At 65.5% G+C, this 113843-nt stretch carries 97 protein-coding genes and 4 pseudogenes (2 of these 101 running past the window's edge); 52 read left to right on the top strand and 49 right to left on the bottom strand.

Going from position 1 to position 113843, the window contains the following annotated elements:
- On the bottom strand, positions 1–204 hold the 5' end (the start) of the coding sequence (gene tmk / locus ASC81_RS19015; protein ID WP_056270526.1) for a dTMP kinase. The gene continues 414 nt to the left of window position 1, outside the view; the window shows 204 of its 618 coding nt (coding positions 1–204); its start codon is at positions 202–204; its stop codon lies off the left edge, out of view.
- Positions 201–1196, bottom strand: a complete 996-nt coding sequence (mltG, locus tag ASC81_RS19010; protein ID WP_056271767.1) for an endolytic transglycosylase MltG — start codon at positions 1194–1196, stop codon at positions 201–203. Before mltG ends, tmk begins: the two co-directional genes overlap by 4 nt.
- A 47-nt stretch (positions 1197–1243) precedes the next feature.
- Here mltG and ASC81_RS19005 point away from each other — a divergent pair, with 47 nt between their 5' ends.
- Positions 1244–2140, top strand: a complete 897-nt coding sequence (locus tag ASC81_RS19005; RefSeq protein WP_056270523.1) for a folate-binding protein YgfZ — start codon at positions 1244–1246, stop codon at positions 2138–2140.
- On the top strand, positions 2140–2388 hold the full coding sequence (locus tag ASC81_RS19000; RefSeq protein WP_056270519.1) for a DUF4936 family protein: 249 nt from the start codon (positions 2140–2142) through the stop codon (positions 2386–2388). Before ASC81_RS19005 ends, ASC81_RS19000 begins: the two co-directional genes overlap by 1 nt.
- Before the next feature lie 73 nt (positions 2389–2461).
- Here ASC81_RS19000 and ASC81_RS18995 read toward each other — a convergent pair whose 3' ends face one another.
- Genes ASC81_RS18995 through ASC81_RS18985 form a run of 3 tightly spaced genes read right to left on the bottom strand, consistent with a single transcriptional unit; the run spans position 2462 to position 5942 of the window.
- A complete protein-coding gene (locus ASC81_RS18995) occupies positions 2462–3316 on the bottom strand; it encodes a YbgC/FadM family acyl-CoA thioesterase (RefSeq protein ID WP_056270517.1) in 855 nt (284 codons plus the stop codon).
- Positions 3313–4209, bottom strand: a complete 897-nt coding sequence (locus tag ASC81_RS18990) for an alpha/beta hydrolase (RefSeq protein ID WP_056270514.1) — start codon at positions 4207–4209, stop codon at positions 3313–3315. Before ASC81_RS18990 ends, ASC81_RS18995 begins: the two co-directional genes overlap by 4 nt.
- 20 nt (positions 4210–4229) lie before the next feature.
- Positions 4230–5942 carry a S10 family peptidase gene (locus tag ASC81_RS18985; protein ID WP_156392297.1) on the bottom strand — a complete coding sequence of 571 codons (1713 nt, stop codon included), beginning with the start codon at positions 5940–5942 and terminating at the stop codon, positions 4230–4232.
- A 59-nt stretch (positions 5943–6001) separates the two neighbouring features.
- Between ASC81_RS18985 and ASC81_RS18980 the strand changes: the two genes are divergently transcribed.
- Together ASC81_RS18980 and ASC81_RS18975 are read left to right on the top strand one after the other, a co-directional pair.
- Positions 6002–7141 (top strand): iron-containing alcohol dehydrogenase, encoded by a 1140-nt coding sequence (locus ASC81_RS18980; protein WP_056270511.1) that lies wholly within the window; start codon positions 6002–6004, stop codon positions 7139–7141.
- A gap of 121 nt (positions 7142–7262) precedes the next feature.
- Positions 7263–8813 carry a methyl-accepting chemotaxis protein gene (locus ASC81_RS18975; RefSeq protein WP_056270509.1) on the top strand — a complete coding sequence of 517 codons (1551 nt, stop codon included), beginning with the start codon at positions 7263–7265 and terminating at the stop codon, positions 8811–8813.
- Between the two features lie 8 nt (positions 8814–8821).
- Here the strand turns inward: ASC81_RS18975 and ASC81_RS18970 are convergent, their stop codons facing one another.
- Positions 8822–9634 (bottom strand): hypothetical protein, encoded by an 813-nt coding sequence (locus ASC81_RS18970; protein WP_156392295.1) that lies wholly within the window; start codon positions 9632–9634, stop codon positions 8822–8824.
- Positions 9635–9736: 102 nt separating this feature from the next.
- The gene (gene aceA / locus ASC81_RS18965; RefSeq protein WP_056271764.1) at positions 9737–11035 is read right to left on the bottom strand and encodes an isocitrate lyase; all 1299 of its coding nucleotides are present in this window, start codon (positions 11033–11035) and stop codon (positions 9737–9739) included.
- A 274-nt stretch (positions 11036–11309) separates the two neighbouring features.
- Here aceA and ASC81_RS18960 point away from each other — a divergent pair, with 274 nt between their 5' ends.
- Both ASC81_RS18960 and ASC81_RS27575 read left to right on the top strand, forming a co-directional pair.
- Complete coding sequence (locus tag ASC81_RS18960; protein WP_056270504.1) at positions 11310–11861, top strand: GNAT family N-acetyltransferase; 552 nt, start codon at positions 11310–11312, stop codon at positions 11859–11861.
- 35 nt (positions 11862–11896) lie between these two features.
- Complete coding sequence (locus tag ASC81_RS27575) at positions 11897–12046, top strand: hypothetical protein (RefSeq protein ID WP_200946909.1); 150 nt, start codon at positions 11897–11899, stop codon at positions 12044–12046.
- A 21-nt stretch (positions 12047–12067) separates the two neighbouring features.
- Here ASC81_RS27575 and ASC81_RS18955 read toward each other — a convergent pair whose 3' ends face one another.
- From ASC81_RS18955 to queG, 6 genes are all read right to left on the bottom strand, one after another.
- Positions 12068–12670, bottom strand: a complete 603-nt coding sequence (locus tag ASC81_RS18955; RefSeq protein WP_056270501.1) for a MarC family protein — start codon at positions 12668–12670, stop codon at positions 12068–12070.
- A gap of 24 nt (positions 12671–12694) precedes the next feature.
- Positions 12695–15070 carry a TonB-dependent siderophore receptor gene (locus tag ASC81_RS18950; RefSeq protein WP_056270498.1) on the bottom strand — a complete coding sequence of 792 codons (2376 nt, stop codon included), beginning with the start codon at positions 15068–15070 and terminating at the stop codon, positions 12695–12697.
- Positions 15071–15225: 155 nt separating this feature from the next.
- Entirely contained in the window at positions 15226–16113 is an 888-nt protein-coding gene (xerD, locus tag ASC81_RS18945; protein ID WP_056270496.1) for a site-specific tyrosine recombinase XerD, read from the bottom strand.
- 158 nt (positions 16114–16271) lie between these two features.
- Positions 16272–17246 (bottom strand): tripartite tricarboxylate transporter substrate binding protein BugE, encoded by a 975-nt coding sequence (locus tag ASC81_RS18940; RefSeq protein ID WP_056270494.1) that lies wholly within the window; start codon positions 17244–17246, stop codon positions 16272–16274.
- A 33-nt stretch (positions 17247–17279) separates the two neighbouring features.
- On the bottom strand, positions 17280–17891 hold the full coding sequence (locus ASC81_RS18935; RefSeq protein ID WP_056270491.1) for a chalcone isomerase family protein: 612 nt from the start codon (positions 17889–17891) through the stop codon (positions 17280–17282).
- The gene (gene queG, locus ASC81_RS18930; protein WP_056270490.1) at positions 17888–19024 is read right to left on the bottom strand and encodes a tRNA epoxyqueuosine(34) reductase QueG; all 1137 of its coding nucleotides are present in this window, start codon (positions 19022–19024) and stop codon (positions 17888–17890) included. Before queG ends, ASC81_RS18935 begins: the two co-directional genes overlap by 4 nt.
- Between queG and tsaE the strand changes: the two genes are divergently transcribed.
- Together tsaE and ASC81_RS18920 are read left to right on the top strand one after the other, a co-directional pair.
- Positions 19025–19495, top strand: coding sequence for a tRNA (adenosine(37)-N6)-threonylcarbamoyltransferase complex ATPase subunit type 1 TsaE (tsaE, locus tag ASC81_RS18925; protein ID WP_369820866.1), 471 nt, complete (start codon positions 19025–19027; stop codon positions 19493–19495).
- Complete coding sequence (locus ASC81_RS18920; RefSeq protein ID WP_056270486.1) at positions 19492–20853, top strand: N-acetylmuramoyl-L-alanine amidase; 1362 nt, start codon at positions 19492–19494, stop codon at positions 20851–20853. The genes tsaE and ASC81_RS18920 overlap by 4 nt, the downstream gene beginning before the upstream one ends.
- A 7-nt stretch (positions 20854–20860) precedes the next feature.
- Here the strand turns inward: ASC81_RS18920 and ASC81_RS18915 are convergent, their stop codons facing one another.
- From ASC81_RS18915 to ASC81_RS18905, 4 genes are read right to left on the bottom strand one after another with little or no spacing between them, the layout of a single operon-like run.
- Complete coding sequence (locus ASC81_RS18915) at positions 20861–22060, bottom strand: FAD-binding domain-containing protein (protein WP_056270484.1); 1200 nt, start codon at positions 22058–22060, stop codon at positions 20861–20863.
- Positions 22053–23612, bottom strand: coding sequence for a cryptochrome/photolyase family protein (locus ASC81_RS18910; protein ID WP_056270480.1), 1560 nt, complete (start codon positions 23610–23612; stop codon positions 22053–22055). The genes ASC81_RS18915 and ASC81_RS18910 overlap by 8 nt, the downstream gene beginning before the upstream one ends.
- Complete coding sequence (locus ASC81_RS26675) at positions 23605–23787, bottom strand: DUF2256 domain-containing protein (protein ID WP_235533710.1); 183 nt, start codon at positions 23785–23787, stop codon at positions 23605–23607. The genes ASC81_RS18910 and ASC81_RS26675 overlap by 8 nt, the downstream gene beginning before the upstream one ends.
- Positions 23769–24827 (bottom strand): NAD(P)/FAD-dependent oxidoreductase, encoded by a 1059-nt coding sequence (locus ASC81_RS18905; RefSeq protein WP_056270475.1) that lies wholly within the window; start codon positions 24825–24827, stop codon positions 23769–23771. The genes ASC81_RS26675 and ASC81_RS18905 overlap by 19 nt, the downstream gene beginning before the upstream one ends.
- A gap of 114 nt (positions 24828–24941) precedes the next feature.
- Between ASC81_RS18905 and ASC81_RS18900 the strand changes: the two genes are divergently transcribed.
- From ASC81_RS18900 to ASC81_RS18880, 5 genes are all read left to right on the top strand, one after another.
- Positions 24942–25928, top strand: a complete 987-nt coding sequence (locus ASC81_RS18900) for a MerR family transcriptional regulator (RefSeq protein WP_082536645.1) — start codon at positions 24942–24944, stop codon at positions 25926–25928.
- A 70-nt stretch (positions 25929–25998) separates the two neighbouring features.
- Positions 25999–26814 carry an EAL domain-containing protein gene (locus ASC81_RS18895; RefSeq protein ID WP_056270471.1) on the top strand — a complete coding sequence of 272 codons (816 nt, stop codon included), beginning with the start codon at positions 25999–26001 and terminating at the stop codon, positions 26812–26814.
- Positions 26815–26922: 108 nt separating this feature from the next.
- On the top strand, positions 26923–28011 hold the full coding sequence (locus ASC81_RS18890; RefSeq protein ID WP_056270468.1) for a hypothetical protein: 1089 nt from the start codon (positions 26923–26925) through the stop codon (positions 28009–28011).
- An 8-nt stretch (positions 28012–28019) separates the two neighbouring features.
- Positions 28020–28478 (top strand): D-Ala-D-Ala carboxypeptidase family metallohydrolase, encoded by a 459-nt coding sequence (locus tag ASC81_RS18885; RefSeq protein WP_056270465.1) that lies wholly within the window; start codon positions 28020–28022, stop codon positions 28476–28478.
- A gap of 115 nt (positions 28479–28593) precedes the next feature.
- On the top strand, positions 28594–28977 hold the full coding sequence (locus tag ASC81_RS18880) for a hypothetical protein (protein WP_056270462.1): 384 nt from the start codon (positions 28594–28596) through the stop codon (positions 28975–28977).
- 43 nt (positions 28978–29020) lie between these two features.
- Here the strand turns inward: ASC81_RS18880 and ASC81_RS18875 are convergent, their stop codons facing one another.
- From ASC81_RS18875 to ASC81_RS18850, 7 genes and pseudogenes are all read right to left on the bottom strand, one after another.
- The gene (locus tag ASC81_RS18875; protein WP_162245929.1) at positions 29021–31486 is read right to left on the bottom strand and encodes a response regulator; all 2466 of its coding nucleotides are present in this window, start codon (positions 31484–31486) and stop codon (positions 29021–29023) included.
- A gap of 5 nt (positions 31487–31491) precedes the next feature.
- Positions 31492–35181 carry a response regulator gene (locus ASC81_RS27955; protein ID WP_235533729.1) on the bottom strand — a complete coding sequence of 1230 codons (3690 nt, stop codon included), beginning with the start codon at positions 35179–35181 and terminating at the stop codon, positions 31492–31494.
- A gap of 38 nt (positions 35182–35219) precedes the next feature.
- Positions 35220–35842, bottom strand: a pseudogene (locus ASC81_RS27950) (HAMP domain-containing protein); the annotation flags it as partial.
- Position 35843: 1 nt separating this feature from the next.
- A partial coding sequence (locus ASC81_RS27945; RefSeq protein ID WP_162245944.1) for a HAMP domain-containing protein occupies positions 35844–38852 on the bottom strand: 3009 nt, incomplete at its 3' end.
- Positions 38853–39024: 172 nt separating this feature from the next.
- Positions 39025–42360: a S41 family peptidase gene (locus ASC81_RS18860; RefSeq protein WP_056270456.1), complete on the bottom strand. Its 3336-nt coding sequence runs from the start codon at positions 42358–42360 to the stop codon at positions 39025–39027.
- Positions 42361–42424: 64 nt separating this feature from the next.
- Positions 42425–42625 carry a YbdD/YjiX family protein gene (locus tag ASC81_RS18855; protein ID WP_056270453.1) on the bottom strand — a complete coding sequence of 67 codons (201 nt, stop codon included), beginning with the start codon at positions 42623–42625 and terminating at the stop codon, positions 42425–42427.
- Positions 42618–44681: a carbon starvation CstA family protein gene (locus ASC81_RS18850; RefSeq protein ID WP_056270450.1), complete on the bottom strand. Its 2064-nt coding sequence runs from the start codon at positions 44679–44681 to the stop codon at positions 42618–42620. The genes ASC81_RS18855 and ASC81_RS18850 overlap by 8 nt, the downstream gene beginning before the upstream one ends.
- A gap of 241 nt (positions 44682–44922) precedes the next feature.
- Between ASC81_RS18850 and ASC81_RS18845 the strand changes: the two genes are divergently transcribed.
- Positions 44923–45276: a hypothetical protein gene (locus ASC81_RS18845; protein ID WP_056270447.1), complete on the top strand. Its 354-nt coding sequence runs from the start codon at positions 44923–44925 to the stop codon at positions 45274–45276.
- 26 nt (positions 45277–45302) lie between these two features.
- On the opposite strand, the gene ASC81_RS18840 is transcribed toward ASC81_RS18845, so the two are convergent.
- From ASC81_RS18840 to ASC81_RS18830, 3 genes are read right to left on the bottom strand one after another with little or no spacing between them, the layout of a single operon-like run.
- Entirely contained in the window at positions 45303–45929 is a 627-nt protein-coding gene (locus ASC81_RS18840) for a response regulator transcription factor (RefSeq protein WP_056270444.1), read from the bottom strand.
- Positions 45926–47272 (bottom strand): cache domain-containing protein, encoded by a 1347-nt coding sequence (locus ASC81_RS18835; protein ID WP_082536644.1) that lies wholly within the window; start codon positions 47270–47272, stop codon positions 45926–45928. The genes ASC81_RS18840 and ASC81_RS18835 overlap by 4 nt, the downstream gene beginning before the upstream one ends.
- Before the next feature lie 2 nt (positions 47273–47274).
- Positions 47275–47922, bottom strand: coding sequence for a DedA family protein (locus ASC81_RS18830; protein WP_056270440.1), 648 nt, complete (start codon positions 47920–47922; stop codon positions 47275–47277).
- A 57-nt stretch (positions 47923–47979) separates the two neighbouring features.
- Here ASC81_RS18830 and mutL point away from each other — a divergent pair, with 57 nt between their 5' ends.
- The 8 genes from mutL to ASC81_RS18790 all read left to right on the top strand — a co-directional run bounded on the left by mutL (position 47980) and on the right by ASC81_RS18790 (position 58286).
- Entirely contained in the window at positions 47980–49812 is a 1833-nt protein-coding gene (gene mutL / locus ASC81_RS18825) for a DNA mismatch repair endonuclease MutL (protein ID WP_056270438.1), read from the top strand.
- Between the two features lies 1 nt (position 49813).
- Positions 49814–51139, top strand: a complete 1326-nt coding sequence (locus ASC81_RS18820) for a pseudouridine synthase (RefSeq protein WP_056270435.1) — start codon at positions 49814–49816, stop codon at positions 51137–51139.
- Positions 51124–52053: a tRNA (adenosine(37)-N6)-dimethylallyltransferase MiaA gene (gene miaA, locus ASC81_RS18815; protein WP_056270432.1), complete on the top strand. Its 930-nt coding sequence runs from the start codon at positions 51124–51126 to the stop codon at positions 52051–52053. Before ASC81_RS18820 ends, miaA begins: the two co-directional genes overlap by 16 nt.
- A gap of 72 nt (positions 52054–52125) precedes the next feature.
- Positions 52126–53010, top strand: coding sequence for an SPFH domain-containing protein (locus tag ASC81_RS18810; RefSeq protein WP_056270429.1), 885 nt, complete (start codon positions 52126–52128; stop codon positions 53008–53010).
- 12 nt (positions 53011–53022) lie between these two features.
- Positions 53023–53232 (top strand): hypothetical protein, encoded by a 210-nt coding sequence (locus ASC81_RS18805; protein WP_056270427.1) that lies wholly within the window; start codon positions 53023–53025, stop codon positions 53230–53232.
- A complete protein-coding gene (locus ASC81_RS18800; protein WP_056270424.1) occupies positions 53229–53882 on the top strand; it encodes an ABC transporter ATP-binding protein in 654 nt (217 codons plus the stop codon). The genes ASC81_RS18805 and ASC81_RS18800 overlap by 4 nt, the downstream gene beginning before the upstream one ends.
- A gap of 817 nt (positions 53883–54699) precedes the next feature.
- Positions 54700–57243, top strand: coding sequence for an ABC transporter permease (locus ASC81_RS18795; protein WP_056270422.1), 2544 nt, complete (start codon positions 54700–54702; stop codon positions 57241–57243).
- On the top strand, positions 57240–58286 hold the full coding sequence (locus ASC81_RS18790; protein WP_056270420.1) for a lipocalin-like domain-containing protein: 1047 nt from the start codon (positions 57240–57242) through the stop codon (positions 58284–58286). The genes ASC81_RS18795 and ASC81_RS18790 overlap by 4 nt, the downstream gene beginning before the upstream one ends.
- A 14-nt stretch (positions 58287–58300) precedes the next feature.
- Here ASC81_RS18790 and ASC81_RS18785 read toward each other — a convergent pair whose 3' ends face one another.
- Complete coding sequence (locus ASC81_RS18785) at positions 58301–59428, bottom strand: lactonase family protein (protein WP_056270417.1); 1128 nt, start codon at positions 59426–59428, stop codon at positions 58301–58303.
- Positions 59429–59491: 63 nt separating this feature from the next.
- Here ASC81_RS18785 and ASC81_RS18780 point away from each other — a divergent pair, with 63 nt between their 5' ends.
- The 6 genes and pseudogenes from ASC81_RS18780 (at position 59492) to ASC81_RS27150 (ending at position 64178) form a co-directional block, all read left to right on the top strand.
- Positions 59492–60622: a DegT/DnrJ/EryC1/StrS family aminotransferase gene (locus tag ASC81_RS18780; protein WP_056270414.1), complete on the top strand. Its 1131-nt coding sequence runs from the start codon at positions 59492–59494 to the stop codon at positions 60620–60622.
- Positions 60619–62424, top strand: a complete 1806-nt coding sequence (locus ASC81_RS18775; protein ID WP_056270411.1) for an ABC transporter transmembrane domain-containing protein — start codon at positions 60619–60621, stop codon at positions 62422–62424. Before ASC81_RS18780 ends, ASC81_RS18775 begins: the two co-directional genes overlap by 4 nt.
- Before the next feature lie 105 nt (positions 62425–62529).
- On the top strand, positions 62530–62796 hold the full coding sequence (locus ASC81_RS18770) for a type II toxin-antitoxin system ParD family antitoxin (protein WP_056271752.1): 267 nt from the start codon (positions 62530–62532) through the stop codon (positions 62794–62796).
- 2 nt (positions 62797–62798) lie between these two features.
- On the top strand, positions 62799–63092 hold the full coding sequence (locus ASC81_RS18765; RefSeq protein WP_056270408.1) for a type II toxin-antitoxin system RelE/ParE family toxin: 294 nt from the start codon (positions 62799–62801) through the stop codon (positions 63090–63092).
- A gap of 43 nt (positions 63093–63135) precedes the next feature.
- Positions 63136–63474: pseudogene (locus ASC81_RS18760) on the top strand (ATP-binding cassette domain-containing protein); the annotation flags it as partial.
- Positions 63475–63791: 317 nt separating this feature from the next.
- Entirely contained in the window at positions 63792–64178 is a 387-nt protein-coding gene (locus ASC81_RS27150) for a hypothetical protein (protein ID WP_162245928.1), read from the top strand.
- Between the two features lie 133 nt (positions 64179–64311).
- On the opposite strand, the gene ASC81_RS18755 is transcribed toward ASC81_RS27150, so the two are convergent.
- Positions 64312–65751, bottom strand: coding sequence for an endonuclease (locus ASC81_RS18755; protein WP_056270403.1), 1440 nt, complete (start codon positions 65749–65751; stop codon positions 64312–64314).
- 174 nt (positions 65752–65925) lie between these two features.
- On the opposite strand from ASC81_RS18755, the pseudogene thyA (ASC81_RS26670) reads away from it, so the two are divergent.
- Both thyA (ASC81_RS26670) and ASC81_RS18745 read left to right on the top strand, forming a co-directional pair.
- Positions 65926–66393: pseudogene (thyA, locus tag ASC81_RS26670) on the top strand (thymidylate synthase); the annotation flags it as partial.
- Between the two features lie 295 nt (positions 66394–66688).
- Positions 66689–67483 (top strand): thymidylate synthase, encoded by a 795-nt coding sequence (locus ASC81_RS18745; RefSeq protein WP_056270400.1) that lies wholly within the window; start codon positions 66689–66691, stop codon positions 67481–67483.
- A 107-nt stretch (positions 67484–67590) separates the two neighbouring features.
- Here ASC81_RS18745 and ASC81_RS18740 read toward each other — a convergent pair whose 3' ends face one another.
- The 6 genes from ASC81_RS18740 to ASC81_RS18715 are packed head-to-tail and all read right to left on the bottom strand — an operon-like array spanning position 67591 to position 73139.
- Positions 67591–67977 carry a hypothetical protein gene (locus tag ASC81_RS18740; RefSeq protein ID WP_056270398.1) on the bottom strand — a complete coding sequence of 129 codons (387 nt, stop codon included), beginning with the start codon at positions 67975–67977 and terminating at the stop codon, positions 67591–67593.
- Between the two features lie 29 nt (positions 67978–68006).
- A complete protein-coding gene (locus tag ASC81_RS18735) occupies positions 68007–68366 on the bottom strand; it encodes a hypothetical protein (RefSeq protein ID WP_056270395.1) in 360 nt (119 codons plus the stop codon).
- Positions 68367–68412: 46 nt separating this feature from the next.
- Positions 68413–69159 carry a Qat anti-phage system TatD family nuclease QatD gene (qatD, locus tag ASC81_RS18730; protein ID WP_056270392.1) on the bottom strand — a complete coding sequence of 249 codons (747 nt, stop codon included), beginning with the start codon at positions 69157–69159 and terminating at the stop codon, positions 68413–68415.
- Positions 69156–70430 (bottom strand): Qat anti-phage system QueC-like protein QatC, encoded by a 1275-nt coding sequence (gene qatC / locus ASC81_RS18725; protein WP_056270389.1) that lies wholly within the window; start codon positions 70428–70430, stop codon positions 69156–69158. The genes qatD and qatC overlap by 4 nt, the downstream gene beginning before the upstream one ends.
- On the bottom strand, positions 70427–71251 hold the full coding sequence (gene qatB / locus ASC81_RS18720; RefSeq protein ID WP_056270387.1) for a Qat anti-phage system associated protein QatB: 825 nt from the start codon (positions 71249–71251) through the stop codon (positions 70427–70429). Before qatB ends, qatC begins: the two co-directional genes overlap by 4 nt.
- A gap of 7 nt (positions 71252–71258) precedes the next feature.
- The gene (locus ASC81_RS18715; RefSeq protein ID WP_056270384.1) at positions 71259–73139 is read right to left on the bottom strand and encodes a P-loop NTPase fold protein; all 1881 of its coding nucleotides are present in this window, start codon (positions 73137–73139) and stop codon (positions 71259–71261) included.
- Between the two features lie 455 nt (positions 73140–73594).
- Between ASC81_RS18715 and ASC81_RS18710 the strand changes: the two genes are divergently transcribed.
- The 8 genes from ASC81_RS18710 to xseB all read left to right on the top strand — a co-directional run bounded on the left by ASC81_RS18710 (position 73595) and on the right by xseB (position 81366).
- Entirely contained in the window at positions 73595–74494 is a 900-nt protein-coding gene (locus tag ASC81_RS18710) for an AAA family ATPase (protein ID WP_056270381.1), read from the top strand.
- Positions 74491–74970 (top strand): hypothetical protein, encoded by a 480-nt coding sequence (locus ASC81_RS18705; protein WP_056270378.1) that lies wholly within the window; start codon positions 74491–74493, stop codon positions 74968–74970. The genes ASC81_RS18710 and ASC81_RS18705 overlap by 4 nt, the downstream gene beginning before the upstream one ends.
- Positions 74967–75467: a hypothetical protein gene (locus tag ASC81_RS18700; RefSeq protein ID WP_056270375.1), complete on the top strand. Its 501-nt coding sequence runs from the start codon at positions 74967–74969 to the stop codon at positions 75465–75467. Before ASC81_RS18705 ends, ASC81_RS18700 begins: the two co-directional genes overlap by 4 nt.
- On the top strand, positions 75467–76366 hold the full coding sequence (locus ASC81_RS18695; RefSeq protein WP_056270372.1) for a CBASS oligonucleotide cyclase: 900 nt from the start codon (positions 75467–75469) through the stop codon (positions 76364–76366). Before ASC81_RS18700 ends, ASC81_RS18695 begins: the two co-directional genes overlap by 1 nt.
- An 8-nt stretch (positions 76367–76374) precedes the next feature.
- The gene (locus tag ASC81_RS18690) at positions 76375–77931 is read left to right on the top strand and encodes an SAVED domain-containing protein (protein ID WP_056270368.1); all 1557 of its coding nucleotides are present in this window, start codon (positions 76375–76377) and stop codon (positions 77929–77931) included.
- A 6-nt stretch (positions 77932–77937) separates the two neighbouring features.
- Positions 77938–78864, top strand: coding sequence for a nucleotidyltransferase (locus tag ASC81_RS18685; protein ID WP_056270366.1), 927 nt, complete (start codon positions 77938–77940; stop codon positions 78862–78864).
- 170 nt (positions 78865–79034) lie between these two features.
- Positions 79035–81044: an exodeoxyribonuclease VII large subunit gene (gene xseA, locus ASC81_RS18680; RefSeq protein ID WP_056270363.1), complete on the top strand. Its 2010-nt coding sequence runs from the start codon at positions 79035–79037 to the stop codon at positions 81042–81044.
- Positions 81045–81057: 13 nt separating this feature from the next.
- A complete protein-coding gene (xseB, locus tag ASC81_RS18675; protein WP_056270360.1) occupies positions 81058–81366 on the top strand; it encodes an exodeoxyribonuclease VII small subunit in 309 nt (102 codons plus the stop codon).
- 285 nt (positions 81367–81651) lie between these two features.
- Here xseB and ASC81_RS18670 read toward each other — a convergent pair whose 3' ends face one another.
- The 4 genes from ASC81_RS18670 to ASC81_RS27145 are packed head-to-tail and all read right to left on the bottom strand — an operon-like array spanning position 81652 to position 87552.
- Positions 81652–82224, bottom strand: a complete 573-nt coding sequence (locus ASC81_RS18670) for a hypothetical protein (RefSeq protein ID WP_056270359.1) — start codon at positions 82222–82224, stop codon at positions 81652–81654.
- Positions 82225–82259: 35 nt separating this feature from the next.
- Complete coding sequence (locus ASC81_RS18665; RefSeq protein WP_056270356.1) at positions 82260–82841, bottom strand: hypothetical protein; 582 nt, start codon at positions 82839–82841, stop codon at positions 82260–82262.
- Between the two features lie 2 nt (positions 82842–82843).
- Positions 82844–87358 carry an AAA domain-containing protein gene (locus ASC81_RS18660; protein WP_056270354.1) on the bottom strand — a complete coding sequence of 1505 codons (4515 nt, stop codon included), beginning with the start codon at positions 87356–87358 and terminating at the stop codon, positions 82844–82846.
- The gene (locus tag ASC81_RS27145) at positions 87355–87552 is read right to left on the bottom strand and encodes a hypothetical protein (protein WP_156392289.1); all 198 of its coding nucleotides are present in this window, start codon (positions 87550–87552) and stop codon (positions 87355–87357) included. The genes ASC81_RS18660 and ASC81_RS27145 overlap by 4 nt, the downstream gene beginning before the upstream one ends.
- A 285-nt stretch (positions 87553–87837) precedes the next feature.
- Between ASC81_RS27145 and ASC81_RS18655 the strand changes: the two genes are divergently transcribed.
- On the top strand, positions 87838–88773 hold the full coding sequence (locus ASC81_RS18655) for an SOS response-associated peptidase family protein (RefSeq protein ID WP_235533708.1): 936 nt from the start codon (positions 87838–87840) through the stop codon (positions 88771–88773).
- A 98-nt stretch (positions 88774–88871) separates the two neighbouring features.
- On the opposite strand, the gene ASC81_RS18650 is transcribed toward ASC81_RS18655, so the two are convergent.
- The 3 genes from ASC81_RS18650 to ASC81_RS18640 all read right to left on the bottom strand — a co-directional run bounded on the left by ASC81_RS18650 (position 88872) and on the right by ASC81_RS18640 (position 92551).
- The gene (locus tag ASC81_RS18650; protein WP_056270350.1) at positions 88872–89639 is read right to left on the bottom strand and encodes a TIGR02391 family protein; all 768 of its coding nucleotides are present in this window, start codon (positions 89637–89639) and stop codon (positions 88872–88874) included.
- Positions 89640–89872: 233 nt separating this feature from the next.
- Positions 89873–90457 carry an alpha-ketoglutarate-dependent dioxygenase AlkB gene (locus ASC81_RS18645; protein ID WP_056270347.1) on the bottom strand — a complete coding sequence of 195 codons (585 nt, stop codon included), beginning with the start codon at positions 90455–90457 and terminating at the stop codon, positions 89873–89875.
- Positions 90458–90460: 3 nt separating this feature from the next.
- The gene (locus ASC81_RS18640; RefSeq protein WP_056271749.1) at positions 90461–92551 is read right to left on the bottom strand and encodes an ATP-dependent helicase; all 2091 of its coding nucleotides are present in this window, start codon (positions 92549–92551) and stop codon (positions 90461–90463) included.
- Positions 92552–92659: 108 nt separating this feature from the next.
- Between ASC81_RS18640 and ASC81_RS18635 the strand changes: the two genes are divergently transcribed.
- Positions 92660–93589: a DUF72 domain-containing protein gene (locus ASC81_RS18635; RefSeq protein WP_056270343.1), complete on the top strand. Its 930-nt coding sequence runs from the start codon at positions 92660–92662 to the stop codon at positions 93587–93589.
- A gap of 92 nt (positions 93590–93681) precedes the next feature.
- Here the strand turns inward: ASC81_RS18635 and ASC81_RS27140 are convergent, their stop codons facing one another.
- Complete coding sequence (locus tag ASC81_RS27140) at positions 93682–93873, bottom strand: hypothetical protein (RefSeq protein ID WP_156392287.1); 192 nt, start codon at positions 93871–93873, stop codon at positions 93682–93684.
- Positions 93874–94023: 150 nt separating this feature from the next.
- On the opposite strand from ASC81_RS27140, the gene ASC81_RS18630 reads away from it, so the two are divergent.
- The 3 genes from ASC81_RS18630 to ASC81_RS18620 all read left to right on the top strand — a co-directional run bounded on the left by ASC81_RS18630 (position 94024) and on the right by ASC81_RS18620 (position 98415).
- Positions 94024–94206 carry a DUF3606 domain-containing protein gene (locus ASC81_RS18630; RefSeq protein ID WP_056270340.1) on the top strand — a complete coding sequence of 61 codons (183 nt, stop codon included), beginning with the start codon at positions 94024–94026 and terminating at the stop codon, positions 94204–94206.
- A gap of 311 nt (positions 94207–94517) precedes the next feature.
- Positions 94518–97868, top strand: coding sequence for a DNA ligase D (gene ligD, locus ASC81_RS18625; RefSeq protein ID WP_369820865.1), 3351 nt, complete (start codon positions 94518–94520; stop codon positions 97866–97868).
- Between the two features lie 154 nt (positions 97869–98022).
- The gene (locus tag ASC81_RS18620) at positions 98023–98415 is read left to right on the top strand and encodes a response regulator (RefSeq protein WP_056270337.1); all 393 of its coding nucleotides are present in this window, start codon (positions 98023–98025) and stop codon (positions 98413–98415) included.
- Positions 98416–98438: 23 nt separating this feature from the next.
- Here ASC81_RS18620 and ASC81_RS18615 read toward each other — a convergent pair whose 3' ends face one another.
- On the bottom strand, positions 98439–98720 hold the full coding sequence (locus ASC81_RS18615; RefSeq protein ID WP_056270334.1) for a hypothetical protein: 282 nt from the start codon (positions 98718–98720) through the stop codon (positions 98439–98441).
- Positions 98721–98744: 24 nt separating this feature from the next.
- A complete protein-coding gene (locus ASC81_RS18610) occupies positions 98745–99446 on the bottom strand; it encodes a zinc-finger-containing protein (RefSeq protein WP_156392285.1) in 702 nt (233 codons plus the stop codon).
- A gap of 65 nt (positions 99447–99511) precedes the next feature.
- On the opposite strand from ASC81_RS18610, the gene imuA reads away from it, so the two are divergent.
- Genes imuA through ASC81_RS18595 form a run of 3 tightly spaced genes read left to right on the top strand, consistent with a single transcriptional unit; the run spans position 99512 to position 104801 of the window.
- Positions 99512–100441, top strand: a complete 930-nt coding sequence (gene imuA, locus ASC81_RS18605) for a translesion DNA synthesis-associated protein ImuA (protein ID WP_156392282.1) — start codon at positions 99512–99514, stop codon at positions 100439–100441.
- Positions 100347–101693 carry a DNA polymerase Y family protein gene (locus ASC81_RS18600; RefSeq protein ID WP_235533707.1) on the top strand — a complete coding sequence of 449 codons (1347 nt, stop codon included), beginning with the start codon at positions 100347–100349 and terminating at the stop codon, positions 101691–101693. Before imuA ends, ASC81_RS18600 begins: the two co-directional genes overlap by 95 nt.
- Before the next feature lie 9 nt (positions 101694–101702).
- On the top strand, positions 101703–104801 hold the full coding sequence (locus ASC81_RS18595; RefSeq protein ID WP_056270325.1) for an error-prone DNA polymerase: 3099 nt from the start codon (positions 101703–101705) through the stop codon (positions 104799–104801).
- A gap of 40 nt (positions 104802–104841) precedes the next feature.
- On the opposite strand, the gene ASC81_RS28200 is transcribed toward ASC81_RS18595, so the two are convergent.
- Positions 104842–105072: a BPSL0761 family protein gene (locus ASC81_RS28200; RefSeq protein ID WP_082536640.1), complete on the bottom strand. Its 231-nt coding sequence runs from the start codon at positions 105070–105072 to the stop codon at positions 104842–104844.
- A 76-nt stretch (positions 105073–105148) separates the two neighbouring features.
- On the opposite strand from ASC81_RS28200, the gene ASC81_RS18590 reads away from it, so the two are divergent.
- Positions 105149–105406, top strand: a complete 258-nt coding sequence (locus ASC81_RS18590) for a helix-turn-helix domain-containing protein (RefSeq protein ID WP_056270321.1) — start codon at positions 105149–105151, stop codon at positions 105404–105406.
- 4 nt (positions 105407–105410) lie between these two features.
- On the opposite strand, the gene ASC81_RS28300 is transcribed toward ASC81_RS18590, so the two are convergent.
- Both ASC81_RS28300 and ASC81_RS18585 read right to left on the bottom strand, forming a co-directional pair.
- On the bottom strand, positions 105411–105968 hold the full coding sequence (locus ASC81_RS28300; RefSeq protein WP_162245927.1) for an HAD domain-containing protein: 558 nt from the start codon (positions 105966–105968) through the stop codon (positions 105411–105413).
- Positions 105965–106408 carry a hypothetical protein gene (locus ASC81_RS18585; RefSeq protein WP_156392280.1) on the bottom strand — a complete coding sequence of 148 codons (444 nt, stop codon included), beginning with the start codon at positions 106406–106408 and terminating at the stop codon, positions 105965–105967. Before ASC81_RS18585 ends, ASC81_RS28300 begins: the two co-directional genes overlap by 4 nt.
- A gap of 623 nt (positions 106409–107031) precedes the next feature.
- Here ASC81_RS18585 and ASC81_RS27135 point away from each other — a divergent pair.
- The 5 genes and pseudogenes from ASC81_RS27135 (at position 107032) to ASC81_RS18570 (ending at position 113636) form a co-directional block, all read left to right on the top strand.
- Positions 107032–109122: a hypothetical protein gene (locus ASC81_RS27135; protein ID WP_156392279.1), complete on the top strand. Its 2091-nt coding sequence runs from the start codon at positions 107032–107034 to the stop codon at positions 109120–109122.
- A 2-nt stretch (positions 109123–109124) separates the two neighbouring features.
- Positions 109125–111080: a hypothetical protein gene (locus ASC81_RS27130; RefSeq protein ID WP_156392277.1), complete on the top strand. Its 1956-nt coding sequence runs from the start codon at positions 109125–109127 to the stop codon at positions 111078–111080.
- 485 nt (positions 111081–111565) lie between these two features.
- Complete coding sequence (locus ASC81_RS26660) at positions 111566–112732, top strand: tyrosine-type recombinase/integrase (RefSeq protein ID WP_082536639.1); 1167 nt, start codon at positions 111566–111568, stop codon at positions 112730–112732.
- Positions 112733–112791: 59 nt separating this feature from the next.
- Positions 112792–113148 (top strand): annotated as a pseudogene (gene thyA / locus ASC81_RS18575) (thymidylate synthase); the annotation flags it as partial.
- Complete coding sequence (locus ASC81_RS18570) at positions 113145–113636, top strand: dihydrofolate reductase (protein ID WP_056270311.1); 492 nt, start codon at positions 113145–113147, stop codon at positions 113634–113636. The pseudogene thyA (ASC81_RS18575) and the gene ASC81_RS18570, both read left to right, overlap by 4 nt.
- 1 nt (position 113637) lies before the next feature.
- Here ASC81_RS18570 and ASC81_RS18565 read toward each other — a convergent pair whose 3' ends face one another.
- On the bottom strand, positions 113638–113843 hold the 3' portion of the coding sequence (locus tag ASC81_RS18565; RefSeq protein ID WP_056270308.1) for a hypothetical protein. 271 nt of this gene lie beyond the right edge of the window; 206 of the gene's 477 nt are visible here — the last part of the coding sequence; its start codon lies off the right edge, out of view — the gene reads right to left on this strand; the stop codon is at positions 113638–113640.

Raw genomic sequence — 113843 nt, 5'->3', positions numbered from 1 at the left:
GAACATCAGCAGCAACTCGGTCAGCGAATCCATCGGCTGCTTGAGCACGATGTCACGCAGCGTCTCCGCCAGCGGCGTGCCACCGGGCTCGCGGCTGAGCTGCACGTCGGCGCCGCGGGCGCGGAACCAGTCGGCCACGGCCTGGATGTGGGTGGACTTGCCGGCACCATCGATGCCCTCGAAAGAAATGAACCGTCCCGTCACTTGCCGCTGCGCTGGTATTTGTTGACCGCGCGATTGTGCGCGGCGAGGTCGTCGCTGAACTCGCTGCTGCCGTCGCCACGGGCGACGAAATAGAGCGACTTGACGGATGCCGGGTTCAGGGTCGCCTGCAGCGAGGCCGCACCCGGCATCGCGATGGGCGTGGGCGGCAGGCCGCCACGCGTGTAGGTGTTGAAGGGGGTGTCGGCCAGCAGGTCGCGCTTGCGCAGGTTGCCATCGAAGGCCTCGCCCAGGCCGTAGATGACGGTCGGGTCGGTCTGCAGCGGCATGCCGACGCGCAGGCGGTTGACGAAGACCGCGGCGACCCGGCTGCGGTCGGCCTGCGTGCCGGTCTCCTTCTCGACGATGGAAGCCAGGATCAGCGCCTCGTCGGGTGACTTCAATGGCAGGTCCGGCGCGCGCTTGCCCCAGGCGGCGACCAGTCGCTGCTGCATGGCCGAGTGAGCGCGCTTGAGCACCGTCAGGTCACTGACGCCGCGACTGTAGGCATAGGTGTCGGGAAAGAAGCGGCCCTCTGGCGCGACGCCGGGCGCACCGAGCGCGGCCATGATGTCGGCATCGCTCATCTGCGCCGTCCTGGCCTTGAGCGCCGGTGCGGCGGCGAGCGCTGCCCTCACCTGGCGCCAGTTCCAGCCTTCGATGAGGCGCAGTTGCTCCATCACCTGGTCGCCGCGCACCATCTTGTCCAGCAGCGTCCGCGGCGTGATGCCGGCATGCACCTCGTAGCTGCCGGCGCGGATCTGCTTGGCCTGACCCGACCAGCGGAACCACTCATAAAGCCAACGCGCATCGGTCTGCACACCCGCCGCCACCCAGGCGCGGGCGACCACGGCAGGGCTGGTGCCAGGCTCGATGGACAGCTCCACCGACGGGGCGGCCAGGTTCAAGGGGCTGCGCAGCCACTGCCAGACGGCGCCCGCAGCCAGGCCGGCGATCAACAACAACACGAGCAATGCCCGCAACAGCCACTTCATGCCCTTGCCCATGCTCCGTCAAAAGGGCGCTGATGATAATTGCCGCCATGTCTGAGACCCTTCAAGCCTCCCAACTCCGGCTCGGCGACTGGGGCGTGATCCGCGCCCAGGGCGCCGACGCCGCCAGCTTCCTGCACGGCCAGCTCACCCAGGACTTCGCGCTGCTCGACCGCGACCACGCCCGCCTTGCCGGCTTCTGCACGGCCAAGGGCCGGCTGCTGGCGACGATGGTCGGCTGGCGTGGTGGCGACGAAGAGATCCTGCTGGCCCTGCCAGCCGAGACGTTGGCGGCGACGCTCAAGCGGCTGTCGATGTTCGTGATGCGGGCCAAGTGCAAGCTCACTGACGCGAGCGCCGAGTTCGCCGTCTACGGCTTGCTGGGCGCGCCGACCGCCGAGGCCTGGACGCTGGTGCGCGACGGTGACGCCGTGCAGATCGCCCTGCCCGCTGAACCCGAATTTGGCCGCGCGCTACGCGTGCAGCCGGCTTCATCACCCGCACCGGCCGGTGCCGTGATGTCGCCCGACGACTGGGCGTTTGCCGAAGCGGCGGCCGGCATGGCCTGGGTGCGCGGCGCCACCGTCGAGGCCTTTGTGCCGCAGATGATCAATTTCGAGGTGCTCGGCGGCGTGAACTTCAAGAAGGGCTGCTACCCCGGCCAGGAGATCGTCGCGCGCAGCCAGTACCGCGGCACGCTCAAGCGGCGGCTGCAGGTCTTCGAGACGCAAGGCACCGTCGAGATCGGCCAGGAGATCTTCAACAGCGCCGATCCGGAGCAGCCCGCTGGCGTCGTCGCCGGCAGCGGTTCGCGCGACGGACGTTCGGTCATCGCCGCCGAGATCAAGCTCGCGGCGCTGGAAGGCGGCAGCCTCCATCTGGGCAGCGCTACCGGCGCGACGTTGCAGCACTGCGTCCTTCCCTACGACATTCCGCCGCAAGACTGATGCAACTCTACGTCTATTACCGCGTTGCGGCGGAACACGTCGACGACGCCCTCACCGCTTTTCGCAAGGCCCGCGTCGAGGCGCCCATCGAATTGCTGCAACGCCCAGAGCCGGACGCCGACGGGCTGTGGACGTGGATGGAGGTCTACCCGGAGGGCTGGGGTCATCGCGAACCGCAGACCGCCGCAGCCATGGCACCCTGGCTGGCCAGCGAGCGCAAGGTCGAGCGCTTCGAGATGCTGGGCTGAGGCCGGATCGAGGACAGCACCTGCGTGCTGTCCGACACCTGCCGAAGGACTGGCCGCCTGCATGCGGCCAGGCTTAAAGCGCCCTCACCATCTCCACGTGCCCAATGCCAGCCTCCTCGAACGGCTGGCCGCGCCGCTGGAATCCCGCGCGAAGATAAAAATTCTCGGCCGACAGCTGCGCATGCAGCAGCACTTCGCGATAGCCCAGTTTCTTCGCCTCGGCCATCAGCGCGTCCAGCACCTGACGGCCGATCTGCGTGCCGCGCATGGCGCGCAGCACGGCCATGCGGCCGATCTTGGCGACGCCGGGGACGTGCTCCAGCATCCGGCCGGTGGCCAGCGGCATGCCGAAGCGGTTGCGGGCCAGCGCATGCAGGCAGCTGGCATCGGCGGCGTCCCATTCCATGTCGGCCGGGATGCCCTGCTCGTCGATGAAGACCTGGTGGCGGATGGCGGCGGCGTCACCGTGTTCGCTCCAGGCACCCACGCCGACGTCGACGACGCTTTGCCCGGCCTCGAAGCCGTGGATGACATCGCGCAGCGCATCGGGCAGGCGCTGCGGCGTCTGCGCGACCGGGTCGGCGAAGACATAGACCATGTCGGCCTGCACCAGCAACTGGTCGCCCCGGAAGACGGCGCCGTCGACCTTCATCGAGCTGTTGCCGAACTCGCGGCAGCGGATGCCGATGTCCAGGCGGTCGTCGTAGCGGGCCGAGCCGAGATAGTCGAGCGCAGCGCGACGCACGAAAAGATCACCGCCGAGCATCTTCATCGTGTCCGCATACGGCAGCGCCAGCGCGCGCCAGTAGCCGCTCATGGCCGTGTCGAGATAGGTCAGGTAGTGGCCGTTGAAGACGATGCCCTGCGCATCGATCTCGGCCCAGCGCACGCGCAGCGGTTCGAGCAGGCGGAAGTCTTGGCGTTTCATGGTTTGAGGTGCTCGCGAATGGCCGAGGCGCAGAAGTCGATGGCGCTGATGGCCTCGGGCAGGCTGCGGCCCATCTTGATGAAGTCGTGGGTGACGCCGCGCGTGAGTTCGAGCTGCACCGGCACGCCGGCCGCGCGCAGCACGTCGGCATAGGCCAGGCCTTCGTCCACCAGCGGGTCGGCCTCGGCCAGCAGCACGGCGGCGGGCGCCAGGCCGCTGTGGTCGTCGGCGTGCAAGGGCGCAAAGCGCCAGTCGCCGCGCTGGTCGGCATCGATGTAGTGGCCGAAGAACCACTCGATGGACTGGGCGTCGAGCAAAAAACCTTGCGCGAAGCGGCGGTGCGATTCGTGGCCCATGTGGCTGTCGGTGCCGGGCGTGATCAGCAGTTGCAGGGCCAGCGGCAGGCCCTGGTCACGCGCGAAGAAGGCGCAGCCCGCGGCTAGCGTGCCGCCCGCGCTGTCGCCACCGACGGCAAGGCGGGAACCGTCCAGGCCGAGGGCGCCGGCCTGCTGGTGCAGCCAGCTGAGACCCGCCCAAGCGTCGTCGACGGCGGCGGGAAAGCGGTGCTCGGGCGCAAGCCGGTAGTCCAGCGCCAGCACCGCGGCGCCGCTGCGCAAGGCGAGCTGGCGACACAGGCTGTCGTGGGTCTCCAGGTCGCCGATGGTGAAACCACCGCCGTGCAGATAGAGCAGCACGGGCAGCTTGTCGCCGCTGGGCGCATAGATGCGCGCGGGGCGACCGGCGGCTTCGAGGTCTTCGACGCGGGCCAGCGGCGCGCGCGGCAGGTCGAGGATCTCGGCGCCCATGCGATAGGCGATGCGGGCCTCGCGCGGGGTCAGTGAATGAAAAGGCGGCCGGTTGGCGCGCTGGATGCGCGTCAGTAACTCGGCCATGCGGGGGGTCAAAGGCGGCGTCATTGCAGCCGCATTGTCTGCGGCGGCACCCAGGGGTCACGCAACGGCGCCTGGAAGGCCGGCTCGGCGCTCGGCGTAGCGCTGCCCGGTGCCTGCGGCGTGCCGGCGCGGTCACGCATGATGATGGGCCCGGCCTGCAGCGCACGGCGCTCGGGGCCGAGGTCGGCCGTGGCGCGCAGCGCCAGCGTGTCAGCGTAGAAGGCCTTCATGTCGGCCAGTTGGGCGGCGCGGGTCGCATCGTCGAGATAGCTCATGTGGCCACCTGGATAGTTGCGGATCTTCACGCGGCCGGCATCCACGCGCGCCAGGTCGGTCTCGGTCAGACGGAAAGGCGTGGCCAGGTCGTGATAGCCGCTGACGGCCAGCACGCGCAGGCGCGGGTTCTGCGCCAGCGCGGCGGCCAGGTCGGGCAGCGTGTCCGGCAGCGGCCGGCCGGCGTGGCTGAAGTCCCACAGGTTGATGGCGCCGCTCAGCACCACATAGGTGGAGGCATTGCGATAGCCGAGGTCATCGCGCAAATGCGTCACGATGCCCTGGGCGAAGCTGGCGCCGATCCAGGTGCTGGACGGATCACCGTCGGCGGCGAGTGCGCTGCCGGTGGGCGCTTTCATGCGGGCGTCGTAGCGGCCAAGCAGGTGGCCGGCGACGAGCTGCTGACGAAAGGCCGTGGCCGACACATTGAGGTTGGCCTGCCACCGCGCGGCCGCCAGGCCGGTCATGTCGGCCAGCGGCTGCCACAGCGCGGGTGCCGGCTGTTGATTGGCCAGCCAGGCCTGCACGGCCGGTGCGTAGACCTGGCCGGCATAGACGCGTGCCTGGCTGATCCAGGCCTCGGCATCCGTCGGCACGGGTTGGGTCAGGCCGTGGAAGGCGCCCACCGCGGCATAGCTGGGCAGATAGCCGCCGCAACCTTGACCGCCGGTGATGCCGCAATTGCTGTTGTAGTCCATGGCTGGCGACTGCAGCACCAGGCCTTCGAGCATGACGCCGGCGTCTTGCAGGCGACGCGCCAGCACGGCCGTGCGCGGACCGCCGTAGCTCTCGCCGAACAGGTATTTGGGCGAGGCTGCGCGGTTGTTGACGGCGAGGTAGCGCTGGATGAAGTCGCGGAACAGGGCCGCGTCGGTGTCCACGCCCCAGAAGTTGCGGTTGATGAAGGGCGCGATCGCCTGCGAGTAGCCGTTGCCGACGGCGTTGATGAAGACAAGGTCGGATTGACCCAGGAAGTGCTCCGCGTTGTCGACCATCGGGAAGGGGCGCGCTGCAGTCGTGTCGGGCGCATTGGTGACCAGGCGCCGAGGGCCGAAGCTGCCGAGCTGCAGCCACACCGAGGCCGAGCCCGGCCCGCCGTTGTAGAAGAAGGTGACGGGGCGCGTCGCCAGGTCCGCGCCGGGCAGGGTGTAGGCGACGTAGAACACCGAGGCCTGGGCCGCGCCAGCGGCGTCACGGGCGATCAGGTGGCCGGCGGTGGCGGTGTAGCTCAGCGTCTGCCCGTTCACCGTCAGCGTCTTGGTGCTGACGGCGGCGGCCTCCACGGCGCCGGGCAACGACGCATCGGCAGCGGAGGAATACACCGTCGTGTCGGTCAGGCCGGGCTGGTTGTCGACCGGCGGCGGTGCGGATGGGGGCGGGGCCGAGTCCCCTCCCCCGCCCCCGCCGCCGCAGGCGACCAACACGACCGAGAACGCCAGAGTGAGCAGAGTCGCACGCATGACGGCGAGTCTAGACACGCCGATCTAGGATGCACAAAGACATTCAATGCGGAGAGACCATGGCCCAGATCCTCTACCTGACCCGCATCGAGCTGGAGTTCGGCGCCAGCCGGCTGCTACCTGCGGAATGCGAGCGCATCGGCATTCGCCGGCCCCTCGTCGTGACCGACGCCGGCGTGCGCGCGGCTGGCGTGCTGGATGAAGCGCTGGCAGCTTTCGACATCCAGCCACCCGTCTTCGACCGCACCCCTGCCAACCCGACCGAGGCAGCCGTGCGCCTGGCCGTCGAGGTGGCTCGGGAGTTCGACTGCGACGGCCTCATCGCCATCGGCGGCGGCTCCAGCATGGACCTGGCCAAGGGCGTGGCCATCGCCGCCACGCACGAGGGGCCGCTGACCCACTACGCCACCATCGAGGGCGGCGCAGGGCGCATCAGCCCCAAGGTGCTGCCGCTGATTGCGGTGCCGACGACGGCCGGCACCGGCAGCGAGGTCGCACGCGGCGCCATCATCATCGTGGACGACGGCCGCAAGCTGGGCTTCCACAACTGGGAGCTGCTGCCCAAGGCCGCCATCTGCGACCCCGCACTGACCTTGAAGTTGCCGCCGGCGCTGACGGCAGCCACCGGCATGGATGCGATTGCGCATTGCATCGAGACCTTTCTCGCGCCGGCCTTCAACCCGCCGGCCGACGGCATCGCGCTGGAAGGGCTGCGGCGCGGCTGGCAATCCATCGAACGAGCCACGCGCGACGGCCAGGACCGCGACGCGCGCATGGACATGATGTGCGCCAGCGTGCACGGGGCGATGGCCTTCCAGAAGGGCCTGGGCGCCGTGCATTCGCTGAGCCATGCGCTCGGCGGCTTGAACCCGCGGCTGCACCATGGCACGTTGAACGCGGTCTTCCTGCCTGCCGTGATCCGCTTCAACGCCACGGCCGACAGCGTGCGGCGCGACCGGCGCATCGAGCGCCTGGCCCACGCGATGGGTCTTGCCGACGATAGCGCCGACGCGGTCGCCGATGCGATCAGCGCGTTGAACGCCCGGCTGGGCCTGCCCAGCGGCTTGGCAGCGATGGACGTGGGACCCGAGCTGGACGAGCGCATCATCGAACGCGCCCTGGTGGACCATTGCCACAAGACCAACCCGCGCATTGCCAGTCCCGAGCACTACGTGGCCTTGCTGGCTGCCTCGCGTTGAGCTGATCGCGCAAGCGTTGGGATCGCGATCCGTGACGTAAGCCGCACGCCGCCGCGCGACTGCGGGCGGGCTGCGCAACTCTGGCGCGAACATCGGCGGTTACACAAGAAAAGGAAACCGCATGACGAAGCTTTCCATCGGCAAGCGCCTGGCCGCCGGCTTTGCCCTGGTGCTCGTACTGGCTGCCTGCGTCATCGCGGTGGCAGCCTGGCGACTGGCCTCCACCGCCGCGGCAACCCGCCAGATGATGGACGAGCCGCTTGCCAAGGAGCGGCTCATTTCGGACTGGAGCCGCAACATCAATTCAGGCGTGCGCAGAACCATGGCCATCGCCAAGAGTTCAGACGCGTCGCTGGTCGAGCTTTTCAAGGAAGACGCGGCGCAGTCCACCAAGTCCTCCGGCGAGATGCAGGAAAAGCTCAAGGGCTTGATCCGCTCGCCCGACGAGCAAAAGCTGTTCGATGCCGTCGGCGAGGCGCGCAAGGTCTACCTTGACTCGCGCGACCGGCTGACTCAGCTGAAGAAGGACGGTGACGCCGAAGATGCCGAGAAATTGCTGATGGAGGTCTTCGTGCCGGGCTCCAAGGTGTATCTGGCGCGCATGCAGGAGTTCCTGGACCACCAGCGCAAGCGCATCGACCAGACCGCCGCCGACATCGACGCAGCCAATGGCACTGGCCGGCTGATGCTGCTGGGCATTGGTCTGGCCATGCTGGCCGTCGGCATTGCTGCAGCCTGGCGCATCACGCGCAGCATCACGCTGCCGCTGGCGGCGGCCAACGAACTGGCCGAGCGCGTGGCCGACGGCAACCTGATGCGCTCGGGCGCGGGCGCCGTCGCGGGCTCCGACGAGATCGGCCAATTGCAGACGACGCTGCGCCGCATGCGCGAGACGCTGTCGCAGGCCATCGGCAGCATCCGAGATTCAGCCGAGTCGATCGGCACCGCCTCGGCCGAGATCGCCAGTGGCAACCAGGACCTGAGCGCCCGCACCGAGAAAGCCGCGTCGAGCCTGGAGCAGACCGCCAGCGCGATGGAAGAGCTGACCGGCACCGTGCATCAGTCGGCGGCGGCGGCCGGCCAGGCAAATTCGCTCGCCGTGTCGGCGGCCAGTGTGGCTCAACGCGGCGGCGACGTGGTGGCGCAGGTGGTGCACACGATGGACGAGATCAACGCCAGCTCGCGCAAGATCGCGGACATCATCGGCGTCATCGACGGCATCGCTTTTCAGACCAACATCCTGGCGTTGAACGCTGCCGTGGAAGCGGCGCGCGCGGGCGAACAGGGCCGCGGCTTCGCCGTCGTCGCCAGCGAGGTGCGTTCGCTCGCCGGGCGCTCGGCGGACGCGGCCAAGGAGATCAAGGGCCTGATCGGCAGCAGCGTCGAGCGCGTGGACGCCGGCTCCCGCCTGGTAGCCGAGGCTGGCAAGACCATGGATGAACTGGTCGGCGCCGTGCAACGCGTCAAGGACATCATGGGCGAGATCACGACCGCGACCGCCGAGCAGTCCGACGGCATCGCCCAGGTCAATATCGCCATTGCCCAACTGGATCAGGTCACGCAGCAGAACGCCGCGCTGGTGGAAGAGTCCACTGCCGCCGCCGAGAGCCTGCGCGAGCAGGCGACGACCTTGAACGCCGCGGTCGGCACCTTCCAGGTCGCACGCCGCTGACGTGACGGTCAGCTGCCGCCGCCGCAGCCCGATCCGCAGCTGCAGCCGCCGCCGTCCGAGACGCTGCAACTGCCGGCGTCGACTGGGCCCCCGGTAGCGCCACCGCTGTCGCCGGCCTGCTGCCGGCGCAGCGAGATCAGCTCTGCCTCGCTGATGAGGCCCAGCGCCACCAGGCCGGCGGCCGCGACGCTCGCATGCGCGAAAGCGGCGCCGCCGGGTTGCCCGAAGCCGTCGATCTGCCGGTGCAGCAATGCGCCGCGCTTGTGTTGGTAGGCCCAGCCGGTCGGCAGGCACAGCAAGCCGTCGAGCGCGAACACCAGCGGCAGCTGCGGCCCGAGCAGGCCCTTGCCCTCGCTGCGGCAGGCGCCGACCCATGTGCGGGCCAGGCAGTCATCCAGCGGCGCGCCGAGGTCGTCCGCCCCGCGGTGCTCGACGACGCGGCTGAAGTAGCGCTCTTGCCAGACGGCGAGGCCACCCGGGTCGACTTTGAGCCAGACATGCCAGACGGAATCCGCCGCCTTGCTCGGCAACGCGCACGGCCCGCATTCGCGCTGCAGGCGGCAGCCTTCGAAGAACTGTGCCAAGCCGAGCGAGCAGCGCAGCCAGGCCGCATCGTCGGTGGCAAGCCCCGGCAACTCTTCGGGCGCTTGCAAGGCCCAGGCAGAGCGGATGGATGCAGGGATTTGATCGGCCGCCACCGTGGCCGGGGGGCAGCGCCGGCGCAGCGCGGTGGCCTCACCGTTGGCCCGCTGATCGGCCCACCACGCGCCCATGCGGGACGCGAGGCTGAACTTTGTTGTTGTTGTTGTCGTGTTGTTCATGGCGACAGTCTTTGACGCCAGCATGACGTGCGCGTGACAAAGAAAAAAGGCCCGCTAGAGCGGGCCCAAGGTCAGGAGTTGAAACTGACTGATTAACCGCGATCAACCATGCTTGGCGTCGAAGAACTGTTCGTCTTCCGTCGAGCCCTTCAGCGCCGCCGTCGAGGCGTTGGCCTCGATGGTCGTCGTAACGGCGTCGAAGTAACCGGTGCCGACTTCGCGCTGGTGCTTGACAGCGGTGAAGCCCTTCTCGGCGGCGGCGAACTCCTTCTCCTGCAACTCGACAAATGCGCTCATCTGGTTGCGGGCATAGCCATGGGCCAGCTCGAACATCGAGTAGTTCAGACTGTGGAAGCCAGCCAGCGTGATGAACTGGAACTTGTAGCCCATGGCGCCGAGCTCGCGCTGGAACTTGGCGATGGTGGCGTCGTCGAGGTTCTTCTTCCAGTTGAAGCTGGGCGAGCAGTTGTAGGCCAGCAGCTTGCCAGGGAACTTGGCGTGAATGGCGTCGGCGAAGGCCTTGGCGAACGCCAGGTCGGGCTTGCCGGTCTCACACCAGATCAGGTCGGCGTAGGGCGCGTAGGCCAGGCCGCGGCTGATGGCCTGGTCCAGGCCGTTGCGGGTGCGGTAGAAGCCTTCCACCGTGCGCTCGCCGGTGCAGAAAGGCTTGTCGTTGTCGTCGATGTCGGCCGTGACCAGGTCGCCGGCTTCGGCGTCGGTGCGGGCGACCAGCAGCGTAGGCGCGCCCATCACGTCGGCGGCCAGGCGGGCAGCGACGAGCTTGGCGACGGCTTCACGGGTGGGCACGAGCACCTTGCCGCCCATGTGGCCGCACTTCTTGGCGCTGGCCAGCTGGTCTTCGAAGTGGACGCCGGCGGCACCCGCTTCGATCATGGCCTTCATCAACTCGAAGGCGTTCAGCACGCCACCGAAGCCGGCTTCCGCGTCGGCCACGATGGGGGCGAAGAAGTCGATGTCGTCCTTGCCTTCGCTCCACTGGATCTGGTCGGCGCGCTGGAAGGTGGCGTTGATCTTCTTGACGACCTTGGGCACCGAGTCCACTGAGTAGAGCGACTGGTCGGGATACATCTCGCCATTGCTGTTGGCGTCACCGGCGACCTGCCAGCCCGACAGATAGATGGCCTTCAGGCCAGCTTTGACCTGCTGCATGGCCTGGTTGCCGGTCAGGGCGCCCAGCGCATTGACGAAGGGCTCGGTATTCACCAGACCCCAGAGCTTTTCGGCGCCGCGCTTGGCGAGCGTGTGCTCGATCTCGATGGAGCCGCGCAGGCGCACGACGTCGGCGGCGCTGTAGCCGCGGGTGATGCCCTTCCAACGGGGGTTCTCGGCCCAGTCTTTTTCGAGGGCGGCGGTCTGTTGGTCACGGGTGAGGCGGGTCATGGAAAGCTCCTTGCTGAACATCGAAAACGAATGCCGCAAGACTAGGCCTTCGCGCCTGCTCCGTGGACTGTCAAGTCTTGTACAAGACGAAAAACATTTCCGTTTAAAAACAATGACTTGAAGAACTTATTTCAAATAAAGAAATGCAATTCACCATAATGAGAAATCTTGCGGCGTCGCAACATTGGCGCTTTTCATTATCCGAAAAGTGACTTTCGAATCGTGAGAATCGGCCACGCAAAAATGTCGAGCTGGTCTCCATCGCCCCACCGCCATGACTGTCCTGATCACGCCCCGATTGCGCCTCGAACCGCTCGATGACAATCATTTCGACGGCCTGTTCCGACTGAACAGTGATCCCGTCGTCATGCGCTACATCACCGGGCGCTCGGACACGCCGGCAGACACCCGGTCCATGATCGACCGCGTGAAAGCCCGCTGGGCAGAGTTCGGCTATTCCTGGTGGGGCTTCGTGCGGCGCGACACAGGCGAACTGATCGGCACGGGTTGTATCCAGCACCTCAACCGCGACCCCGGCGAACCGCTGGAGACCGGCTGGCGGCTGCGCCAGGACGCCTGGGGCGAGGGTTATGCCAGCGAGGCGGCGCGCCACATGGTCGGCTGGGCGTTCAAGACGCTCAAGCCCGAGCTGATCTGTGCCGTCTGCCAGCCGGAAAACACGCCCTCCTCGGCCGTCATGGAACGCTTGGGCATGAGCTTCACCGGCACTGGCCGCTGGTACGACATGGATTGCAGCCGCTACGACATCACCGCAGCGCAGTGGGCGGCATGCCCGGCCAAAACTCGCTACGACGCTGAGGCATAGTTCGATTTCTCGTAATCACTGTGCACGGAGGACCTATGGCCAACACCGAACAACGCGGCAACAAGATGACCAAGAAACCCAAGAAGGACACAGGCCCCGGCAAGGCGGCGGGCTCGGACCGTCCGGTGCCGCCGATGACGGCCGTCTTGCCCAAGGGCAAGGAAGCCAAGCTGAAGAACAAGTAAGCGCGCGGTGCTGGCCGAAGATCAAAGACCGCCGATGAAGTAGCGCTTCAAGCCGGCCAGCACCATCTCGACGGCAATCGCGGTCAGCACCAGGCCCATCAGCTTCTCGATGGCCGACACGACCGAATCGCCCAGCAGCTTGCGGATGCGGTCGGCCATCACCAGCACGATGCCCGACACCAGCATGGCGGCGCTGAGAGCGCCAATCCATTCGTAGATGCGGTCCGGCTGGCGGGACGCCAGCAGCAGCACCGTGGCCATGGCCGAGGGCCCGGCCAGCAACGGCACGGCTAGCGGAAAGATCAGCGGCTCACGCCCGGGCTCCAGCCCGTAGGCCGATTCGCCGGCACCGCCAAAGATCATGCGGATCGCGATGATCATCAGGATGACGCCGCCGGCCACTTCCAGCGAGCGCTCCGACAGGTGCATGACCCGCAGGAAGCCTTCGCCGAGGAACATGAAGGCGAACAGCACGCAGAAGGCGATGCCCACCTCGCGCATGGCGACGAGCGTGCGGCGCTCTTTCGGCACCGCACGCATGACCGAGATGAAGATGGGCAGACTGCCGAGCGGGTCGAGGACCAGCAGCAGCAGGATCAGGGCCGAGAGGAAGCTGTGGTCCATCGGCCCGGATTGTCAGCGACGGCCTCAGAACCGATAGTGCGCCCGCGCGAAGTAGGACGCGCCGTTCAGACCGAACTGCACGCTGTCGTAGTAGAAGCCGTTGTCGGTTTCGAACGGGTCCTGGCGCGTCGGCTTCACGTTGAAGACGTTGTTGCCGCCCACGCTGAGCTTGAGGGCTGGCGTGGCCTGCCAGGTCACGCCAAGATCCATCGATGTCTTGGGCTTGTAGTGCAGGTTCGGCACTGGCGGGCCAGAGAAGGTGCCCTGGGTCTGGCTACCGAAATGGATGACCTTGGCCTCGGTCGTCCAGGCGCCCTGCGCGTACTCGAAGCCCAATGTCGCCTTGGCGCGCGGGCCGCCCTGCTCGATGAAGAGACGCTCGCGCTCGGACAGCAGCACGTCCTCGAAGCCCTGCAGCAGCGCCGGCGCGTTGACACGAGTCACCGTCGTGCGGCTGAGGTTCAGCGCCAGGAAAGTGTTGAGCTGCCCGGCGCCCAGCTTGCTGCGGTTGGAGGCCGTCAGGTCGAGGCCGCGCGTGCGCGTGTCGATCGAGTTGACAAAGAACTGCGCCTGGCCCACGCCCAGCCCTTGCAGGATGGCGCCAAGCGCCGGGTAGTTGTCGGCATCGAAGCGGCCCGACAGCACGATGCGGTCGCGGATGTTGATTTGATAAAGGTCGGCCGTGATGGCGGTGTCCGCGCTGGGCTTGAAGGTGAAGCCGGCGGTGACATTCTTGGACTTCTCCTGCTTCAGCGCCGGCACGCCGGCCGCGTTGGTGATGGCGCTGCCGTTGGGGGCTAGCACGACGTCCAGCGGTTGGCCGCTGATGAAGTCGGTGAAGGTGGACGAGAAATAGAGCTGCTGCAGGCTGGGTGCTCGGAACCCCGTGCTGGCCGCGCCGCGCACCAGGAAGGCGTTGCTGAGCTTGTAGCTGCCGGCCAGCTTGGCCGTCGTCGTCGAGCCGAAGTCGCTGTAATGCTCGGCGCGAATGGCGGCATCGACCGTCAGGCTGGGCGTCAGATTGGCCTCCCAGTCCAGGTAGAGCGCCTGGCTGTTGCGGCTGCGCTTGGTCGCGTCCGACGGCTGGAAGCCGGGGAAGCCCTGGCTGCCGGCGTTGCCGCCGACGCCCACGCCGTCGGCGTCGTTGTAGGAGCCCAGCTCCCCGGCGACGATGTCGTACTTCTCACGGCGGTACTCGGCACCGAAGGCGATGTTGCTGCCGCCGAGCAGGCTGGGGAAGAACTGGCTGACGTCGAAGTTGGTCGTCGCCTGGCTGAAGCCGAAGCCGCCGGCATCGAAGCTCGTCGGGCTGACGCCAGGGCCTCCTGCCAGCAGGTCCTTGTTGGCGATCGAGGCGTTCAGCGTGTTGTTGATGTTGTAGCGAAGCTTGTTGCTGCCGTAGGTCTGCGACAGGTCGGTATCCCAGCCCGCGATGGACGACTTCCAGCCGACGATCAGGTAGCGGTCCTCGATCTTGCCGTCGATGAAGGGCACGAAGCCGTCCGGGTACATCGCGGCCGAGTTGCGGCTCGGGATGTCATCCGAGCCGACGCCACCGCGCGCCCAGGCGCCGGACGACGCATCGCGGTTCTGAGCACCGGCAGTGACGTAGAGCTTGTTCTCGGCCGCCAACGGGAATTCGCCGTTCAGATAGACCGTCTTGTTCGTGACTGCGGTATCCCCAATGGTGCGGGGGCCGACGTTCTCGTCGTTGGGGTCGTTGCGGTTGGAACGGCCACGGTCCTGCCATTCGCCGGTGATGCCCAGCGATCCGTCGCCGAGCTTGATGCCACAGTAGGCCGAGGCAAGATAGTTCTTGCCGTCGCCGGCCGAGTACTGGCCGTAACCGGCCACCGCTTCACAACCGGCCCTTTTCTTCAGCTGGATGTTGATGACGCCGGCAATCGCGTCGGAGCCGTATTGGGCCGCCGCGCCGTCGCGCAGCACCTGCACGTTGTCGATGGCCAGCAGCGGCAGGGAATTCATGTCCGTGCCGGTCGAGCCGCGGTTGCGCGCACCGAACAGGTTGACCAGCGCCACCGTGTGCCGGCGCTTGCCGTTGACCAGCACCAGCGTCTGGTCCGAGCCGAGGCCGCGCAGTGCGGCGGAGTCGATGAGGTCGGCGCCATCCGCGCCGGTCTGGCGGGTGGAGTTGAACGAGGGCGACAGGTTCTGCAGCGTCTGCGCCAGGTCGAATTGACCACCGCCTTCAGCCGCCTTGCCCATGGAATAGATGTCGACCGGTACCAGCGTGTCGGTGGCGGAGGCGGCGGGCAGGCTCTTGCGCGAGCCGACAACAGTGACGCGTTCAAGGCTGCTGGCTTCCTGGGCCAAGGCCGCAGCGGTGGTGAAGAGGGTCAACGCGGCGAGCGCGGTCGGCAGCAGGCGGGTGGCGTGCATGAAAACTCCGGATAGGGGTATGTGATGGCGGCGGAGTTTGCCCCTGCCAACCAGCCCGGCGAGGGCCGGTGTTGTGGCCTGCCGACAGGTTGAAACGATCGAAACGAACGAAGCTTCGGTGCAACCCGTGGCCGGGAAAACGAGAGGCTGCCGCTTCAGCCGCGCGGATGGTGCTCGGCGTGCAGTGCCTTGAGGCGCTCGCGCGCCACATGGGTGTAGATCTGCGTCGTCGACAGGTCGGCATGCCCCAAAAGCAACTGCACGGCACGCAAATCCGCACCATGGTTGAGCAGGTGCGTCGCAAAGGCATGGCGCAGCGTGTGCGGCGACAGCGGCACCGTGATACCGGCTGAAAGCGCATGTCGCTTGATCAGGGTCCAGAACATCTGGCGCGTCATGCCGGCGCCGCGCGCGGTGACGAAGAGGTCGTCGCTGCTCTGGCCGGCCAGGATCTCGGCGCGCGCCTCGCGCAGATAGCGCGCCATCCAGTCGCGCGCATGCTCGCCGAAGGGCACGAGGCGGGCCTTGCTGCCCTTGCCGGTGACATGCAGCACGCCGTCCTTGAAGGCGACATGGGCGCCTTTGAGCGTGACGAGCTCCGACACGCGCAGGCCGCTGGCATACATCAGCTCCAGCATCGCGCGGTCGCGCAGGCCCAGCGGCGTGTTGACGTCGGGCGCATCAAGCAAGGCGCTGACCTGCGCCTCGCTGAGCAGCTTGGGCACGCGCAGCGGCTGACGTGCGGCGGTGAGCTTGAGCGTCGGGTCGGCGCTGATGCGGCCCTCCCGCAGCGCCCAGCGGAAATAGCGCTTGAAGACCGACAGCCGCCGGTTGGCGCTGGTGGCCTTGCCTGCCGGTTTGGCCGCTGCGTACTCGAAGAGCTTGAATTCGGTACAGGCATCCAGCGCCATCGGCGCCAGCCAGTGGGCCAGCGCCGCCAGGTCGCGCCGGTAGGCGGCCTGGGTGTTGGCGCTCAGGCCGTCTTCCAGCCAGAGTGCCTCGATGAAGGATTCGATTGCGGGGTCAGTGCCTCTAGGACCCATGCGACGAGCAGCTTTCGGGCCGAGCGCCGGGCCGCTCCCAAGCCGGCCCGCCAGGGCGATGTGCTCGCGGCTCCACGCCGCGAGCATCGCCGCCCCCTCGGGGGGCCGGCTGGGCACGCCCGCGTTCAGCGACGCGGGACCAGGCGAGGGGCGCCATCTCAATCAAGTTTCAGCTTCTGCTGCGCCACGACCTTCTTGTAGACCTCGAACTCGGCCGCAATCTGGGCGGCGAACTGCTCGGGCGTGTTGGCCACGATCAACGAGCCGGTGTCCTCGATGCGCTTCTTCACTTCGGGGATCTCGACGGCCTTGCGCACGGCGGCATTGATCTTGTCGACGATGTCGCGCGGCAGGCCCTTGGGCGCATGGATGCCGTAGTAGGCCATGCGGTTGACGGGCTCCAGGCCCACTTCCTTGAAGGTCGGCACATTGGGCATCGACGCCACACGCTGCGGCGCGGCGACGACGATGGGGATGAGGCGACCGTCCTTGATGAAGGGCAGCGCCGATGGCAGGTTGTCGAAGATCATCGGCACCTGGCCGGCCACCGTGTCGTTCAGCGCGGGCCCGGCGCCGCGGTAGGGAATGTGCAGCACGAAGACGCCGGCCAGCGTCTTGTACAGCTCCATCTGCAGGTGGCCGATGCCACCGGTGCCTGAGGTCGCATAGCTGTACTTGGCGGGGTTCTTCTTGATCTCGGCAAGGAAGCCCTTGTAATCGCGGGCAGGAAAGCTCGGGTGCACCGCGATGACGTTGGGCGTGGCTGCGATGTTGATGACGGGCACAAAATCCGTCAGCGGGTTGTAGGCGATCTTGGGATTGATGGCGGGGTTGGCCGCCGTCGTCGACACCGTCGCCACGCCGAGCGTGTAGCCGTCCGGTGCGGCGCGTGCAATCTCGTTCGCACCGACCGTGCCGCCGCCGCCGGCCTTGTTCTCGACCACCATGGTCTGGCCCAGGATGGTCGACATGCGCTCGGACACGATGCGGGCAATGATGTCTGTGGTGCCGCCGGGTGCGAACGGCACGATCAGGCGCACCGTCTTGGCGGGATAGGCCTGGGCCCAGGCTTGCGAAGCGAGCGGGCCGAGGCTGGACAAAGCGGCGACTTGCAGGACGGAACGGCGTTGCATAGGGTCGGTCTCCTTGGTGTTGGTGGGGCGATGCTAGCCCGCCTGGCCCAGCAGGCCGGCGCGCAGGTTGGCGTCACTGTTCTTGTCGCCGAGAAAGACCTTCAAAAAGGCCGTGTAGAAGTCCTGGCCCTCGATGGGCTTGCCCCAGACCTTGCCGTTGACCGACAGCACGGTCCCGCCCTGGGCGGGCAGGTAGTCGATCACCAGCAGGTCGCCCTTCTTCACGCGGTCCACCTCGGTGATGGCGGCGTTGAACCGCTTGACGCGTTCGGCCACCGCCGCCTTCTCGGCCTCGGTGGAATTGCGGTTGACGCCCTTGTTGATGGCCTTGACGAACTCTTGTGTCGACACGTCCTTGACCAGCGGAATGACGATGCGCAGCTCCAGGCGCTTGGGGCCGGTCTGCGCATAGATGGCATGGGGTGTCGTCGCCTTTTGCGGCAGGTAGAGCGCCGCCAGGTAGAGCGGGTAGACGGCGACCTGGCGCTTGCCGGTGCCGTTCAGCACCAAGGTGTTGCCGCCGAGCTGCAGGCTGTCGGCGAACTCCTGCCCCTCATAACGTGCGGCCTGAACAGACATCGACGAGGCGGCCGCCAGGGTCAGGACGGCAAGCGCAGCAAACGGGCGGCGGGCGGACAGACTCATTCAGTGGCTCCAGGGCAAGGCGGTTCGGAAGATAACGCGGCAGACGCCGGCGGCGCGGACAAGGCCCATGCAATGTGCTCGGCCACCAGCGCATCCGCCCCCTGCCCTGCGCGCCGCAGCGCAGCGCGCAAGCCGGCGTCGTCACGTATGCGCAACGCATTGCCGGCCGCCACGGCCAGGTTGCGCCGCCAGCGCGAAAAGCCGATGCGCCGGATGGCCGAGCCCTCGGTCCGGCGCAGGAACTCGTCCTCGTCCCAGCTGAGCAACAGGGCAATCGGCGCGCCTGCCATGCCGGGGCGCACATCGAAATCCGCCAGCACGGCCGGCTGCGCGAACTTGTTCCACGGGCAGGCCAGCTGGCAGTCGTCACAACCGTAGACGCGGTTGCCCATCAGCGGGCGAAGATCCTCCGGAATCGCGCCGTCATGTTCGATGGTCAGATAGGAAATACAGCGCCGCGCATCGACTCGGTAGGGTGCGGTGATGGCCGCCGTCGGGCAGACATCGATGCAGGCGCGGCACTCGCCGCAATGCGCGTTAACGGCCTCGGTCAGCGGCAGGTCAAGGTCGATGAAGATCTCGCCGAGGAAGAACATGGAGCCAGCGTCGCGGTGCAGCGTCAAGGTGTGCTTGCCACGCCAGCCCAAGCCCGAGCGGGCGGCCAGTTCCACCTCCAGCACCGGCGCCGAGTCGGTGAAGACGCGGTAACCGCGCGGCCCCACCGAGTCAAACAGGCGCTCGGCCAGCTTTTGCAGGCGCTGGCGCAACACCTTGTGATAGTCACGGCCGCGGGCATAGATCGAGATCTGCGCCTGCCCGGGCTCGGCCAGGCCGGTCCATTCCACGGCCTGCCAGCCGGGCAGGCTCTCCTGCGGCAGATAGTCCATGCGCGCCGTGATGACGCGCAGCGTGCCGGGCACCAACTCGGCCGGCCGGGCGCGCTTCATGCCATGGGCGGCCATGTACTGCATGCGCCCATGGTGACCGGCGTCCAGCCAGGCTTGCAGGCCCGGCTCAGCGTGACTGAGGTCGACGTCGGCCACGCCTATCTGTGAGAATCCAAGCTCACGCGCCCAGCCGCGCAAACTCTCCATGAGCGCGCTGGCATCGACAGTGGACGGGACCTCTTGCATTTGTCTGCGATTTTAGAAACCGATCTGCTGTGGCCCAACGAGGCTGCGGCCCAAGCCTCCGCTGACGCGCTCGCGGCGGCGCTGCTCCCCTCCCCCAACGCCCTCATCGAGCTGCACGGCCCGCTCGGCGCCGGCAAGACCACCTTCGTGCGCCTGCTGCTGCGCGCCCTGGGCGTGCAGGGCCGCATCAAGAGCCCGAGCTATGCCGTCATGGAGAGCTATGACCTTGGCGGCGGCTGGGCGGCCAGCCACTTCGACTTCTACCGCTTCGGCGATCCGCGCGAGTGGGAAGACGCCGGCTTCCGCGATGTCTTCGCCGCGCCCGGCCTCAAGCTCTGTGAATGGCCCGAGAAGGCCGACGGACAGTTGCCGCCCGCTGACCTGCAGCTCTTCATCGAACTGCTGCCCGACGATAGCCGCAGCGTGCGCGCAGTGGGCGACGAGCGACTCATCGCGGCGCTGGCCTCATGAAGCGGCGCTCCTCCCTCGGCTTTCTGGCGCTGCTGCTGCAGGCGCCCATCACGCTGGCAGCGGGCGGCAAAGTCAACATCGTCGCCGTGCGCGTCTGGCCGGCCGCGGACTACACCCGCGTGACCATCGAATCGGACGGGCCACTCGCTGCCAACCACTTCCTCGTCGACTCGCCGCACCGGCTCGTCATCGACGTCGACGGCCTGCAGCTCAGCCCGGGACTGCGCGGCCTGATCGGCAAGGTCAAGGCCGACGACCCCTACATCGCCGGTGTCCGCGTGGGCCAGAACACGCCCACTGTCGTGCGCATCGTGCTCGACCTGAAGCAGGCGCTGGCGCCGCAGATCTTCACGCTGGCGCCGGTTGCCGCCTACCAGCACAGGCTGGTGCTGGACCTGCACCCCAAGGTGGAGGCGGACCCGCTCGCATCGCTGGCCAAGGCCCATGACAAGCCGGCCGCCGCAGCACGCCGCGCCGAGGCCGCCGCCAGCGCCGTCAACGACGCGTTGGAAGACCTGATCCAGAAGATCGAGCGCCCCGCCTTGCCCCCGGTGGCCGCCGCGCCGCCGCCCGCCCCCGCTGCCTCCAAGCCGGTGCCGCCGCCCGACACCCGGTCCGCCGCGGCCGGGGCGATGGACCAGCTCATCGTCATCGCGCTGGACCCGGGCCACGGCGGCGAGGACCCAGGCGCCGTCGGTCCGACCGGGCTCAAGGAGAAAGACGTCGTGCTGGCAGTGGGCCTGAAGCTGCGTGACCGCCTGCAGACCAACCCCAACATCCGCGTCCTGATGACGCGCGACGCCGACTTCTTCGTGCCTCTGCAAGACCGCGTGCGCAAGGCGCGGCGCGTGCAGGCCGACCTGTTCGTGTCCATCCACGCCGATGCCTTCTTCACGCCGCAGGCGCGCGGCGCGTCGGTGTTCGTGCTCAGCGACGGCGCTGCCACCAGTGCCGCCGCGCGCTGGATGGCCAAGCGCGAGAACGCGGCCGACATCATCGGCGGCGCCAACGTCGGCGTGGCCACCAAGGACGCCAATGTGCTGCGCGCCCTGCTTGACATGAGCACGACGGCGCAGATCAAGGACAGCATCAAGCTCGGCCGCGAGGTGCTGGGCCAGATCGGCCGCATCGGCAAGCTGCACAAGCCGCGCGTCGAACAGGCCGGCTTCGCGGTACTGAAGGCGCCCGACATTCCCAGCATCCTGGTCGAGACGGCCTTCATCTCCAACCCCGGCGAAGAGCAGAAGCTGCGCGACCCGGACTACCAGGACAAGCTGGTGGACGCGCTGGCGTCGGGCATCGCCAGGTACTTCGGCAAGAACCCGCCGATGGCGAGGAAGCGCAGCCGCACGCTGTGAGCGGCCATCACCAGGCCGGCACCTCATTGACCGCCAGCAGGTCGGCCGCCGAGTCGAGACCGCGCGTCGCCCGCCGCCACCATTTCGAGAAGGAATCGCAGCGCTGATCGACCGGCGGGAACAACGCGGGCGCGGCTTCGCAGTCGGCCCAGCCGGGCAGCCAGGGCGCCAGATGCGGCTCGGTGATGCTGCGCACGCTGCGGGCGGCTTTCAAGGCCGTGGCGATGTCTGCGGCCTCGCCATGCCAAAGCTCGGCCGCCAGTTCGGCCATGCGGCTGCCGACGAAGCGCCAGCGGCGCTCGCTCCACGGCCAGGCGCGGTGGAAGTGGGCCACGAACAGACCCACGACCCGCACCTCGGGCGGCAGTCCGGCGGGCAGTTCACCCAGGCGCCAGGGGTGCACCAGCCAGACCTCACGCCCGGCGACGGCGGCGGCGTTGGGGGCCACGGCGCCCATCGCCGCGGGCGGCGCCCCGAGCAGGCCGGGCTCAACGCTCGACGCGCCAGGGACAGGCATCTGCCACTGCAGCCGCGGCTGGCGGGACATGGCGTCCAGCGCCTCGTAGGAGGTGTCGATGACGCTGCCCGGGCTATGCCAGGCCGCGGGCGCATAACGCGCCACGTTGGCGGCATTGAAGAGATAGGGCTTGCTGCTGCCGGTGCCGGCTACCCACTGCCAGCTGAGGTGGTTGCTGGCGAGGTCACCGTCCAGCAGATGACCATAAAGCCAGTCCGCGCCTGCCCGCCAGTGCACCTGGCGAACATGCACCACATAGCTGGCCAGCCACATGCGTGCATGGTTGTGCAGCATGCCGGTGGCGTACAGCATGCGCACGGCCTGGTCCACCACCGGCACGCCGGTGCGGGCGTCGCGGATATCGCGCGGCAGCTCGCTCGCATAGGCGCTTTCGGGCAGCGGGCCGGCGTGCAGCGAGCGCAGGATGGCGGCGCCGCGGTGCTGCCAGACATGGCGGAAGTAGGCGCGCCAGCCCAGCTCGTAGACGAACTTGTGCTGCACGCTCAAGGGGTGGTGCGCAACGACCCCAGCCAGCACATCAGCCAGCGTCACCAGGCCATGCGTCAGATAGGGCGACAGACCGCTGACGGCACCGTCGAGCGCATTGCGGGTGCGCGCATAGGCGGCAGGGCGCACGGCGGCGATGCGGGCCCGGGCGGCAGCGAGCGTCGGCTCGAACGTTTCAGCCATGCGTCGCCTCCACGCCGACCTCGCCGCGCCGGATGGCCGCCGCACGCTCGACGACCGCCTGCCGCTCGGCCGGGCTCAGCCGCGCGACGTTCTTGACCTGCAGCGCCATGCGCGGGTTGCCGGCCAGCATGGCCTGATGCCGCATCAGGAAGTCCCAGTACAGCGTGGTGAAGGGGCAGGCGCGCGCGCCGCTGCGCTCGGCCGGGTCGTAGCGGCAGCCCTTGCAATGCGGGCTCATGCGCTGGATGTACTTGCCGGTGGCGACATAGGGCTTGCTGCCCATCAGGCCGCCATCGGCGTACTGGCTCATGCCGAGCGTGTTGGGCAGCTCCACCCATTCGACCGCGTCGACATAGACAGCCAGATACCAGGCATGGACCTGCTGTGGCTGCACGCCCAGCATCAGCGCATACAGCCCGGTCACCATCAGTCGCTGGATGTGGTTGGCGTAGCCATGCGTCAGCGTCTGGGTCAGCGCGTCGCGCAGGCAGGCCATGTCCGTCGCGCCGGTCCAGTACCAGGCTGGCAGGTTCTCTTGGGCGTCGAGCGCATTGCCCTCGGCATAGCGGGGCATGCGCGTCCAGTAGATGCCGCGCACGTACTCACGCCAGCCGAGGATCTGGCGGATGAAACCCTCCACGCTGGCCAGCGGCGCATGGCCATCACGGTGCGCGGCTTCGGCCGCAGCTACCACCTCCCGCGGGTTCAGCAACTTCAGGTTGAGGGCGGCGGAAAGATGCGAGTGGTAGAGCCAGGGGTCGCCCGGCCACATCGCGTCCTGGTAGCGCCCGAAACTCGGCAGGCGCTCGCGGATGAAAAGCGCCAGCGCCTCCAGCGCCTGGGCGCGCGTCACCGGCCAGGCGAAGCTGTCCAGTTGACCGGGGTGTTCGGCGAAGTGCTCATTGACGCGTGCGATCACCTCGCGGGTGACGGTATCGGGTTCGAAGCCCGCGCGCGCTGGGAGGAAGCCCGGCCCGGCCGAGCCAAAGGCCTCGCGGTTGTCGGCGTCGAAATTCCACTGGCCGCCAAGCGGCTCGCCGTCCTGCATCAGCACGCGCTGGCGTTGGCGCTGCTCGCGGTAGAAAAACTCCATGCGCAGCGACTTGCGCCCCCTGGCGTGCGCCGCGAACTCGCGGACGCTCACGAAGAAGTGCCGGTCCTCGCGAATGTCGAGCGGCAGGCCGCTCGTCTCGGCCACTGCCTTGACAGCCTGCAGCACGCGCCAGTCCCCGGGAGCGGTCATCACCAGCCCGGCCGGCCGCAGCCGCGCCATGTCGGCCTGCAACTGCGCGGCCAGCGTGCCGAGCTTGCCGGCGTCATCCAGCCGCGTGTAGTGCAGCGGCCGCCCCGCCTGCTGCAACGCCAGCGCGAAGTGGCGCATGGCCGCCAGGAACAGCGCCGTTCGCGGCTTGCTGGACCAGACATGCGTGGACTCCTCGGCCACCTCGGCCATCCACACGGCGTCGTGATCGGCGTCAAAGCCGTCAAAGCCCGAGGCATCGAGATCGAGCTGGTCGCCCAGCACGACGACCAGGTTGCGCAGGTCAGCCACGCGGCTGGCCCTTGCGCCGGCAGGCGTCGGAGCAGTACTTCACCTCGGCCCAGTTCCTGGCCCAGCGCCGCCGCCAGCTCATCGCCAGACCGCAGCCTTCGCAAGGCTTGGTCGGCAGCGCCGCCTTGTTGCCCCGAGAGCCCGCGCCGCCCGGCGTCACGGCAACGCCTCGCAACAGGCGGGTGTCAGCGGCGCGCCGGCATGCCGCAGCAGCGCCGTGGCCAGCGAGCGGGCCGACAGCCAGGCCCCTTCCACGCCGCGGCCGCCGAGAAAATCGCCGCAGACCCCCAGGCCCTGCGCGGCGTCCCACCAACAGGACTCTGCCGGCGCGCAACGTCGCGCCGGGGGCAGCGCATAACGCCAGCGGTGCACGGTGCTGTGCAGCCATTCCACCGGGCCGCCGAGTTGCTCGGCCAGCGCGGCCCGCAGCTGCTGAGCCACCCAGTCGGGTGCTTGTTCCAAGTGCGCGCGGCTCCAGCCCGCGCGGGCATGGGCGACCCAGTGCGCCTGCCCGTGCATGCGCGCCCGGCCGGGGCGGGCATCGCTGCGCATCACCCAAGCGAGCGGTCCGGCAGCCGGCCGGGCCAGGTCCCAGCGGGGCGGCGCCGTGCCGGCGGTCGTGGCGACACCCATCAGCGTCCAACAGGGCTGCATGGGCGACAGCGCGGCTTGCCGGGCCCATTCGTCTTGCAGCGGCGCCAATAGGGGCGCCGCCTGGGCGGGTGGCAGGGCCAGCACCACCAGATCGAACGGCGCGCCCAAGCGCTGACCGGCTGATTCGACCTGCCAGCCCAGCGGATTGCGGTGCAGGTTGTCGACGGTGCAGGACCAGGTGGCGGTGATGCCCTGCAGCAGGCGGCGGCAGAGCTCCGGCATGTCGGGTACGGGCACATGAAACCGCGTGCCGCGCTCCAGCGGCCGGCCACCGGTGGCCAGTCGCGGCGACCACTCGGCCAGCCAGCCGGCGCGCACGCCGTCGTCGATGAAGGCCTGGAAGGCCGGAGAGCGGGCCTCCAGCCCCAGGGCGCCATGGTCCAGGCGTGTCGTGCAAGGCTGGCCGCTGGCGTCCACCCAGGCCATGCGCCGGGTGGCAAGGCGCCCGCCCGGTCCACGGGCCTTGTCGAACACATGAACCGCATGGCCCGCCTGTGCCAGCGCCTGGGCGCAGGTCGCGCCCGCGATGCCCGCGCCGATCACTGCGACGCGTTGAACCATCCCATTCATCATGGACCAATCCTACGCATTACCGACTCATCCGCCGTTCACTTGCGACTTTCCCCTGCTTTCCTGTCCAATAATCAGCGTCAAACCGGATTCACGTGGAACACCATGACCGAGCCGACCTTCCACCGCAGCGGCGCCGTGGCGCGCATGTTGCGCATGCCCGTGGCGACGCTGCGCATTTGGGAGCGCCGCTATGCGCTGACCCAGCCGGCGCTGTCGGCCAGCGGCCAGCGCCTGTACTCGGCGGACGACGTGCGCCGGCTGGCCCTGATCAAGCAGCTGACCGACCTCGGCCACGCCATTGGCCGCCTGGCGCCGCTGGACATGGCGCAGCTGCAGCAGGTGGCTTCCACCCATGCCAATGCGCTCGCTGCGACACAGAAGCCGGGGCGCGCAGCGGCTACAGCCCCGCCAAGTCACGGGCGCTTTCGGTTGGTCGTGATCGGCGCAGCGCTGGACGCGCGGCTGCGGCGGCCGGCCCTGCTGCGCCGGCTCGGCCCGGCGGTGGAATTGCTCGGGCCTTTCGAGGACGCCGCACAGGCCGCCGAGGCTTTGGGCGACGTGGCGGCGGATGCCGTGCTGGTGCACGTGCCGCAGCTGCATGCAGGCTGGCAGGCCGCGTTCGACGCCGACGCCCCGGCACTAGCGGCCCTGCCCAAGGCGGTGCTCTACCGCTTTGCGGCCGACGCGGTCTGCGACACGCTGGCCGACGCCGGCACGCAGTTGCTGCGGGAGCCACAGCCCGACGCCGCCATCGTGCAGTGGCTGCAAGGCCTGTCAACGGCGCACCCACTGAAGGTGACGCCGGCATTCCTGCCGGGCGCCGTGGCAGCACGGCGTTGGGATGACGCGGCCCTGGCCGACATCGCCGGGCTGTCGTCCACCATCGCCTGCGAATGCCCCCGCCATGTGGCCGAGCTGCTGATGCAGCTGTCCCATTTCGAGGCCTACAGCGCCGAGTGCGAACACCGCAGCCCGGCGGATGCTGAGCTGCACGCCCATCTCAGGCGCGTCACGGCGGCCTGCCGCGCCAGTTTCGAGTCGGCGCTGGAATATGTCGCACGACATGACGGCCTGTTGCTGCCGCCCTGACGCGGCACAGCCCCATCGGCTGCCGGCTGGGTAGGATGGCCGCAACGCCAGACCCCCCGCGAAATCCGACATGAACACCAGCCAGCCGCAGCCGTCCGATTTCATCCCGCTGACCAGCGAATCGCCCGAAGACTGTGGCGGTTGTGGCAGCGGCGATCGGCTGGGCTTTCAGTTCGACTACGCCTACCAGCCCATCGTCGACGTGGCCTCGCGCAGCGTCTTTGCGCATGAGGCGCTGGTGCGTGGGCCGCAGGGCGAGGGGGCGATGTCGGTGCTGGCCCAGGTCAACGAAGCCAACCGCTATCGCTTCGACCAAGCCTGCCGCGTCAAGGCCATCAAGACGGCCGCGCAGCTCGGACTGGCGGAGCGCATCTCGATCAATTTTCTGCCCAACGCGGTCTACAAGCCCGAGGTCTGCATCCGCACGACGCTGGAGGCGGCACGCACGCATGGCTTCCCGACCGAGCGCATCATCTTCGAGGTGACCGAGGGCGAGCGTGTCGAGGACGGGCCCTGGCTGGCTGCCATCCTGCGCGAGTACCAGCGCTGCGGCTTCCTGACCGCCATCGACGACTTCGGTGCGGGCTATGCCGGCCTGACGCTGCTGGCCGATTTCACGCCGGACATCATCAAGCTCGACATGGCCCTGGTGCGTGACGTCGATGCCAGCGCCTCGCGCCAGGCCATCACGCGGGGCATGGTGCGAATCTGCCAGGAACTCAGCATCCAGGTCATCGCCGAGGGGGTGGAGACGGCGAACGAGCGCGACTTCTTCCTGAGCGAGGGCGTGACGCTGATGCAGGGCTACCTGTTCGGGCGGCCAGCCTTCCGCGCACAGATCAAGGCCGACGCCATCGGCTGGCCGGGCGCGCCCGCCAAGGGCTGAGCACGGAGAGATCCGCCGTCAAGACCCGGCAGTCCGCAGCCTTGAGGATGCCAAGTCAGCGCCACTGACAAGAATCGCTCGCTTCAGGCACAAGGGCGGAGGCAGGCGATGACGAGCGTGATTTTGAGTGTCGCCATCGGCGTGATCTTCGTTTTCATGCTGTTCTCACTCTTTCTCTCGGCGTCGCTGGAGGCGATCTCGGCCACGCTGAAGCTGCGCGGCCGTGCGCTGCGGGTGGCCCTGGCGCGACTGATCGACGACCCCGACACGCCGGTGCAACGCGGCGGCTTCGGCCTGATCGACCGCGCGGTGGCGCTGTGGGCCGGCCGAGCGGCTGCCACGCCGGCCCCGGCCGCGCCGGCGGTGCTGGTCGCCGACGCCGTGGACCTCGAAGCGCCCGAGCGCCATGAAGCCACGCTGGCCGACGGTGACCATCGGCCACTCGAACCGGTGCGCTTCTTCGATGTGTTCTGCCACCCGCTCGTCGCCGGCGCCTCCGGCAAGAGCAGCCCGTCCTATGTGCCGGACGGCCACTTCACCAGCGCCTTGCTGCACACGCTGTTGCGCGACAAGCCCGAGGCCAGCATTGCCGCCGTGACAGAGCGCGTCGCGCTGCTGCCGCCGGGGCCCGTGCGCACCGCCCTCGAAGGCGCGCTGCTGGACGCCCGCGGCGACTGGAACGCGCTGCGCGCCGGCATCGACCGCTGGTACGCCAATGCCATGAACCGCCTCAGCGGCGAGTACAAGCGTTTCAGCCAGTTGCTGACCTTTCTGCTCGGGCTGGCGCTGGCGGCGAGTTTCAACATCGACGCCGTGGCGCTGGCACAGCAGCTTTATGCCGACCCGGTGCTGCGCGGCCAGCTGACCGCGCAGGCCGAGCAATATGTGGCCGCGCAGAAGGACGCCGCGCCGCCAACCGCCGTCCACCCGGCTTCAGCGCCGGATGCCGAGGCGCGCTACCGCCAGTCCATCGACGAGTGGGTCAAGGCGCGCGACCTGCTGACGCGCACCGTGCCGGGGGCGTCTGCCACCGCCGACATGCCGACGCTGGAGCGTCTGCGCCAGGGCTGGCTGGGCTGGCTGGTGACCGCCCTGGCCGGCATGCTCGGCGCGCCGTTCTGGTTCGACCTGTTGCAAAAGCTGACCAACCTGCGCGGCACCGGGCCGAAGCCCGGCTCTGCAACGGACGGCAAGTGAGGCCCGCCATGACCATCCAGCTCAGCCCCCATTTCTCGCTCGCGGAGTTCATCCACTCCGATACCGCCCAGAAGTACAAGTTGGACAACACGCCGCCACCTGACATCCAGGCGCGCTTGCAGAGAACCGCCGAGCTGATGGAGGCGGTGCGCGACTTGCTGGGCGGGCGGTCCATCCGCATCAACAGTGGCTATCGCGGGCCGGCGGTCAACAAGGCGGTCGGCGGCGTGGACAGCAGCGCCCATACCCAGGGCTGGGCGGTCGATTTCATTTGCCCCGACTTCGGCCCACCCTACGAGGTGTGCCGCAAGCTTGTGGACAGCGGCCTGCTGTTCGACCAGCTGATCCACGAATACGGCCGCTGGACCCACCTGTCCTTCGCGCCTTCGATGCGCCGTCAGGCGCTGAGCATCGCGAGCGCTTCCCAGGGTTACGTCAAGGGCATCGTTTTGATCAAGATGGCCTAGTGTCCCGCCCGATCACACCCGCTTACTTTTCGCGGGCAGGTCTGGTCAACGGCGCTCTGCTGCGCGCGTTCTCATGGCGTCCGAAGCCAGATTCCTGGCTGTGTAGGAGGCCCTCATGCTTCGTTCCTTCCTTGCTGCCCTGGCTGCCGGCGCCGCGCTGCTCGGCGCCACTGCCGCCCAAGCCGGTACCCAATGGTCCATCGGCATCAATGTGCCGGCCGCCGGTGTCGTCGTCTCCAACGGTTCGCGCTACTACGTCGAACCGGCGCCGGTCTATTACGCACCGCCGCCGGTCGTGTACCACGCACCCCGCCACCGCCATGTGCATCGCGAGGTCTATTACGTACCCGCGCCGCGGGTGGTCTACCACGCGCCCCATCGCGGCGACCGCCGCTGGGACCGCCACGACGGCCATCGGCATTGGGACCGCGGTCATGGGCGCCATGACCACCATCACCACCGCTGGGACGGGGACCACGGCCCGCACCGCGGTCGCTGAACGCCGAACGCCCTCCTCCCGGAGGGCGTTTTGCTTCTCGGCGCTATTTGCTCAGCTGTGAGCGGATCTCATCGAGCAGCAGTTCGAGATCGGGAATCTCGAACGGCTTCAGCAGCGCCCGCACGTTCGGGCCGAAGGCAGACAGGTCGTCGCCCATCGCATAGCCCGAAGAGAACAGCAGCCAGGTGTCGGGCTGCTGGCGCAGGATGGCGCGAGCCAGGTCCACGCCGGACATCCTGGGCAGGCTGACGTCGGTCATGACGAGATCGAACTTTTCCGGTGCATAGGTCGCCAGTGCGTCTTCCGCCGTGGCACAGGCCTCCACCTCCAGACCCAGCTCTTCCAGCAGATAGGTGATCTGCTCCCGCAGGTCGGCGTTGTCCTCGATGAAGAGGACACGCAGCGCAGGCGCGGCCGGCGGCGAGTCCGGAGACGGCGCCGGTTGGCGGGAAGCCGCCAGTTCCGCCACCGTGCGGGCCAGCACACGCGGCGAAACGGCCTTGGGCAGGCAGCGCTGGAAGCCGGCCTCCAGCGCCGCCTCTCGGTCGGTGGCTCGCACATAGGCAGTGACGGCAGCCGCTGCCAGCAACTCTGGCCCAAGCTGCATCTCACCGCGAACGTAGCGGATCAGGTCATAGCCGCCCATGCCGGGCATGCCAAGGTCACTGAGCAGCACGTCAAAGCGCTGCTCGCGCAGCAGCACGATGGCCGCTTCGGCCGATTCGGCGGTGACGGCATCCGCGCCGCGCTCGGACAGCAGGCGGGCGTGGGCCTCCAGCACGTCGGCATGGTCGTCGACCAGCAGCACCCGCACGCCGTCGATGACCGGCTCGACACCCCCGCCCTCGGCATCCACGCCGGACAAGCGCGGATGGGAATGGCCGGCGCGCGGCAGACTCACGGTGAACACGGCGCCCCGCCCCGTGCCGGCGCTGTCGGCCGACACCGCGCCCCCATGCAGCTCGACCAGGTTCTTGACGATGGCCAAGCCCAGCCCCAGGCCGCCATGCATGCTGGTGGCACTGCCATCGGCCTGGCTGAAACGGTCAAACAGGCGGGGCAGGAAGTCGGGCTCGATGCCCTGGCCGGTGTCGCTGACTTGAAGTTCCACAACGGGGCCCCGCACCGCGGTCGACAAGGTGACCGTGCCGCCGGCGGAGGTGAACTTCATCGCGTTGGTGAGGAGGTTCATGACGATCTGGGTCAACCGGCGGGCGTCGCCGAAGACCTCGGCCGCCTCGGGCGCCAGTCGCTGCACGAGCTCAAGCTGGCGGGACTGGGCCGTCGGGCGGGCGTTTTCGGCGGCGCCCGTGACGATGCTGTTGATGTCCACCCGCTCGACGTTCATCAGCTGCTTGCCGGCGGCAATGCGGCTCATCTCCAGCAGGTCATCGACGAGCACCGCCTGCGCCTGGGCGTTGCGGGCGATGGCCTGGATGCCGCGATCCAGCATGCCCGGCTGCACGCCCGGATGCGTCAGCACATTGACCCAGCCGATGATTGCGGCCAGCGGCGTACGCAGCTCGTGGCTGATGGCGGCAACAAACTCCTCCTTGGCGCGCGCGGCATGGTCGGCCGCACTGCGGGCGGCCTGCTCGGCGGCCAGCAGCTGCTCGCGGCGCAGCTGCAGTTCATGGCGGTCGGTGATGTCGTGGAAATAGACCGACAGCCCCTCCGGCGACGGGTAGCAGTGGCATTGCAGCCAGCGCCCGGGGGCGCCGGGCGCCACGGCCTCGAACGAGAACGCCTGGTCACCCGCGCCCGCGCTGTCGAACCCGGATTCGAACTCCTCCTCGCCGAACACGTCGGTGCGGCGCTGCCCGATCAGCTCGGCCTCGCTGCGGCCGAGCAGGCGCGCACCCTGCTCGTTGACATAGCCGATGCGGCCGTCGGGCTCGACCAGGAGCAGACCGTCGGTGATGCTGCTCATCATGGCCTTGAGGCGGCGGTCGGCGTTCAACAGCGCCTCGGTGCGCTCGGAGACGCGCCGCTCCAGCGTCTCGTTGAGATCGCGCAGGCGCTCCTCGGCACGCCGGCGCTCCTCCACCTCGGCCAACAGCGCCAGGTTGGCGCGCTGCAGCTCACGGCTCTTGCGGTCAAGCTCGGCGAACACGGCCACCTTGGAGCGCAGCACGGCCGGGTTCACCGGCTTGTGCAGGTAGTCCACGGCGCCCGACCCATAGCCCTGCAGGCGGTACTGGTCCTGATCGAAATAGGCCGTCAGGAAGATGATGGGCAGGTGGGCGTTGCGCTTGCGCTCCTTGATCATCTGGGCCAGCTCGATGCCGTTCATGTCGGGCAGCTGGATGTCCAGCACCATGACGGCGAACTCCTGGCCCATCAGCGCCAGCAGCGCCTGGTCGGCCGACGCGGCGCGCACGATGCGGTAGGTCGGGTCGGTCAGCACGCTTTCCAGCACGAGCAGGTTGGCCGGCTCGTCGTCGACGATCAGGATGTTGGTGAGCTCCTCCTGGCCCGCTGCCTGCGCCTGGACGTCGGTCGTCGGCATCATCATTACCGGTACAGCCAGACGCGCATCAGCGACAGCAGCTGCGCGGTGTTGACGGGTTTGGAGATGTAGTCGCTGGCACCCGCCTCCAGGCACTTCTCGCGGTCACCCTTCATCGCCTTGGCCGTGAGTGCCAGGATGGGCAGGTTGCGGAACTCGGCATGCGAGCGGATCTCCTTCATGGTTTCGTAGCCATCCATGTCCGGCATCATGATGTCCATCAGCACCAGGTCGAGGTCGGCGGTGCGCTGGATGATGTCGATGGCGGCGCGGCCGCTAGTGGCCGTCAGCACCTGCATCTCCTGATTCTCAAGCAAGGTGGTCAGCGCAAAGATGTTGCGCGCGTCGTCGTCCACCACCAGCACGCGGCGCCCGCGCAGCATCTCCGAGGCGCCATGCAGCTTCTGCAGGATGTCCTGCTTGTCCTGCGGCAGCTCGGTCACCACGCGGTGCAGGAACAGCGCCGTCTCGTCCAGCAGCCGCTCGGGGCTCTGCACGTCCTTCAGCACGACGCTCTTGGCCAGCGTGCGCAGCTGCTTCTGCTCGGGCTCGGACAGGTCCTTGCCGGTGAAGACGACGACCGGCACGGCGGCGAGCGACGGGTCGCCGTGCAGCTGTTCCAGCAGGCCGAAGCCACTGACGTCGGGCAGGCGCAGGTCGAGCACGATGCAGTCAAAGCGCTCTTCGCGGAGCACCTGCATGGCTTCGGCACCGGTGCCGACCGCCTTCATCTCGATGTCGTCGTGGCCGAGCAGCTCGACGATGGCCTGGCGCTCGATGTCGTTGTCCTCGATGACCAGCAGGCGGCGGGTGCGCGGCGCGGCGAAGTCGCGGATGCGGTCGAGCGCGGCCTCCATGCCGTCGCTGGTGGGCGCCTTCACGACATAGGAGAAAGCGCCGTGGGCGAGGCCGTGATTGCGGTCTTCCTCGGCGACGCTGACGACCTGCACGGGGATGTGGCGGGTCAGCGGGTCGAGCTTGAGCTGGTTGAGCACCGTCCAGCCCAGCATGTCGGGCAGGAAGATGTCCAGCGACACGGCCGTGGGCTTGAAGCGCCGCGCCAGCTCCAGGCCGTGGCCGCCCTTGAGCGCGACCAGGCCCTTGAAGCCGCGGTCGCGCGCCAGGCCCAGCACGATGCGGGCGTAGTGCGGGTCGTCCTCGACGATGAGCAGCACCGAGTCGCCTTCCTCGATGTTGTCGCGGTCGTCGGCGACCTGGGTTTCGCGCACCATCGGCAGGCTGCTGCGCTGGGGCGGCGCGGGCAGGCGGCCCTGCTCGGGCGAGGCCATCGGCACCGAGGGGCTTTCACCGCCAGAGAAATGCAGGGGCAGGTAAAGCGTGAAGGTGCTGCCCTGTCCGGGCACGCTGGCGAGGCGGATCTCGCCGCCCAGCAGCGCCGCCAGCTCACGGCTGATGGCCAGGCCAAGGCCGGTGCCGCCGTATTTGCGCGAGGTACCGGCGTCAGCCTGCTGGAAGGCCTCGAAGATCAGGCGCTGCTTCTCCGGCGCCACGCCGATGCCCGTGTCCTCCACTGCGAACGCCAGCACCTGGCTCGTCTTGGACAGCACGGGGTGCTCGGCGCTCCAACCGCCCTGGGCCAGGCTGACGCGCAGCTCGACGTGGCCGTGGGCCGTGAACTTGACGGCGTTGGACAGCAGGTTCTTCAGGATCTGCTGCAGGCGCTTGGCATCGCTTTCCATGCTGCGCGGCAGGTCGTCGGCGAAGGTCAGCCGCAGCGGCAGGTTCTTGGCCTCGGCCACCTGGCGGAAGTTGCGGTCGATGTTGTCGCGCAGCGAGGCGAAGGGGATGTCCTCGATGTCCACCGTCACCGTGCCCGACTCGATCTTGGACAGGTCCAGAATGTCGTTGATCAGGTGCAGCAGGTCGGAGCCCGACGAATTGATGTTGCGCGAGAACTCGACCTGCTTGGGGCTGAGATTGCCATCGTTGTTGCTGGCGAGCTGCTGGCTCAGGATCAGGATGGAGTTCAGCGGCGTGCGCAGCTCGTGGCTCATGTTGGCCAGGAACTCCGACTTGTACTTGGACGTCAGCGCCAGCTCGGCCGCCTTGTCCTCCAGCGCGTGCCGCGCCTGCTCGACCTCGGTGTTCTTGCGTTCGACCTCGGCGTTCTGCTCGGCCAGCAGTCGGGCCTTGGTGCCGAGCTGCTCGTTGGTCTCCTGCAGTTCGCTCTGGCGCGACTGCAACTCCACCGTGAGCTGCTGCGACTGCGCCAGCAGCGACTCGGTGCGCATCGTTGCCTCGATGGTGTTGAACACCGCGCCGATGCTCTGCGTCAGCAGCTCCAGGAAGGCCAGCGAGCCGCCGCTGAAGGATTGCAGCGTGGCCAGCTCGATGACGGCCTTGGTCTCGCCCTCGAACAGCACCGGCAGCACGATGACGCTGACGCGCGGCGCCGAGCCCAGGCTGGAGGAGATGGCGACGAAGTCGGAGGCGATGTCGGCCAGCAAGGTGCTGCGCTTGTCGAGAGCGCACTGGCCGACCAGGCCTTCGCCCAGCTCGATGGTTGGCGCCAGACGCACGGCACCCGACTGCGCATAGCTGGCCAGCAGGCGCAGCCGCGGCTGCTCGTCAGCCTCGGGCGCCACCAGGTGATAGATGGTGCCCTGGTGGGCCTGCACCAGCGGCGCCAACTCGGTCAGCAGCATCTGGCTGACGGTCTGCAGCTCGCGCTGCCCCTGCAGCATGCCGGTGAAGCGTGCCAGGTTGGTCTTGAGCCAGTCCTGCTCGCGGTTGCGCTCAGTGGTCTCGCGCAGGTTGGAAATCATCGTGTTGATGTTGTCCTTCAGCTCGGACACCTCCCCCTTCGCTTCCACCTGGATCGCGCGCGTCAGGTCGCCCTTGGTCACGGCCGTCGCCACCTCGGCGATGGCGCGCACCTGCGTCGTCAGGTTGGCGGCCAGCAGGTTGACGTTGCCGGTCAGGTCCTTCCAGGTGCCCGCCGCGCCAGGCACGTGCGCCTGACCGCCCAGGCGCCCGTCCACGCCCACCTCGCGGGCCACGTTGGTCACCTGTTCGGCGAATGTGGCCAGCGTGTCGGTCATGTTGTTGATGGTGTCGGCCAGCGCCGCCACCTCGCCCTTGGCCTGCACGGTCAGGCGCTGGGTCAGGTTGCCGTTGGCCACGGCGGTCACGACCTTGACGATGCCGCGCACCTGCTCGGTCAGGTTGGACGCCATGAAGTTGACGTTGTCCGTCAGGTCCTTCCAGGTGCCGCCCACGCCGGCCACCTGGGCCTGGCCGCCGAGCTTGCCCTCGGTGCCGACCTCGCGCGCCACGCGGGTCACTTCCCCGGCAAAGGCGTTGAGCTGGTCGACCATGGTGTTGATGGTGTTCTTCAGCTCCAGGATTTCGCCGCTGACGTCCACCGTGATCTTGCGGTTCAGGTCGCCGCGCGCCACGGCCGTGGTCACCTCGGCGATGTTGCGCACCTGGGCGGTCAGGTTGGCGCCCATGGTGTTGACCGAGTCGGTCAGGTCCTTCCAGGTACCGGCCACGCCGGGCACCACGGCCTGCACACCCAGGCGACCTTCGGTACCGACCTCGCGGGCCACACGCGTCACTTCCGACGCGAAGGAGCGCAGCTGCTCCACCATGGTGTTGATGGTTTCCTTGAGCTGCAGGATCTCGCCGCGCACGTCGACGGTGATCTTCTTGGACAGGTCGCCGTTGGCCACCGCGATGGTCACGTCGGCGATGTTGCGCACCTGGCCGNAGCTGCAGGATCTCGCCGCGCACGTCGACGGTGATCTTCTTGGACAGGTCGCCGTTGGCCACCGCGATGGTCACGTCGGCGATGTTGCGCACCTGGCCCGTCAGGTTGGACGCCATTGAATTGACGTTGTCGGTCAGGTCCTTCCAAGTGCCGGCAACACCTGGCACCTGGGCCTGGCCGCCGAGCTTGCCTTCGGTGCCGACTTCGCGCGCCACGCGGCTGACTTCGGAAGCGAAGGCGCCGAGCTGCTCGACCATGGTGTTCATGGTCTGCTTGAGCTCCAGGATCTCGCCCTTCACGTCGACGGTGATCTTGCGGCTGAGGTCGCCGCGCGCGATGGCCGTGGCCACGTCGGCGATGTTGCGCACCTGTCCGGTCAGGTTGGACGCCATCGAGTTGACGTTGTCGGTCAGGTCCTTCCACACACCGGCCACGCCCGGCACGGCCGCCTGGCCGCCCAGCTTGCCTTCGGTGCCCACCTCGCGCGCGACCCGCGTCACCTCGGACGCGAAGGAGCGCAGCTGGTCCACCATGGTGTTGATGGTTTCCTTGAGCTGCAGGATCTCGCCGCGCACGTCGACGGTGATCTTCTTGGACAGGTCGCCGTTGGCCACCGCGATGGTNGTCCACCATGGTGTTGATGGTTTCCTTGAGCTGCAGGATCTCGCCGCGCACGTCGACGGTGATCTTCTTGGACAGGTCGCCGTTGGCCACCGCGATGGTCACGTCGGCGATGTTGCGCACCTGGCCGGTCAGGTTGGACGCCATCGAATTGACGTTGTCGGTCAAGTCTTTCCAGGTGCCGGCAACGCCGGGCACCTGGGCCTGGCCGCCGAGCTTGCCCTCGGTGCCGACCTCTCGCGCCACCCGGGTCACTTCACCGGCGAAGGCATTGAGCTGGTCGACCATGGTGTTGATGGTGTCCTTCAGCTCCAGAATTTCGCCGCGCACGTCCACGGTGATCTTCTTGGACAGGTCACCGTTGGCCACCGCCGTCGTCACCTCGGCGATGTTGCGCACCTGACCTGTCAGGTTGGTCGCCATCGCATTGACCGAATCGGTCAGGTCCTTCCAGGTGCCGGCCACGCCGGGCACGACGGCCTGGCCGCCGAGCTTGCCGTCGGTGCCGACCTCGCGGGCCACGCGCGTCACCTCCGACGCGAAGCCGTTGAGCTGGTCGACCATGGTGTTGAGCGTGTTCTTCAGCGCCAGGATCTCGCCCTTGACCTCCACGGTGATCTTGGATGACAGGTCGCCCCGTGCGATGGCCGTGGCCACGTCGGCAATGTTGCGCACCTGGCCGGTCAGGTTGGACGCCATGAAGTTGACGTTGTCGGTCAGGTCCTTCCAGACGCCGGCAACACCGGGCACCGCGGCCTGGCCGCCAAGCTTGCCCTCGGTGCCCACCTCGCGCGCCACGCGGCTCACCTCGGACGCGAAGCCGTTGAGCTGGTCCACCATGGTGTTCAGCGTGTTCTTCAGCTCCAGGATTTCGCCCTTGGCGTCGGCGGTGATCTTCTTGGAGAGGTCGCCATTGGCCACGGCCGTGGCCACGTCGGCGATGTTGCGCACCTGGCCGGTCAGGTTGGACGCCATCGAGTTGACGTTGTCGGTCAGGTCCTTCCAGGTGCCGGCAACACCGGGCACCTGCGCCTGGCCGCCCAGCTTGCCGTCCGTGCCCACCTCGCGCGCCACGCGGCTGACCTCGCCGGCAAAGCCGTTGAGCTGGTCGACCATGGTGTTGATGGTGTTCTTCAGCTCCAGGATTTCACCGCGCACGTCCACGGTGATCTTCTTGGACAGGTCGCCATTGGCCACGGCCGTCGTCACGTCGGCGATGTTGCGCACCTGGGCCGTCAGGTTGGTCGCCATCGCGTTGACGGAGTCGGTCAGGTCCTTCCAGATGCCGGCCACGCCGCGGCCCTGGGCCTGGCCGCCGAGCTTGCCGTCGGTGCCGACCTCACGCGCCACCCGCGTCACTTCCGACGCGAAGCCGCCGAGCTGGTCGACCATGGTGTTGATGGTGTTCTTCAGCTCCAGGATTTCGCCGCGCACGTCCACGGTGATCTTCTTGGACAGGTCGCCGTTGGCCACGGCCGTCGTCACTTCGGCGATGTTGCGCACCTGGCCCGTCAGGTTGGACGCCATGAAGTTGACGTTGTCGGTCAGGTCCTTCCACGTGCCGGCAACACCTGGCACCTGGGCCTGGCCGCCCAGCTTGCCGTCGGTGCCCACCTCGCGCGCCACGCGGCTGACCTCGCCGGCAAAGCCGTTGAGCTGGTCGACCATCGTGTTCATGGTGTTCTTGAGGGCAAGAATCTCGCCCTTAACTTCCACCGTGATCTTTTTGGACAGGTCGCCGTTGGCCACCGCAGTCGCCACGTCGGCGATGTTGCGCACCTGGCCGGTCAGGTTGGACGCCATGGAGTTGACGTTGTCGGTCAGGTCCTTCCAGGTGCCCGACACGCCCTTGACCTGGGCCTGGCCGCCGAGCTTGCCCTCGGTGCCCACTTCGCGCGCCACACGAGTCACTTCGGACGAGAAGCCGTTGAGCTGGTCCACCATCGTGTTGATGGTTTCCTTCAGCTCCAGGATCTCGCCCTTCACGTCCACAGTGATCTTTCGCGACAGGTCGCCACGCGCCACCGCCGTCGTCACGGTGGCGATGTTGCGCACCTGGGCCGTCAGGTTGGTCGCCATCGCGTTGACCGAGTCGGTCAGGTCCTTCCAGGTGCCGGCCACGCCGGGCACCACCGCCTGGCCGCCGAGGCGGCCGTCGGTGCCGACCTCGCGCGCCACGCGAGTCACTTCGGACGCAAACGAGCGCAACTGGTCCACCATGGTGTTGGTGGCTTCCTTGAGCTGAAGGATCTCGCCGCGTACGTCAACGGTGATCTTCTTGGACAGGTCGCCATTGGCCACCGCGATGGTCACGTCGGCGATGTTGCGCACCTGCGCCGTCAGGTTGCCGGCCATCTGGTTGACCGAGTCGGTCAGGTCCTTCCAGACGCCGGACACGCCCTTGACCTGGGCCTGGCCGCCCAGCTTGCCCTCCGTACCCACTTCTCGCGCCACACGAGTCACTTCACTCGTGAAGACCGACAGCTGGTCGATCATGGTGTTGACCAGCCGTGCCGAGCGCAGGAACTCGCCCTTGAGCTCGCGGCCGTCGACCTCCAGCTCCATGGCCTGACCCAGGTCGCCCTTGGCCACGGCGCCGATGGTGCGGGCAATCTCGGCGGTCGGCCGCACCAGGTCGTCCATCAGCGTGTTGATCGACTCGACCTTGATGGCCCAGCCACCCAGCGAGCCGGGCATGGACATGCGGTGCTTGAGCCGCCCTTCCTTGCCCACCGTCGCCGACAGCCGCGCCACCTCGGCGGCGATGCGCGCCTCCTGGGCCGTGATCTGGTTGAACGCCGCTGCGATCTGCCCGTCGACGCCGTCCCAGCTGTTGGGCAGGCGGATGGTGAAGTCGCCATCACGCAGCGCCGACAGGGCCGCCAGGATCTGGCGCGACCGCGCGGCGGCGGGCTCGCCGGCAGACGACGCGGCGTCCGCGGCCGGTCCACCGACGGCGATGCTAGGGGAGATGCGCTTCTTGCGAGATTGGGGCGCGATGGAGACAGTCATGACCCGCCAGATTCAGTCCGAGGTGGAGGCGGATTTTGTGGGGCAACGCGGTCTCTCTTAGCGTTTTAGGGGGTGCGCACGCAAAAAAACGTAGCCCGAATCGGGTACGCCGTTTGCCCTGGGCCGGCTGGGCCGACAGGGGCGGCACCGCCCCTGCCGGCCGTTCAGGTGATCAGCGGCCGAGCGTTGCGGCTGCTGGCGCCGTCCGGCGCTGGATGGGCTTCCAGACCTGCAGCCGCTTGAGCACGTCGGCAATCGCCGCGTCAAGCTGGGTGTCCTCCCCGCGATTGACGGCGGCGGGGTCGAGTTCGACCTCCATGTCCGGCGTGACTCCTTCGTTCTCGATGCGCCACTCACCTTCCGGCGTGTAGAAGCGGAAGAAGGGCACGGTCAGAAAGCCACCGTCGATCAGCGGCGGGTTCACCGAAATGCCGATCAGCCCGCCCCAGGTGCGCTTGCCGATCAGCGGCCCCAAGCCGACGCGCTTAAAGGCATAGGGCATGAAGTCGCCGCCCGAGCCGGCGTCCTGGTCGATCAGCATGGCCTTGGGGCCGTAGATGGCGCCGCCGGGCGTGTCGAAGACCAGGCCGTCGCGGTCCTTCCAACTGCCCAGGTAGGGCCGCGCCAGCAGTTCCGTCACGTAGTTGGCCGCCTGGCCGCCACCGTTCTTGCGGTCATCGACGATCAACGCCTGCTTGTCCACCTGCGCGAAGAACATGCGGTTGAAGTGCTCGTAGCCCTGGCCGCCGGTGTCGGGCATGTATACATAGGCGACCTTGCCGCCGCTCTTCTGCTCGACCTTCCTCCGGTTGTCGTCGATCCAGGCCCAGCGGCGCAGCAGGCTCTCGTTGGCGATGGGCTCGACGACGATGTCGCGGCGACCCTTGCCCGCGGCGTCCTGCGCGATGCTGAGCACCACCTGCTTGCCAACGGTGTTCTCCAGCAATGCGTAGAGGTTGGTCTTGCTGTCCACCTCATGGCCGCCGACCGCCAGGATGAAGTCGCCCTCTTTCACGCGCAGGCCGGCCGCCGACAGCGGCGAGCGCAGGTGCGGGTTGAGCCTGTCGCCGGCGTACAGCCGGGCGATGCGGTAGCGGCCCTGCTCGACCGTGAAGTCGGCGCCCAGCAGCCCGACGGCCACGGGCGTCTCCTGGTGCACGTCGCCGCCGCCCATGCGGTTGTGGCCGACCTGCAGCTCGCCAATCATCTGCACCAGCAGGTCGTTGAGGTCCTCGCGGCGCTGCACATGGGCCAGCTGCGGCAGGTAGCGGTCGTAGACGGCCTGCCAGTCAAGGCCATGCATGCCGGGGTCGTAGAAGAACTCCTTCTGCATCCACCAGGTCTCGTCGAAGATCTGCTTCCACTCCAGGCGCGGATCGACACGGGCACGCAGACCGGCCAGGTCCAGTGCCTTGGCCTCGATCTTCTCGTTGGCGTCGCCAACTTCCAGCTTGCCGGCGGCCAGCGTCAGCAGCAGCTTCTTGCGGTCTTCGCTGAGCGAGAACTCGGCGACGCTCGTGCGCAGCATCTTGGCTTTGCGCTCCTCGAAGTCGAAGCGCCACAGCTCGGCCGTCGCGCGGCGCTCCGCCGTCGGTGCCTCGTTGCTGGCGCCGGGCTGCGGGCGTTGCAGGTAGAACAGCGCCCCGTCGGACGCCACGGCCAGGTTGTCGTAGTTGCGCTCGGCCACCGGCAGCGCCACGACGCGGTCGGCCAAGCCGTCCAGGTCGACCTTGATCGGCTTGACCGGCTCGGGCTTGGCGGGCTTGTCGTCCTTCTTGGCTTCGTCCTTCTTGTCGTCCTTCTTTGCGACGTCTTTCTTGGCGTCCTCGTCCTTCTTCTCCTTGTCGTCCTTCTTGCCGTCCTCGTCCCCCGGCTTGGGCGCAAGCGGCGACTTGCCATCGGCCGCCAGCACCAGCGCGTAGAGGCCGGCGCGGCGCGGGCGCTCCTGGGTGGACAGGTCCAGGCCCACGGCCGCGGGGCCGGTGTTGATCGAGGCGGTGAAGTAGAGGTGCTCGCCCTTGGCCGAGAACGTCGGCGTGCCGGCGTGGGCCAGGCCGTCGGTCACCGCATGGTTGCGGCCGGTGGCCACCTCGTGCAGCCACACGCGGCCGAAGTAGTTGTCACCCGAACTCGTGAAGGCCAGCCAGCGGCTGTCGGGCGAGAAGGCAATGTCGACGGCGCCACGGCGCACATCGGTGGCGATCTTGACGAGCTGGCCACGCTGCGGACTGGCTGCCACGCTCAGGCGGTAGAGGTTGAGGTGGTTGTCCATCAGGACCAGCTGCTTGCCGTCCGGCGACCACTCCGCCAGCGTGAAGTAACCCTCCTTGGGCAGGGCGATGCGCTCCTTGGCGCCCAAGCCGCTCTGGGCCTGCAGAACCAGCTCATGGCGCATGCCGGGCGCGTCAGAGATGTAGGCCACGCGTTGGCCGTCGGCGCTCCAAAGCGCATCCTTCTCGCGCACGCCGGCCGTCTCGGTCAGGTTGCGCACGCTGCCGTCCTTGACCGGCACGGTGAACACCTCGCCACGCGCGCTCACCACCACACGCTTGCCGGTGCTGGACAGTCGCGCCTGCGTCAGCGCCTTGCCAGCGTCCTTCCACTGGGTGCGTGCCTGGTTGGCGATGCTGGACAGGCGGATGTCGAGCACGCGAGGTTCGCCGCCACCCGACTCGATCTGCTTGATGCGCCCGCCCGCCTCATAGACCAGCGTGCTGCCGATGGCGTCCACGCTGCGCACGTCCCACTGCGTTTCACGCGTCAGCTGGCGCAGCGCCTTGGTGGCCGGGTTGAAGGCGAACAGGTTGGCGGCGCCGTCGGCGCGGTCCGAGATGAACACCACTTCACCACCCGCCCACACCGGCGCGGAATCGGTGGCGTTGACGTGAGGGATCTGCTCCCAGGTCTGGCTGGCCATGTCCATGATCCAGACCGGCGGCGTCGAGCCGCCCCGGCTCTGGCGCCAGCCGCTCGCGCCGGCATGGGCCGCGTTGTAGGGCCGGTACGCCAGCCGCTTGCCGTCAGGTGACCATGCGCCCTCGTAGGCCACGGCCTTCATGACCTGCTTCTCGTAGCCGCCGTCCGGGCTGACCTCGTAGAGCTGGTTGCTGCGGTTGTTCAGCACCTCGCGTGGCGACGCGAACAGCACGCGCTTGCCATCCGGGCTCCAGCCGCTGACCACGTCGGCGCTTGGGTGCCAGGTCAGGCGCTTGGGCACGCCGCCGTCCAGGCCGATGACGTAGACATCGGTGTTGCCGTCATAGCTGGCCGAGAAGGCGATGTGCCTGCCGTCCGGCGAGAAGCGCGGCGCGAATTCGCTGGCCGCGTGGCTGGTCAGGCGGCGGGCGTTGCCGCCGGCGCGGTCTGCCAGCCAGAGGTCGCCGGCGTAGACGAAAGCGAGGTGGTCGTGGGAGGCGGCCGGCTGACGCAGCATCAGCGTCGGTTCGGCCGCCAGAGCGAGGCCGGAGGTCATCCAGGCCAGCGCCACAGCGATACGGGACAGGGTCATCGGGATCTCCGACAAGAGTCACAAAACACGCGACTCTAGTGCCCCTGCGCTTATCGACTGAATGTCAGCAGCATTTGCCGACGCGAGCGCTGTAGCGCGCGGCCTGCCTTTCCTTGAAGAACGCCTCGTAGCTCATCGGCGGCCGCTCGGGGTGCGTGGCCTGGTGGTGGGCGAGGTAGGTGCCGTAGTCCGGCACGCCCACCATCAGGCGCAGGCCCTGCGCCAGGTAGCGTCCGGCCTGCACCAGGTCACGGCGTTCAAGCATGCTGGCCCGCCGGCAGCGGCACAAAGTCGGTCTCATGCACCGTCGGGTGGCGGCTGCGGCGCGCAGCCACGATGGCTTTCACGCTGTAGATCAGCACGCTGATGACCACGCCCATGAAGAGCGCGCACAGCGCCGCATCCAGCCGGTCGTTGAAGACGACGCGCTCCATCGCGGCCAGCGACTTGGCCGGCGCCAGCACGGTGCCTTCGGCGATGGCCGCAGCGTACTTGTCGGCGTGGGCCAGGAAGCCGAGCTTGGGGTCGCTGCTGAAGATCTTCAGCCAGCCGGCCGTCATCGTGCACACCAGCAGCCAGGCGGCCGGCGCGGCCGTCACCCAGGCGTAGCGGTCCTTCTTCATCTTGAACAGCACGACGGTGCCGAGCAGAAGCGCGACGGCGGCCAGCATCTGGTTGGCGATGCCGAACAACGGCCACAGCGTGTTGATGCCGCCGAGCGGGTCGACCACGCCCTGGTAGAGGAAATAGCCCCAGGCCGCCACGCACAGGCCGGTGGCGATCAGGTTGGCCACCCAGCTCTCGGTGCGCTTGAGCGACGGCACGAAGCTGCCCAGCAGGTCCTGCAGCATGAAGCGCCCGGCGCGCGTGCCGGCGTCCACGGCGGTCAGGATGAAGAGCGCCTCGAACAGGATGGCGAAGTGGTACCAGAAGGCCATCATGGCCTTGCCACCCACCACCTGGTGCAGGATCTCGGCCATGCCCACGGCCAGCGTCGGCGCGCCGCCGGCACGCGCGAGGATGGTCTTCTCGCCCACATCCGCCGCGGCCTGGGTCAGCTGCTCGGGCGTGATGACAAAGCCCCAGGTGGAGATCGTCTGCGCGACGGATGCCGCATCCTTGCCGACCAACGCCGCCGGGCTGTTCATCGCGAAGTAGACGCCCGGCTCGATGCACGAGGCCGCCACCAGCGCCATCACCGCGACAAAGCTCTCGGCCAGCATGCCGCCGTAGCCGATGTAGCGGGCGTGGGACTCGTTCTCCAGCAACTTCGGGGTCGTGCCCGACGAGATCAGCGCATGGAAGCCCGACACGGCACCGCAAGCGATGGTGATGAAGAGGAAGGGGAACAGGTTGCCCGCCCAGACCGGCCCGCCGCCGGCGGCGAACTGCGTCAGGGCCGGCATCTTCAGCGGCGGCGCGACGATGACGATGCCGATGGCCAGCGCAATGATGGTGCCGATCTTCAGGAAGGTGCTGAGGTAGTCGCGCGGCGCCAGCAGCAGCCACACCGGGATGGACGCCGCCACGAAGCCGTAGCCGACCAGCAGCCACACCAGCGTCGTCGGTTGCAACGTGAAGATGGGTGCCAGCACCGGGTGCTCGCTGACCCACTGGCCGCCGAAGATGGCCGCCATCAGCAGTGCAAAGCCGATGATCGAGACCTCGCCGATGCGGCCCGGGCGCAGGAAGCGCAGGTAGACACCCATGAACAGCGCGACGGGGATCGTCGCCGCCACGGTGAACAGGCCCCACGGCGAATCGGCCAGCGCCTTCACCACGATCAGTGCCAGCACCGCCAGGATGATGATCATGATCATGAAAGCGCCGAACAGCGCGATCAGCCCCGGCACCGTGCCCATCTCCTGCTTGACGAGGTCGCCCAGCGACCGGCCATCACGCCGCGTGGAGATGAACAGCACGATGAAGTCCTGCACCGCGCCGGCAAACACCACGCCCGCCAGGATCCACAGCAGCCCAGGCAGATAACCCATCTGCGCCGCCAGCACCGGGCCCACCAGCGGGCCGGCACCGGCGATCGCCGCGAAGTGGTGGCCGTAGAGCACGTGCTTGTTGGTGGGCACGTAGTCCAGGCCGTCGTTGTGCTTCCAGGCGGGCGTCTGGCGCCGGGGGTCCAGCCCCAGCACCTTGCCCGCGATGAAGAGGCTGTAGTAGCGGTAGGCGATCAGGTAGACGCAGAGCGCGGCGGCCACGATCCACAGCGCACTGATCGTCTCGCCGCGGCTCAGGGCCACGGTAGCGAGGGATGCGGCACCAAGGATCGCAACGCCCGCCCACGGGAGGTGGCGGCGCAGGTTCATGGGTTTGTCTCCGATGCGGCGCGCCTCGACAAGGGCGCATGTCCGTGGCGGCAGTCTCGGCAAACGCGGCGCCCGCGGCATCGGCCAAGCCACTCGGATCACGCACGCGGCAACACCTAAGGGTGAACCCGGAAGCTTTGCCTCATACAGCTTTACGTCCAGCGACGCGACCACCGTCAACTTGAGTGGCCAGGGGGCGTTGTTCAGGCATCGCCAAACACTCGTCACCAGGAGGTTCACCATGCTCCGCACCCTGACCGCCGGCCTCGTCGCCACCACCGCCCTGCTGGGCGCCACGGCCGCCCAAGCCGAAACCCATTGGTCCATCGGCATCAACCTGCCGGCCACCGGCATCGTGGTGGGCAACGCGCCGCGCTATCACGTGCACCAGCCGGCACCCGTCTACTACCGCCCCGCGCCCGTCGTCCGCTATGCACCGCCGCAGGTGGTCTACGAGACGTCCTACCGCGACCGCCGCTGGGACAACCGAGGCTGGGATCGCGACCACCGCGATCACCATGACCGCCACGAGCGCCATGAGCGCCGGGAGAACCGCTGGCACGACCGGCATGACGACCACGGCCCGCGCCGCTGAGGACCGCCCGGCAGAGAGCGTCGCCGCTAGTTCTGCCGGGCGTGCTCCACCGCGTACCGAATCAGCTCCGCCTGCCCCTCCAGGTCGAGCTTGCGCTTGATGCTCTGCCGGTGTGCCTCCACCGTGCGCACCGACAGGTCGAGGTCGCGGGCGATCTGCTTGCTCGATGCGCCCTGCCCCAGCTTGCCCAGGATCTCGCTTTCGCGCGGCGTCAGCACGGGCTTGGGCGCCTGGCCGCGGAACAGCCGGCCCGACACGGCCGCGCTCAGGAAAGTGCCGCCCGCGGCGACGGCGTCGATGGCCGACACGATCTCGGTGGCCGGGGCGTCCTTGAGGACATAGCCGCGAGCGCCGGCCGTCAGCGCGCGCTGCACGTATTCGGGGTTGTCGTACATGCTGAACATCAGCAGCCGCGTGGCGGGCCGGGCGGCCAGCATCTCCGCGGCCAGCGCGATGCCGTTGACGTCCTTCAGACCCACATCCATCAGCACCACGTCGGGCGCCGTGCGGGCGAGCTGGTCCAGGGCGTCGACGCGCCCGCCGGCCTCGCCGACGACTTCGAAGCGGGGCACGGCGGCCAGCCGCGCCACCAGGCCCTCGCGCACCATGGGGTGGTCGTCGACGAGCAGGATGCGGACGGGTGCCGTTGTCATGCCGCGGATAGTTTCACAAGCAGCCGGCAACCCGCCCCGGGCGCCGTCGTCAGGCTCAGCCGCGCGCCCAGCGCCGCGGCGCGCTCGCGCATGCTGCGCAGGCCCAGGCCGCGATCGGCCACCGCCTGGGCGGCCTCGGCGTCGAACCCCTGGCCGTCATCCTGGATCTCGAGCGCCAGCCCGCCATTGCGCTCGAAGCGCAAAGTCACGCTCACCGCCGTCGCATGGGCATGGCGTGCCGCGTTGTTCAGCGCCTCCTGGGCAATGCGGAACAGCGCCGTGTTGACGGCCTCGGACAAACCCGTTTCCTCGCCTTCGATGAGCACCGAGAAATGCGTGCCACCCGCCGCGTCGAACTCACCGGCGAGATGCTGCAGCGCGGCCGGCAGGCCCAGCGTGTCGAGCAGTGCCGGGCGCAGCGCGTGGGACAGGTGGCGCACCTCGGCCAGCGTGCTGTTGAGGCGCTGCAGGGCCAGCGCCTGCAGCCGCTCAGCACCCGCGGGTGCCTGCTGGGCCGACTCGATCAACAGCTTGGTGGCCACCAGCGCCTGGCTGACGCCGTCGTGCAGCTCGCGGGCCAGGCGGGCGCGCTCGTCCTCCTGGCTCTGCACCACCTCGCGGGCCAGGGCGCGCAGCTTGGCCTCGGCGCTGCGGTGCTCGCTGAGGTTGAGCGCCAGCGCGCCGGCGCTGATCAGTGCCACGCCGAAGACGGCCACGGCGCCCACCCACAGCATGGTGGCGGTGATGTTCTGGCGCGCGCCCTGCGCCAGCTCGGCCATCGTTGCCTCGATGCCGTCCAGGTAGAGCCCCGTGCCCAGCATCCAGCCCCATTCCGGCACCGCAACGACATAGCCCAGCTTGGGCGCGAGCAGCTGGCTCGACGGCTTTTGCCACAGGTATTCCACATAACCGCCGCCCGCCTTGGCCTGGTGGATCAGCTGCTGGATGGTGGGGCGGCCCCTGGGATCGCGCAGCTCCCACAGGTTCTGGCCGAGCAGCTCCGGCTGGCGCGAATGCATCAGCACCCGGCCGGCCAGGTCGTAGACGAAGAAGTAGCCGTCGGGGCCGTAGTCCAGTGACGACAGGATGGCCAGCGCCTGCTGCTGGCCGCCGGGGTTGCCCAGCAACGGCTTGACGGTGCTGACGGCGAGGTCGACGTAATGCTTCAGCTCCGTGCGCCGCGCGTCCATGTAGCTGGCGCGCACCAGCGCGTGCTCGCGGGCGGCCAGCGCGCTCTCCTGGTGGCGCACGGCCACGGCGATGAGGGCCAGCGAGGCCAGCAGCGGCAGCAGGGCCAGCAGGAAGAGGCGACCCCGCAGGGACAAGGCCGCCCAGCGCTTCATGCTCAGCCGGGCTGGCGCTTGAACCGGCTCTTCAGGCCGCCGCCGATGACGATGAGGCCGGGGATGAGGATCATGGCCCAGATGATCTTGCTCAGATGGGTCTGCACCCAGGGCAGGTTGCCGAAGAGATAGCCCGCCAGCGTCAGGCCCACCACCCAGATCAGCGCGCCGGCCACGTTGTAGAGCGTGAACTTGGTGCGGCTCATCTCGGCGACGCCCGCCACGAAAGGCGCGAAGGTGCGCACGAACGGCATGAAGCGGGCCAGGATGATGGTGATGCCGCCGTGCTTCTCGTAGAACCCATGGGCGGCGTCGAAGGCGCGCTTGTTGAAAAAGCGCGACTGCTCCCACTGGAAGACCTTCGGGCCAATGTGGCGGCCGATGAGGTAGTTGGTCTGGTCGCCCAGGATGGCCGCGGCGATCAGGACGCCCATGGCCAGCGGCAGGTTCATCAGGCCCGCGCCGCAGAGGGCACCGACGACGAAAAGCAGCGAATCACCCGGCAGGAAGGGCATGACGACCACGCCGGTCTCGACGAAGACGATGGCAAACAGCAGCGCGTAAACCCAGGTGCCGTAGTTCTGGACGAAGGCGGCCAGGTGCTGGTCGACGTGCAGGATGAAATCGATGAGGAAGGTCAGCAGGTCCATGGCGCGGCATTATCCCGGCGGCTTCGTGACGCCTCCGGGGAAACGATAATCCCGGCGATGGATTCCCCCCTGCCCGAGGTCCCCGCTTCCCGCGACATCCGCGAACTGCCCGACGAGTTGATCAGCCAGATCGCCGCCGGCGAGGTCGTCGAGCGGCCGGCTTCGGTGGTGCGCGAGCTGGTGGACAACGCGCTGGATGCCGGTGCGCGCAATGTGCTCGTCAAGCTGATGGCCGGCGGCGTGCGGGGCATCGTCGTCGAGGACGACGGCTGCGGCATCCCCGTCGCGCAGCTGCCGCTGGCCCTGAAGCGCCACGCCACCAGCAAGATCGCGTCGCTCCACGAGCTGGAATCGGTCGCGACGATGGGCTTTCGCGGCGAAGCGCTGGCGGCCATCGCTTCCGTGTCCGAGATGTCCATCGCCAGCCGCACGGCTGACGCCGCACACGCCCACCGGCTGGATGCCCGGAGCGGCGAGCTGTCGGCCGCCGCGCGCTCGCGCGGCACCAGCGTCGAGGTGCGCGAGCTGTTCTTCGCCACGCCGGCGCGCCGCAAATTCCTGAAGACCGATGCCACCGAGGCGGCCCATTGCGTCGAGGCCGTGCGCCGACATGCGCTGGCCCGCCCCGACGTGGGCTTTGCGATCTGGCACGAAGGCAAGCTTGTCGACCAATGGCGGGCGGCCTCCAGCGAGCAGCGCATCAGCGACGTGCTGGGCGCGGATTTCGTCGCCGAGAGCCGGCCGTTCGAGCTCAGCTTCGGCCCGCTGGCGCTGACCGGCCGCGCCGGCCTGCCCGAGGCGTCGCGCTCGCGGGCCGACCAGCAATATGTCTGGGTCAACGGCCGCCATGTGCGCGACAAGCTCATCAGCCACGCCATCCGCTCGGCCTACGAGGATGTGCTGCACGGCCAGCGCCAGCCCAGCTATGTGCTCTTCATCGAGATCGCGCCTGAGCTGGTCGACGTGAACGTGCACCCGACCAAGATCGAGGTGCGCTTCCGCGATGGCCGCGCCATCCACCAGTCGGTGCGCCGTGCCTTCATCGACGCGCTGGCGCAGTCGCGCGCCGATGCCGCCGGGGTCGATTCCGCGATGGCGCCGCTGGCCTTCGAGGCGACGATGCCGGCCACGCTCTACGTCGCCGAGCCGCGCCCCAGCTACCAGCCCTTCAGCCCGCCGGTGCCGCCGACGGCCGAGCAGGTGCGGCTGTCGCTGGTCCAGCACGAAGCGCTGTGGGCGCCCGGCGAGACGCCCACAGCCGCGCCCGCCATCACTGTCGTGCCCAGCTTCAAGCTGCCCGACCAGGACTGGCCGCTGGGCCGGGCCATCGCGCAGATCCAGGGCGTCTACATCCTGGCCGAGAACAAGCAGGGCCTGGTCATCGTCGACATGCATGCGGCGCACGAGCGCGTCGTCTACGAGCGGCTGAAGGCCAAGCTCGGCGCGACGCAGATCGAGAGCCAGCCGCTGCTGATCCCGGTCAGCTTTGCCGCCACGGCCGAGGAAGTCGCCGCGGCCGAGCAGCATGCCGACACGCTCGCCACGCTCGGGCTGGACGTGGCGCCGCTGTCCACCCGCACGCTGGCCGTGCGTTCGCGCCCGGCCCTGCTGGCGGCGACCGACCTCGTCGCGCTGACCCGCGAGCTGCTGGCCGAAATGGCGCAGTTCGACGCCAGCTCGGTGCTGGAGCGCGCCCAGCACGAGATCCTCGCCACCATGGCCTGCCACGGCGCCGTGCGCGCCAACCGGCAATTGACGCTGGACGAAATGAACGCGCTGCTGCGCGACATGGAGGCCACCGAACGCGCCGACCAGTGCAACCACGGCCGCCCCACCTGGCGCCAGCTCGACATGCGCGAGCTGGACGCTCTTTTCCTACGCGGACGCTGACATGGCCACGCTCACACTCAAGAACAAAAAACCCGCCGCCAAGACTCGCAACGCCGATGGCGAAAAGCGCGCCCCCGTGCGCGGCAAGGGTGTCTCCAAACCTCGCCCCTCGCTGGCCAAGGCGCAGGCCGAGCGGGCCGAGCGCGAGGAGCAGTTCCAGAAGGCGCAGGCCCAGCGCAGCGAGCGCCCGGCACGCGACGAGCGCCCTGCCCGGCCGCCCAAGCCCGGCGGCTTCAAGCCCGACCGCCCGCCGCAGCAACGCAGCGAGCCCTTCCGCCGCGACGAGCGCCCCGACCGGCCACGCGATGAGCGCCAGGGCCGCCCCGGTCCCCGGCCCGGCGGCTACAACCCGGACGGCCCGCCGCAACGCGCGCAACGTGGCGAGCCGGTGCGCCGCAACGAGCATCGTGACGAGCGGCCTGCCGACCGCCCGCGCGACGACCGCCCGCCGCGCGTCGACCAGCGCCGCGTGGCCAACCGCGGCCCCAACTTCGAGCCCCCGAGCCGCCCTCAGCAACGCCACAACCCGGCGCGCGAAGTCGCTGCCGAGGACGGCGAGCGCCTGTCCAAGCGCATGGGCGAACTGAAGCTCGCGTCGCGCCGCGAGGCCGACGAATGGATCGCCGCTGGCTGGGTACGCGTCAACGGCAAGGTGGCCGTGCTGGGCCAGCGCGTCGGTCCCGACGTCGAAATCACCATCGACCCCGCCGCCCGCCAGCAGCAGGCCGCGCTCGTCACGGTGCTGCTGCACAAACCCATCGGCTACGTCTCCGGCCAGGCGGAGGACGGCTATGAACCGGCGGCCGTGCTGTTCCAGCCCGAGAACCGCTGGTCGGAAGACGCTTCCGGCATCAAGCCCAACGCCGGCCACCACCGCAACCTGGCGCCCGCCGGCCGGCTCGACATCGACTCCACCGGCCTGCTGGTGCTGACGCAGGACGGCCGCATCGCCCGCGTGCTGATCGGCGACGACTCCGACGTGGAGAAGGAATACCTCGTGCGCGTCGAATACGTCGGCCTGCCCGGGGCCGAGCCGGTGCCTGAAGGCACGCTGCCCAATTCGGCGCTGTCGAACAATAAGCTGGCGCTGCTCAACCACGGCCTGGAACTGGACGGCGAAGCACTCAAGCCCGCCAAGGTCAGCTGGCAGAACGAGCACCAGCTGCGCTTCGTGCTGCGCGAGGGCAAGAAGCGCCAGATCCGCCGCATGTGCGAGCTGGTCGGGCTGAAGGTCGTCGGCCTGAAGCGCGTGCGCATCGGCCGGATTCCGCTCGGCCATCTGCCCGTGGGGCAGTGGCGATACCTGGCGCCATGGGAGAAATTCTGAACACACCGATCTGCCTGGCCGGCCCGACCGGCTGCGGCAAGACGGCGGCAGCGCTGGCCATCGCCGAAGTGCTGCCGGTCGAGATCATCAGCGTCGACTCGGCGCTGGTGTATCGGGGTATGGACATCGGCACGGCCAAGCCCACGGCAGCCGAGCAGGCCGCGGCGCCGCACCATTTGATCGACATCCTCGACCCGCTTGAGAGCTACTCGGCCGCCGAGTTCGTGCGCGATGCCAGGCGGCTTGCCGCCGACATCAGCGCGCGCGGCAAGCTGCCGCTGCTGGTCGGCGGCACGATGCTGTATTTCAAGGCGCTGTTCGATGGCCTGTCGACGCTGCCGCAGGCCGATGCCGAACTGCGCGCGGCCATCGACGCCGAGGCCGCTCAGGTCGGTTGGCCGGCCATGCATGTACAGCTGGCAAGCCTTGACCCCGAGACCGGCGCACGCCTGGCGCCCAACGACAGCCAGCGCATCCAGCGTGCGCTCGAAGTCATCCGCCTGACCGGCCAGCCGCTGAGCGCGCTGCATGCGGCGTCGCGCGACGAAGGCGTGGACTGGCCGCTGTTCTCGCTGGAACCGAACGACCGCGCTTGGCTGCACGAGCGCTTGGCCCAACGCTTTGACGTCATGCTGGCCCAGGGCCTTGTCGATGAGGTCAAGGCGTTGCGCGCCCGTGGCGACCTGAGTCTGGCCTTGCCCTCCATGCGCTGCGTCGGTTACCGCCAGACCTGGGAGGCACTGGACAGCAACGACTTCAACGACCTGCGCGACCGCGGCATCGCTGCGACCCGCCAGCTCGCCAAGCGCCAGATCACCTGGCTGCGCAGCATGCCGCAGCGCCGCGTCATCGCCTGCGACGGCCCGCAGCCCATTGCCGAGCTGCTGGCCGGCCTGCAAAGATTGCTCGGTTGATATTGCTTGCATCTCGTTTCGAGCGCGGCTAAAGTGATATCACTTTGATTCACTTTTGAGACAGGTTCAGCCATGGTCAACCACTCCCCTTCGCGCACCGTCGTGACCGAGACCCCGGCCCGCGCCGGCAATGGCTACCTGATGGCCGTCGTCGGCATCGCCACGGGTGCCATGGGGGTCTTCATCCTGACCCGCGGCTTGCCGCTCTATGGCGTCCCGCTCATGCTGGCGGGTCTGTTCATCATGGCCGGCCTCTACATGCTCAACCCCAACCAGGCCGCCGCGCTGACGCTGTTCGGCGCCTACACCGGCAGCGACCGCGGCGCCGGCCTGCGCTGGGCCAACCCGCTGGCAATCAAGAAGCGCGTCTCCCTGCGCGACCGCAACCTGAACGCGCCAGTGCTCAAGGTCAACGACCAGCGTGGCAACCCCATCGAGATCGCCTGCGTCGTCGTCTGGCGGGTGCGCGACACGGCGCAGGCACTGTTTCAGGTGGATGACTACGAAGGCTATGTGCGCGTACAGGCCGAGGCGGCCATCCGCCACCTGGCCGCCTGCTACGCCTATGACCATGCCGACGAGGTCGACGACGGCGAGGTGACGCTGCGCGGCGGCCAGGACGCCGTGGCGCAAGCGCTGCGCGCCGAGCTGCAGGCCCGCTTCGCCGACGCCGGCGTCGACGTGCTGGACGCCAAGATCAGCCACCTGGCGTACGCGCCGGAGATCGCGCAGGTCATGCTGCGCCGCCAGCAGGCCGAGGCCATCGTCGGCGCCCGGGCCAAGATCGTGCAGGGCGCGGTCGGCATGGTGGAGGCCGCGCTGAAGGGCCTGAGCGAGCGCGAGATCGTCAACCTGGACGACGAGCGCCGCGCGGCCATGGTCAGCAATCTGCTGGTCGTGTTGTGTTCCGACCGCGAAACGCAGCCGGTCGTCAACACCGGCACCCTTTACACCTGAGTACACGGCCACATGGCCAGCCCCGACAAGAAAGCCTTCCCGCTGCGCGTCGACCCCGCGTTGTGGGCGGAAGTCGAGCGCCTTGCTGCGACGGAGCTGCGCAGCGCCAACGCTCAGGCGGAGCTGCTGCTGCGCGAAGCGCTGGCCCGGCGCGGCGTGAAACTTGCCCCACCCAAGGGGCGCGCCTCGGCGGCCCGCACCGACCCGGAGAGTTCCCCATGAGCGTGCTCAGCGCGCGCAGCCTGTGCAAGTCCTATGGCGATGTGGCCGTCTTCAACGGCGTGGACATCGACCTCGCGCCCGGCGAGATCGTTGCGCTGCTTGGCGAGTCGGGCAGCGGCAAGTCGACGTTGCTGAACTGCCTGGCCGGGCTGGACGAGGCCGACGCCGGCAGCATCACGCTGGCCGGCCAGGACTTGCGCGCGCTCGATGACGAGGCCCGCTCGGCGCTGCGCCGGCGCTCGCTGGGTTTTGTCTTCCAGGCTTTCCATCTTCTGCCGCATTTGAGCGTGGCCGACAACGTGGCCCTGCCCTTGCGGCTGCTGGGCCAGCGAGACGATGAACGGGTCGCGCAGATGCTGGCAGCGGTCAACCTCGCCGAATTGGCGGCGCGCATGCCGAGGCAGTTGTCGGGTGGGCAGTTGCAGCGGGTGGCGATTGCGCGGGCGCTGGTGCACCGGCCGCAGCTGGTGCTGGCGGACGAGCCGACCGGCAATCTGGACGCGCGGCATGCGGCGGAGGTGCTGGCGTTGTTGCGGCAATGCACGCATGAGGCGGGGGCGGCGTGCTTGCTGGTGACGCATTCGGAGAGGGCGGCGGAGGCGGCGGATCGGCGGTTGCGCTTGGATGCGACGGGGTTGCGCGGGGCATGACGTCTTCGTTCGGTTGGCTGTGCAAGAGCTGGTATGCGGCAAGGCCCAGCCGGGATTTCGCCCCGGCGGGCGACCTACTTTTTGCGCCGCCAAAAAGTAGGCAAAAAGCTCTCCCCTGCAAAACCGCCCCTGCGGGGTCCCCTGCGATGCTCGAAACCCGAGGCTACTTTTTGCGCCGCCAAAAAGTAGGCAAAAAGCTCTCCCCTGCAAAACCGCCCCTGCGGGGTCCCCTGCGATGCTCGAAACCCGAGGCTCGCGCGGAACTCACTTCGCTACGCTGCGTTCAAACAACCGCGCGAAGTCAGATGTCGAAGCGTGCTTCGCACGCGCCTCGGGTTTCTGCGCTTCTCGGCGGTTTAGAAGGGGAGGCCCCTTTCAACAGCCGAACAGCGAACAGCCAAGCCCGAAAGCCGGCTGGCGCCGGCTGTTCCTTCACACCCCCTTTGAGCCCGCCGAGGAACAGAAGGTCTTGAGGCCGTGCGCGCAGCGCACTTCAAGCTCTGACTTCGCGCAGCTGTCTGAGCGGCGCGTAGNACACCCCCTTTGAGCCCGCCGAGGAACAGAAGGTCTTGAGGCCGTGCGCGCAGCGCACTTCAAGCTCTGACTTCGCGCAGCTGTCTGAGCGGCGCGTAGCGAAGCGAGTTCTGCGCGAGGCCTCAAGACCTGAGTACCGCCGGGAACCCCGCGCAGCGGGGCGGGCGGATCGGGGGCGACTCTTTGCCTACTTTCTGGTCGCTCAGAAAGTAGGTCGCCCGCCGGGGCGACGTCCCGGCTGGGCCTCGCGCGCTAAGCCAACGCAGCGACAAACGCCCACCCCATGACCCTCTGGCCCCACCTCACCTGGCCCGCCTGGCGCGACCAACCCGGCCGTGTGGTGCTGGCCATGGTCGCCGTCATGCTCGGCGTGGCGCTGGCCTTTGGCGTGCATCTGCTCAACGGCGCGGCGCTGACCGAGTTCGCCCGCGCCGCGCGCAGCGTCAACGGCCAGCCGGACCTGGTGCTGCGCGCCCGCACCGGCCCACTGAACGATGCAGACCTCGTCGAGCTGCTGAACCGCCCCGAAGTTGCGGCCGCCAGCCCCGTCGTCGAGGCCATCGCGCTGTGGCCCGGCCAGCCCGGCGGGCGGTCGCGGTCCATCCAGCTGATCGGGCTGGACCCGCTCGCCCTGCTGGCCTCGGCGGCCAGCGGCAAGGCGCTGGCGCCCGAGCTGATGCCCCAGGTCGAGGGCGGCGGCACGGCCGCGCTGCTGGGCGACCGCACCGTGCACTTGAACGCCGCCGCCCGCGCGCAGCTGCCTGCAGGCGCCACCCGGCTGGCCTTGCGCCTGCCCCGGCCCGGTGGCGCTGCGCCGCTGGATGTCGAGCTTGCCATCGGCGGCCGCGTCGCCGCCGGCAGCATGCCGCTGGGCGTGCTGGACATTGCCGATGCCCAACTGCTGTTCGGCCGCCTCGGCGCGCTGGACCGCATCGACCTTCAGCTCAACCCCGGCGTCGACGCCCGCACCTGGGCCGCCGCGCTGCCCGCGCGCTTGGAGGCCGCGCCGCCGCCCGACGAGGGCGCGCGACTGGCCGACCTGACGCGCGCCTACCGCGTCAACCTCGGCCTGCTCGCGCTGATGGCCTTGTTCACCGGCAGCTTCCTGGTCTACGCGGTACTGTCGCTGGCCACGGCGCAGCGCCTGCCGCAATGGGCGCTGGTGGGCGTGCTCGGCGTGTCGGCGCGCATGCGCTGGCGGCTGATCCTGGCCGAGGGGCTGGTGATCGGCGGGGTCGGCACGGCGCTCGGCCTGGCCCTGGGCGTCGGCCTGGCCGCCGGTGCGCTCAGGCTGCTGGGCAGCGACCTCGGCCTGCACGGCGCCCGCGATTCGTCGGCCGATTTGCTGCTGGGCCAGCCGCTGCTGCTGCCCACCCTCGCCTACGCTGCACTGGGCCTGGCCGCGGCGCAGCTGGCCGCGCTGGCGCCGGCGCTGACGGTCAGGCGCATCGCGCCGGCCCTGGTGCTCAAGGGCCTGGGCCTGCCGGCGGGGCGGACCTTGCCGGCCTGGGTCGGCGCCGGCCTGCTGCTGCTCGGCGCCGCGCTGGCCTGGCTGCCGCCCGTCTGGAACGACACGCCGGTGGCCGCCTATCTGTCCATGTTCTGTTTGCTGATGGGCGGCTTGGCGCTGGTGCCGGCCCTCGTGCGCGGCATGACGGCGCTGCTGGCGCGCTGGCCCGCCAGCCCGCTGCTGCTGCTCGCGCGTGAACGCAGCCGCGACCAGGCGACCGAGGCGCGCCGGTCGCTGGCCGGCGTGCTGGTGGCACTCGCGCTGGCGGTGGCGATGACGGTGATGATCGGCAGCTTCCGCGAGTCGCTGATGCGCTGGCTCGACCATGCGCTGCCCGCCGATCTCTATGTGCGCAGCGCGCTGCGCGGGCCCGACGGGCAGGCGGCGCCGCTGTCGCCCGGCCTGCTGCGGGCGCTGCCGCGCCAGCCCGGCATCGACCGCACGGCGCCCCAGCGCACCACGCGCCTGCGCCTGGCGCCGGGCGCCGATGCGGTGGCGCTGACGGCGCGCGACATGGGCAGCGGCAGCCTGCCCCTGATCGAGCGCTGGCAGGGTGACACCGCGCCTGATGCGCTGCCCGTCTGGGTCAACGAGGCCGCGCGCGACCGCGACGGCCTGCGGCCCGGCCATGTCATCACGGCCGAGCTGGTGGACAGCCGGCGCGTCGTGAAGCTGCAGGTCCGCGGCGTGTGGCGCGACTACTCGCGCCAGAGCACCGCGCTGTGGATGGACCTGCCCGACTACCGCCGCGCCAGTGGCGACGAGGCCGTGACCGAGGTGGCGCTGTGGCTGGCGCCCGGCCAGACGCTGGACGCCACCCGCACCGACGTGCGCAAGCTGGCCGGCGACGACGCCGAGATGGCCGCCGCGGGCGAACTGCGCGCGCTGTCGCTGCAGATCTTCGACCGCAGTTTTGCCATCACCCTCTGGCTGCAGGCGGTGGCGCTGGCGGTCGGCCTGTTCGGTGTCATCGCCAGCCAGTCGGCCCAGGCACTGGCGCGCAAGCGCGAGTTCGGGCTGTTGCGTCACCTCGGCCTGTCGCGGCGCCAGCTGATGCGGCTGCTGCTCATCGAGGCCAGCCTGACCGGCGGCGCCGGCGCGCTGGCCGGACTGGCGCTGGGCTTGGGGCTGAGCGTCGTGCTGGTCTATGTCGTCAACCCGCAGAGCTTTCACTGGAGCATGGAGATGCATCTGCCTTATGCGCGTCTGGCCGCCCTGGTGGGCCTGGCGTTCGTGGCCGCCGTCGGCGCATCGCTGCTGGCGGGGCGGCGGGCGCTGGGCCAGGACGCCGTGCGCGCCGTGCGGGAGGACGCATGAAGCGCCGGGCGCTGCTGCTCGCCGCCCTGCCACTGCAGGTGCGCGCCGCACTCAATTTTCCGCATGACTTCGGCGCCCACCCCGGCCAGGCCATCGAGTGGTGGTACCTGACCGGCCTGCTCGGCGACCGCGATGGCGCGCCCGCGCGCTTTGGCTACCAGCTCACCTTCTTTGCCCTGCCCGGCCCCGCCGCGGCCGACCACCCCAGCGGCCTGGCGGCGCGGCAGCTGCTGCTCGGCCATGTGGCCCTGTCCGACCTCGGCGCCGGCAAGCAGCGCCACGGGCAGCGCCTGCTGCGCACCCTGCCGGGCGCCGTGCATGCGCGCGTCGGCGACTGCGACGTCAAGCTGCGTGACTGGACCTTGAAACGCCAGGTCGGTGACGGTAGCGGCGTCTACCGCGCCGATTTCAGCGGCCCGGGCTTCACGCTGGAGCTGGAGCTGGCCACGCCCGACGCGCCGCTGCTGCAGGGCGACGCAGGCATCTCGCGCAAGGGCCCCGACCCCGCCCAGTTCAGCCATTACTACTCGCGCCCGCAGATGCTCACCCAGGCCGCGCTCGTGCTCGACGGCCAGCGCCACAGCCTGGCCGGCCGCGCCTGGCTGGACCATGAATGGAGCAACAGCGTGCTGGGCGACTCGGTCGGCTGGGACTGGCTGGGCATCAACCTGCACGACGGCCGCGCGCTGACGCTCTTCCAGCTGCGCCACAAGAACGGCAGCCGCGCCTGGGCCGGCGGCAGCCTGCGCACGCCCGGCCAGCCCGACCGCAGCTTCTCGCCCGCCGAAGTCCAGATGACCGCCACGCGCTACTGGACCAGCCCGGCCACCGGCACGCGCTGGCCGGTCGCATGGACATTGAAGAGCCCCGCCGGGGAGATGCTGCTCAGCGCGGCCTTCGACGCGCAGGAGATCGATGCCCGCGGCAGCAGCGGCCTCGTCTACTGGGAAGGCGTGGCCCGGCTGTCGGGCCTGGACAAGCGGCCCTTGGGCGCGGGCTATCTGGAGCTGACCGGCTATGCGGGCCGGCCGCCGATGCTGTAGAACAATTGCCGGGTTCAGCGCCGCAAGAAGCGCACGTAGCTGGGCCGGTCCACCGTCACCTCGCTACCGGTCGCCGCCAGCGTGCCGCGCTCGGCATCGATGCGGAAGACCCTGACGTTGTGGCCGTTCTGGTTGGCCGCAATCAGCCAGCGCCCGCCGGGCACGATGCCGAAGCTGCGCGGCGTGCGCCCGCCGGTGGGCGTCGTCTCCACGAAACGCAGCGAGCCGTCCTGCGGGTTGATGCTGAACACCGCGATGCTGTCGTGGCCGCGGTTGGACACATAGAGGAAGCGACCGCTGGGGTGGACCAGGATCTCGGCCGTGCTGTTGCCGTCGGCCCGCGCGTCGGAAGGCAGGCTAGACAGGACCTGAAAGCTCTCCAGCGCGCCGGTGGCGGCGTCCAGGCGGTAGGCGGCCACGCGGGACGTGAGTTCCAGGTTGACGTAGGCCCAGCGCCCGTTGGGGTGGAAGGCCATATGGCGCGGACCGCCGCCGGCCTCGGTTGTGGCGTGGGCGGGCGTATTGGGCGAGAGCCGGCCGCTGGCCGTGTCCAGCCGGTAGATCACCACCTTGTCGATGCCCAGGTCAGGCACATAGGCGCGCTTTTGCGACGGGTCGGGGTAGATGCCGTGAGGGTGCGGCTCCTTCTGACGCTGCGGGTTGACGCTGGCACCCTCGTGCGGGACGGTGGAGGCCGCCGGGCCGATGCTGCCGTCTGCCTGGACGGGATAGGACGCGACGTTGCCGCCGTTGTAGTTGGCCAGCAGCAGCACGCGCCCGCTGGCGTCGATGGCAACGTGGCAGGGGCCGCTGCCGCCCGCGGGCTGGGTGTTGATCAGCACGAGGCTGCCGTCCGGCTGCACGGCGAAGGCGGCGACCTCCTCCTTCCAGGCCCCATCGGCGGCCTTGCCGGCGGCGACCGAGTAGACGAGGGGCTTGCTCGGGTGCATCACCAGGAAGCCGGGGTTGCCGATGGCCGCAGCCAGCCGCGGCGGCGAGAGCGCGCCGCTGGCCTCGTCGAGGGTGGAGACGTAGATGCCTTTGCTCGCTCCGCCGGTGTCGGTACCGAAATAGACCAGGGTCTCCGCCGCGACGGCGGCGGGCAGCAGGGCGGCGATCAGGGCCAGGGAAAGAATTTTCATGAGGCGTAGTTTGTCCGATGACCTCGCAGGCGCCGGCGTGGGACAGGTTCTAATCCCGGCCCGATGACACGCCAACCCACGCGCCCGACCTTTGGCTGGGACAACCGCAGGGGCGAGCACGACAGCGGTCTGCCCGCCGTCGACGACCTGCCCCACACGCGGCTGCTGACCAGCGGCCGCGCGGCGCTGTTCGCGGCGATGAAGGCGCTGGGCGTCAAGGCCGGCGACGGCGTGCTGGCGCCGAGCTATCACTGCCCCACGCTGGTCGCGCCGCTGCGCGCGGCCGGCGCGGCGGTGCAGTTCTATCCGCTCGGGCCCGACGGCCTGCCCGCACTCGACGCGATCACGCCCGCACCCAACACGCGTGCCCTCGTCGTTGCCCAGCTGTTTGGCCTGCCCCGATCGCTCGCCGCCGTGCGCGCCTGGTGCGACGCCCGCGGCATCGCCCTGGTGGAGGACTGCGCCCACAGCTTCTTCGGCCAGGCCGGCGAGCGCACCGTGGGCCATTGGGGCGACTTGGCAACCGCCAGCGTGTCCAAGTTCTTCCCGGTGTCCGAAGGCGGCCTGCTCGCGTCGGCCCGGCCTTTGCCCGACCAGGCCTTGCAGCCGGCCGGTGCCAAGCAGCAGCTCAAGGCCTGGGTCGACCTGCTGGAGCGCAGCAGCGAGCAAGGCCGCTTGGGCGCGCTGAATGCGCCGCTGCGCGCCCTCTTCCGGCTGAAGAACGGCGCACCGCACGCGCCAGGCGCCGCCGGCGCGCCGCGCGAGATGAACGAGGCCGAGATGATGGCCGACTGCGACCTGGCCCGCAGCGAGCAGGCGCCGCCCGCGCTGACGAGCCGCCTTTTCGCGCTGCCGCGCGCCCGCATCGTCGCGCGCCGCCGCGCCCATTACGAAGCGCTGTACCAGGGCACGCTGCAGCTGCGCGGCGCCCGGCCGCTGTTCGGCGCCCTGCCCGCCCAGGCCGCCCCTTATGTGATGCCGCTGTGGGTCGATGAGCCCGAGCCTGTGTATGCGGCGCTGCGCGCGGCTGGCTGCGCGGTGTTCCGCTGGGACCGCGTCTGGCCCGGCGTGCCCACTTTCCACGACGACCACGGCGCGCGCTGGCGCACGCACGTGCTGCAGCTGCTGTGCCACCAGGACCTTGACGACGCCATGCTGGCCCGCACCTGCGCCGTGCTGAACGAGAAGACATGAGTTCCACCACCGACCGCCCCGCCTCCAAACAGGCCCGCTCGCTGAGCGGCCTGGCGCCTTTCCTGCGCCCCTACCGCCTGCAGATCGGCCTGGCCCTGCTGCTCCTGGTGCTGGCCGCTCTCGCCACGCTTGCCTTCCCGCTGGCGCTGCGCGGCTTGATCGACGCCGGCTTCGAGGCCAGCAACCCGGGCGAGAAGCTGATGGCGCTGCGCGAGCATTTCCTGGCGATGTTTGCCGTGGGCGCAGCACTCGGCCTGTTCTCGGCCTCGCGCTTCTACATGGTGACCTGGCTGGGCGAGCGCGTCACCGCCGACCTGCGCAACGCCGTCTACACCCATGTGCTGCGCCAGAGCCCCGAATTCTTCGAGACCACGCAGACCGGCGAGGTGCTGAGCCGCATCACCACCGACACCACCGTTGTTCAGACGGTCGTCGGCTCCAGCCTGTCGATGGGCCTGCGCAACGTCGTCATGGGCATCGGCGCGCTGATCATGCTCGTCGTCACCAACCCCTATGTGATGGGCCAGGTACTGGGCATCCTGGTGCTGGTCGTCGCACCCGCGCTCTACTTCGGCCGCCGCGTGCGCAAGCTGTCGCGCGCCAGCCAGGACCGCGTGGCCGACACCTCGGCCATCGCCGCCGAAGTGCTGAACGCCGTCACCATCGTGCAGAGCTACACGCAGGAAGGCGCCGAGGCGCGGCGCTTCTCGGCCGCCAGCGAGGCCGCCTTCGACACCGCGCGCAAGCGCACGCTGGTGCGCAGCTTCATGGTGGCCTTCATCATCACGGCCGTGTTCGGCGCCATGCTGTGGGGCCTGTACCAGGGCACGCAGGCCGTCATCGCCGGCACCATCTCGGCCGGCCACCTGGGCCAGACCGTCGTCTATGTGACCCTGCTCGTCAGCAGCGTGGCCGTGCTGGCCGAGGTCTGGGGCGACGTGCTGCGCGCGGCCGGCGCCACCGAGCGCCTCATCGAGCTGATGGAGGCGCGCTCACCGGTGGCCGACCCGGCCACGCCGCGCCAGTTGACGGTCACCTCGGGCGGCAGCCGCGTCGAGTTCGACAACATCCGCTTCCACTACCCGTCCCGCCCGCTGACGGCAGCACTCGACGGCATCGCGCTAACCATCGCCGCCGGCGAAACCGTCGCCCTCGTCGGCCCCAGCGGCGCCGGCAAGACGACGATGTTCCAGACGCTGCTGCGCTTCTATGACCCGCAGGCCGGCGAGATCCGCCTGAACGGCGTACCGACCCGCGAGCTGAGCCTGGCCGACCTGCGCGCCAACATCGGCCTGGTGCCGCAAGACAGCGTGATCTTCTCGACCACGGCGATGGAGAACATCCGCTACGGCCGGCCCGAGGCGAGCGACGAGGAAGTGATTGCCGCGGCCAAGGCCGCCTTCGCCGACGACTTCATCCGTGCGCTGCCCGAGGGCTATGCCAGCTTCCTGGGCGAACGCGGCGTGCGCCTGTCCGGCGGCCAGCGCCAGCGCATCAGCATCGCCCGAGCCATGCTGAAGAACCCGCCGCTGCTGCTATTGGACGAGGCGACCAGCGCGCTGGACGCCGAAAGCGAACGCGTCGTTCAAGCGGCATTGGAAGCGGCGATGCAGCACCGCACCACGCTGGTCATCGCGCACCGGCTGGCGACCATCCAGAAGGCCGACCGCATCGTCGTGCTGGATGCCGGGCGCATCGTGGACATTGGCCGGCATGACGAACTGATCACGCGCGGCGGGCTGTATGCGAAGTTGGCGGCGATGCAGTTTGGGTTGGTGGCGGATGGCGATGTAGTTGCGTGAGCGGCTGACTTGTTTTGGCCAATAGCCGTCTCCTGATCCCTACATTCGGATGTCAATCTTTGACATTTTTCGATAAAGTTGGCTTTCGTCTTCAAGGAGCGATGGATGGGCATGAACGTCAACCTCACGCCGCAGCTGGAAGAGCTGGTGCGAGCGAAAGTGGATTCGGGCATGTACTCCTCAGCCAGCGAGGTCGTGCGCGAGGCGCTGCGGCTGATGGATGAGCAAGACCGCCTTCGACACGCCAAGCTGGAAGAACTTCGCCGCGACGTGCGCGCGGGCCTGGACAGTGGCAAAAGCGAGCCGTGGGACGCGGCTTCCCTGAAACAGAACGCGCGCGTTCGGCGGTCCAGCAAGTCGACCACGGCTTAGCAGTGGCGCGCATCACGCGACGGCCGCTGGCGGCGGCCGACATCCTGGAGATTTGGGATTACATCGCCGAGGACAGCTTCGACGCCGCGGATCGGTGGGTCGACGTCTTGGACGAGAAGCTAGCCCTTTGGGCGACGCAGCCGACGATGGGACGCAGTCGCGACGAACTGGCACGCGGTCTTCGCAGCTTTGCGCTGGGGCGGTACGTTGTGTTCGTCATGCCGCTAGAAGATGGAATCGATGTCGTTCGCGTTCTGCACGCGTCGCGCGACTTGGATGCCTTGTTTGCCTCATGACTTCAGACGTCAGGGGCCGGGGCTATGCCTTCGTGGCCAAGCTCTGCGCCTGTCAGGCGGCCAGCGCCAGCGCATCAGCATCGCCCGCGCCATGCTGAAGAACCCGCCGCTGCTGCTGCTGGAGGAAGCCACCAGCGCCCTGGACGCCGAAAGCGAACGCGTCGTTCAAGCGGCATTGGAAGCGGCGATGCAACACCGCACCACGCTCGTCGTCGCACACCGGCCGGCGACCATCCAGAAGGCCGACCGCATCGTTGTGCTGGATGCGGGGCGCATCGTGGACATCGGGAGGCACGACGAGCTGATCACGCGCGGCGGGCTGTATGCAAAGTTGGCGGCGATGCAGTTTGGGTTGGTGGCTGAAGCGGGGCCTACCAGCTGAGCCACTGCAGCCGCTCACGCGGCGGCTTCAGGCTGATGACTGCCGCAACAGAGACGGCATCGTGGGCCGAGTACCGGTGGACTCTTGCTCGATACACGGCACGGCGCCTTCGCTTAGAAATGGCACAGCCAAATGCCTCGTCAAACAAGAGGATGCGCGGCGTCATGGTGAAACGACACACTGGCGTAGAACACGGTGTCAGCCGTTATTCGCGCTAGGACTCGATTCAAATAATCCGTGTTTCCGCCAGAACCATCGCCTCCGCATGTTTTTCGCTCGCGTTTTGCTGGTCCGCGCAGGTCGGCTCGCCTGAGCAGTTGCCTGCAGCCTTCGTCAAGGCCTGGAATTCTCACGACCCCACTGGCAAAGGGTTTGCTGCGATTTTTGCGGACGACGCACATTTCCTGCCGTACGCGGAAATACCTGTTGTTGTCGGCGGCAAGGACATCAGCTTTGGACTCGGAGATCTCGTCGGCAATCAGTGGGCCAATAACGTCGATGCTGCATTGAAGGGGACGCCGCTGGTACACCGGCTGAGTCCCGATATTGCGGTGATCTACTGGCGAACCGACCTAATCGTCGATGGAAAACCAATGGACAACATCCAGCGCGCAAATATCTTTGTCGCCGTTCGCAAAGGCGGCGAATGGCGCATCACGGATTTCCAGCTCACGAAGGAAAATCCTGACAACCCCAGCAAGTAGCCGAACCGCTGCTCGCTGCAGAGCAGGCGATTGAGGATGGCCAGTGCACCAACGTTGATCCGCCCACCCGCTCAAACTGAATCGGGGCCCTGACGATCCGCCCCAGGGCAGTGGCAGATCGCCGCCCCGACGCTCACGGGCACCCCGCCCCGAACAACTCCTCCGCCCACGCCGGATAGTCCACAAACGGATTCCGGTTCCCCTGCCGCTCGACGATGCGGCCGTGCCGGCGGATCTCGTCGGCGCCGACCGGGTCGGCGCGGTGCCAGGCGATGAGCGTGCAGCGCTTGCCGAACAGGTTGCCGCTGGTGCCCACGTTGTCGGCCAGTTCCAGGTTGCCGACGCCGGTGCTGTCGTTGCCTTCGTAGCGGATGGCCATGTAGAACATCATGCGGGCAACGTCGCCCTTGACCGCGGCGCGGGGCTCGAAGCTGTCGGCGTCGGTCAGGTTGCCCGGTGCCTCGCCGATGGCGCTGCCGCCCCAGTCGAAGTCCTTGTTGCCGCGCGTGCTGTTGACCGACACGTCGGCGGGGCGCAGGTGGTGGATGTCGGTGTAGCCCCATTGCCCTTCGTCGGGGAAGCCGTGGCTCTTGGCCCAGACATGCTCGCGGTTCCAGGCGTCCTGGTCGCTGGAGTTGACTGAAGCGTTGTACGTCTTGGCCTGCGAGCGGCCGGTGTAGATGAGGATGACGTTGGCGGTGTTGGCCGGGTCTTCGTCGGTGTACTTCAGCGCATCCCACACCGCCGAGTAGCTCATGCGCGCGTGGCCGTGCGCCGCCGCGGTGTTGAGCGCGCTGCGCAGCGCCACGCCGGTCTTGCCGATGGCGTTGACGTAGTAGGTGTTGAACCCGGGCCAGGTGGCGCCGCCGGTCGGCGGCTGCGAGAACGACGCCGTCAGCGTGACGCCGGCGAAGGCCTTGAAGCCGTACAGGCCGACGTAGTAGCTGGCGGCCTGCGGCTGCGCGAAGGTGCAGGTCTCTTCGTTGCCCACGACCAGCGGGCGGCAGTCATAGGCCGACGAGCTGGGCTCTGAACCGGCACGCACATACAGGTCCACCGCGCCGGTGCCGCCGCTGGTGCGCACGGTCAGGTTGGTGGCGCCCGCGGGCACGTCGATGCGATAGCGCAGCCACGCGCCGGCTGCTGCCGCCTGGTTGCTGACGGGCACGCCGGGTTGCAGCGTCACCGTGGTCGGCGTGCCGGTGCTGGTGTTGTAGTTGCCCACCAGGCTGGCGCCGCTGTAGGCGCGGTAGGCCTGCACGCGCACGTGGTAGGTGGCGGCAGTCGGGCTGGCAAAGGCGCAGTTCTCGGCGTTGGTGCCGCTCTCGGAAGCGCAGTCGTTGCTGCTGCTGGTCGCCTGCGCGCCGCGGCGCACGTAGAGGTCGGCGTCGCCCGTGCCGCCGCTCAGCGCAAAGCTGAGCTGGCTGGCGCCGGCCGGCACCACCAGCGTGAAGTCGCGCGTGTTGCCCGTCGCGCCCGCCAGGCCGGTGACGGCCACGCCCTTGCTCAGCGCTGTCTGCGCCAGCGCGGCCGGGGCCGCTGCCAGGGCGGCCACGGCCACCCAAATCGCCATCCAATCCCGACGACCCATCATGCAACCCCACGTGTTTGACTAAGCCGTAAAAGATTAGCCAGGCTGGATGACGCCGGGGTGACCGTGCCGCCACAGCGCGGGATTTCCATAGCTGCAAACGTGGGAGCGGGTTTGCCAGGGCCGCCCATGGCCCGGCGTAGACAATGCGGGCCCATGAGCACCCCGCCCCGCCTTCCGCAGCAGTACGAAGATTTCATGCGCCATGTGTTCGAGCACGGCGTGCAAAAGAGCGACCGCACCGGCACCGGCACGCGCAGCGTGTTCGGCCACCAGATGCGCTTCGACCTGGCCGCCGGCTTTCCGCTGGTGACGACCAAGAAAGTGCACCTGAAGTCCATCGTGCTGGAGCTGCTGTGGTTCCTGCGCGGCGACAGCAACGTCAAGTGGCTGCAGGAGCGCGGCGTGACGATCTGGAACGAATGGGCGCGTGAGGACGGCGACCTGGGCCCCGTCTACGGCGTCCAGTGGCGCTCCTGGCCCACACCCGATGGCGGCCACATCGACCAGATCGCCGACGTCGTCAAGACGCTCAAGACCAACCCCGATTCGCGCCGCATCATCGTCAGCGCCTGGAACGTGGCCGAGCTGCCGAAGATGGCGCTGATGCCCTGCCACGTCTTTGTGCCTTTGGGAAGGGTACACAAGATGCTCTCTCCTGGGCGGGGACGGTCCGCGAGCAGGTGTACCCGTACACCAGGCGACGCGACGCGCCACGGGCGCACGCTAGGGGGCCGCCGGCGCGAAACACCCGTCAAAGCCATTTCCGCATTTGCCAGTGCCCCGGGGCACACGGCTAAGCTTCAAGCGAATCACTAAGATAGGCCAGAAGCCGCCGGGCCAGTGCCGCCCAACAAGGGCTCGCGGCGGGAGTAAAACTCATATTTACACGTGCCTTTCTAAAAACGGCATTCAGCAAATGCAGCAATATCTAGAGCTCCTGCACCACGTGATGAACGAAGGTGTCGACCGCCCAGACCGGACTGGCACCGGCACGCGTGCAGTGTTTGGACATCAAATGCGGTTCAACCTTCAACACGGCTTTCCGGCCCTGACCACGAAGAGGCTGCACCTCAAGTCCATCATCGTCGAATTGCTTTGGTTCCTTCGAGGCGACACCAATATCAAATGGCTCAAGGAACACAACGTATCCATTTGGGATGAGTGGGCAGATGAAAATGGTGACCTGGGTCCAGTCTATGGAAAACAGTGGCGAGATTGGCAGGCTGCAGATGGCAGGCACATCGACCAAATCGCAGAACTCATCACTCTCATTAAGAAAGACCCAAATTCCCGGCGTCAGCTGGTCACGGCCTGGAATCCCGGAGAGCTGAAGTACATGAAGCTCGCACCCTGCCACTGCTTGGTGCAAACGGCTGTCATGGGCGGCAAACTGCATTTGCAGCTCTATCAGCGTTCCTGCGATGTCTTCTTGGGAGTTCCCTTCAATATCGCAAGCTACGCCCTACTCCAGCTTATCCTCGCACAGCAATGTGATTTAGAGCCGGGAGATTTCGTATGGACGGGTGGAGATGTCCATATTTACAGCAATCATTTCGAACAGGTTAATCTGCAAATGACACGCGAGCCGCGGCCGCTGCCTAAAATGCAGATTCTTCGTCGGCCAAGCACTATCGACGGATATATGCCCGAAGATTTTGAGCTGACGCAATACGACCCCCATCCGCACATTAAGGGAGTCGTCGCAATATAAACACTAGGCCTCAAGTGCTTGTACTTTGACACTGACCGCGAAGTTCAGGGACGGATGTCTCCCGCTTCGACTTAGTCGATTCAAAGTCGAAGTGAAGTACTAGCTGGCTACGGTATCGTTCCAAGCGCAAACTGCCACGCCGCAGACCGTTGCAGCGCTTCCTTAAGTGAACTCACGTCTGAAGGAATTGGCTCGCCAAACTCGTCAGAGAACAGCGCACAGTCCAGCGTTGCAACCATTAGGCAGACCAACGAGATGAAATCGTGAGCCTCTGACCGGGCGTCGATGCGCACTCCTATTTCGCATCCCCTGCCGTCGAAGTTGATGTCGATACGGTTGCCCTCGTCGGACCCAAACATTGTCCAGCCTGTGCCTTCTATGCTTGCTGGCATCAACCCGACAAGAAACGACTCTGCGCGCATCCGGACGGCTTCGGGCAAAGACCGTTGCCCCTCTTGGTCAGTCACCACGACATCGAACTGCCATATGGCCATCGGCTCTTCTCCCGACGTGCTCGGCCGAGCTACTGCTCTAGCTCCCGAGCGACCTTCTGCATCAGCTCAGAAGCCAGCAGCACCGCGGTCCGAGTACCCATGTCCGCCCTGCCCCCGTTCACGTACCCCTGCGCGGCTCGTAACGACCGCAGCAAGGCTTCTTCGGCTTCAACGACTTCTTCCCTCGACCGCCTCAAGGACAGCGTCAGGCGAAGCACCTGAATCTGGCGGTCCGCCGCACGGAGGTAGTCGCGAAGCTGCCTCTGCCACGGCTTCGTGGTCGGTAACGCCTTCAGCACCGCCTGAACTAGGTCATCCAGGTCGCCCAGTGGCTTCCCGCCCGGGGCGGTCAACTTGTCGAGTGGGATGAGCGAGAGCGTGCCTTCCATGGACAGATTTCAATCGACCGCCGCTGACCTGGCAAGCCCCCGAGCACTACCCCACGCCCTTGAACCCGCTCCCCAACAGGCTTAGAAGATTCGCTCGCAACTGGTCTTGAGCTTCCTCGGGCCCCACCTGCCAGAGCTCAGCGAGTACCGAGCTGACATCCATCGCTTGCCAGGGCATCAAAGGCGCACCCCGCACCTTCGCAAATGGCCCGTCGGTTTCCGGCAGGACGCGGTCTATGGGCATCCGGCTCGCCAGCGAGCGGCCTTTTCCTCCGGCCAACATTGCCGGGCCGACACTGAACCAACAACCGGCTCGAACTGCGACCTCAAGGGTGGCCATCCCACCGGAGAACCAGTGCAGCACCGGGGTCCCCACATCGCCGGCAAGCGCCAACAGTTCAACGACACGAGCCTCCGCACCACGGGAATGGATGCTAAGCACCCTTCCCCCTTTGCGCTGGCACTCGGCAAGCGCTGCTTTGAACACGCGTTCCTGGACCTCCAACGAGCCCCGATGGGGAGCGGAGCCGTCCAAGCCGATTTCACCGACAAACCGTGCACGCTCAATACCTGCAATCAGCGCATCAAGCTCACCGGCTTTTGCCTGCGCGACCTCTGGGTGCAGGCCCAACCCAATGGTCAGCCGCCTGAATTCGCTGAAGACACGCGAGGTCGCATGGAAGGCCCGCGGGCTCGTGGTGACGACCAGAGTGAACTCGTTGCGACGATTTGCCTGACGCGCGACCTCGAGGCCGTCCGGATAGAGGTCGACGTGGCAGTGGAAATCAATCACAAGACATTGTGGTCACGGAGTAGTGCGCCGAGTTCTTCAAATCCGCGCTGCACGACCGCTTCGAACTTTCTTCGCTCAATAGGGTCGGCAAATGAGAACTGGCCCGCGGTGAACGCCGGCGCCCCAGAAGCTTCGATTTTGAGCACGGCCCTGGCCACAGCTCCAACATCGTTGGCTCCTTTTGCAGGGCCGGCGATGCTCAAATCGTCGAACACGTAGTCGCGCGTGTCGTCGGTCAGCCTAGCCCTCTTGAAGGACGCTCTGCGCACCATACAAGGCACGCATCGACCGCAATGAGTGTAGCCGTAGTACCCAAACCTACCGCAGCTGGTGGACTGCCCCGCCAGCTCGGAAAGAAGGTCCGGGTCCTCGCATCTATCCAGCATCTCGCCCTTGGTCATATAGGCGTACGGGCGAAGCAAGGCGCCGGGAATATCCAGCTCGTCCCAGATTGCCTGAAGGCGCATCATGAACACCGGATGGGTGGTCTTTGTGCTGAGGCTCCCCACGCGCCCCGCGTTGAGCGGCACGTTCAAACTGATGAGGCCATTCTCAGGAACGTAGACCTCGACCCGGCCCTGCGTTTGCTGATGCAGGGCATCGGCGGCGATGGCGGCGAATGCGAAGAACACTATTGACCGACCGCGCGTTGACCTCTCAGTCTCATGAGTCACGCGCACGTTGTGATTCCACTGAAGGTGCCGGTCAGCACCGCCAACGCGTCGAGCATAGAGCCGTTGGGTGTCAGAGTCGCCTTTTGCCATCTGCGACACGAAGAGCGGTCGTCGGCCATGCGCAGTCAGGTCAATCGCGCCAACCAGACTATCCAGGCCGCCCGAAAGTAGGCTAACGCAGTCGGCGTCGAATCGCTGGACATTGGTCGACCTAGGTGGCGGCTCGCCTCCGTCAACAAACCGAAGCTGCCAGAAGTCGCCGGTCAGGAAGCGCAGGGCCTCTGCAATCTGGGCTCTCATCGGCTGGAACGGTGCCGGGTCATGCAGCGCTACTTCCAACTGAATCGACCTGGTCCAACCGTCTGCAGTGCGAGCTCTACCAACCGCCAGGTCTGCCGCATTGACGGCCAGAGCGAACGTCAAAAAGTCCCACGCACGTGTGCTGGGGCTCATGCGCGCGCGGCCGATGTCGCGAAGCAGTCCAGTGCCAACGGTGCTGATGTCAACTCGCTCGTGGCGGTACATCGAGAAGTAGTTAATCCCAGGCAGCAAATCGTCCGGCAGCCGGTCCTTGTGGGCGCAGATGACCGTGCTCATAGGAGGCCCTCAAAGACTTCGAAAGTCGTTTTCACTGCGACCTGCATCAGGTCGTCCAGCTCAGCGCGCGTGGGATTAGCAGTAGTTGTCCTCAACGCCCTGACCGCGGTTCTGACCTCGCTGCGGATAAAGCCCCGCATCTCCTGTTCCCTTTGGACAGCAATGGCAGGTTCGACCTGCGAGCTTTCAAGCGACTGGCCAATATCGAAGCACACCCGATTCGTCACCTCGATGGCGAGGAACAAGCTCATCAATGACCAGATGTCATCCTGTCCAAGGCTCAGCAGGTCCAGGTTGGGCTCTTGCACCAGCAAGTCCGATAGGGCCGCTGCCATGGCGTCGCGCAACGACTCCTCGTCCGCGCTCCCGCCGGGCGGCGCGAGCTCTTTGACTATCGCGTTGACGACGTCGTCGGCCGTCGCGCCTGAGTTGCGCAAATCGTCGACCCAAGCCCGAGCCTCTGCCGAGCTTCTGGTCGCGGCGGCGGACAACAACGAGAAAAGTTCTGCGCCGGCCTTCGTCGAAGCGCGCATCCTAGACGCCGCGGCGCCTGCGCCCCCGCTGCCCGAGCGCGAGTAGTGACCGAGGGCTCTGCCCAGGCTTGCGCGGTCACCCGTGTTGATGAACTTTCGAAGCTGCGTCCTTGCCTCGCGATACCGAGCAGGAGCTGCGTTGCCGGTGGGCCCATCACGCGGCGGCACACCGGGGTCACCGATTGGCACACCGCTTCCCGACCCGACGCCAGAGGCGACGTCATCGAGCCAAGGAGGGTCGAGCGGATTGCCGCTGCCTGGCCCGCTGCTGGATGTAGAGGTTCCCATCGTCAGCTCACTTCTTCTTGCTCTTGGCCCTGAAATAGCCCTTAACCGACGGCGATGCAGTCGTGTCGGCTGCCCACTTGGCAAGCAACTGCGCAGCCCAGCTCTTCTCCGCGAGCAGCGGCAAGATGACCGTTGTCACTTTGGGCACTGGAATTTCGGCCAAGCCGGCAGCCAACTGGACGCCTAGCTGGTCGAACGCGGCCGGGCAGTTGAAGCACCTTCTAATGCTTGAGTCCGACCACTGCTCCGCCCTCGCCTGCCGGATGAGTCGCTTCAGCAACTTCGCAGCTTCCATCTCGCCAAGCGCCCTTAGCTGAGCGACGAGTGCATGCGATTCGCCATCGACTGTGGCCGCTGCCGCAAGGACTTTTTTCGCCTGCGTCGACAGCTCGTCGTAGGAGGCCAGCCCCAGAGCCCTGTCTCTGCTCAGGTGTAACACCGGCCGGAGGTCGACGTCGGCTAATTGCGGGCTGAGCCCGACCCACTGCTCATAGAAACTGCCCTCCCACGACGGGTCAGGCGCCACATATGCTTCGCCCTTGACTCCGGACTCTTCGACCGCCTTGAAGAAAACGGCTTTGCCGTCCTGGCTCGAAGCAACCGCCTTCGCCAAAAACTCGAACGCCACGGCAGTCGCACAGCGCTCCAGCAGCTGAACCTTCACCAACTCCGCGAAGGGAAGCGTCAGGTCCATGTCGGCTGCTATGGTCCGTCGGAGCATCAAGTTGTTCATGAAGCGCTTGATGAGCCGCGGATTGCCGCCAATCTCCTCAGACGCGACCAATAGGGGCGCTAATTGGTCTGCGATGTCCAGCTCCGCCGCAATCAGGTGTGCCACATCGCCAAACGCCTTGGTGAACAGCTCGCTATCGAAGCCGCCTTCCCAGGACTTCTTGAGCTTATCGAGGATAACTTTCCGACCCTGAAAGTGCGTCTTATGGTCAATGCTGCCCGTGCGCTCAGCCAAGTCCGCAAACAGCAAGACGAGGTAGGCCTTCACCTCGTTCACGCCCAACCGTGGGACGCTCAACGGCACCTGAATCAGTTTGTCGAAATAACTTGTGACCTGTCCTTCCTCGATTTCGACGCCCTTGAAATGAGCCTTCACTGCGCCCCTAATCATGTTCTCGTCGGCGGCGATGATGAACGCCGTCCGCTTGACATGAAGGAGCAGCCGCATTGCTTCGAGCGTCGAGATGGCGGTGTTCGGCAAGCAGCGGTCTAGGTCATCGACCAGCACTACTAAGGTGACATCCAGCTCCTTCAGCAGCTCCTCGAAGGCATCGCGAAGACCCTGAATCTCCTTGGGCAACGACCGCTCTTTCTTTGCATCAACAAGCTCTTTCAGTTCGGGCTCAAGCTCGGAATAGGCGGACTGAACCGCCTTGAATTGCTCTTGGCGGTCAGCCAGTTCACCGGTCGCAGTCACGAGGCCGGATACCGCTCCAACCAGCGCACCGACTGGGCCGCCCAGCGCCGTGCCGGCTGCGACGTGAGACGCCACGGGTGCGAAGAAACGAACTGCCTTCAGTACTTTGATGCGCTTTGCGAACGCCTTCACCTTCTGGAGCAGCGTCTCATCCGACTTCACCTGTTCGAGCAGACGGTCGGTCACGACGTCCAACAACGCGTGCCGTGCGTCCTCGTAGCCTTGATAGAGCCATGCATTGAAATTCAGGAGAACAAGGGCGGCGCCTTGGTCCTCGCCTGGCTTCGCGACCAGTTCAGCGCCAATGAGCTTGACCAACGTCGACTTACCCGCCCCCCAACCGCCCGAGATACCGATGGTCAGCGGCGCGCCTTTAGCCGCGCGTATTAGCCCAGCGGCCGCTCGTGCGACCACACCGAAGTTGAGCAAGTCAACTTCGGCCTCAATGTCCTGCCACATGCGCCTGTCTCCCTGAATCTTGACGCCGCAGCTAGTGAGGTGCGCGGCATCTTGTCGGTGTTACCAGATGTGTACCACGCTTGCGTCGCGAGCTGAGTGCGGTCAGCCCTATCCGTTGCTCTTGCCTCCCACTTGCAGGTGCTTGAGTCGTTAGGCAGCAACAGACTACGGCGCGAGTGGTCCACGTACTGAGCCTCCAATGGATGGGCCGCAAATGGGCTGGCACCATGGGTGGCTCATCCAGCGAGCCACCAATCAATCAGTATTGCTGGGGTTCAGGTAGTGCTCGAGTTTCGTTGCTGCTATCTGTATACAAAACCAGCTTGTGTTTTTATACTGGCCCTACCGATAGCGTGGCGCGTCAGCGCCACACACCATCTATAGTTTTTGTTAGCACTCTGCTAGATTGAGTGCCAATGGGACTGGTGTGTATTTGGACACGCAAGGAGCGTTGGATGGCATCGCATGAAGAGCTTCCCAAGGGCATCCATCGCCTCATCAAGCTTCCCTCCCAGGAGCTGGGTGAGTTGTGGGATTCCATCGTCCTGGACCAGGGCGTCAAGGACCAGTTGATTGGCCAGGCCATCATTAACTTCACGGTCCGCCAGAAGGTGCCGCGGACTGTGCTACCGCTGCACGGCACCATCCTCTTGGTCGGCGAGCCAGGAACCGGGAAGACCTCGTTGGCCCGCGGCTTGGCGCACAAGGCGGCCGAGGTCTTCGACAGCACTGCTTTCCGCCTGCTTGAGGTCGACCCCCACGCGCTCGGCAGCGCCATGATGGGCAACACTCAGAAGGCCGTCACCACCCTCTTCGGGCAGACCATCGCCGAGTCGGCTATGGCAGGACCGACCATTGTGCTGCTGGACGAGGTCGAGACTCTCGCCGCGGACCGCGGCAAGCTAAGCCTGCAGGCGAATCCGGTCGACGTGCACCGAGCCACTGATGCCGTGCTCGTGCAACTGGACATGCTGGCTGAGGAGCACAACAACCTCCTGTTCGTGGCGACCTCGAACTTCCCGCAAGCCGTCGACGAGGCCTTCACGTCTCGCTGCGACCTGGTCCTCGAGATACCGCGGCCAAACGCGCAGGCCTGCCAGCAAATCCTGACGTGCTGCCTCGTCGAGCTTGGCGGCATCTTCAAGGCCATCACCGCGCTGCCGACGGCAGCCGGTTTCGACACGCTTGTGCATGAGGTTCAAGGACTTGACGGCCGCGCCATTCGCAAGGTCGTCGGCAGCGCCCTCGCCTTGCGAAAGCAGGTCGCGGTGGACCCCAACCAGCTGACCTTGGCAGACCTCGTGAGCGCTGCGAAGTCCGCCAAAGCGACTCGTGTCAAAGGGGCCAAGTCATGACCACGGTCGCAAGCCGAGTCGTCCGCAGCTCACCGCATCGCAATACCAGCGACACCTGGGCCTTCATCGTTGACCTTCTCACACAAGGCAAGGACAGCGACGCCAGGAAAGAACTGCTGTCGGTTGCGGGTATCGCCAGCTCCGTCATCGCCGAACGAGGCCCCGGGGACGCCGCCATCCTAGTCACCTGCGAAGGGCCGCGGACGCGTGTGTACTGCATCTACGACGACGCCGCCATCGAGGGCGGCGATGCCAAGGAAGACGACCTGGGCTACGACCCCTTGAAGGGGCATTGGGTCATTTCACTCCCCTGCCCTGAAGAGGACCTTGAGTGGATTCAACGAGCTCTGAAGGCAAAGAGCATTCGCATCACCGCCCGCGACATGACTCAGATACTTGGTGAGGAAGCGGAAGCCGGCAAATCAGCGGCAAGTGGCGGTCTCACCTTGAACGTGGACAAGTTCCTGAAATCATGAGTGCAGTCGCCGTCTACTCCTACACCCAGTCGGTCGTATATGTCGCCGACAACATCCTAAAAAGCCTCAAAGACATCATCCGACACAGCGGCCTGGACCCCTCCAAGCTTGTCGGTGACTGGGAAGTCCTGCTGCGAGGTATCAGCACCTGGATTGAGTCCAGGCACCTTGAGGCCGTGAAGCTGGAGATTTACGACCCCAGGACCGATGCGCTCATCACGCGCTGGGACGTCGCCATCTCGTACAGCTGGGACATCTCGGCTGGGACCTTTTGGACCGATACCGAGCAGCTGAAGTACGCCATCCGCAAGGCCGGCCTCATGCCTTCGCAGGCCAGCTACCGCGTTGTCGCAAGCTACAAGCAAGGTCGCCCAGACGTTACTGGCTGGAGCTCCTGCACCCTCCGCTCGACCGCTGGGATGGTGCAACAGAGCCTCGGCACCACCATAGAGCACAACGGGCTCGGCGCCAACACCACCTACTGGAGGAAGCTCTGATGCTCACCATCGACGAGGCCTTCCGCAAGTTCAAGAGCCGCCTTGAGCTCAATGCCAAGGAACAGAAGAACGCTTCCGAGCGCCACACCGAGGTTCGGAACTTCATCCGCAGCAAGTTCGCCATCGACCGCGATTTCCTGACGGGCTCCTACGCTCGATACACAAAGACGAAGCCTCTCAAGGACATCGACATCTTCTTCGTGATGGCGGAGACCGAAAAACACTACCGCGGCAAGAGCGCCGGCGTGGTGCTCGACGACTACCAAGCCGCGCTGTTGGAAGAGTACGGCGAGAAGGCGGTCCGCCGTCAGAGCCGCTCCATCAATGTCGATTTCGGCGTCGACGTCAAGGAAGAGGACAAGACTGACTACAAGATTCTGAGCGTCGACGTCGTGCCCGCCTTTCCCTGCGGCAACGACTATGAGATTCCCGACGACGACAGCGGCAAGTGGATAAAGACCAACCCCGAAACCCATGCTGAGAAGGCCACCAAGGCGCACCAGAACTATGGCAACGAATGGAAGGGCTTGGTGCGCATGGTCAAGTACTGGAACAACAACAAGAAGCACGGCGAGAAGCCCATCAAGCCGTCCTTCCTCATCGAGGTGATGGCCCTGCAGTGCTTGTATGGCGGCTGGGGTGGTCAATTCGACCGGGAAATTCAAAGTTTCTTCGCAACCATGGCCACCCGCATTGGCGAGGTGTGGGCTGACCCTGCAGGCCTGGGCCCGCCCATCAGCAACTCCATGAACGCCGCGCGTGTGACCAGAGCGCAGCAAGCGCTGCGTCAAGCCGCAAGCGAGGCCGACCGGGCCATCAATCTAGTGCGTCAAGGGCGAACTGGTGATGCGCTCAAGGCTTGGCGCGACCTGTTCGGTCCAATGTTCCCCTTGAGCTGAGTGACGTCATGGCCCTGTCAGTTGTTGCGCGTCGAGATGGCGACGTCTTTCAAGCCAGGCTGTTTTGGCTGCACGCCGCTCGCCTTCTCGATGACGAGGGAAACATCGTGCGCGTCGGCTTCGAATCTGGGCTTAAGGGCTTTGACGACATCTGGGTCGAATACGACCCGGCGCGCGCGCCCCAAGACCCTCGCGGTAACCCGCTGATGGTCGAGCGCATGCAATGCAAGTGGCACGCCACGCCCGGGACGTTCACGCACGAGGACCTGACGCGACCCGAGTACATCAACGCCACGTCAACCTCGCTGCTACAGCGCGCGCTGGGCGCCTATCGCGCCGACACGACCGACGGGCTGGCCTCACGCCTGGTCCTTGTGACCAACCATTTCGCCAGCGAGCAAGACCCTCTCTTTCCACTGCTGCGCATGAAGGCGCTCAACCTGGATGTCGACGTGCTTTTCTCTGGCAAGACTGCCAAGAGCGCCACCGGCAAGGTGCGCAAGGCTTGGCGGGACCACCTGGGAATTGATGACGATGAACTCAGGGCTCTGTGCCTTCGCATGGGGTTCAACTCGTCGCGCGACTCTCTGGACACACTTCGCACGGCTCTCGACGACGCGTGCCGTGTGAACGGTCTGGTGAGGCCCGCGGCGAACGCGAGCACGACCATCTACGACGGGAACATCTTCGAGTGGGTGGGCCAGCGACGCATGGTCTTCGACCGAAAGGACTTCAAGGAGAAGTGCGCGCAGGAGGGGTTGCTCGCAGCGAAACCAAGGGATGTGCCCAAGGTGTTTGGCGTCAAGGCGTTCGAGCACCCGCTAGACCGGCTTGAAAACCGCTGTGTGGATGTGCTGAACTTGGTTCGCGAGTTCGACGAGCGCGCTATCCGCGATACCGCTGCTTGGCGAGATAGGCTGCTGCCGAGTCTGACTGGCTTCCTGCTTCGTGTGCCGGCCCCCGACGGACGAATCCGCCTGGCCCTCGAAACTCACGCCACGCTGGCGTTCGCCGCAGGCGCCATTTTGGACACGAAGTCGGGACGCTTGGTCGAGCTGGAGCAACGGACGCCCGTTTTAAAGATTTGGTCGCAAGACGACCAGCCACTGGCCGCGGACACACCTGGCTGGGTCTTCGACGAGGAAGATGTTGACGCAAGCGCTTCAGGCACCGCGTGCGCCATCAGCGTCACGAGGGACACGACCGGCGCCGTGAAGCAGTACCTTCAGGAAAGCCAAGTCAAGGTTCGCCGCTTGCTGATTGCCAAGCCCGCTTGCGGACCCTCGGCCCAGGCGGTGTCGTCAGGTGCTCACGCCAACGCCCTCGCCGAAGCGTTGGCCGAGAAGCTCAAGCAGGACCGTGAAGCGAGCCCGGCGGCGCGCCGTGAGCGTGTCCACTTGTTCATCTCCGCCCCAAACGCCTTCACGTTCTACCTCGGTCGCCAGGCACCCATGATGAAGCCGCTAACGCTCTACGAGTACGACTTCCACAATCAGGTCGATGGGTCCTACCGCCCTTCCCTGTCGTATCCAGAAGTCGCTCCGTCCGGCGCGACCATCAACTGACCGAACATGGCGAGCATCGAAGGTGCGTTGAGGTCCTGGGTGAAGGACATCGAACCCACGCCCAAGCAAAAGCAGGCCGCGAGCCGCAGCTACAACCATCTCGTGCGCGTGCTGGACCGGCGCGGGGTAGGCGACCGCATCGTCGACTACTACCTGAGCGGCAGCTACCGGCGCAGCACCGCCCTTCGGCCAATTCGAGATATCGACGTCATCTTCGTCATCGACCCGAGTCAGTGGGACGGTGCGTATCTCGGCCTGGCCGACAAGCCAAAGCCATCGGCTGTACTCAGGTCGTTTGCGAGGGTGCTTCGCGACGAGTACCCGAATAGTTCGACCTACACGCAGAAGCGTTCTCTTCGGCTCGAGCTTGGCCATCTCCACATCGACTGCGTGCCCGCCGTCGCCCTGCCGAACAGCGACCTCATTTTGATTGGAAACCACGCCGACGAGACCTGGTTCGAATCCTCACCCAAACGCCATCACATGGAACTGGTCGCTGCAAACACTACCAACGGCAAGCTGCTCGTTCCCCTGGTCAAGCTGCTGAAGGACTGGAACTCATCCCTGCCCGACGAAGCACGCATCCGCTCCTTTGTCGTCGAAACGCTGGCAGTCACGTTGTTCAGCAAGGTCCGCATGAGTTCGCTCGAGGAAGGCCTCTACCTCTACTTCGACTTCGTCTCGCACTTTAATGACCAAGCTGAGCGCCGGTGGCCGTCAAAATACGACGTCAAGATGAGTTGGTGGGACGGCATCTTCGTCCCCGACCTCGCGGGCACAGGAGGCAACGTCGCCTCTGGCATCGAACACTCCCAGATGAAGGCCTTCAAGCGACATGCCGCTAAGAGTCGAGACGAACTGCAGCGCGCTTTCAAAGCGAAGACCGACGCAGCGGCTGTTGAGTACCTTCGTGCTGCGATGAACGAAGACTGAGAAGCAGATGGGACCGCTCGGCGGGCTGCAATCAAATAGGGTCCCGACCGAAGTCGGGACCGAAAGCCTCTCGCTATCACGACAGGCCCCCGCTCAGGGAGGAAAAGCGGGGAAACTCGACACCGTCAAGCTTCACTTCCAGTCTACCGCTGCCCAGTCCGCCACTCGTCATGACCGAGCGTACCTATCTCAACAGCACGTACGAAGAGCGCTTCGAAGTGAAGGCTCTTGGCGCGCGCTGGGACCCAGGATTGCGCAAGTGGTACGTCACACCCGACCTGGCCTTGGCACCGTTCGCTGCCTGGCTGCCGGCCACGGCTGACACGAGCCCGGTGCGCGCCCAAGCCTCGCTGGAGTCCGAGTCGCGTGACCTCGACGTGCCGAACAAGGGCATCCCGCTGTCGCGGCTTTTGGGCGGCGTGGCCAATCTGGTGTCAGAGGCCTTCGGTGAGGGCGTCTGGACCGCCGCCGAGGTACTGAAGGTCAGCTCTGCCAGGGGCGGCCACGTCTACCTTGAACTGTCCGAGCGAAGCCCGTCCTCGGGCGAAGTGCTGGCGCAGGCGCGCGCCGTCATCTGGTCCCGGTTTGCGGCAGCTCTGCTGTCCGAGTTCAGGCGGGTCACCGGCGCCGACCTCGAAGCCGGCATTAAGGTCCTGCTGCGGGCAAAGCCGGTCTTCAAGACCCAGTTCGGCTTCAGCCTCGAAGTGGATGCCATCGACCCCGCTTACACCCTCGGGGACCTCGAGGCACGCCGCCGCGAAATCCGCGAGCGCCTCAAGAAGGAGCAGCTGTTTGACCGCAACCGTGCACTCCCGGCGCCTTGGGACTTTAGCTCCGTCCTGGTCGTGGCGCCTGAGCGCGCCGCCGGCTTGGGAGACTTCGCGAAAGAAGCTCAGCGCCTCCAGGTCCATGGCGCCTGCGAGTTCAGCTACGTTCACAGCCGCTTCCAGGGCGAAGGTGCGGCCGCTGAGATAGCGGAGGTGTTGCGCGCCGGGCTGCGCGCTTGGTCGGGCGCAAAGCTCCCGGACGCGGTCGTCATCATCAGAGGCGGCGGGTCCGTTAGCGACCTCGCTTGGCTCAACGACTACGCCCTGGCGCGATGCATCTGCGAATGTCCCGTCCCTGTACTCACCGGCATCGGCCACGAGCGCGATGGCACCTCCCTGGACGAAGTTGCTCACCGCAAATTCGACACTCCATCCAAGGTGATTTTGAGCATAGAAGAAGTGATGCGCTCCCGCGTTCGCGAGGCGCGCGCCTTCAATGAATGCATCGTCAACCTCGCCCGGCGGGCTGCCGCCGCAACCGGCGCGGATGTTTTGAACCTGCGCCGCGATATCGAGCACACCGCGAAGTCGGCCATTGCCCAGGCACGCGCTGATAACAAATCCGCCTTCGAGGCGTTGCGCCAAGCGTCCACCGGGACGCTCCGTGACGCGCGCAGCGCCGTGATGGAGAACGTCGCCGCCGTGCGCTCGGACGCACGCCAGCTGGTTCAAAGCGCTCGACAGGCTGTTCCCGCAGTCATAGCCGACATTGACACCAGGGCTCGGGCGTCCGTGGTCTTGGCGAAGCAGCGAAGCGAAGGCCTCCTGCCACTGGTCCTTGAACGCAGCCGACTGACCGCTCGAACGGCGCGTCGGGAAACCGAACTGGCCATCCGGGAGACCGCCGGCGTTGCCAGCAAACTTGGACGGGTCCTGCGACACGTGGATGCGCTGCTTCCCGTGGTGCTCGAACAAGCCGCAGCGACCACCCGCAGCGCGCGTCGAGAGACCGAGCTCGCCATCCGGGAAACCGCTGGCGTTGCCGGCAAGCTCGGGCGCATCCGCCGCCGAGTCGATGCGCTGCTGCCGGCGGTGCTGGAACAAGTTTCATCGACCAATCGAGCCCACGGACAAGCTGCCGAGCGCCTCATGAGCGCGACCGCAGAGCGGGCCGCTCGTGGCGTCGACATGGCAGCCGAGCGCTCGCAAGCCCTGTTCCGAGAGATAGCTGGCCAGGGCCCCCAGAAGACCTTGCGCCGCGGTTTCGCCGTCGTCCGCTCGTCGGCCGGTGAGGCCGTCACATCCGTGGTGACTGTTCAACCGGGGACGGCCGTGCAGGTCGACCTGCATGACGGCACGGTGAGCGCAGTGGTCGAGACCGTCACTCAAACAACCCAAGGAGGCGGCGCCTGATGCCGAAGAGAAGATGGAAGAAAAGACATTCCGCGATGCCTACGAAGTCCTCCAGCGCCATGCGGAGACGCTACGCAACCAGGACGAGCCCAACATCGACGACTTGTTGGACATCGTGAACGAGTCCGTCAGCGCCTACAAGGTCTGCAAGCAGCGCATCGACGCCGTGGAGAAAGCTTTGGAGGAGGCGTTGGTCAGCGCAGGCCTAGAAGGTGCTGGCCGCGGCGAGCGAGCTGCACCCGCGCCCAACGAGAACGGCGGCAGAGGTCGGCCGGCACCACCGAGCGGCTTCGATGACATGGACGACGACACGCCCTTCTGAGCGGCTGTCTAGCGGCCCAGGAGGCCAACCTCGAAGGCCGCGAGCGGCCGAATTACCAGCACTACCTCAAAGCAGCCTGAGAAAGACGGCTCGATAGCGCGAAGGTGCATCGCCTTTCATTGCCGGGATTCATGTCTGGCAAAGATTTTCCGGAGACAACCACAGTCCACGATGCGGTACTTCCCGTCTGGTTGCTTCTGAAGGCAATAAGGCAAGTACATGTGGGCGATGCGGCCAAGTGGCATGGTTGGGCTCCAAGATAACTTCGTGTTTAGGCGAGCTGCTTTAGCCGGTGTGCCCGGCGTGACCGTTCGCATCGCCCGCCGCAAGGGTGCGCTCGGCGACGACAGAGTTCCATAGCTTCTTGGCCCATGTCACGTCCTTCTCTCTCGCGTAGATAGCAAATGAGCCCTTGCAAAGGATGTCTTCTGGAACCGCGTGCAGCGGGCTCCAATCCCCGCTAACGTTCTTGCCGTTCTCAGCTGACGTGACAAGCGCACAGATGTCATGCTCGAAAAAGTGCGTCATCAGCTCACTTTGGGTCCAGTCTCGCGCACCTTCACCGAAGACTTCCTGGTACCGCCATTCCCTCGATGGCTCGTGGGCGCGCCGCAGGGTTTTTGTCGTTCCGCTGGTGGCCAGATGCTCCAGCGCCGCTTCCGAAATACAGACCACTTTCCACGAGTGAACGCCATCGGCCGCGTTTTCGAAGGTTCGCTTCTTTGCATGCTTGCTCATCTTGTCGGGCGCCTCGCGAAGAAGCTTGTAGACCCGATAGAGAAACTCTGCTTCCTCGTCTCCGGGCTTGTAGCGCCCCGCTCTGTACGGCGCGAGACGGGCACGTGCGTCGTCGGTCATGACTGTTTTTCCCTGCTGAGTCATTGCTGCTGTACCTACCGCGCCCGCGCTGCGCTCAGCACTGCGTACGCCGCGTTGACACGCCTCGCATCGACCCTGACGCTGTCCCGCCGCTCTGGGTTCAACAGCGCAACCTGCTCCGGATGCGACAGCTGCACCAAGTCCCGACGGGCCTGCTCGACGACTTGCCACGGCGAGGTTGGCGTGACCTTCATCAGCTTGCAGGCGTCTTCCAACATCATGGCGGGCATCGGCGCAGCCGCAACTCGCACTTGGGGCGCCGCCACCGGTGGTCGAGGCTGTTGTGGCACGCTGACGATGGCAACTGGTGCCGCAGGTGCCCGCACGGCCACCTGAGGGGCTGGTACTTTTGGCGGCGGAGGAACTGAAAGCGGGGCCGGCGGAGGCACCAGCGCCAGCTCTTCCTGTGACGCGGCCCGCGGCGGTGCACCGGGCATCATGGCCGCCTGGACTTCCTCCAACAACGCCACCGCGCGCGGCACCTGCCGGTTCTGCAGTTCGTTCTCCAGCTGCCGCAAGACCTTGGCGTCCGTCTTCGAGGCGGCGAACATTTCTTCGAGCGCGCCGATACCGAGTTGCATCAATGTGCGCTTCATGGTCAGGCGGCCTCCGCTTCCGCTGCGGTGCCGGGCTCGGGCAGCGGCTGCGCCTCAACCTCGGGCTCCGCATCCACTCCAAACGGGTCGGCGGTCTTGTGCAGCACCCACACGGTGTTGTCGACCGACTCCGCACCGAGCGGTTCGATGCCCAGCCGTGCGAGGGTCTGGAACAGGTCGTCCAGCACCTCCTTGCGCCGGCGCACGAAGCTCGATGCGAAGCACCTCCAGAACGTCCACCCTGCCCGTTCGAGCACCCGCTGACGAGCCATGTCGTCCTGCCATTGGCCAGGCCCGTGGAACTGGTCGCCATCGCATTCAAGAGCCAGACGCCTACCTTCCGAGCCTTCGACAACAAAGTCGATGCGATAGCCGCCAGCTTTCACCTGGGGCTCGACACGGAAGCCCTTCTTCACCAACTCATCGAACATCTCCTGCTCGAATCCGGACTCGCAGCGGTCACGCAGCACCTGTACCCGGCGAACGTCTTGGGTGAACGGCTGCTGAAAGTGACGGATGAGCCGGCCATTCAGGGAATCCTCCTTGAACTCGGTCTCCACCACCGAGCGGAACAAGTACATCCGGTCCCGTGCCCTCGAGAGCGCGACGTTGAAGCGTTGATGCATGTCCGCACGGTTGGCTGCGGCGCGGTCTCCCGGTGCCAGCACCATCGACACCAGCATGATGTCGCGCTCGCGGCCTTGGAACACCGGCGGCGGACCGACTGCAATCTTGCGGGCCACGACGTCAATCGGCGAGATGCGCTCGCTGACCAGCTCGTGAATGCGCGCGGCCTGCGAGGACCCCAGCAGCGTCACGACGCCGATGGAGCGCCCCTCGAACTGTGGGTCCGCCAGGATGGTCTCGATTTCGCCGATGACGGCCTGCGCCTCGGGCTCGTTCACGTCGACCGTGCGGTAGCCGCCCTTGACGAAGACGTCGACCAGAGGTGGGTCAAGTCGCTCGTTCGCCTTCGGCACGCGCAGCGGCCGGATGTCGTTCTCGTAGAACTCGCGGTTCGAGAACTCGATGATGGCCGGCACGCAGCGGAAGTGCTCCTTCAGCATCACTGAGTTCCCAGCGAAGACCACGCTGGCCAGGTCGTAGATGCTCCTGTCGGGCGTGAGCTCCGCTTTGCGCGGCTGGTTCTGCAGGAAGCGGTTCGTCAGCTCGACGATGCGCGCCTCCGGCACCCCCACGGCAGAGGGTGATACCTGCTTGTCATCGCCTACGACGAGCAGCTTCTTGCCGCGCAGCAAGGCTGGCAAAGCCCAGATATCGGACTGCGAAGCCTCGTCGATGACGACTAGGTCGAACAGGCCGACCTCGGCAGGCAGCGTCTCAGAGACTCGCCACTGGGGAAGCACCCAGCAGGGCACCGACACGTATGCCTGCCTCATTGCTTCACGAGCGTTCCGCCGATGGCGAATCGCTCGCACGCCGGTGCCGGCGCCCATGGCCTTCACCGCGCCCAGATAGGCCTGCAGCGCTTGCCGGACGAAGGACGGCGAATTGTTATGGACGCCCAGCCAAGTCTTCTCGGCCACCAAGTCCTGGTACGTCTTCGCCAGCGCGGTTGACAGCGTCCGGCGTTCCTCGAACAGTTCACGAAGGCGGTGATGCCCGTCGATAAGCTCCAGGAACATGACCGCACGCCGCCAGTTCCAAGCGTCAAGCCAAGTCGTCGGGGTCACAATGTCGAGGTCTTCGGTGGCTGGCAACGTACGGATGCGCGCAGCCCACTTCGGCGCGCCGGCGTCGCGGATGCGCTTCGAGACACTCTCGATTTCCTCTAGGTATGGAACCAAAGCCGCTAGGCGGCTCACCTCCGACTGCAGCGCTTGCCATGTGGCTTGCAGCACCGACTCATCTGCGGCAGGCTGGTCAAGCGACGCGGCGAGGAAGCGGCGCAGGTGGTCGACCACCGCGCCGGTCTTGCCGTCGAGCGCACGCACGAGCTCCTGTAGCCGCTTAAGGGCGTACGCAAGGCGGCTCTTCTCGATGTGGGCATGCAAGCTGGCAGCGGCTGCAGCGACGAAGGGCTCACCTTGGTCCCACATGCGGTCAGCGGTAGGCTTACCGAACACCTCTGTGAAAAGCGGGTGAAGCTTGGCGTCGAAATCAAAGTTCAGCCGTCGAGCATCCTCGACATGCCCGGCCACCTGACAGATGCGCCGGAAGCTCGCCTCGAGGCCTTCGTTGGCCGATTCCAGGCCGAATTCTGCTCCGAGGATGTTCCACCGCGCCACGGCCTTGCGGGCGTCTCCTCGCCACTCCATGGCTTCCTGGATGTACGCCCAATCCCCTGGGCTAGGCGGCGCGCTGCCGGCGACCGTTGTTTCTGCGATGAGCTTGCGAGCAGCGCCGCTGCCAAACGGCAGTTTGAACGCACTCTTGCTCTCAACCAGCCGCCGCACGGCCTCGACGTAGTCTTCGTTGAGCTCCGCATCGGCCGGCAACGCAACTGCGCGAGTCAACGCCGCCTTGCGGACTTTCTCCAAGTGCTGGAGGTCGCCGCACAGCGCCACTAGCCCCTGCAGCAACGGGTCAGTCGCTTGCATGTCCGCAAGCCGAGCCTTCAGCGCGTCGAGTTGGGTGGCTCCGGCAACCTTTGCTTTCAGCGTCAGGCGCTCCTCAAGGAACGCCAGCAGCGCCTGTGCCTCTTCGAAAATTGGCAGGCTCGAATTCACCAGAGCGAACACGTCTCCTTGCGTGACGCTGGCGTCGATGGACTGGGCGCGGAGCAGGTCACGCCGCAACGTGGCGAGGACAGCCCACGGCGACAGCTCATCTGGCCGAGGCAGCTTGCACCCAACGTAAGGGAGGTCGCCCGCGACGCGCATGCGCGCCTGTCGCAGCGCGTTGACGTCGTCGCCTGTGAACGGGATAGAGCCATCCTTCGAGGTCGGCGGCTCGTCGTCGAACCAGGTGTGCTCGTCCACTTGGCTGAGCACCAGCCTCGCCATCTCCTCCGGCGTGACGTCCTGACCCTGAAAAGAATAGTTCCGCATGTGCTTGCCAGCGTGCTCGCCAACGGTGCGGTCCAGATGCGAAATCTTGGCGTGCAGCTGGCTCAGCTTGGCCTCGGCCGCCGCTATGGTGCTTTCGGCCCGGGACGGGATGATGGCGGCCAGGTTGGAGGCAATCGTCTGGATGGCGTGCTCGAACTGCTTCATGCCGTCGCGCTCGTCCGAGAGCAGCGACACGCTCAAGGGCCGTATGCGTTCGGGGAGCTTCTCCTGCAGGACCGCGAGCGCGGATTCGCTCTTGGCCGTGACCAGCACTCGCTTGCCAAGAGCAAGGTAGTGACAGATGACGTTTGCGATGGTGTGCGTCTTGCCTGTTCCGGGCGGCCCCTGAACGACGACGCCGTCGTTGTTCGCCAGCTTCTGAACGATGGAGACCTGCTCATCGTTGTATGGCATGGGAAAGTACAGCTCCTGCGCGCCGTCGGTGCTGTCGCTCGAGGAGAGACCGCGGAACGGCTGCTCGGCGTGCACGCGCACGGTCGAGTCGCCGGGCTCGACGAAGCTGCGGATGACGCCGGGTAGCTCTTGGACCTCCTCGATAACCTTCTTGAGCCGGCGGATGTCCTCAAGGAAGATGTCGGCCGAACGCTTGCGGCCGTAGATGACCCAGGTGCTCGTAATCCGGAGCTTGTCGTTCGGCACCGGTAGGGACACATCCTCGGTCCGAGCTTCATACGCGCCGGTCGGGTCGAGATGACCCACGGCAGCCTTCAAAGTGCCCTCAAAAGTCGATGGGTCGAACGGGTTGAGGCGGTGCGCGCCGCTGGCCAGCGACGCCTTCCAGAACGCCTCAAGCTGCCGAACGCCGGGCAGCTCCATCTCGGCGTACGTGTCGGATTCCAGTCGAGGCTCGATGTCGCGCGGCCGGACCTCAAGGTCGAAGGTCTTCTCGTTGAGCGTGACTTCACAGGACTGCACCAGCAACGGATGCTTCAGCGGCGTGGCAAAGCCCTGCTTCTTCCACGAGGCGTAGCCAATGCCCCAGGCCAGCTCCAACGGGGTCTCGGCGCCCTCGAGCGCGATGGCCTGCTGCAAAGAGAACAGGTCGTTGTACCTTGCGATGGTTTTGCGGCGCGGACGTTCTGCCGCGGCCCACGGGTTCCACTGAAACTCGATGTACCAATCGAACACTTCCTGGACTTCGGGGTGGTCTTCAAGCCGCTCGCGGGCGACTTCGCGCCGGCCTTCGTAGAGGATGACCTCGCTCTTCAGCTCGGGCAGCTTGTCAGGGCTCTTCGGCAGCGTGACCCAGGGAGCCGTTTTTTCGTCCAAGTCGGGCGGCCCAATCTCCTGCAGGCGAGGCACGCGGAGCCAGACGTCGTCACCATCGGACTGCAGGTTGAACTGCAATTCCGGCAGCCCTTGGAGCTCATGCTGGTGCGCGGCGAAAAACTCGGTCGGCACCGAAAAGGCCGGCTTTGTCTTCAGCTTTTCGACCTGCTCGATGTACTCCAGCAGCTCGCGCACACGGTTGTTCGATTCGTTCACTTCTTCCCTCCCTGGGGCTTGGCGACGGTCTTGGCCGTTTCCACGTCGATGCCGTGCTGCTGGCAGTAGGCGTACAGCACCGTTTCCAGCGTGTTCGTCAGGCTCCGGTTCTCCCGGTCAGCAGCGGCCTCCAGCAACGCTTTGAACTTCGGTGGAAACCGAAAGCTCATTGGCACGGTTTTGTCGGCAGGCATGGGGCAGATTCGGTGGGTCGCGTTTGTATTGCGGTCCACGATACGCCATGTTCTAGGGGGTGGAATTCACGTTCCCCCTGACTGCGGGACCGCCATGCCAGCGGTGGTCGCGGCTGAGGCCGCGTACAAGGAACGACGGCTCCTGTCCGACGCGCAGCGCCACATGCACAGCGTCCAGCAGCCCGAATCCATCGCACATCCGCGGCGGGTAGCATCCGCGGCGCCAGGCTGAAGGAGAACATCATCTGTTACAGCGCTCAACTCTGGGCTGACTATCGAAAGTACGTGCGCGAGTTCCGCGCAAAAGTCAGCATCAGCGCCTTCAAGGACCTGTTCTTCAAGAAAGCTCAGGGCGCGAAGCTCTTGGTGCCGCGTGGGATGGAGCTGGCGTTCGCGAATCCTCAGTCCGATGAGGAGCGCGAAGTCTGGGAGCTCATCCGGCAGTGCCGGAAGAACGAGGCGCTGGTCTACGAAAAGCAGCTGTTCGAGCAGCGCACGCGGCTGGCCGACGCTGAGCGCAAGATTGCCGCGAAGCCGGACAAGCCAAATAAAGGCGCGCACGAAGAGGTCCGCATTGCTAACAACAAAATTAAGTGGAACCAGGCGAAGATTGCTGACATCAACCGGATGACGCCGGTCGAGTCCGACTCCCGAATCTTCCCCGGCTGGTACGCGCCGGCGATGGCGATGGTCGATGGCGAGCTGACGGTGATGCCAATGCGATACCGCTGCCGTCCGGCTCGCGCCACGCCCATGTACGACGAGGAATACCCGGGCACGTTCAACGCACGGCGCGATTCGCTCGAGAAGTTTTGGCGCGGTGAATGGGGCCAGACCCACGCCATCATGATGGTGGACTGGTTTTATGAGCATGTGAACTTGCACGAGGCGGAGGGCCGCGAACTTCGCCCGGGCGAGGAGCCGACCGACATCGTCATCCAGTTCAAGCCGGACTACGGCAAGACGATGATGGTCGCCTGTCTATGGGCGCACTGGAAGGCGCGCAACGAGACCGAGGAGGGCCTGCTTTCGGTTGCGTTCATCACTGACGAGCCGCCGGAGGAGGTCCGGAACGCCGGGCACGACCGGTGCGTCATCCCGCTTCGGCAAGAGAACCTGCAGGCCTGGCTCAACCCTGACGTCAACGACCTGCCCGCCCAGCAAGCCATCCTCGACGACCGCGAACGGCCGTACTACCAGCACTACCTGGAAGCTGCCTGAGGTCGGGGCCAGTTCGACGCGCCAAGGTGTCTCCGGCACCTTTCGTGAGGGACACCCCTGTTGCCCTTGGAGGCCATCAGTCTACGGAACTGCTTGAGCTAGCGCTCCTTGCATTCCTCAACACGACGCGCAAGCAGGCTGAGCATCACAAGGTACTGAGCCGCCTTCTCCTTGGTCAGGTCGTGCGCCAGAGAGTGGGACTTCACGTTTCTCACCCCCGTGAAAATTCCTTCGTAGACCAACAGAAACCCCTTCTGGTCGTTCCGGCCTGAAGTCGAATCCACGTCGCTGAAGATAAGACGTCCGTTCTCCAGGCCGAACGCCTGCCCCACCAGCTCTTTGCCATCCATGTCTAGGCCAGTACGAGCCTTAATCATGCCGAAGACGGCGAGCACGCCGTTCAGAACCGATTCGCGCAAGTGCCCACCATGGAAAAGCGGTACCGCGTGCGCCACGATTTCCGGATGAAGTAGGTCCTCTATGCGGGGGAAATCCGACGTCGGCGCTGCACCGATTGGAGCTGCGTTTTCCGGAACCACCAAGGGCGCGGAAGCCTGAGTGCTAGCAAGACGCTGAAGCGCATTCTTTATTGTGGCAATCGCATGTCCGTAATCATGCGCAGCCCGCCCCTGCGAATAGGTCGTGCTTCCCTGAAGGCCGCGTATGGCCCCTTTCAGTCCGAAGACGTCCGTCGCGGATATGACCCTCCTCAACTCGGGAATCAGTTCATTGCCAACCATCAGCGGCTCGATGATGGTCGCGAACTTTGACCCCACACTGAGGGGCCCGCCTTGGTCGAATCTTTCCAAGTCCTCAGAGACTTGGTCACATAGAGCAATCAGCTCAGCGGCATCGTCAGCATTCATGCTCAGACAAGGGTGAAGTCGTTGGCAGATTGCACTGGCGCAGAACCAGCGCGCGGCGCGTTCTGTGCGCAGCAGCCATTTCCTAGCAAGAGCTGACAGGAACTAGCTGGAGGTCGCCCCGCACACGCAGCAGTATGGCTGTGTGTGCCTAGTAGAGACGTGTCGGTGGGGGGTCATCCACAAACAAGACGACGTGTCAGTACAAACGTCACCTCCAGGCCGCGGGACGCTGGTCAGCGAGGCGTCCGAAACGTGATGGACCAGCGCAGCTCGTGAACCGGCGCCACGCTGTGCTGCCAATCCCACCTTGCCGCCCCTCTCATAGCGTAGATGGAGCGAGGCATCACGCTCAGCTTGATGACATCTTCCTTCCTCGGCTGGTCAGGCGGATAGGGGCGAAAGCGCAGCAAAGCGTCGCTGCCGAGCGAAACGCCAAAGATGCTCTCGAAGTCGGGTACATCGCGGTGCCAACCGAGAGGCGTCCCCGGGGAATACTCGGCGACCAGCGCGTGCACCAGTTCCTCCGGCTCCACGCCCGCCCACACAGCGACTCGGGCGCGCAGCGGCAGCAGCGCCTCGTCAAGCTCAGCAGAGGGCAGCAGCTCGTTCGAGTCGTAGTCGAACTTGCCACCGTAGCTCACGACCCGTCTGCGCGCCGTGTACTCCTTGTACTTTGCCTCTTGCAGCGGCAGCTGTCGGACGACTTCAATGAGCCCATCCTCTTCCTCCCGCGACAGGAACTCAGGCTCGTACACAAGGCCTTCAGGTAGCGCGCCCGGCGAAGGCGCCAGGTCGGCAAAAAGCGATTCTTGCTGCACTGCTCAGTCCCACATGCCTCGAATCCTGGCTCCCACGTCCAGAACAGGTGCTGCGGGCGCCGGCTTTGCGTCGCGCGGCTTCGGGGTCGGACCAACGTGCTCGAATAGACGCGCAACCTTGCCAGGTATGAACCTCGTCAAGGTGGCGTAGACGTGCGTGTCGCCACTGCGATGCTGCTGTCTCACGTAGTACCGCTGGGGCGCCACCAGCGACAGATGCTGCTTGGCGCGCGTCATCGCCACGTACAGAAGCCGCCGTTCCTCTTCGATTTCCTCTTCGCTTCCGGTGGACATGTCGGAAGGTATGCAGCCATCGACCACGTTCAGCACGTGCACAGCCTGCCACTCTTGCCCTTTCGCAGAATGGATGGTCGACAGAATGAGGTAGTCCTCATCGAGCGACGGCACGCCAGACTCGTCGCTGCTGGCGTTCGGTGGGTCAAGGGTCAGCTCGGTCAAGAACCGCTCGCGGGTGCCGTAGCCTTGGGCGATGCGGCAAATCTGGTCCAGGTCTGCCATCCGAATCGGCGCATCGTCATGCAGCCGTTCAAGCTGAGGCTGGTACCACTCGACGGCCCGCTCAAGGTCAGATGGCCATTCGCTGTTGGCAGCCAAGTCCACGATGAGGTCGCGCAGCGCATTCCACTCTTCGGCCGCTGCGGGCGGCGGCTTGAACTCCTGCAAAGCCGTGCGCGGGTCCTGGCTGGCCTCGATGGCGTCAAGAAGCTTTCGCGCGCTGACCTGACCGAAGCCTGCAAGCAGCTGCGACACGCGAAAGCCGGCGAGACGCCCCCGCAGGTTTTCCCCCCATCGCAGTACGCTCATCACGTCTTTGACGTGGGTGGATTCCAGGAACTTCAGGCCGCCGAACTTCTTGAAGGGAATGTTCCGTCGCGTCAGTTCGAGCTCGAGCGGCGCGCTGTGGCTGGCCGTCCGAAACAGCACGGCCTGTCGGATGAGCTTGATGCCCTCCTCTCGCCGTCTGAGCACGTCGTCGGCCACCCAAGTCGCCTGAGCGGCTTCGTCCTGGAGAGCCACCAGCCGCGGCCTCTCGCTCGAGTCCTTATCAGACCAGAGGGACTTCGCGTGCCTGTTCTTGGCCATCGCGATGACGGCGTTGGAAGCATCAAGGATGGGCCGCGTTGAGCGGTAGTTCTGTTCGAGCGCCACGATGCGCGCTGGCGGGTCGAACTGGTCGGGGAAGTCGAGGATGTTCCTCACCTCGGCCGCCCGGAACGAGTAAATGGCCTGGGCATCGTCGCCCACCACCGTGAGGTTCCGACCCGTCGGCTTGAGGCCCCGTAGGATGGCTGCCTGCAGCCTGTTTGTGTCTTGGTACTCGTCAACCAACACATGGTCAAACCGATGGCCAAGGTCAGCAGCGACGGAGGGGTCGGCGGCCATGTGCGCCCAGAACAGCAGCAGGTCGTCGTAGTCGAGGCACTGCTGCTGATGCTTGGCGTCTGCATACGATTTGAAGAGCTGCTTAAGCTCGTCCAGGGCGCCGAAGCACCATGGGTAGAACTGCTGCAGCACCTGGTCAAGCCGGAGCTGCGCGTTGATGACACGCGAATAGATGGCCAGGCAGCTCCCCTTCTGCGGGAAGCGCTCGACCTTCTCCGCCAACCCCAGCGCCTGCCGCTGCATGCCCATCAGGTCTTCGGCATCCGCGCGGTCCAAGACGGTGAAGTTGGGAGCGAGGCCGATGCGGTTGGCGTAGTCACGAAGCAACCGTGCACCGACACCGTGGAACGTTCCCGCCCAGGGGAATGTCGGCGGTGCCTGGCTCGACGAATAGCCCAGCACCTTGTGAAGCACGCGGCCGACCCGCTGCTCCATCTCGCCTGCGGCGCGCCGGGAGAAGGTCAGCAGCAGGATGCGGCTTGGGTCTGCGCCAGCTTGAACCAGACGCGCAACCCGGCTGGCCAACGTCTTTGTCTTGCCGGAACCGGCGCCAGCGATGACAAGCAGAGGCCCTTGGTCCCCGGAGGTCAGCCCGTGCTCAACAGCCTCGCGCTGCCGGGCATTGAGGTCGGCGAAGGGCAGTGGCTCTTGGCGGGGCGATTGAGGTTGCGAGGAGCTGGGCTCTTTCATGCGTTGGCCCATGGCGGGAGAACTGAGGCAGCGCAGCAGCGAAGGCCACCGCGCAGGCATCAATATACTGGATGCATCCACAGTAAATGTAACGACGGCAGCCGCCTCATGACCATCCGGATTGGCACCGCCTCCTGGGCCGACAAGAGCCTCATCGACACCGGTCGCTTCTACCCGCCCGAGGTCACCACGGATGAAAGCAGGTTGGGCTACTACGCCACCCAGTTCCCGCTTGTGGAGGTCGACTCGAGCTACTACGCCGTGCCAAGCGTCGACACCGCTCGCCTGTGGGCGGAGCGAACCCCGGATGAGTTCGTGATGAACGTGAAGGCCTTTCGGCTGTTCACGGGCCACCAGACCTCGCCGGCCGTCTTGCCGTCAGACCTTCGAGACGCGCTTCCCGGCGAGCTGAGGCTCAAGAGCGTCATCTACTACCGCGACGTCCCAGGCGAACTCGCCGACGAACTGTGGCGGCGGTTCAGGGAAGCGCTGCAGCCGCTGCGCGAAGCCGGTCGGCTCGGCCTGGTGCACTTCCAGTACCCGCCATGGCTCGTTCGTAATCGGGCAGGCCACGCCCACGTCGCCCATTGCGTTGAGCGCATGGCCGGCCACACATTGACCGTCGAGTTCCGCAGCGACAAATGGTTCGACGGCCCCCATGCGGCCGAGACCATCGCGTTCCAGCGGGAGCTGGGTGTGGTGCACACCATCGTCGACGAGCCAACGGGCCTCGCCAACACCGTCCCCGCCATCTGGGAGACGACGCGCGATGACTACGCTTTGGTGCGAATGCACGGTCGTAATGCCGCGGCATGGAACGACCGCTCTGGGCACTCGGGCGGACGGTTCAACTACGACTACGACGATGCGGAACTCGAGGGCCTTGGGCATCAGATTCAGCTGTTGGACCGGCCAGGCCTCGACGTTCACGTGGTCATGAATAACAACAAGGAAGACCAGGCTCAGCGCAACGGACGAACGCTCATCAAGACGATGAAAGAGCTGAAGGCCAACATCGTCATGCCGACCGCCCAATGAGAACAAGCCCAGCGCGTTGGCGTTGGGCCTCAACCGCCAGGCATCTCGGCAGATGGATGGCGCCACGTCGGGGCGTCAGTCAGCGACCGCGGTCACCCGTCGTTCGGGTGGTTCGCTGACTCCGTGTTTTGGTCGGAGGCAGGGTCATCGGCACTGCCTGCAGGCGCCACCGGAGATGAGCTGCTCGAATTCGGGGCCTTGTCGGTGGATTTCACGCCGTCCTCAGCATCGACCGGATAAACGGGTCGTCTCCCCGGCATGGGTTGAATGTGGTCAGTGGTCATTTGCAACTCCTTGCGGTTCGCACGAGGTCCGTCCCAATAGCAATTGACGCTCCTAGGAGAGGTCACTTGCCCGCGTAGGTTGCGTTCTCGTCCGACACACGTGCCGCAGCTAGACGCCTAGGGTCAGGTGTCACTTCGAAGGAGACACCCATGTCTGACGACAAGTCCAAATCCGGCGGCCAGGACCGCACGCGCATCAGCCTCAGCGAGGACTACGAAGTCCGCGACTGGTCAAAGAAGTTCGGGGTCACGGCTGAAGAACTCAAGGCTGCCGTCAAAGCGGTTGGCAATGACGCAGCGGCCGTTGAAGCTCACCTAAAGGGCAAGCGGTGATTCAGCAGCACCCGTACCGAGGCCTGATGATTCTGGCTGAGGCCCGGCCCGAGGGAACCGAGCTATACCGTCCAGCGTTCGCCGTGGCCGAACGAGCAGATGCCCAGCCTATGCACAGTGACCTGCTCGACATGACTTGCGAGACGGCCACAGCTGCGTTTGCAAGGGGCCGTGAAGCAGGCGAGGCTTGGATAGATGCACACCAGGGCGCCCCAAGCTCCGACGCAAGCAGGTAGAGACACGGGGCCATGCGCGTTGCGACCTGGAACGTCAACAACGTCGTTCGACGTCTCGACCTGCTCCTGGATTAGTTGGCGCGTACGCAGCCCGACGTTGTCGCTCTACAGGAGCTGAAGACGACGACAGAACTCTTCCCTGCCGACGCGCTTCGGGAGGCGGGCTACGAGTCGCTGGTCGTCGGACAGAAGACCTGGAATGGCGTCGCTTTGCTCGCTCGCGGGCATGAAATCGTCCAGGTGACCACAGTCCTCCCAGGCGACGCCAAGGACAAGGAAGCACGCTACGTCGAGGCTGCAATTGGCGGCATCCTCTTTGGGTGCTTGTACTTGCCAAACGGCAATCCCCAGCCTGGCCCCAAGTTCACCTACAAGCTGCAGTGGTTCGAAAGAATGCGCAACCGTGCGGAAGCTCTGTGGGCTTCTGGCGAGCCCGTCGTGCTGCTTGGCGATTGGAACGTCGTCCCGAGCGACGCCGACATGTACAAGACCGAGTCCTACCGCGACAACGCGCTCGTTCAACCGGAGGCACGTGAGGCGTTCGCAAACGTCCTGGCTCAAGGTTGGACCGACGCGCTCAAAGAAGTCTTCCCCACCAACACCCCGTACACCTTTTGGGACTACATGCGCAAGCGCTGGGAGCGCGACGCCGGTTTGCGCATAGACCACATCCTCGTCAGCTCCAAGCTCAAGGTCTTGGACGCTGGCGTCGACAAGGATGAGCGCGGCAAAGAAGGCCCGAGCGACCATGCGCCCGTGTGGGTAGAGCTCAAGGTAGGCAGGGGCACAACGGCACCAGCGAAGAAAATCGCTGTGAAGGCAGCCAAGCCCGCCGCCAAGTCCACCGCCAAGGCCAGCGAAGCCCAGCCCGCGCCAACCGCCGAGCCCGCACCGCTCGAACGCTACAACTCCAAGCGCAACTTCGACATCACAGCCGAGCCCGCCGGGGTCGTGCCGCGCAGGCGTGTGAAGGCGAAGGGCGAGCTGCAATTCGTCATCCAGAAGCATTGGGCCAGCCACCTCCACTACGACTTCCGCCTTGAACTCGGCGGCGTGATGGTGAGTTGGGCTGTGCCCAAAGGGCCCTCCTACGACCCTGCCATTAAGCGGATGGCCATCCACGTCGAGGACCACCCCATCAGCTACAACACTTTCGAGGGAGAGATTCCGAAGGGTCAGTACGGCGGTGGCACCGTCATCATCTGGGACCGAGGCACATGGGAGCCGGTCGGTGACCCCAAGGAAGGGTTGGCCAAGGGCAAGCTCATCTTCAAGATGCATGGCGAGAAGCTCGCCGGTCTCTGGGAGCTCGTGCGAATCGGCAAGCCTGGCGACAAGAAGCCGCCGTGGCTGCTGCTGAAGAAGCGAGGCGATGGATGGGCGCGAGCGCTCGCCGAGTACGACGTCATCACCGCTCTGCCGGACAGCGTCGTTGCCAATCCTCTCGGCTTGGTGGAGGAGCGCGAACCGCGCGAGGCGCCGGCAGCGGCCACGTCGACCAGCGACCGCCAAGAGCCCGACCTGGCAAGCGCAACCGAGGTCGCGCTGCCCAGCAAGCTGGAGCCGCAACTCGCCACGCTGGCGGGCGCCGCGCCAACCGACACAGGTTGGGTCGCGGAGAGCAAGTACGACGGGTATCGGGTTCTTTCACGCATCTCTAAGGGGAAGGTTCAGCTCTTCACACGCAACGGCAATGACTGGACCAGCAAGCTCCGAAGCGTGGCGGGCGCGGTCGAGTCCCTGGGCATCGACACCGCGTGGCTCGACGGCGAAATCGTCGTCATGAACGACCGAGGTGTGCCTGATTTCAACGCGTTGCAGAATGCAATCGACAACGAGGCGAGCGAGACCATCGTCTACTACGTCTTCGACGTCCCTTGCCTAGGTAAACAGGACCTGCGAGCCGTACCGTTTGAGAGCCGGCGCAAAGTCCTCGAAGCCTTGTTGCAGGACCGAGCCACCGACCGCGTGCGTCTCAGCCAGACCTTCGAAGCGCCCGCGTCGCAGCTCCTCGCGGCTGCATGCCAGATTGGCCTTGAGGGCGTCATGCTCAAACGAGCTGATGCCCCCTACTCCTCCGGCAGAACGCAGACCTGGCTCAAGCTCAAGTGCCAGCACCGCCAGGAGTTCGTCGTCGTCGGTTTCACCGACCGTTCCAACGCCAACGGCGAAGTCGGCAACCTCACCCTCGGGTACTACGACAACGGCGTCTTGAAACACGCCGGCGCCGTCGGCACTGGCTGGAGCTCTAGCGCGGGCCGCGAGATGTACGCGCGGCTGAAGAAGCTCGAGGTCAAGACGCCGACGGTAGACCCTGGCGCGGCCAAACCTGGTCGCTGGTCAAGGCGCTCCGCCGGCTCTCAGCGCTGGGCAAAACCCGAGATGGTCGTCGAGGTCGCATTTGCCGAGTGGACACCCGACGGCTCAGTGCGGCACGCGACCTTCCGAGGCGTTCGCACCGACAAACCAGCAGCCAGCATCAGGCGCGAGGACGCCACCGCGCTGAAGCCAGCCGCCAAGTCGTCGAAAAGCGCCAAGGGAAGTGCGGCGCTCAGCGTCAAGGTGAGCCACCCCGAGCGCGTCATCGACAAGACCACCGGTATCACCAAGGTCGAGCTCGTTCGGTACTACGAGTCGGTCGCGGAATGGATGCTGCCCCATCTGAAGGACCGCCCGGTGTCCTTGGTCCGCGCACCCCAGGGCATTGAAGGGCAGCTCTTTTTTCAGAAGCACTCCGAGGCAAAGATGCCCGGTATGACCGAGTTGGCAGCGAACCTTTGGCCCGGCCACGACGCGCTGCTCGCGGTGAACTCAGCGGAAGCGCTGGTCAACGCAGCCCAGTTCAATACCATCGAATTTCATACTTGGAACTCTAAGTCCAGCCGCATCAACCTGCCGGACAGGGTCATCTTCGACCTTGACCCTGGCGAGGGCGTGACCTGGGCGCACCTGCAGGAGGCTGCGGTGCTGACCAAAGGCTTCCTCGAGCAGCTCGGCCTGCAGGCCTGGCTCAAGACCTCAGGCGGCAAAGGCTTGCACGTCGTCGTGCCGCTGGCGCCCAAGCTCGAGTACGAAGCTGTGAAGGCGTTCTCTCAAGCCGTGGTGCAGCACATGGCCAAGGTCATCCCTCAGCGCTTTGTTGCCAAGTCCGGCGGCTCAAACCGCGTTGGGAAGATATTCATCGACTACCTGCGCAACGGACACGGCCAGACAACGGCGGTTGCCTTCTCGGCGCGAGCCAGACCCGGCCTTGGAGTTTCTATGCCGGTGTCCTGGGAGCAGCTTCCCGAACTCAAGAGCGGCGCCCAGTGGACTATCGCCACAGCCCGTGAGTACCTGACCTTTCAGAAGAACGACCCATGGGAGGCCTACTGGAAGAGCAGGCAGACCCTGACCAAGCCCATCAAGTTGCTGAACGCAACGTAGGCTTGCGTGCCGAGCAACGGTCCGAAGTTGTTTGCGGGGACATCCGGCGCCGCGCTGACACATAGACTAACCGCTCCTCCTGCCGCGCTCCTCCTTCGTGCCCTGAAGCGCTATCCCGTCCGCAGCTCTGTCAACGTACTGATAGGGGTGAGTCATGGCCAGTTCTGTGCTGAGGGGGCTTCGCGTGCTCGTCATAGACGACAACGAGGATGCCGCGGAGACCGTCGCCTGGCTGCTTTCTGACTATGGTGCTGACACGCGCACGGCCAGAGACGCCATGAACATCGTCGACCTCGTTCGGCACTTCAAGCCCGACTTGGTCCTGCTCGACCTCACGCTGCCCGTGGTTGATGGCTTCGAAGCGTGCCGGCGCATCCGAGGATGCATGGGCTCAAAGCCGTACATCGCAGCGGTGACGGGCTGGGGAGGTGAAGAGCGAGGGGTGCAATGCACGGCCGCCGGATTTGACTTGCATCTGACCAAGCCAGTTGCGGTGGGCAAGCTGGTGGAGGCAGGTCAAATGGCTTTGAACAGGTTGGGGCGGTAACAGCCGCTCGAGTGCTATACAACTTAGAACGGTAGCTCAGCGTCTTCATCCAAGAAGAGCGCCTGACTCACCCGTTTGACCGCCGCAGCATCCTCAGGGTCGTTGACCATCACGTTGAGCCTGATGCGCTTGGTCTTCGGCGCACCTTGACCGCGCACCGCGTCTGCAATCAGGACCTGCCGTTCCCAGACCGACAGGCCGGTTGGCACCGCAGCCATCGTGGCCAAGCGGACCTCCCAGACCTTGTCCGTGTAGTCGACTTTTCCCACGTCAGCTTCGCGAACGAAGCGGTCGTCGTAGCTCATAACGTCTTCCTGCTCGGCCTGACTTCAGTGCCGCGTTGCCCGCTTGGGCTTCTTGCAATACATCACGAGGCTGTGAAGCCCCTCGTTCTCTTCGGCCAGCAACCCTTGTACCGACCAGGTCTGCCGCTCGGGCCAGTAGTCCACGAGCTCGTCGCCAGCCTTCACGAAAAAGTGCCCATCGGGCGCGACAGTGAACTCGATATCGGCCTGCATCAACCAATGCGCAGCCCCTGGTAGCTCAGGCTCTTCACCCGGTGCTCGCATCATGTCCTCGATGGCGAGCTGGACCTTGATGCACTCGTCGTACGTCAGCGCGGCGATGTGCGCTTCCTCGGTATCCACTGACAGCAACCGCGCCATCCAGGCATAGGCCTCGTGTCGGGTCATCCTGGCCGGTGGCTGCCACAGCGCATCGAACAGCCGATGAGTCTCAATGCGCGCGGCTCGTAGGTCCTTGTTCGCCAGGCTGCCCATCGGCAACGACCCATCGGACACGACCAACTCGCCGTCAGGCAGCGCCACCCTCGCGCCAGCACGGTGGCAACCCACATGCGCGTCGCAGTTGGTGCACCGCCAAATCTTCCGGTCGGCGAGCTCCGGGCGCAGCGGATAGACGACGTCAGCCGCTACCAACTCCACGTCGGAGAGGCAGTACGGACAGCGCGCAGGCGGGCCTACTGGTATTCGCGATGCGGCATCGGTCATGAGTTGGTCGATGGCGTGCATTTGCGGGTGGACTTAGGCGGGGCTGGTGGTGTACTGTATAAAACAACAGTATTAAGCGCAACCCAATGTCCACCCTCGAGGTGGAGGGCATTCTGTCCTCCCCGCTTCCCCCTGCCAAACCGCCCCTGAGGCCCCTGGAAGCCCTTCAGGGGGCTCAGGCAGCCCTGGGTGAGGCCGACCTGGTGGCGCCGGCCCAGAACGCCGCTTACCCAACTTGCGAGCTGCCTCGTGAACTCGCTGATTCGGTTTGGCGTGCCAACGAACTGGGGCACGGCCGAACGGCCGTGGTGGGCACCGGCTTCGCCGATTTGGACGACCAACTGCCGGACGGTGGGTGGCCCTGCGGCTCCATGACCGAAATCCTGCAGAGCCACCCCACGCAGCTTGAATGGCGCGTGGTTGGGCCGTGCCTACGGTCGTTGGTCGCCAGCGGTCGGTCGGTCGTCCTTATCGGTCCGCTCAAGCCCCCTCATCTACCCGGCCTGCGCCATCTCGGGCTCCACGAAAACTGTCTGGTCTGGATAAAGGCCGAGACCCCGTCAGAACGCCTTTGGACGGCAGAGCTGATGCTTCGTTCCAACGCGACCGCCGCCGTGCTCGCCTGGCTGCCGCAGTGCCTGCCAAGCCAGTTGCGCCGCTTGCAGGTTGCCGCCCAGGGAAGCGAAGGTCCTGTCTTCGTCTTTCGACCGCTGGACGCTCGCCAAGACCCCTCCCCGGCCCCGCTAAGACTGCTGGCCTCCCCCCTAATGGACTGGCAGCTCAAGGTCGAAATCTTCAAACGCCGCGGACCCGCCCACGAGACGCCACTTTTGCTGGACTCGATACCGGGCGGCTTAGAGCACGTGCTGACGCCGCGCATGCGTCGGCCCAGCTCACTTGTTCAACGGAAGGAGGCACCCCGTGAAGCTGTGGGTAGCCCTGACAACATCGTTTCCGCCAGTACCGCCTGCGTCGCCCAAGAAGCCCTCGCACGAACTGCCCCAACCAACGGTTGATGCGCTTCAGCGCATCGCCATGTGGGCTTTGCAGTTCACGCCGCGAGTTGCCACGGTAGAAGGATGTGCGGTCGTCCTTGAGGTCTGGGCCAGCCTGCGACTGTTCAAAGGCGCGGAGGCGTTGAAGGCGCGCGTCGCCGACGAAGCCCCGGACCTGGGCGTTACAGGCATCGGCTGGGCACCGACGGCGCTGGGCTCCCTGGCTCTCGCGCGATGTGATGAAGAACTGGATGACCGGGCGATGGAGACCGTCCTGGACGCGCTGCCATTGCTCGCCCTCAACGCAGCGTCGCTGCAGGTCGAGACCTTGGCCCGAGCTGGCATCAATACATTAGGCCAACTTCGCAGGCTGCCTCGCCCAGCGACCAGTCGGCGCTTCGGCGAAGACCTGCTTGTCGCTTTGGACCAGACATACGGTCTTCGTCCCGAAACGTTCGAGTGGGAGACTATCCCGGAAGAGTTCCAGGCGCGGTTCGAGTTGCCTGCGCGGGAAGAGAACGCGCCGGCGCTGATGGCGTACGCGCGCCCCATGTTGTTGCAGATGTGCGGCTGGCTGGCAGCCCGTCACACCGGCGCAGAGGGTTTCCGCCTCACGTGGGTTCACGACTCGATGCGGGCCAAGGACGCGGGGCCCAGCGGCGACCTTGTCATCCGGTCTTCGTCGCCCATGCGCGATGCAAACCACTTCACCAAGTTGCTCTCCGAGCACCTGGCAAAGGTGGAATTGCTGGCGCCTGTGGGCGAGTTGAAGCTGGAAGCTGTTGGCGTCGAGCGTGTCACCGAGGAGAGCCTGTCGCTGTTTCCGCAGACCACCAACGCTGGTGAGGCCTTGACGCTCGCGCTCGAACGCGTCGCGTCACGACTCGGAGCCAAGCGCGTCTTGCAGCCCTATGAGGTCGACGAGCACCGCGCAGAGTGGACGACGTTGTGGAGCCCGGTCGCCAAGCGCAAGAACCGCAAGCAGGGCGACGTCGAGCCGCTACCGGCACCGACCTTCCTACTCGAGCGGCCGCTGAAGCTCACCGTCCGCAACGAACGCCCCTTCTACCAGGGCCGACTGATACCAATCGTTGGCCCAGAACGGGTCGAAGGTGGATGGTGGAACCGCCTCCCCGGTGCCTCCCTGGCCACGCAGCACGCCGAACGCGAGTACTGGACCGTTCAGTCGGAGATAGCCGGCACCTTGTGGATTTTCAGCACACGGGAGGAGACCGGCGAGCCCGCCTGGTACCTGCACGGGATGTTTTCCTAATGGTTCGGCATGGCAACGCTTCCCGACTACGCCGAGCTTCGGTGCTCCACCAACTTTTCCTTCCTCAAAGGCTCTAGCTGGCCACGGGAGTACGTGGAGCGGGCCAAGGAGCTGGGCTACTCGGCCATCGCCATCACCGATGAATGCTCGATGGCCGGCGTCGTGCGCGCGCATGTCGAGGCCAAGGAACAGGGACTCAAGCTGCTCGTGGGCAGCCAGTTCGACATTCAGTGCGATTTCCCCTTCACGCTGGTCGTGCTCGCAACCAAGCTCAACGGATACGGCAACCTCTGCCAGCTCGTGTCCAAGCTTCGTCGGCGGTCCGAGAAGGGCACGTACGAGATGGGGCTGGACGATGTCTTGCCCGGGGTTCTCGACGACTGCGTGGTCATCGCGTGCCCGACCAGGCATGCACTGCCACCGGAGCTGCTGCAGCTCGGTCGCTGGCTGTTCAAGTACTTCTTGGGTCGGGCCTGGCTTGGTATCGACCTTCTGCGACGCAGCGACGATGAGATACGCCTGCTACGGATGCGGCAAATCAGCGTGGAGACGCTGATACCCCTTGTGGCTGTCGGAAACGTGACGATGCATCGCCGCAGTCGCAAGCCCCTGTTGGACGTCATGACCGCGACGCGCATCGGCAAGCCGCTCACGCAGTGCGGAAAGGCCCTCGACATCAACGCAGAGCGACATCTGCGCACACGGGGCCGTCTGGCCCGCACCTTCCCAGATGACCTGTTGGCCGAGACGCTGAAGGTCGCAGACAGGTGCAACTTCAGCTTAGATGAACTTGCCTACCAGTACCCATCGGAGGTGGTGCCTGAAGGAGAAACTGCCACCAGCTACTTGCGCCAGCTCACCTACCAAGGCGCGGGCCGTCGCTGGCCCGATGGCATTCCGGCTGCCATCAACGACCAAATTGAGCGCGAGCTCGAGCTAATTTCAGACCTCAAGTACGAGCACTACTTCTTGACCGTGGCCGACGTGGTCATGTTCGCTCGCAGCCGCAACATTCTTTGCCAAGGTCGCGGCTCGGCCGCCAACAGCGTCGTTTGTTTTTGCTGCGGCATCACCGAGGTCGACCCGGCGCGCATGTCGACGCTGTTCGAGCGGTTCATCTCCAAGGAGCGCGACGAACCGCCGGACATCGACGTTGACTTCGAGCATCAGAGGCGCGAGGAGGTCATTCAGCACATCTACAGCAAGTATGGGCGCGACAGAGCTGCCCTAACAGCGGTGGTCACCAGCTACCGGGTGAAGTCGTCCCTAAAGGACGTCGGCAAGGCGCTGGGCTTCGAGCTGCCGATGCTTGAGACCCTGAGCGGTAACTACGCGTGGTGGGACCTCGAGACGCTGGACGAGACGCGATTGGTGGAAGTCGGCCTTGACATCACGGACCTCGCTGTCCGGCAGCTCATCGACATGGTGCGGCAAATCTTGGGCATGCCCAGGCACATGAGCCAGCATCCAGGCGGCTTTGTCCTGACGCAAGGCCCGTTGACCCGCATCGTTCCGGTTGAAAACGCCTCGATGGAAAACCGCACGGTCATCCAGTGGGACAAGGACGACATTGACGCGATGAAGCTCCTGAAGGTCGATGTGCTCGGCTTGGGCATGCTCACCGCAATTCGCAAGTCGTGCGAACTCATCAGCCTGACCAAGGGCTACGAGTTCTCAGTGCGGGACATCCCGCCAGACTGTTCAGCCACCTACGACATGATTTGCGCCGCAGAAACGATTGGTGTGTTCCAAATCGAGTCGAGGGCACAGCGCGCGAAGCTGCCGGTGACGCGGCCACGCAAGTACTACGACCTAGTCATCCAGGTGGCCGTGGTCAGGCCCGGACCGATTCAAGGTGGCATGGTTGGGCCGTATGAGGCCCGGCGACAAGGCAAGGAAGCAGTAACCTACCCCAGCAAGGAGCTGGAGGCCGTACTCGAACGCACGCTTGGCATCCCGTTGTTTCAGGAACAGGTGATGCAAATTGCGATGGTTGCAGCGGGCTACACCGGCGGCCAGGCCGATGAACTGCGGAGAGACATGGCCGCCTGGAAGAGAAAAGGGGGGCTGGACAAGCACTATTCCCGCATCGTCGATGGCATGGTCGCGCGTGGGTATGAGCCGGAGTTCGCCGAGGCAATCTTTGCCCAGATTCAAGGCTTCTCGTCCTACGGCTTTCCAGAATCGCACGCGGCCTCTTTTGCGCTGCTGGTCTGGCAGAGTTGCTGGATAAAGCATCACCATCCCGCCGAGTTCCTGACTGCGATGCTCAACTCTCAGCCGTTGGGCTTCTACAGCCCAAGCCAGCTGGTGCAGGACGCCAAGCGACATGGAGTTGTCGTGCTGCCGGCCGACGTAATGCGCTCGGAATGGGACTGCGTGTTGGAGCCCCAGGGTCGCGGCCATGCTGTTCGGCTGGGCTTGCGGCTCATCGAACATTTCAGGAAGACTTCTGCGGAGGCCATCACGGCTGCGCGCCAGGCCGCGCCGTTCGATAGCGCCGAAGACCTAGCGCTCCGTGCAGGCTTGAACCGAGCGCAGATGACCGCCCTCGCCTCTGGCGATGCGCTGATGAGCCTCAGCGGTCACCGTCGTCAGCAAGTCTGGGACGCGGCAGCGCCGCGTTTGAATCCACCGCTGCTCAGCGATGCGCCTGTTGACGAGGACTACCTGGAGCTCGAACAAGCATCAGAGAGCGAAGAGGTGTTTTGGGACTACGCCTCGCTGGGCCTGACCCTGCGGACGCACGAGCTTGCGCTGCTACGCCCGCGGTTCGAAGGGAAGCGACTCATGACATCCGCCGACCTCCGCGACGCCCCAGACGGCCGACAGGTCTATGCCATCGGCAAGGTCACCGGACGACAAAGGCCGGAGACCGCCAAGGGGGTAACCTTCATCTCGCTGGAAGACGAGTTCGGCGACATTCAAGTCATCGTCTATTCCGGCGTCTTTGAGCGCTTCCGACAGGTGGCTTTGCACTCTAGGCTGCTGGGTGTGAAGGGACGGTGGCAGTGCGAAGAAGGAGGCCGTAACCTCATCGCTGGCTACCTTGAAGACCACACGCCGTTGATACGGGGGCTACGAGCGAAGAGCAGGGACTTCAAATGACAGAGCGGCCCGACGCCACGTCGTGACCTCTGGACGTCCGCTATACCTCGTTCGGTCCAGAAAGCTGCGATGGCCAAACCTCTCCGAAGTGCATGGGCAACGCGCGGTGAGCCCAGTTAAGTTCCATCGGTCCGGGATAGTGCCGCAGTAGATGGCGCGCTTGCCGCCGCACCTCTTCAGAGACGCTGGGTATCTGGTCCGACGCCACAAGCTGAAGTAGGAACTCCCTCGTCTGTAGGAGCGCCCTTGTGCGTTCATCCGGCGTGGTCATCTGCGTCCCCTGATAAAGAATTTTGCCGTCAATTGACACGTGTCTATTGGCAACAGAACAACAACACTGCTGGCTTGTGAAGCCAAGCAGAATTCAAGGCCTCGTAGAGGCACTAGGTGTCGAGCTGAAAGCAAGACGGGCGGAGCTTGGCTATTCCCAAGAGGACTTGGCGGCCAAGGCCGGTCTCGACCGGCCATACGTCTCCTTGGTGGAGGTGGGTCTCAAGCAACCGACCCTCAGCGTCCTTTTCCGCTTGGCTCGCGGTGTTGACCTGACGTTTGAGGAACTAGCTGGTCGTGTCGAGAGCCGGTACGGTCGCAGCACCTTGGAATGAGCGCCTAGGTTTTCGGAGAACCGAAGTTGCAGTAGAGCAAGGTCAATAACCGGTCTTGCGCCGCAGGGTCCAAGAGGCCCTTACAACCGTCAACCGCCACGAGGTGGTTGAGGCGCTCGTCCGGCGTCCAAAGTATCGTTTCGTCGTCCACTGCCACCCAAGCAACTGGACGTAGCCATCGCTGGTGGAGGCGCACGATGTCAGACTTGTTGCAGCGCCAGTAATCATCGACGGATAGCGGCCGCTGTCGGGGTCCTAGCTTTGCTTTCGTAGTGAGGTCCTCGTAGGTGTGCCCAATCACGCGTGACGCAAGACCTTCTCCGAGCTTGATAAGCACGTTGTGCAATCCATCCTGTCGCGGCTGGGTTGACGTGAGCACGATGCGAATCCGCGGCCAGCCCGACAAAAGTCTGTCCAAAATTGGAGCCGCTTCGTAGTCGGTATGCCCGTCGTCTTCTGGCGACCTTGCTTCTGCGAGCTCGTACAGGGACCGGCTCGGATGCAGAACACCACTGATGCCCAAATAAATTGCACCGGGCGCAGACGGGCTTTGCTGACTCATGGCCGCGCCGACGGAACCAAAGGCGGCATCTTTGCCAAAAGCATCCCTATGTCATGCGCCTCGGTACGTCGCAGCGACGCGTCCCGAAGGCCGCGCTCTCCTTGCAGCCTGAAGAAAAGCCGGCACCCTTCCGGAAGAAGCCAATCGCACCATACCTCGATGACCTGCACAAAGTCCCAAGCGCCAAGTACGTCTAGCCGGGCGTCGAAACGCATGAGACCCGTAACTGAACTGACGTCGACGTCGCCTAGAAGCTCGACCAGCATCGACTCGCTGGCGATGAATACCGTCTCCTGCCGTCGGGCACTTCCCTCACGTTGGATGCTCAGGAGATACCACGGCACCTGCCTCGGAAGCACAGCAGCGCTCCAGTACTGAAACCCTGCCTCAAGCATCACTGGAGGAACGCGGCCTTCAAGGCCGTCAAAGGTCAAGAACATCTTGCTGTCAATAGTAAACAAGCCGATTCTGACTCACATGAGCAACTGTGGGAAGCGGTGCAAGAACTTCGTTCCCGCCGCAGCCGCACTGACCCCGCCGTCGATGGGGTAAGTACTCCGCCGCTCAAGGTCGCCTGTCTTGAACCTGATTTCCGGTACAAGGCTAGGCCAACCGACGACTCAGCTGGCAATAAAGTGCCCGCACTTTTCTCGGTCTGGAAGGTCTCATCCGCAGCAGATGCACGCAGGTCTGCGCGTTGATGGAGATGGCTCGGGGGCCCTGCGCTCGCATCTATAGACCCACCGCTTCTCACTGAAGCGCCGAGAGAGGGGACAGCCAAAGGATGTCCCACCGGCTCTGTCCGGGATTGGCGCTGCCTCAAGCGAGAGAGGGTGGCTTCCCTTCGATGAAACATTCGTCGAATGTGGAGCTGCTGCATGCGCTTGTCTGCTTGTCGCCTTGACGCGACCGTTGCGCTACCTAGAACCAGGCGGACGCCGGTATTCGCCGGCCCCAGAGTCCACTCGCCATGCCCTCTGGCGCAAGTACTGCATGCCTCGCGCGCCGACGCGCAGTGCACGCCTAGGCGCTCCGACTGCAGCGTGCGTAGAGGAGCGCGCCGATGACTCGTTTCGAGCATCGCCATTTTCTCGAAGCGCGGCGCCAGGAAGGCGGAACATACCCGTATGGGGTTGTCAATGCTGAGAACCTGATTTTTTTCATCCATCCGCCCGAGCAGAAGAATCCCACTCTACTGCGACTTGGCGCCATGCGCAGGTTCATCGTAAGCCGAGTATTCGACGCCTGTTTTGAGTTAGTGGGGGACTGGGCTGCCGGCTCGTTATACGGCGCGCGCTCTCGCGCCAACGAGATTCGCCGATTTGGCGAATGGCTGGATAAAAACCTGCCGGAATTGCACCCATTTGACGCCAACGCGTCTTCGCATGAACGGAAAGCATGGCAGACCGCTATCAATGCATGGGCGGGTGCTGTCATCCAATCGCATATTGATGCACCACGCTCCGCCGGTCAACGCCTAGGATATGTCCGTCAAATCCTTCTGAAACTTAATAGGATGGGCGTTTGTTCGAAATTATCCGTCCCGACGATTCCATCGAATTCCCACAAGCGTTCACGGCAACGGCGCAGTCTCATTCAGCAAGTCAGGCCGACTAAAAAGCCAGAGCACACTGCCACTGGTCTCCCAAAGGATGATGCGGGGGAAGAATTGATAACAAAGACTCTCGGCCAGTTGGCGGAAGAGCTCGACCCAAATGACCGAGAAGAGCTCACAGAGGCCTTGGTCGCTCTCGCCGCAAATTTCCCTGAGTTGGCACCAAAAACACCCGAGGAAGTAGTGCTTGCCTTAAAGCGTTTGGCTGAGCGGTGCATTGAAACGATTCAATCCGTGGCCTCGCAGAAGTTTCGGGACTGGGAAGAAATATATCGAGCCACGCCCGACCTCCTATCTGCCGGGGACCCGGAGATTGCCGCACAGATTCAAGCGGTGCTACTTGGAGATAAGACGCATAAGAAAACCTTGGCTGGGAAATTTAGGCGGCATAAGCGCGACTTCATCCCTCACGCCCTGCTGTGCATCGAAACCTACTACGGCGGCATGCCACCCGCTGCCAAAGACACCTTGGACAAGACCTTCTGCGAACTTTTGTACTCGCAAGTCGTGGGCAGGTTTGAGTTGGACGCGATGTTCGCTCCAAGTCCCGATGCAGTCGCTGCTGGGATGCTCCTTGCTGCGTGCGAAAGCGCTTTGAATGTCGCTCCCCTTTGCGATATCCAAATCCCGCTTGGCTACCACCCTGCTCCAGACATCAACGACGCCGTCGTGGTCGGAGCAATAAAAGAACGTGCGAACGGAAAGTATGTAATCTCGGTATTGAGCACCAAGCCATTTAACGACATGGTGCCAGCCACCCACGCCATGGCTGCCATATCCGATGCCGCCGCTCGCCAGCGAAAAGCATATTTGGAAGACATACAGAAAAGGGAGGCGCAGCTACTTCAAATCCCCGAACGACCTGAGTCCCAACCGCGCCTGGTCCGGCCAGTCGAAAAAGTAAGTGCACCCCTTTTCGTCTTTCGCTACCAGTCATCGGTTTCCAAAGCAAACGGACATTTTTTGGCCAAGCGGCTTGACTATTTCCTAAGAGATGAAGGGATATCGGACAGCTTCGCCTTTACTCCTTCCGCTATACGACCTTGCGTGCTGATGCTAAAGGACCTTAGCAAAAGTCCCGACTCGCTAATTGTTGCAACGCTAGGAGGACATACGCATCTATCGAATGCAACTTCGGCGTATCAGTTCCAGCTCTTGCAACGACTTCGCCTGTCTTCATACCAGCGGCAGTTTCAAGAGAAAGCCTTGCAACTAGCGAGCCAAGCCCTCGCTACGCCTGAGAAAGACGAAGACGACGACTATGTGCTGGGCGATTCCACGGCGACGTTCGTTGTTCACCTAACTGACTCCCTCTGCAAGGACGGGTATCTAACAAAGTGGAGCCTGGAGCGCGCCAGCGAAATACTTATTATGACCCGCCGAGAGCATTGGATGACGCGATGCATGCCCGAGCTTGCTTGGGCTACAGCCTTGCTCGAGAAAGCGGCAGTCAGTTTGATGGCGAACCGACTGCCTTTCATTGAGCGTGCCGCGAGGCGCGAATTTGACGCTGGCTTTTGTCACTTCCTGGAGATATAGCTATGGCGATGCCCACTCAACAGAAATCTGCCCTCGATTCAAATCACGCTGCGAAGGCTGTTCAACCACCCTGGATGCATAGCCAGATTGATGATGCGATTTGGATTTTTACGCGGGCTCCTGACTTAGGACGCTTGTCTTTCAGCCTGCACCAAGACTTAGGGAACGGATTCTATCTTGACGACCCCAGCCATTCCCTTTGGCGGGACAGCATGAACGTTGCATTGGAACGAGTAGGAGCGACTCACGGCTACGGGATTCGCGATGGCTCAACGATGTACTACCACGCGCTGCATTTTGTGGCCTATTTTCGGTGGTTGGTTCAAAACAATTTTGACGTTCAAGATGTCACCCCCGAGGTCGCGGACCTGTATGCAAAACACTGTTCGAAACGCTTGACCATCGGGTCGCCCGAGCCGGGATGTCCGCTGGAGACAGAAGTGCGCGCCGATGATATCGACGCGGACGAATCAGACGGCGACCAAGCATCAAATACTTCCCACGAGACGCTAGCGAATGACGCCAGCGCCTCTACCGACAGAGTGCTTAAGCTTTTAAATCCGCTCATACATCTTTGGGAGGCACGTGATTTACTTCCATTTGAGCTAGGGGTCAATCCGTTCCCAAACGGAGCACACACCCTCGCGAAGACTTACGGCTCCACCAGACAGAACAGTTCGCCACTAATACCGCTAGAGGTTGGGGCTGCTATGTTGCGGACCGCAATAGTGTGGCTAGAACAACTCGGACCGCTCATCTTGAAAGCACAAGCGGCGCCTTGCAAGCGTGTGAAGGTAGCGATTTATCGCGAGATAGTTCGCGCCGCAAAGATTGCAGGCATCAACTTCGATATTGATTACAAAGGCAGGGAGCGAAAAGACGATTCATTGCCAGTTCTTCAATTCGTAACCATTACAGAGAAACTTCTGCCACACGCCTTTTTTGTCGTCATTTCCTCATTAACCTTGGCTCGGCCTGGAGAAATTAGCGGGTTGGAAGCTGGCTGTATAAGCGGCACAGAGGAGTCTGGTCAATGGGCCGCGAGATACATCGAGAAGAACTACCGTCAAACTCGAAGTTCTCCGGTGCATCCAACAATCGCTCGCGGAATTCTACTTTTCGAGGAGTTATACCGCGCTCGGCGCCTCAGGATGTCTTCCAAATTTTTACTAGCTAAGCAGTCCAAAAGAATCACGGGAAGAGTAACACTCAAAGCATTCGATGGCCCGACCTTGGATTTGCTGGCTGCATTGGCAAATTTGCCAATGGCGACCGACTCCGCTAGCAACCAGTTTCGATGGAACTTTACTCCTAGACAGTTCAGGCGTTTCGCCGCCGTTTTGTGGGCCAATCGCTTCGAACTTCCGGTCGCAGCGTTATCCGTCGCGATGTTCCACTTTGATTTCGTGCGGACCAGCGTCTATTTAGCGAACGCGGATTTCATCGAGTGGTCCACTGCGGCATCACGCGTGTTGACCAGCCAAATAGTAGAAAGCGTAGCGGCGGGGTCGATGGAATATGCCGGCCAACAAAGTGAGCGCTTGAAGAGGCTCACCCATAGGTTGCGCACCAGTATGCGTGCTTCAACAGAAGCACCTGAGAAAACAGCGGCGAGGATTTTCCTAGAGACCGGAATTGTCGCAAAGCCAAATGCCTGGGGTTACTGCTTCTGTGGCTCTGGTCAGAACCACATCAGGCGGGCGCGATGTCTCAATGAAGGCGTGGGAGCAGTTGACCTCGACGGCAGACCAAACTCCGAAGCCTCGAGCCCCGGCATCTGCTCTGGGTGCAGGTTCCTAGCGACGCACAAGACTCGCCTGCCCTACCTAACGGACTGCCTGGAGAAAACCATCGCTGTCGCCACAAGCCCAAGCACGTCAAGCGAACAGCGGGCACTTGCCGCAGAACGTCAGAAGAACCTGGCAGCTGTAGTAGACAAGTTGAAGGGCCACCTCTGACATGGCTAGAGGCAATTTACTTGAACAGCTATCGCTGCGGAATGACGTCCTCGAGGAGCTGCTCCACGGGGTTCGGCAACTTCCCAAGGGAAGCTATCCGACTTGCATGGCGGAGTACAGAGTATGGACTGCAGCGGACCTGGGCATTGCACTGATTGGAAGCAAGAGTTCGGTGTCGACCACCCAGCAGCGCAAGCTTGGAAGAGACGACGTCGTTCGCGAACTTGCACGGGCGGATGGGCTTGTCAAAAGGTGCAAACGCCTCCGCGCGGGCCGGCCAGGAGGAGACGCTAGGCCAACGGCGGATTCCTGCAATTTACTCAAACTCCAAGTAGTGGAATTAACTCGAGAGCGCGACGCAATAGCCGCGAGCTACCAAGAACTACTCGCCGAGCTTCAAACCTCGCGAGATGACTTGAAGCGTTCGGTACAAAAGGAAGAATCACTGGATAGGCGGCTCACTGACCTATTAAGGCAGATAAACGATGGAAACAAAGGTCTCAAACTCGTCAGCGATATCGGCACAAACCCAAGCGCCTAATATCATCTCATACAAAACATACAGTCCGAAGCTGATATTTCCAACGCACCCGGCGAAGATAGAAGGCGCGAGCTTTCTAATACCACTCCAATTTTCCATTGACGGAAAACCTGACCATACCGTGAACAACTGGTTTCGCCACCTTCTTGTGGCAGGGAAAGTGGGCGAATCTACGGTAGGCGCCTACGCGGTCACAGTCAATTCATATTTTAAACACATTTACGAAGAATGCTCCAGAAAGGGCTGGAGGGAATCAACCATCTCAGATATCAGAATCTGGCGAAACGCGGACGCGGCAAAAGGAAATAGGAGCAAGACTACAAAGAGCAAATTGAATTGCTTATTTATGCTTCTGCGCTGGGCATACGTTAATAAGCAGTTCGACAAGTACGTCGGCACGTGGAAAGAGGAATGCGCGGAGGGCGGAATATCCCCAAAGAACGCAAATCTACGTGTAAAGAAAGAACCTTACCTAGACCCTCCCTCCACCAAGGAAATCGAGCAAGTGGCACAAATGATTGCAGCGCATGGGAAGGCTCATGCTGCTCGCGATATGCTTATCTGGCGATGGGCAAAGGAAGTCGGACTTAGAAACAGCGAAATTCTGACATTGACTAGAACTTCATTTCCGAGCTGGGCCAAGATAGCTACCTTCCGTGAAGGCGTCGCAAAAATGAAAGTAAACGGAAAAGGGGGAAAGATTCGAACGGTGTTACCGCCTCTCTCCCTCCTAACCGACACGCGCGAATACTTTGAATCTGACGACTACAAAGCATCCGCTCTCGACAAAAACATTTTCTTGAGCGTACACGGCAGAAGGTTAAGTCAACAATGGATTAGCAAGCTCTTTGCGAATTTCTTTGCACTCGCAGGAATTGATTCTCACCTTCACCGCGCGCGAGCATATTATCTTTATCAACTCACAATGCGCAAAGTCCGTGAACTCCAAGCCACCGGCAAATTGGATGAATTGCACATAGCAACTATACTAAGATTTGTTTTGGACGTAGCAGGTCATGAAGAACTAGATACACTACGGCACTACGTCAATCTCGCGGTCATGTCCCTTGGAGTCGAGGTACAGCAGACTGCGGCACAAGTTCCACCGTGACCGCTCCCGCCTTGCACATGTGTACTGAAACGGTTCGTTGGACGCCTGCACCACAAAACCACGCGTTCTTCCAGTTCTATGTGGCGGACGGCAAACTTTCCTGCCAGCTCTACCAGCGCAGCGCCGACATCTTCCTGGGTGTGCCCTTCAACATCGCGAGTTATGCGCTGCTGACCATGATGCTGGCCCAGCAATGCGACCTGCAGCTCGGCGACTTCATCTGGACCGGCGGCGACTGCCACATCTACGACAACCACGTGGAACAGGTGCAGACCCAGCTGGCCCGCGATGCGCGGCACTATCCGACCATGACGATCAAGCGCCGGCCGGCGTCCATCTTCGACTACGAGTACGAGGACTTCGAGCTCAGCGGCTACGACCCGCATCCCGCGATCAAGGCGCCCGTCGCGGTATGAGTTCGATCACCCTCGTCGCCGCCGTTGCGAAAGACGGCGCCATTGGCCGCGACAACGCGCTGCTGTGGCGCATCCCCGAGGACATGGCGCGCTTCAAGGCGCTGACCACCGGCAAGCCCGTCGTCATGGGCCGCAAGACCTGGGAATCACTGCCGGCCAAGTTCCGCCCGCTGCCGGGGCGCCGCAACCTCGTCGTCAGCCGCTCGGTCAGCGAGCTGCCCGGCGCCGAGGTGTTCAGCACGCTCGATGCGGCGCTGGCCGCCTGCGACGACGCGGAAGTCTGCGTCATCGGCGGCGCCGACATCTACGCATTGGCCCTGCCGCTGGCCGACAAGCTTGCGTTGACGGAAGTGGACGCAGCCTTCCCCGACGCGGATCGGCACTTCCCCGCCTGGCCGCGCGAGCAGTTCGCCGAGGCGCTGCGCGAAGCGCACACCAGCGCCAACGGCCAGCGCTTCGACTTCGTCGACTACCTGCGCCGGCGCTGATTCAGCGCCTCAGCGCCGCCAGGCCGCTCAGCGCCAGCCCGGCAGCAAACGCGGTGTAGACCATCACCAGGCTGCGGTTGGAGATGCGCTTCTCGAAGCCGGGCGTCAGCCGGTCCGGCACGCAGGCCAGGTCGACGACGGCTGCCACCGAGCTCACGACCACAGCATCGGCCACCGCCGTGGTGGCCGTCGCCGTGCCGCGCTCCT

Origin of the sequence: Pelomonas sp. Root405, from assembly GCF_001425165.1 — a bacterium.
GTDB lineage: Bacteria > Pseudomonadota > Gammaproteobacteria > Burkholderiales > Burkholderiaceae_C > Pelomonas.
This window is presented reverse-complemented; position numbering and strand designations above follow the sequence as displayed.

What these genes read in the sequence shown, in the direction of transcription:
- xseB (WP_056270360.1), top strand. Translation starts at nt 81,058, where the DNA reads ATGGAAGAAAAGACATTCCGCGATGCCTACGAAGTCCTCCAGCGCCAT.
- ASC81_RS18585 (WP_156392280.1), bottom strand. Translation starts at nt 106,408, where the DNA reads ATGTTCTTGACCTTTGACGGCCTTGAAGGCCGCGTTCCTCCAGTGATG.
- ASC81_RS18890 (WP_056270468.1), top strand. Translation starts at nt 26,923, where the DNA reads ATGACGAGCGTGATTTTGAGTGTCGCCATCGGCGTGATCTTCGTTTTC.
- ASC81_RS18805 (WP_056270427.1), top strand. Translation starts at nt 53,023, where the DNA reads ATGGCCAGCCCCGACAAGAAAGCCTTCCCGCTGCGCGTCGACCCCGCG.
- ASC81_RS18810 (WP_056270429.1), top strand. Translation starts at nt 52,126, where the DNA reads ATGGTCAACCACTCCCCTTCGCGCACCGTCGTGACCGAGACCCCGGCC.
- ASC81_RS18620 (WP_056270337.1), top strand. Translation starts at nt 98,023, where the DNA reads ATGGCCAGTTCTGTGCTGAGGGGGCTTCGCGTGCTCGTCATAGACGAC.
- ASC81_RS18875 (WP_162245929.1), bottom strand. Translation starts at nt 31,486, where the DNA reads ATGCCGACGACCGACGTCCAGGCGCAGGCAGCGGGCCAGGAGGAGCTC.
- ASC81_RS18955 (WP_056270501.1), bottom strand. Translation starts at nt 12,670, where the DNA reads ATGGACCACAGCTTCCTCTCGGCCCTGATCCTGCTGCTGCTGGTCCTC.
- ASC81_RS18770 (WP_056271752.1), top strand. Translation starts at nt 62,530, where the DNA reads ATGGGCATGAACGTCAACCTCACGCCGCAGCTGGAAGAGCTGGTGCGA.
- ASC81_RS18780 (WP_056270414.1), top strand. Translation starts at nt 59,492, where the DNA reads ATGACACGCCAACCCACGCGCCCGACCTTTGGCTGGGACAACCGCAGG.
- ASC81_RS18635 (WP_056270343.1), top strand. Translation starts at nt 92,660, where the DNA reads ATGACCATCCGGATTGGCACCGCCTCCTGGGCCGACAAGAGCCTCATC.
- ASC81_RS18990 (WP_056270514.1), bottom strand. Translation starts at nt 4,209, where the DNA reads ATGGCCGAGTTACTGACGCGCATCCAGCGCGCCAACCGGCCGCCTTTT.
- ASC81_RS18985 (WP_156392297.1), bottom strand. Translation starts at nt 5,942, where the DNA reads ATGCGTGCGACTCTGCTCACTCTGGCGTTCTCGGTCGTGTTGGTCGCC.
- ASC81_RS18980 (WP_056270511.1), top strand. Translation starts at nt 6,002, where the DNA reads ATGGCCCAGATCCTCTACCTGACCCGCATCGAGCTGGAGTTCGGCGCC.
- ASC81_RS18880 (WP_056270462.1), top strand. Translation starts at nt 28,594, where the DNA reads ATGCTTCGTTCCTTCCTTGCTGCCCTGGCTGCCGGCGCCGCGCTGCTC.
- ASC81_RS18935 (WP_056270491.1), bottom strand. Translation starts at nt 17,891, where the DNA reads ATGAGTCTGTCCGCCCGCCGCCCGTTTGCTGCGCTTGCCGTCCTGACC.
- ASC81_RS18665 (WP_056270356.1), bottom strand. Translation starts at nt 82,841, where the DNA reads ATGAAGCGCACATTGATGCAACTCGGTATCGGCGCGCTCGAAGAAATG.
- ASC81_RS28300 (WP_162245927.1), bottom strand. Translation starts at nt 105,968, where the DNA reads ATGAGTCAGCAAAGCCCGTCTGCGCCCGGTGCAATTTATTTGGGCATC.
- ASC81_RS18695 (WP_056270372.1), top strand. Translation starts at nt 75,467, where the DNA reads ATGCTCACCATCGACGAGGCCTTCCGCAAGTTCAAGAGCCGCCTTGAG.
- ASC81_RS18615 (WP_056270334.1), bottom strand. Translation starts at nt 98,720, where the DNA reads ATGAGCTACGACGACCGCTTCGTTCGCGAAGCTGACGTGGGAAAAGTC.
- ASC81_RS18855 (WP_056270453.1), bottom strand. Translation starts at nt 42,625, where the DNA reads ATGCTTGAACGCCGTGACCTGGTGCAGGCCGGACGCTACCTGGCGCAG.
- ASC81_RS18860 (WP_056270456.1), bottom strand. Translation starts at nt 42,360, where the DNA reads ATGACCCTGTCCCGTATCGCTGTGGCGCTGGCCTGGATGACCTCCGGC.
- ASC81_RS18570 (WP_056270311.1), top strand. Translation starts at nt 113,145, where the DNA reads ATGAGTTCGATCACCCTCGTCGCCGCCGTTGCGAAAGACGGCGCCATT.
- ASC81_RS18670 (WP_056270359.1), bottom strand. Translation starts at nt 82,224, where the DNA reads ATGACCGACGACGCACGTGCCCGTCTCGCGCCGTACAGAGCGGGGCGC.
- ASC81_RS18630 (WP_056270340.1), top strand. Translation starts at nt 94,024, where the DNA reads ATGTCTGACGACAAGTCCAAATCCGGCGGCCAGGACCGCACGCGCATC.
- ASC81_RS19000 (WP_056270519.1), top strand. Translation starts at nt 2,140, where the DNA reads ATGCAACTCTACGTCTATTACCGCGTTGCGGCGGAACACGTCGACGAC.
- queG (WP_056270490.1), bottom strand. Translation starts at nt 19,024, where the DNA reads ATGCAAGAGGTCCCGTCCACTGTCGATGCCAGCGCGCTCATGGAGAGT.
- ASC81_RS28200 (WP_082536640.1), bottom strand. Translation starts at nt 105,072, where the DNA reads ATGACCACGCCGGATGAACGCACAAGGGCGCTCCTACAGACGAGGGAG.
- ASC81_RS18640 (WP_056271749.1), bottom strand. Translation starts at nt 92,551, where the DNA reads ATGAAAGAGCCCAGCTCCTCGCAACCTCAATCGCCCCGCCAAGAGCCA.
- ASC81_RS18795 (WP_056270422.1), top strand. Translation starts at nt 54,700, where the DNA reads ATGACCCTCTGGCCCCACCTCACCTGGCCCGCCTGGCGCGACCAACCC.
- ASC81_RS18885 (WP_056270465.1), top strand. Translation starts at nt 28,020, where the DNA reads ATGACCATCCAGCTCAGCCCCCATTTCTCGCTCGCGGAGTTCATCCAC.
- ASC81_RS18900 (WP_082536645.1), top strand. Translation starts at nt 24,942, where the DNA reads ATGACCGAGCCGACCTTCCACCGCAGCGGCGCCGTGGCGCGCATGTTG.
- ASC81_RS18920 (WP_056270486.1), top strand. Translation starts at nt 19,492, where the DNA reads ATGAAGCGGCGCTCCTCCCTCGGCTTTCTGGCGCTGCTGCTGCAGGCG.
- ASC81_RS27575 (WP_200946909.1), top strand. Translation starts at nt 11,897, where the DNA reads ATGGCCAACACCGAACAACGCGGCAACAAGATGACCAAGAAACCCAAG.
- ASC81_RS18700 (WP_056270375.1), top strand. Translation starts at nt 74,967, where the DNA reads ATGAGTGCAGTCGCCGTCTACTCCTACACCCAGTCGGTCGTATATGTC.
- ASC81_RS18740 (WP_056270398.1), bottom strand. Translation starts at nt 67,977, where the DNA reads ATGGCCATATGGCAGTTCGATGTCGTGGTGACTGACCAAGAGGGGCAA.
- ASC81_RS18775 (WP_056270411.1), top strand. Translation starts at nt 60,619, where the DNA reads ATGAGTTCCACCACCGACCGCCCCGCCTCCAAACAGGCCCGCTCGCTG.
- ASC81_RS18820 (WP_056270435.1), top strand. Translation starts at nt 49,814, where the DNA reads ATGGCCACGCTCACACTCAAGAACAAAAAACCCGCCGCCAAGACTCGC.
- ASC81_RS18940 (WP_056270494.1), bottom strand. Translation starts at nt 17,246, where the DNA reads ATGCAACGCCGTTCCGTCCTGCAAGTCGCCGCTTTGTCCAGCCTCGGC.
- ASC81_RS18745 (WP_056270400.1), top strand. Translation starts at nt 66,689, where the DNA reads ATGCAGCAATATCTAGAGCTCCTGCACCACGTGATGAACGAAGGTGTC.
- ASC81_RS18950 (WP_056270498.1), bottom strand. Translation starts at nt 15,070, where the DNA reads ATGCACGCCACCCGCCTGCTGCCGACCGCGCTCGCCGCGTTGACCCTC.
- ASC81_RS18830 (WP_056270440.1), bottom strand. Translation starts at nt 47,922, where the DNA reads ATGGACCTGCTGACCTTCCTCATCGATTTCATCCTGCACGTCGACCAG.
- xerD (WP_056270496.1), bottom strand. Translation starts at nt 16,113, where the DNA reads ATGGGTCCTAGAGGCACTGACCCCGCAATCGAATCCTTCATCGAGGCA.
- ASC81_RS18845 (WP_056270447.1), top strand. Translation starts at nt 44,923, where the DNA reads ATGCTCCGCACCCTGACCGCCGGCCTCGTCGCCACCACCGCCCTGCTG.
- mutL (WP_056270438.1), top strand. Translation starts at nt 47,980, where the DNA reads ATGGATTCCCCCCTGCCCGAGGTCCCCGCTTCCCGCGACATCCGCGAA.
- miaA (WP_056270432.1), top strand. Translation starts at nt 51,124, where the DNA reads ATGGGAGAAATTCTGAACACACCGATCTGCCTGGCCGGCCCGACCGGC.
- ASC81_RS18915 (WP_056270484.1), bottom strand. Translation starts at nt 22,060, where the DNA reads ATGGCTGAAACGTTCGAGCCGACGCTCGCTGCCGCCCGGGCCCGCATC.
- mltG (WP_056271767.1), bottom strand. Translation starts at nt 1,196, where the DNA reads ATGAAGTGGCTGTTGCGGGCATTGCTCGTGTTGTTGTTGATCGCCGGC.
- ASC81_RS18895 (WP_056270471.1), top strand. Translation starts at nt 25,999, where the DNA reads ATGAACACCAGCCAGCCGCAGCCGTCCGATTTCATCCCGCTGACCAGC.
- ASC81_RS18690 (WP_056270368.1), top strand. Translation starts at nt 76,375, where the DNA reads ATGGCCCTGTCAGTTGTTGCGCGTCGAGATGGCGACGTCTTTCAAGCC.
- imuA (WP_156392282.1), top strand. Translation starts at nt 99,512, where the DNA reads ATGTCCACCCTCGAGGTGGAGGGCATTCTGTCCTCCCCGCTTCCCCCT.
- ASC81_RS19005 (WP_056270523.1), top strand. Translation starts at nt 1,244, where the DNA reads ATGTCTGAGACCCTTCAAGCCTCCCAACTCCGGCTCGGCGACTGGGGC.
- ASC81_RS18610 (WP_156392285.1), bottom strand. Translation starts at nt 99,446, where the DNA reads ATGCACGCCATCGACCAACTCATGACCGATGCCGCATCGCGAATACCA.
- ASC81_RS18735 (WP_056270395.1), bottom strand. Translation starts at nt 68,366, where the DNA reads ATGGAAGGCACGCTCTCGCTCATCCCACTCGACAAGTTGACCGCCCCG.
- ASC81_RS18685 (WP_056270366.1), top strand. Translation starts at nt 77,938, where the DNA reads ATGGCGAGCATCGAAGGTGCGTTGAGGTCCTGGGTGAAGGACATCGAA.
- ASC81_RS27130 (WP_156392277.1), top strand. Translation starts at nt 109,125, where the DNA reads ATGGCGATGCCCACTCAACAGAAATCTGCCCTCGATTCAAATCACGCT.
- ASC81_RS18970 (WP_156392295.1), bottom strand. Translation starts at nt 9,634, where the DNA reads ATGAACAACACGACAACAACAACAACAAAGTTCAGCCTCGCGTCCCGC.
- ASC81_RS18705 (WP_056270378.1), top strand. Translation starts at nt 74,491, where the DNA reads ATGACCACGGTCGCAAGCCGAGTCGTCCGCAGCTCACCGCATCGCAAT.
- ASC81_RS18975 (WP_056270509.1), top strand. Translation starts at nt 7,263, where the DNA reads ATGACGAAGCTTTCCATCGGCAAGCGCCTGGCCGCCGGCTTTGCCCTG.
- xseA (WP_056270363.1), top strand. Translation starts at nt 79,035, where the DNA reads ATGACCGAGCGTACCTATCTCAACAGCACGTACGAAGAGCGCTTCGAA.
- ASC81_RS27145 (WP_156392289.1), bottom strand. Translation starts at nt 87,552, where the DNA reads ATGCCTGCCGACAAAACCGTGCCAATGAGCTTTCGGTTTCCACCGAAG.
- ASC81_RS18715 (WP_056270384.1), bottom strand. Translation starts at nt 73,139, where the DNA reads ATGTGGCAGGACATTGAGGCCGAAGTTGACTTGCTCAACTTCGGTGTG.
- aceA (WP_056271764.1), bottom strand. Translation starts at nt 11,035, where the DNA reads ATGACCCGCCTCACCCGTGACCAACAGACCGCCGCCCTCGAAAAAGAC.
- qatC (WP_056270389.1), bottom strand. Translation starts at nt 70,430, where the DNA reads ATGAGCACGGTCATCTGCGCCCACAAGGACCGGCTGCCGGACGATTTG.
- ASC81_RS27135 (WP_156392279.1), top strand. Translation starts at nt 107,032, where the DNA reads ATGACTCGTTTCGAGCATCGCCATTTTCTCGAAGCGCGGCGCCAGGAA.
- ASC81_RS18650 (WP_056270350.1), bottom strand. Translation starts at nt 89,639, where the DNA reads ATGAATGCTGACGATGCCGCTGAGCTGATTGCTCTATGTGACCAAGTC.
- ASC81_RS18785 (WP_056270417.1), bottom strand. Translation starts at nt 59,428, where the DNA reads ATGAAAATTCTTTCCCTGGCCCTGATCGCCGCCCTGCTGCCCGCCGCC.
- qatB (WP_056270387.1), bottom strand. Translation starts at nt 71,251, where the DNA reads ATGGGAACCTCTACATCCAGCAGCGGGCCAGGCAGCGGCAATCCGCTC.
- ASC81_RS18840 (WP_056270444.1), bottom strand. Translation starts at nt 45,929, where the DNA reads ATGACAACGGCACCCGTCCGCATCCTGCTCGTCGACGACCACCCCATG.
- ASC81_RS18710 (WP_056270381.1), top strand. Translation starts at nt 73,595, where the DNA reads ATGGCATCGCATGAAGAGCTTCCCAAGGGCATCCATCGCCTCATCAAG.
- ASC81_RS27140 (WP_156392287.1), bottom strand. Translation starts at nt 93,873, where the DNA reads ATGACCACTGACCACATTCAACCCATGCCGGGGAGACGACCCGTTTAT.
- ASC81_RS18790 (WP_056270420.1), top strand. Translation starts at nt 57,240, where the DNA reads ATGAAGCGCCGGGCGCTGCTGCTCGCCGCCCTGCCACTGCAGGTGCGC.
- ASC81_RS18595 (WP_056270325.1), top strand. Translation starts at nt 101,703, where the DNA reads ATGGCAACGCTTCCCGACTACGCCGAGCTTCGGTGCTCCACCAACTTT.
- ASC81_RS18995 (WP_056270517.1), bottom strand. Translation starts at nt 3,316, where the DNA reads ATGAAACGCCAAGACTTCCGCCTGCTCGAACCGCTGCGCGTGCGCTGG.
- ASC81_RS18835 (WP_082536644.1), bottom strand. Translation starts at nt 47,272, where the DNA reads ATGAAGCGCTGGGCGGCCTTGTCCCTGCGGGGTCGCCTCTTCCTGCTG.
- ASC81_RS26660 (WP_082536639.1), top strand. Translation starts at nt 111,566, where the DNA reads ATGGAAACAAAGGTCTCAAACTCGTCAGCGATATCGGCACAAACCCAA.
- ASC81_RS18960 (WP_056270504.1), top strand. Translation starts at nt 11,310, where the DNA reads ATGACTGTCCTGATCACGCCCCGATTGCGCCTCGAACCGCTCGATGAC.
- ASC81_RS18800 (WP_056270424.1), top strand. Translation starts at nt 53,229, where the DNA reads ATGAGCGTGCTCAGCGCGCGCAGCCTGTGCAAGTCCTATGGCGATGTG.
- ASC81_RS18905 (WP_056270475.1), bottom strand. Translation starts at nt 24,827, where the DNA reads ATGGTTCAACGCGTCGCAGTGATCGGCGCGGGCATCGCGGGCGCGACC.
- ASC81_RS18755 (WP_056270403.1), bottom strand. Translation starts at nt 65,751, where the DNA reads ATGGCGATTTGGGTGGCCGTGGCCGCCCTGGCAGCGGCCCCGGCCGCG.
- ASC81_RS18850 (WP_056270450.1), bottom strand. Translation starts at nt 44,681, where the DNA reads ATGAACCTGCGCCGCCACCTCCCGTGGGCGGGCGTTGCGATCCTTGGT.